The sequence below is a fragment of the Amycolatopsis palatopharyngis genome (assembly GCF_003385185.1).
GTDB lineage: Bacteria > Actinomycetota > Actinomycetes > Mycobacteriales > Pseudonocardiaceae > Amycolatopsis > Amycolatopsis palatopharyngis.
In genome coordinates, this window is record NZ_PQHZ01000009.1 from 113,553 (window position 1) to 194,951 (window position 81,399).

Sequence of the window (81,399 nt, forward strand, 5' to 3'; positions counted from 1 at the left end):
GCGCGGACTGCACCACGCGGAACAAGCGCAAGGCAGCCTCCCTGCAGCGCACCTATGACGATCTCGAGGAGCGGATCGCCAGGATCGCCGCCGAGGAGGACCTGGCCAGGGTGCGGCCGGACCTGGACGGCAACGAGATCATGAAGCTGCTCGGCCTGCCGCCGGGGCCGCTCGTCGGCAAGGCCTGGAAGCATCTCAAGGACGTGCGGCTCGACCGTGGCCCGCTGGACCACGACGAGGCGGTCGCCGAACTGCGGAAATGGGCCGCCGATCAGGGCATCGAGCAGCCCGACGGCGCCTGACGATGCTGGTCGCCGCGCCCGACTTTGCAGTTTTGGCGCCCGACTTTGCAGTTCTGGGGCCTGAATTTGCAGTTCCGCGCGCTGACGCCGATCTGGGGCGCGGCACCGCGTCACCGCCGGAAGTGCCAACTCCGGCCCCGGTAGTGCAAAGTCGGCGGCGGTGATTCAGTGGCGCAGGTCGGTCAGGAAGTGGGTCCAGGCGGGGGCCGGGACGGCTAGGGTGCCGCCGTCGCGGTCCTTGGTGTCGCGGACGGCGACCGCCTCGCCGGTGAACGCCACCTCGACGCAACTTCCGTCGCCGCCGTTGCCGGTGGTGTAGCTGCTGGTGAACCAGCGGGCGCCGGAGGGGTCTCGGGTCGGCATCGTCCTCGCCTCTCTCGCCGTGTCACAGCCGCGCCAGCACGTCCCGCACCAGCTCGGCGGAGCCGTCCGGGGTGAGTGCCTCAGTGCGCAGCCTCTCGAAGGCGAGTTTACAGGCGCGGACCTCGGCCTCCTTCTCGATTTGCAGGGAGCCGAACACGTGCTCCACGTAGGCGAGGTCCGGCTCGTCCTTCTCGGCGAAACCCAGTACGTGGAAGGAACCGTCCAGGCCGACGTGCGGGGACGCGGACAGCGGCAGCACCTGCAGGGTCACCGTGGGCAGTTCGGCGAGCTCCAGCAGGTGCCGCATCTGCTCCCGCTGCACCTCCGGCCCGCCGACCGGCCGCCAGAGCACCGTCTCGTCCATGATCGCGGCGAATTCCAGCGGATCGATGTCGCTGCGCAGTCGTTGCTGGCGGATCAGCCGCACGGCGATCTGGTCGTCGATCCAGTGCTTGCCGCGCCGCTTCGACAGTTTCTCGAACAGCGTCCGCGCGTGGGCCTCGGTCTGTAGCAGTCCTGGTATGTCACCGAGTTCGTAGTGGCACAGGGTGGACGCCGCCGCCTCCAGCGAGACGTAGCCCCGCGCCTCCACGCCGAACTCCTGCCACCAGCCCTTCTTCTTGGCCTCCCTGGCGAGCTGTTCGTAGGGCGCCCAGTCGTTCACCGGCAGGCCGTAGAGGTCGAGCATCGCCTTCACCACGAGCACGTCCGTCGCGGTGCGGCCGTTCTCGATCCGGCTCAGCCGCGCCGGGGAGAACTCCAGTCGCCGGCACACCTCGTCGGTGGACATGCGGGCCTCGTCCCGCAGTCCGCGCAGCAGGCGGCCGAGGTACCTGCGGCGGAACGTCGGCGACTCCTGCGCACTCACCGGTTACCTCCCGTTACTCGGTGCGAGCAATAGTCCGCCGGGAAAGGCCGAAGCGGAATTGCGCCACGCCGCGACAACCCGAGCATCGGCGGATAATCCGGACATGTCCGATCAGGGCGGGGATCGCCGCGCCAACTTCCTGGCAACACTTCTTCGTCGTGGCGCGCCCGTGCTGGCCGCCACCCCGGACGACCTTGCCGACGAACCGGCGGGACCCGCACCGCGGCTACACCGGCTCCGTCGCCTGAACGGCCCGGTGGGCCGGGTCGAGCGGGAGGGACCGCTGCTGCACGCGGCCCGATATGTCGCGCTCGTGCCGCTGGCCTACCGGACCCTCGCGGTGCCCGCCGCCTTCGTCGCGTTCGCGGCTCCGGCCGACGGCGGGTGGCAGGTCCTGCTCCCGGTGCTGCTGGTGGCCGTGTGCTCGGTCGGGTTGAACGTGTTCGGGGTGGTCCGGCTGCTTTCGTGGGCACCGCGCCTCTCGGCCCGGCTGCTGGGCCTCGACGTGCTGTTCACGATCGTGGCGACACTGCTCGTCGCGGCGATCGCGCCGGCGGCGGCCTTCGACGCCGCACTGGCCGTGCCGGGTAAACACCTGCTCGGGGGTATCGCGCTGTTCACCCTGGTGCTCGGGGTGCCCCGTGGTGCCGCGCTCGCACTCATGGTCGTTCCCCTGCACCTGGCGAGTGTCTGGCTGAACGCGGGCCGGTTCGATCCGGTGGGCACCCTTGGTGGGCTCGGTCGTGTCGCCGGAGTGCTGCTCACCGCCACTGGAGCGCTGATCCTGCTGGGGATGAGCACCCGGCTGGCGCTGGCACATGGCCTCCGCACCGGGCGGCGGGCCGAACGGGCAGTGCAGCACCGCAGGCTGCACGACACGGTGCTGCAGACCCTCGAGGCGATGGCGTTGCACGACGATCCGGAGCAGTTGCGGCGGATGGCCCGCGCTCAGGCGGCGGAGCTGCGCACGGAGCTGGAGTCGGCGGAGGGCGGGCCCGGTAGGCCCCTCGGGGAGAAGCTGGGGGCGCTGGCCGCCGAGGTGGCCAGGGACGGTCTGCGGGCCCAGTTGGTGATCGCCGAACTCGACGACGAAACGCTGTCCGAGGTCCGCCAGCTGGCGTTGCGAGATGCCGTCCGGGAGGCACTGCGCAACACCCGCAAGCACGCCCGGACCGACAACGTGCTGGTCCGGGTCGAGCAGCACGAAGGCGGGATCGTCACGACAGTCCGGGATCATGGCGCCGGGTTCAGCCAGGAGAGCCGCACCGCGGGCTTCGGCATCAGTGAGTCGATCAAAGCCAGGCTCGCCGAGGTCGGCGGCAGCGCGCGGATCGACTCGGCCCCCGGCGCGGGCACCCGGGTGACCCTCTGGGTGCCCTTCTGAGCGACAAGCACTGAATGGCCTCAGCCGAGGCGGTCCAGTGCGCCGGTCTCCAGGTGGTGCCCGATCGGGCGAGGCAGCAGGTAGGTGATCGCGCCACCGGGCAGACCGTTCCACGGAACGGCGATCCCGGCGAGAACCCGCAGCGTGCGCCGCAACACGTAGCTGTGCCGGTCGTGTTCGCGTTCGAACGTCAGCGAGGTCTCGGCGAACGGCGTGCCCTCCGGATGTGCGAGGTTGCCCGCCTCGGTGCCGAACCGGGTGATCGTGGTGCCCTCCGGGAGCGTGATCATCCGTTTCCCCCGGTAGAAGGTCAGCGGCGGCTCACCGCGCACGGGTAGCACCGGCCAGTCCGTGGCGTGCGTTGCCGGCTCCCGTGCCTCGACCTCGGCGGGCAGGAAACGACGTCCGGGGTACAGCAGCAGGGAGCCGAGCAGTGCTCGCGCGGCGGGTTGGATGCGCGGGAACAGCATCGGCTCGACCGGGGCGCCATCGGCGAAGCGAGCCACCTGCCACCCCTGCGCGGTGCGCAGCAGGCACCACGCGCCGTCGATGTGCTCGCCGATCCGGTATGCGTCCTCGGGAATCCCCTGTTCGGCCAGTCGCCGCCGCAGGGTGGCGAGTACTTCCGAACCGCGCAGTTCCCGATCCGGTTCCGCGCCGCGTTCGAGCGAGGCGGCCATGGTGAGTTCGGCATCCGCGCCGGCGTCGCCGAGGTCGGCGGCGGTCTGGCCGGGCCTGGGCGCGCCGAGGATCTCTGCCTCAGCGGTGGCCCGCACCCGTTCGCCGACGTACGGCGGCCGGTGCCCCGCCGCCCGGATGTGGGCGAGCAGGTCGGGTTCCGGTGGCAGCCCGTACTTGCGCAGGTAGTGCGGCACCGAGGCGGGCCAGATCCAGGTTCCGTCCGTGTGGAAGGCGTCCGGCACGTCCGGCGGGTTGTGCGGAGCGAAGATGTCCGGCAGCAGACCGGGTTTGCTCAGTGCGACCGGCGCGCGGTACAGGTAGCCGAGCACGGCCCGTGCCTCGTCCTGCGCCACCGGCTGCCGGTTCACCACGGGCGGTTCGCCCTCGGTATGCGCGTCGACCACCTTGGCCAGCCGGAACTCGACATCCAGTGGCAGTCCAGCCCGCGCGGCCAGCCACTGCGGCACCTGTCCGCGTTCGCGGGGGTGGTACTCGAGCTCGGCCTCGTACGCGCGAGCGGACGTGCGCCCGCGTGCGCCGGGGCCGAGCCGCCAGTTCGGCTCGGTCTGCTTGTCGAAGTCGAAGTCGAAGTTCGACGCCGAGTCGAGCGTGAACGTCCCCTGGAACCAGGTGCCGGAACCGGCTTCGTACATCGCCGAGCGCAGTCTGGCGAAGAGGTGGCCGAGCTCGGGTGGCGAGGAGAGCGACACGATCACGTCCTCGGCCACCGCCCGCACCTCGAGCTCGGAGTAGTCCCCGACCTGCCGGAACTGGGCGGCGACGCGTTGCCAGCCGTCCGGCAGGCTGCGCACCATCGTGCGCCCGATCGAGCGCAACAGCGCGCCGGGCTCGACCGATCCCGGCGCCGGGCGTACGGCGGCCGCCGAGGTGAAGTCGTGCCGCTCCTGCCAGAGCGCCAGCACGCTTTCGGGGTCCGAGGTGGTCGTGGTGAAGTCGGTCAGCCCCAGTTGCGTCGCGGTGGTCTCGTCCTGCCCGGTCCAGCGCAGCGTCAGTTCGGCTTCGCCGGACTGCGGCGCGATCCGATAGATCTCGTCGTCGTACAGACACTGGGTGTGGATGGTGAACGTGGCGGCGACCTTCGCCTCGGGTACGACCTTGGCGGGCAGGTCCCGCCACTGCGTGTCGAACCCCTCCGGCGCGTCCTCGCCCGCCGGTGCCACCAGCAACACCGTCGAATCCGCTGTCGATCGCTGTGCCCGGTAGACCTGTTCGTGCCACACCGCGTAGAGACCGTCAGGACGGTCGGCCACCTCAACTCGATAACGCAAGTCCGTTCCCCCTCGTGTCACCCGCACAACTCCCCATCGAACTTGACCCGGACCAAACTTAGTAGGCAGCGGCCTCGGCGAAACATCGGCCGTCACCCGGCCGGGTCGGCCCGTCGGCTTGCCCGGAGGAAGCCTGCGGCACCGAGCAGGTAGAGGGCGACGGCCCCGGCGAGCAAGGCTGGAGCGTGCCCGTCGGGCGGCGTGAGCAGCGCCGCCACCGTGACCGCGACGACCTGGGTGAGGTTGAACAGGGTGTCGTAGAGCGCGAAGACCCGGCCACGGGATTCGTCCCCGATATCGCGCTGCACGGAGGCGTCCACACACAACTTGATGACCTGACCAGCCGAGGTGACCGCGAACGAGGCGATCAGCACGGTCGGCAGCAGGAACGGCAGGCCGAGACCGGCCTGTGCGAGCGCGGCCAGCAGCAGCGAGCCGACGATCGCCCTCCGCCTGCCGAACCGTTCGACCAGGCGGGGTGTGAGGTAGCCGGCGAGCACGATGCCTGCGCCGCCGAGCACCGCCACCTGGCCAAGCCCGGTGAGACCGGCCTTGAACGGACCCGCATCGGTGAACGAGAAGCGCATGAGCAGCACGGTGAGCAGCAGTGCGATACCGAAAGCCGCCCGGTGTGCGAGCAGCGCGACGAAGCCTGCGCGAACGCCGGGGCAGCGCAGTGCGGCGCGCGCTCCGTCGACCAGTCCCCTGGCCACCGCCGCGAGGGCGTCGGCGGGCTCGTCCACCCGCGTCGGGCCGAGCAGCCCCCGCGGAATCCGCGTGGCGACCAGGGCGGCCACCACCGAGCCGACGGTGGCGATCGCCGTGGTTGCCCCCGAACCGACGTTGCCCTGACCGAGGAGTGCGCGCAGCCCGATGGCGCAAGCGCCGCCGAATACCGCGGTGACCGCGCCGAGGGTCGTGGCCAGGGCGTTCGCGGTGACGATGGAGCGTTCGGGCACCACGTGTGGCAGCGCGGCGGAGAGTCCGGACCCGGCGAACCGGGAGATGGCCATCACCAGCAGCGCCAGCATGAACAACCAGGTACCGCCGACCCCGAGTGCCACCCCGCCCGCGCAGCACAGGATGGCGACCGCGCGCAGGGCGTTGGCGATGATCAGGACGCGTCTGCGGTCCCACCGGTCGAGCAGCGCACCGGTGAACGGCGCGATCAGCGAGTACGGCAGCAGCAGCACCGCGAAGCCGCCCGCGATGGTCAGCGCGTCGGCCGCGCGTTGCGGGTTGAACAGCACGGCACCGGCCAGTCCGGCCTGGAAGACGCCGTCCCCCCACTGCGCGGGAAATCGGGTCCAGAGCAGGTGCCGGAACTCCACCAGCCGGAAGAGCGCGCGGGGCGAGATTCGCTCGGTCGCGCCGTCGGCGACCGCGGTCTCCTGTCCGGAAGGCGCGCTGGTGGTCACGATGTTCCAGCCTACGGGGATCAGGGGCGGAAATCGGCCGAGACTGATCGAAAGTCGTGGGCCGGCGCACTTGGTCGCCTCTCGGCGGCGTGGCGCAGTGTGGCTCCTGCCGAACGGTATTCCACAACGGCTCTTCTCAAGTGGGCCCGGGGGACACGGAGTGCGCCGGCCACTTGGTTAACGGCCCACGGCGCACTCGTGTTCCCCGGTTGATGGGATCATGTACGCGTGCGAGCGGACGCCGAGGTTGAGCCGGGATCACTCCTGGTCGCTGCCCCAACGATGTTCGACCCGAACTTCCGGCGAACCGTGGTGTTCGTCATCGACCACCGGGAGGAAGGCACGCTGGGTGTGGTGCTGAACCGGCCGAGTGAGGTGCCGGTCGACGACGTGCTGCCGAACTGGGGCAGCCATGTGGTCGAGCCGCAGTCGGTGTTCGTCGGCGGGCCGGTGGAGAAGAAGACCGCGCTGTGCCTTGCCGCGCTGCGCACTGGCGAGACGGCCGCGAGTGTCCCCGGTGTGATCGCGGTCCGTGGTCCGGTGGCGCTGGTCGACCTCGATGCCGATCCGGATCTGCTCGTGCCGAAGGTTCGCGGGCTGCGGGTGTTCGCCGGCTACGCGGGCTGGGACACGGGGCAGCTGGCGGAGGAGATCGGCCGTGGTGACTGGCTCATCGTCGCCGCGCTACCGAGCGATGTGCTGGCGACCCCGAAACACGACCTCTGGGGTCAGGTCCTGCGCAGGCAAGGCGTCCCGACAGCCCTGCTGGCCACCCACCCCGGCGACCTCCAACGCAACTAAGCAGAAGGTGTGCCTGCAAGTACCACCAAGCAAGATCGACACCGTCGCTAACCGCTACCAAGCCACCACCAGGTTGGTAGCGGAAAAAGGCGTACTTGATCTTGCTTGGTGGTACTTGCAGACGCTCCAAAGGCCCACGACGGTAGGTGCCTTGGCGTCCTTACTGGGCTGCGTTCGCCGTTGTCGTGGCTGAGCCGCAGCCGCCGCCTCCGCAGGCGCAGCCGCCGCAGCCGGTCGGCGCGGCGGGTGCGGGCACCGCCGTCGCGGCTCGATGCCCCAGTACTCCGCCGCCTGCGAGCAGGGCGAACATCCCGAGCAGGCCGATCACCGCCGCGGCGATTAGCCCGCCGGTCGACGGCATCAGCAGGCCGGCCACACCGGCGACGACGCCGATGCCACCCGCGACGACCGTCGGCATCCCGGCGACCCTGTTCGCCACCCGGAACGCCTCGTCGCTGCGCAGTGTCGCGGCAGTGCGTACCCCGGCGCCGCGATCCCTGGGCAGCTTCTCCCGCCAGCCGAGGTAGCCGCCCCAGCCGACCAGGACGCCGAGCAGGACCGGAAGCAGCGCGATGACGAACACGCCTTCAGACTAGAGCGTCATGTGATGGCAACCCAGCCGCTACCCTGATGCGCTGTGCTGCACGTCATGTCACGACGTTCACTTGCCGCAGTCCTGGCCTGCGCCTTCGCGCTCGGGCTCGTCCACTCCCCCGCCGCGGAAGCGGGCGCACTCCGGTCCGTCCGGCTGATCGGCGAACAGACCTTGCCGCACCGCCTCGACTTCCAGGGCACGACGGTCGGCGGGCTGTCGAGTATCGACTACGACCAGCGCACCGGGGAGTACGTGCTGATCAGCGACGACCGCTCGCAACTGCAGCCTGCCCGCTTCTACACCGCCCGGATGGACGTGGACGCGCGCGAGCTCGGTGAGGTGCGGTTGACCGGTACCCACACCTTCACCGGTGAGGACGGAACCGCCTACGCCGAGGGCTCGGTCGATCCGGAGGAACTGCGGGTGGATCCGTTCACCGGGCGCTACTACTGGTCGCAGGAGGGTGAGCGGGCCGCGGGAGTCCTGCTCGACCCTTCGGTGCGGGAGGCACGTCGCGATGGCGGTTACGTGCGGGACCTGCCGATCCCGGACAGCTCGCGAATGACCGAGGACGCGGGCCCGCGGCGCAACCTCGGGCCGGAGGGCCTGACCTTCGCCGCGTCCGGCGCGCTGGTCACGAGCGCGATGGAAGGCCCGCTGCTGCAGGACGGCCCGGAGGCCGACACCACGCGTGGCGCGCTCTCCCGGATCACCGTGCAGGGCCGCAGGGGGCCGGTCTTCGCGCAGTACGCCTATCCGATGGAGCCGGTGTTCGCCGAGCCGGTGCCCGCGGACGGCTTCGCGATGACCGGAGTCTCCTCGATCCTCGCCGAAGGCACCGACAAGACGCGGTACCTGGTCATGGAGCGCTCCTTCGTCGCAGGAGTGGGCAACCGGATTCGGATCTACCGGGTCGACACCAGCGGCGCGACAAACGTGGCATACAGCGATTCCTTGGCCGAAGAAGACCACCTCCGACCAGTGCGCAAGCGTTTGCTGCTCGATCTCGCGGACCTGGGACTCGACCGGGTCGACAACGTCGAGGGCATGACCTGGGGCCCTCGGCTGGACACCGGTGAGCGGACCCTGCTGCTGGTCAGCGATGACAACTTCTCCCCAAGCCAGGTGACCCAGTTCGTCGCGCTCGCGGTGCGCTGACCGGGCTGACGGAAACCCGGTGGTCGAGCCCGTTACCATGAGGCCCATGAAGTCGGCCAGTCTGCTTACCTGGCCGCGCTGACCGGCCCGACCGGCTCAGCGCGGCGACCCCTCACGCCTCATGGCTGGGGGGTCGCGTCATTTCTACGGAGGATCGGCGATGAGCGAGACGACCGAAGGCGCACCTCGGAACAGCGAGGACGCCCCGAGCGTCGCGGAGCAGCCGCGGCACCGCTACACGGCGGAGCTGGCGGGGCAGATCGAGCTGCGCTGGCAGGACTACTGGGCCGACCACGGCACCTACCACGCGCCGAACCCGACAGGCCCGCTCTCGATAACCGACGGCGCGGGCCAGGTCCCCTCGGACAAGCTGTTCGTGCAGGACATGTTCCCCTACCCCTCCGGATCGGGACTGCACGTCGGCCACCCCCTTGGCTACATCGGCACCGACGTCTACGCCCGGTACAACCGGATGATCGGGCGCAACGTGCTGCACGCGCTGGGCTACGACGCCTTCGGGCTGCCCGCCGAGCAGTACGCCGTGCAGACGGGCACCCACCCGCGCACGACCACCGAGGCCAACATCGCGAATATGCGCAGGCAGCTGCGCAGGCTGGGGCTGGGCCACGACGAGCGCCGGTCCATCGCCACCACGGACCCCGAGTACTACCGCTGGACTCAGTGGATCTTCCTGCAGATCTTCAACTCGTACTATGACGAGAAGCAGGGCAAGGCCCGGCCGATCGTGGAGCTGGAGAAGGAGTACGCGCAGGACAAGCGGCGTACGCCGGACGGGCGCAACTGGTGTGAGCTGACCCGCGTGGAGCAGCGCGAGATCATCGACGCGCACCGGCTGGTGTACATCTCCGACGCACCGGTGAACTGGGCACCAGGCCTGGGCACCGTGGTGGCGAACGAGGAGGTCACCGCCGACGGGCGCAGTGACCGGGGGAACTTCCCGGTCTTCCGGAAGAACCTGAGCCAGTGGATGATGCGGATCACCGCATACGCCGATCGTCTTGTCGACGACCTGGACCTGCTGGACTGGCCGGAGAAGGTCAAGGCCATGCAGCGGAACTGGATCGGCCGCTCGCACGGCGCGCAGGTTTCGTTCCGCGCGGGTGAGCATGCGATCGAGGTCTTCACCACCCGCCCGGACACGCTGTTCGGCGCGACGTACATGGTGCTGGCCCCGGAACACCCGCTGGTGGCGGAGCTGACCGCGGTCGAGTGGCCGGACGGTGTCGACGAGCGCTGGACCGGAGGAGCCGAGACGCCCGTGGAGGCGATCAAGGCGTACCGCAGGGCCGCCTCCCGGAAGTCGGACCTGGACCGGCAGGAGAACAAGGACAAAACCGGTGTCTTCACCGGTTCCTTCGCGATCAACCCGGCCACCGGCACCGAGATCCCGGTCTTCGTGGCCGACTACGTGCTGATGGGCTACGGCACCGGCGCGATCATGGCCGTGCCCGCGCAGGACCAGCGTGACTGGGACTTCGCCACCGAGTTCGGCCTGGAGATCGTCCGCACGGTCGACCCCGGCGAGGGGTTCGAGGAGTCCGGCGGCCAGGCGTTCACCGGCGAAGGTCCGGCGATCAACTCGGCCAACGAGGACCTGATCCTCAACGGCATGGGCATCGAGGACGCCAAGAAGGCGATGATCGCCTGGCTGGAGCGGCACGACCACGGAGAAGGCACCGTGCAGTACAAGCTGCGCGACTGGCTGTTCGCGCGCCAGCGGTACTGGGGTGAGCCCTTCCCCATCGTGTACGACTCCGACGGCCTGCCCATCGCGCTGCCGGACAGCCAGCTGCCGGTGGAACTGCCCGAGGTGGAGGACTACTCGCCGCAGACCTTCGATCCGGATGACGCCGACTCGGAGCCCTCACCGCCGCTGTCGAAGGCCACCGAATGGGTCGAGGTGACCCTGGACCTCGGCGACGGGCCGAAGAAGTACCGCCGCGACACCAACGTGATGCCGCAGTGGGCCGGGTCCTGCTGGTACCAGCTGCGCTACATCGACCCGGCCAACGACAGGGCCTTCGTCGACCCGGAGAACGAGAAGTACTGGGTCGGTCCCCGTCCCGCCGAGCACGGTGTCAACGATCCCGGCGGTACGGACCTGTACGTCGGCGGTGTCGAGCACGCCGTGCTGCACCTGCTGTACGCGCGGTTCTGGCACAAGGTGCTGTACGACCTGGGCCACGTGTCGTCCAAGGAGCCCTACCGCAAGCTGTACAACCAGGGCTACATCCAGGCCCATGCGTACAAGGACGCGCGGGGCACCTACGTGCCGGCCGACGAGGTCGAGGAGCGGGACGGGAAGTTCTTCTTCGGCGAGGAGGAGGTGACGCAGGAGTACGGCAAGATGGGCAAGAGCCTGAAGAACGTCGTCACCCCCGACTTCATGTCGGAGAACTACGGGGCCGACACCTTCCGGTTCTACGAGATGTCCATGGGCCCGCTGGACGTGTCCAGGCCGTGGGCCACCAAGGACGTCGTCGGCGCCCAGCGATTCCTGCAGCGTCTGTGGCGGCTGATCGTCGACGAGGACACCGGCGAGCTGCGGGTTTCCGATCCGGACTCCGGAGCGGAGCCGACCGAGGAGGACCTGAAGCAGCTGCACCGGACGATCGCGGGTGTCCGCGAGGACTACACGGAGATGCGGTTCAACACCGCGGGCGCGAAGCTGATCGAGCTGAACAACTACTTGACCAAGACCTACGGCTCCGCGACCGCGACACCGAGGTCGCTGGCCGAGCCGGTCGTGCTGATGCTGGCCCCGCTGTGCCCGCATGTGGCCGAGGAGCTGTGGCACCGGCTGGGTCATCCCGACTCACTGGCACACGGTCCGTTCCCCGCGGTGGACGAGCGCTACCTGGTCGAGGAGACGGTCGAGTACCCGATCCAGGTCAACGGGAAGGTCCGCTCGCGGATCACCGTGGCCGCGGACGCGGACGACGACGCGGTGAAAGCCGCGGCACTGGCGGACGAGAAGGTCGCCGCGCTGCTCGACGGTGCCGAGCCCCGCAAGGTCATCGTGGTCCCCGGCCGGTTGGTCAACGTCGTCCGGTAGCTGGCTGCGGCTACGTGAGGGTGAGGCCGATCTCCCTGGCGAGATCGGCCAGCATCGCGTCGAACAGGGCGTCCGGATTGGACACCACGATCGGGTAGTTGCCGAACACCTCCAGCGTCACGTGTCCGTACAGGCGAGCCCAGAACTGGATCATCAGGTATGTGGTGCCCAGGTCGAGCTTGTCCGCGGAGATGTCCAGCCCGGACTCGTTGATCACGGCCAGGAGTTCGTCCCGGTAGGTGGCCAGGTCCTCCCACAGCTCGGGGGGCACCAGCTCGGCCGAGGGGATGGCGAGATCGTGTTTCGCGAGAACCTCGCCCGCGGCGCTCAGGAAGATGCGGCCGAACGGCTCGGCGACGCGGTTGAGCGTGGCGACGCTGCCTGCCGCAGATCCGACCCCGCCCGTCGGTGAGGCGAACACCAGCGTGAACTCACGGGTATGGGTGAGCGCCCAGCGGCGGAAGCCCTTGCAGATGGCGAACAGCTGCAGGGCGCCGTCCTCCTGCAGTTCGGCGACCTCGGTGGACAGTTCTCCGGCGAGATCGGAGATCACGTCGAGCCGCAGGTGTTCGATGAGGTCGTCGCGGGAGCCGTAGTAGCGGTAGAGGGCGGGCGCCGTGATCCCGAGTTCCCTGGCAATCGCTCGCAGCGTCACCGCCTCGGGGCCGCGTTCCATCAGCAGCGTGCGCGCCGTCTGCTTGATGTCGTGGTCGGTCGCCGACCGTTCCCGCGCCCTGCCCTCCCGGCGCACTCGCCGCTGGGGTCGCGCCTCGTCCGACTGGTCGGTTTCGCCATTCGCGTCGCGTATGGGCTTGGTCATGACCGGTCCCCGTCCGAACTGCCGTATTCGTGTCGAATTCCGGAAGTCTAGGAGCTGAGGCGGCGGAACACTCGGTGTAACGGCGCGAGCGTCCACATCGAGACGATCACGATTGCGAGCGCGATCAGCGCGTGCACCGGTTCGGGGAGAACCCGCGTTCCGGCGCCCAGACGGGCCGGGCGCCGCCGGCACCGATCACTCGGGGGGCTACGTGACCGATGCCGGCGACCCGATGCCCGACCGGCGGTCCATCGGACCTCTGGCCGAACAACACCGGCACGCGAACGCACCGGTGTGACAGGAGAGCCCGCCATGTCCTTCGACGTGACGTTTCCGGATTGGATCCGCCCCGAACGAGTGACACGTGGTGGGCACTCCGCTGATTGTCGCATTGAGAGCCCGCAAAGTTACAAAGTTCTTCACATACGCATACGGAGCGGATCCGGTACACCACCAGCTGCATCGATCGGTTGCGTCAGATGCCGCGGGCTCGATCCCGCCGATACCCTCGAAGGCGCGATCGGAGTTCGACGACCACGACAGGGGTCCAGATGCGGCAAACAACACGCTATGGTCTAGACCATGCCTGATTCTCAACTGTCCGGAGTCGCCGTCAGTCCTGGTCGCGCCAGGGGGCCCGTCGTCCGGGTCGCCGAACCGGCGGGAGCGCCACCCGCGACTCCAGCGCCAGCCGACCCACAGGTCGAGGCGAAGCGCATCGCCCCGGCCGCGCAGGCCGTCGTCGCCAGGCTCGAGGCAATGGCCGAGACCGCGACCGGCGAGGCCGCGACGATTCTGATCACCACGGCCGCCATGGCCGGTGATCCCGCCCTGGTCGGCAACGCCGAGCAGCTGGTGAGCGCCGAGCGCCTGCCCGCGGCCAGGGCCGTCCATATCGCGGCGGACGGATTCGCCGAGCAGCTCGCGGCCGCGGGCGGCTACCTCGCCGAGCGTGTGCGCGACGTCCAGGACGTGCGCGACCGCATCGTGGCGGAGCTGCTGGGAATCACTCCGCCCGGTGTTCCCGACCTCGAAGCACCGAGCGTGCTCGTCGCCCTCGATCTCGCCCCCGCCGACACCGCTGGGCTGGACCCGGCCAAAGTGCTCGCACTCGTCACCGCGGAGGGCGGCCCGACCAGCCACACCGCGATTCTCGCCCGCTCGCTGGGCATACCGGCCGTGGTCGCGGTGCGCGGCGTGCTGGAGCTGAACGCGGCGGCGCTGCTGGTGGACGGCGACACCGGGACGGTGACGGTGGCGGACGCCGGAGAGCCGGTGTTCGCCGCCGAACGTGGCGGCCCCGCGGAATGGAACGGCAAGGGCGAGACCGCCGACGGGCACCGGGTGAAGGTGCTTGGCAACGTCGGATCGGCAGGCGACGCCGAGGCGGCGGTCGCGGCGGGTGCCGAAGGTGTCGGCCTGTTCCGCACGGAGTTCTGCTATCTCGACGCCCCGACTGAGCCGTCGGTGGAGCAGCAGCGCAGTGCCTACACAGCCGTGCTCGAACCGTTTCGCGGCAAGCCGGTCGTCGTCCGCACTCTGGACGCTGGCGCGGACAAGCCGCTGGCGTTCCTCGCGCAGGAGGAGGAGCCGAACCCCGCACTCGGCGTCCGTGGACTGCGAGTGGCGCTGGACCGCCCTGACCTGCTCGACCGTCAGCTCGAGGCGATCGCCGGAGCCGCTGCCGACTCCGGCGCCGAGGTCTCGGTCATGGCCCCCATGGTGGCCACGGCCGAGGAGGCCGCCTGGTTCGCCGAGCGGGTGCACGCGGCGGGTATCGCCAGAGCGGGGGTGATGATCGAGATTCCGGCGGCCGCACTCGCGGCGCGGGAGATCCTCGACGCGGTGGAGTTCGTTTCCGTTGGCACGAACGATCTCGCCCAGTACGCGTTCGGCGCCGATCGTCAGCTCGGCGCGGTCGCCGCCCTGAACGACCCGTGGCAGCCCGCCCTGCTGCGGCTGATCTCGTTCGTGGGAGATGCCGCGCGGGAGACCGGCAAGCCGGCCGGGGTCTGTGGCGAAGCAGCTGCCGACCCACTGCTCGCGCGCGTGCTGGCCGGGCTCGGCATATCGAGTCTCTCGATGAACGCCGCCGCGGTCCGAGCGGTCGGTGCGAGCCTGGCCGCGGTGAGTCTGGACGACTGCAGGTCGGCGGCGGCGGCCGCGGTGGCCGCTGCCACCGCGACGGCGGCCAGGTCTGGCGCGGGCAGCGTCGCGGCACCCGCCTGACGGGCGCGGAGCCACCTCAGCTGAACAGGCCCCCGCGCGGGTTCTTGATGGTCAGTGAGCCGCCGTGTACCCGGCCGGTGAGTACGTAGCGAGGTGTGCCGGCTTTGCCGTTGGAGTTCGTCTTGTCCTCGAGGGAACCCCACTTCACCTCGGTGATGTTGTTGATGTCCACCGAGGCCGTTTGCGGGATGACCACGGTGACGGAGCCCCATTTGGTGTCCAGCTCCACGTGTACGACGGGATGCGCCACCTCCGCCTCGGTGAAGTCCAGTTTCGTCTCGCCGTACTTGTTCCGCACGTAGATCTCGGCGGGCACGTGCCAGCGGCCGTTGCGTTTGAGGTTCGACCCGTGCGCCTTCAGCTCCAGCCGTTCGCCGGAGGCGCCGAGCGGCCCGGGGACGCCGGGAACACCGGGGACGGGGTTCGGTGCCGCGCCGGGAGCGGGCATGGCCGCGGTGGTCACCGCGTCGCGGTGCACCAGACCGGGGAGGTCGACCAGCACGGCGTTCAGCTCACCCCTGGTGCGTGCGGCCAGCGCCACATCGGTGCGCTCGGTGAACTCGTCGAGATCCAGCATCCCCCTGCCGATCGCCCGCTGGAGCAGGCCCACCACATGTTCACGCTCGCTGTCGGAGACCCGCAGATTGCGTTGCCGCTGCCGCTCCTGCGACATCGGGTCCGCCCGTTCCGGCTCCACCACGGTCTCCGGCGGCTGCTCTTCGCTCTGTTCCTCGGCCACAACGACGAGCGTAGGTCGCGAGAGCCCGGACCGAATCGGGGAAAATCCCTGAAACTCAGCTGGGTTGACTACTGATCAGCGGATGAGTTCCACGGGCACGCCGACGTCGACGCCGGCCCACGCGCGGTCGGTGGTCAGTGCGATGCCGTCGGGGAGGGAGGCCGCCAAGGCCAGGCAGGCGCGATCACCGAGGGACAGGTCCGCATGGCGGGTTACCGGCCACATTTCCGCGGTGCGGACCGCGGCCTCGGCATCGAATGCGGCGACGGTCATGCCCAGCGCGCTCAGGACCGCGGCGTCCTCTGCGGCGCTGTCGCTGCCGAGCTGGGCGAGCTTCTGTACGACTTCGGTGTAGTTGACCGCCGATATCAGCGAGCCGCGCAGCCGGTCGGCGACCCGGTCGTGACCGGGTTCGGTGCGCAACAGCGCGATCGCCGCGCTGGCGTCGAGGACCGCCGTCACGCCGGAGCGCCGTCGACGGTGGCGTTGGGGCTGGTGTCCTCGCGAGCTGTCTCGGCGCGCCGGTCGGCGAGCAGTTCGTCGGAGGCGAGACCGGGGTGGTCGGCGGTGGCTGCGGCGACCCGTTGCTGGACCCGACGTAGCAGGTGCCCCCATTCCTCCAGGACCACGCGGCCGTTCTCCACGTAGGCGACGAGTTGCTGGCCCGGCTCGATGCCGGCCGCCCGCCGCACGGGTGCCGGAATGGTCACGCGCCCATCTGGGCTGGCGGTGACATGCGCTTGCGCCACACCCTGCTCGGTTGCCGACATTCGGCCATTCTACCCGATGCGCCACACTTCGCCGCATTGTTGTGACTATGGAGAGCTTCTCCAAGCCCGCCAAGACTTCAATTATTTGGCGAATCGCGCGACAATGGAGTGCGCCAGCACCCTAGGCGTTCAGTCCGCGTCCCGGTCCAGCCCGTGCTCGATGGCGTAGCGGGCGAGTTCGACCCGGTTGTGCAGTTGCAGCTTGCGCAGCGTGGACTGCACGTGGTTCTCGACCGTGCGGTGCGAGATCACCAGGCGGTCGGCGATCTGCCGTGCGGTCAGGCCCTTGGCGACCAGGCGGAGTACGTCGGTCTCCCGCTCGGTGAGCTGTGGCGGCGGCTCGCCGTCCGCGGGTGTGTCCGCCATCCGCCGGTACTCACCGAGCACCAGCCCCGCGAGCCCCGCGGTGAACACGGGATCGCCTGCCGACGTCCGGCGCACGGCCTCCACCAGTTCGCTCGCCGAAGCGGACTTGACCAGGTAGCCAGAGGCCCCAGCCTTGACCGCCTCCAGCACGTCGTTGTGCTCGCCACTGGCCGAGAGCACCAAGACCCGGGTATCCGGCAGCGAGCTGGTGATCGACCTGGTCGCGTCCACTCCGGAGGTGTCGCCGAGGTTCAGGTCCATCAGCACCACCGAAGGGCGCACCGCACGGGCGATTCGTACCGCGGCGTTCCCGTCGGGCGCGGTGGCGCATACGTCGAAGCCGTTCTCGGCGAGATCGCGAGCCACACCGTCGCGCCACATCGGATGGTCGTCGACGACCATCACCGAGATGGCCTCCGCCTCGTGTGTCATCGAACTGCCCTCCCTTTCCGGTACCGGGGCCGCACGGTCTCCCGCGGCTTCGGAACCCGGATCTCCCATTCGGTTCCCGCGCCCGGTCCGGTCTCCAGGGAAATGGTGCCACCCAGGGCAGCCACCCGTCCCTTGATCGACTCCGCGACACCAAGGTGGCCCTGTTCGGCCGCGACCTCGAGCCGGCCTTCGGAAATTCCGGGCCCGTCGTCCCTGACCGTGATCGCGACCTCGCGCGCGAGGTCTTCCAGCAGCACCCAGGCCCGGGCCTGGACACCCGCGTGCTGTTCGACGTTGGCCAGGGCCTCCTTGACCACGGCGGCGAGTTCGGCCACGACACCCGCGGGCAGCAGCACCTCACCCGCGGGAGCGGAAACCTGGAACCGTGGCGTCGCCTGTACCTGGAGGGCGGCCCGCAGGTCGGCGCTGCCGCCATCGTTCGCGGACACCGGCTTGGTACTCACCAGCGAGCGCAGTGCGATCTCCTGCTCGCCGGCGAGCGTGGCCAGTTCCGCCGCTTCCCCGCCGAACTCGGTTCCCCTTCTGCGCACCCTGGCCAGCACCTGCAGGACGCTGTCGTGGATCGATCTGGCCAGCCGCTCGCGTTCCGCGGTCGCCGCCTCCGTCCGCATCGCTCTGGCCAGCGCGTCCTGCGATCTGCGCGCGGTCGTGGCGGTCATCCCGATCAGCAAACCGCTCGCGGTGAGCAGTACACCGTCGCGGGCGACGTCGAGGTTGACCTCGAGCCGGGCGAATCCGGTGGCGACGGCCATCACCAGCCCGGCGATCACTCCACCGGTGGCGCCGAAGCGTGCTCCCGCGGCGATCGGTGGCACGGCTGCCCATACGGTCGTGATCAGCGGGTGCAGCGCCTCGTACTGCAGGTCCGAGAGCACGAGGGGCGAGGTGAGCATCAGGCCCGCCGTCAGGCCGACGTCGGCGATCACGAGCCAGTGCCTGCGCAGGCGCTCGCGTGCGTAGACGACGGTTGTCACGGCCGTCCATGCGGTCATCGCGGCGCAGACCGTCCAGGCCAGCCACGGTCGCTGGTACTGCTCGCTGTGCACCAGCACGGTGCCGACGGCGAAGACCAGCGTGACGATCCGGAGGGCGATCGTGCCCCACCACAACGGTGTGGCCGGGTCCCGCACCCGCATGCCCACTCCGGGCGGTTGCTGCCTGCCGCTCATGACCTGCTGGCCGACTCACCGTCCGAATCGGGCGCCGGGGTACCGGTCTCGCCTTCGTCGCCGGATCGATCCGCGCTGTTCGGCGTCGCACTTTCCGGAACGAGGATGTCGACCTCGGCCTGGGCGGGATCGCGTTCGTGGAGCAGCGATTTGATGCCGGCGTTGAGCACGGCCAGCAGCGGCACGGACAGCAGCGCGCCCGCGATACCCGCGACCACGAGACCCGCGGCGATCGCCAGCACTACCGCCAGCGGATGCAGTTTGACCGCCCTGCCCAGCAGCAGGGGCTGCAGCACGTGGCTCTCCAGTTGCATCACGCCGATCACGATGGCCAGCACCACCAGCGAGGTGATGAAACCGTTGGTCACCAGCGCGACGAGTACGGCCACCGCCCCGGCGACCACCGCACCGATGATCGGCACGAACGCGGCGAGGAAGACCAGGGTGGACAGCGGAACCACCAGGGGCACCCCGACGATCCACAGCCCGATGCCGATGCCGACCGCGTCCACGACGGCGACGGCAGCGGTCGCCCTGACGTAGCTGACCAGTGAGGCGAACCCGCGCCTTCCGGCGACATCCACCCGGCTGCGCACGTTGGCCGGAACGCCCTTCACGAGGAAGCCCCAGATCTGGGTCCCGCCGGACAGGAAGAAGATCAGGATGAACAGCGTCAGCACGAAGCCGGTCAGTACCTCGCCGATGGTGCCCGCGGTGGTGATCGCGGTGTCGGTGAGCGCGGACTGGTTGTCCTGCAGGAATCCGATGGTCTGATTGATGACGTCCTGAATCTGTTCCTGACGCAGGTGCAGCGGGCCGTTGATCAGCCAGTCCTGGATCTGCGCCAGGCTCTCGTTCAGCTGCGTGGTCAGCGCGGGCAGCCCCGCGGAGAACTGCACGATGACGAACGTGAGCAGGCCACCGAGCACACCGAGCCCGCCGACCAGCACGATGCCGGTGGCCAGGCTGCGCGGCACCCTGGCCCGGACCAGCCGTTGTACCGCGGGCGCCAGCAGGGCGGCGAGCAGGAGCGCGATCGACAGCGGGATGACGAGCACCGCGAGGTAGCCGACCATCCAGATGATCACGTACAAGGCCGCGATCACCATCAGGAAGCGCCACGACAGGGCGGCGCCCACTCGCAGCCCCCGCGGAACCATGCCGCTCACGTCGTGATCTTCGGAGATCACCGGGACTCGGGGACGTTTCGGTGACTCGGCACCGACGGCAGCGTTCTCGCGGTCGCTCACCTACCCACCGTATCGGTCCGCGGCCCCGCACGTCCTCGGCTTTGTCGTTGGAAGCACCGAAATGACCCGAAGAGCGGCTTGACAGGAGCGGGAGGTTTCCGAGTCTGCCGACTCTCGAGTAACCACCGGCACGCAGCACTGATCACTTTTAGTGAAGTTAACGCACACTGTGTGTTCTTCACACGATCGTGCAGTCAAGTCGCGTCGAGCGTGCGGGAAGGGCTGGCAGTTTGCCAATGTCTGTGGTGCGCCAACGGAAAGCGCATCGGTAGACCATCCTCAGCGAAGATCAACTCGGGTAGTTGCGGTCAAGCGCGTCCAAGCGCGAACGGGCACCCACAGACACGCACGGCAGGAGCACAGTGGAGACGGTGGCAGCGACCGAGGGGTGGCGCGGGCGACGCGCTGGCCGTTGGTGCTCCCGTTTTCTCCTGGTTCTCGGCGGAGCGGTCGCGGGCACCGCCGCCGCATGGGCCGTCACCACCTCTGGTGCCGCCGCGTCGACTGAGCCCGACGACAACCTGATCACCAACATCGCTGCCGAGGTGCGCAGCCACACCACCGACTCGGATTCGGACACCCGGGACAAGGACGCAACCGCTGCTTCGGCCAGCCCGGCCACCGACGCCGTCGTCGAGGGCGCTGACGAGCTGACCTCCGGTGCCACCGACGCAGGTGCGGACGTACTGGCCCAGGCCTGCGACGGCCCGGTTGTCCCGCGCGAAGCCGATGACGCCTCGCAGGACCGCCGCGAGGCGCGCGACATCAGCGAAACCAGCGATGCCAGCGATGCCAGCGAAACCAGCGATGCCAGCGACATCAGCGAGGTCACGGAGGCCACCACCACAGCCGCCGGCGAGGTGCGCACCGCGATCTGCGATTTCACCGAGCGTTCCGCGGCGCAGTCGGCGCACCGGCTGCTCAACTCGGTCGAGCAGGTCGTTCGCGATCCCAGGGAGACCCGGAGCGTCGTCGAGCGCACGCTGACTCCCTCTCAGGAAGTTCAGGACTTCGCCCACAACGTGCTTGGGATGCTCCACCCCAGGACCGGTGGCGACCTGATCGACCAACTCCCCGCGCTCCCCGCGCTTCCGGGTGACGGCTCCGGCCAGCCCGCATCGCCGGCACCGGACCAGGTTGCTCCCGAGCACACCTCCTCCGGAACCGGCTCCCCCGAAATCTTCACGGTCGAGATTCCCCCGGCCGCACTCGACGCCATCGGCTCAGCCGTTGACGTCCGGCACTCCATCGGTGACTCCGCTGACGACGCGCGGGGTACCGGGGACGACCGTGAGGGCAAGACACCGGTTCAGCCGGTGCGAATTCCGCTGGCACCGATCACTGCGCCCACCGTTCCCGGTGGCACGCACGGTGGTGGCCACTTGGACGGCACGACGTTCGGCGTTCCCGCCGGCGCGTACGCCGCTTCCGACGACATCGTGATCGGCGAGATCCGGTCCGGTATGCGTCACCTGCAGGTCAGCCCGGGCTCTCAGCCCGGCGTGACGCCTGACTGATTCACCTCTCCCGGGGTAGCTGACGCACCCCACTGCCCGGCACCTTCGTGTCCCGGCTCGTGCGTCTTCGGCTCCCCGGCATCTCCCCAGCGGTCCGCGTATCCACGCGTCCGCCTCATCCCCACCCCGGGTGCTTGGCGCCACTGCTCGAGCACCCCCATATAGCCCGCAAGGGAAACCAAGGAAAAGGAGAACCTGCTAATGCAGACCTGGGCGAAGCGTGGACTACAGACCGCGCTGGTCACGGGTGGTTTGTTGATGCTCGGTACGGGCATCGCATCTGCCGATGAGAACGTCAACCCGGACAGCCCTGCTGGCCCGCTGGACCTGAACGTCAACGTTCCGGTCCAGATTGACGACAACGCGGTCGGAACTCCCCTGGGGCAGATCAACACCCCTGGGTTCGAGGGCGAAATCAGCACCGACCCCATCACCGAGCCGCTGCGGGACGCCGCTGAATCGACTTCCACCGCAGGCGACGTGGCCAACGTCGCCTCGACCGTCGAGTCGCGGACCACGCAGGACGGCGTTTCGGGTGGCTCGTTCGAGCAGACCGAGGACGCTTACAAGGGCAACAAGATCGACGGTGACCTCACGGTCCCGATCCAGATCTGCGGCAACGCGCTCGGCGTCATCGATGACGCATCGGTCGAGGGCGCCGACTGTGTTCAGACCTACGAGAACCACGAAGACACCACCACCGACGGCGAGAACTCCGGCCTCGCCGGCAACGCCGTCGTGCTGGACTGGGCCCTGCCCGTGCAGATCGCCGGTAACGCGGGCGGCCTCGCAGGCGGCAGCGGATACGCCTCCGGTACCGCCACCCAGGAAGTCACCGAGACCGGCAACATCACCACCGACGGCGCAGGCTCCGGGGCCTCCGGCAACGTGGTCGCCGGCCAGTTCGCGACCCCGGTTCAGGTCACCGGCAACGCCGCGTCCTGGATCCTGGCGAACGCCTACAGCGACTTCGACGCCGAGACCGAAGCCGAGTCCGGTGGCTGGATCAAGACCGACGGTGAGGGTGGCTCCGCCAGCGGCAACGTCGTCGGCGCCCCGATCGCCCTGCCGGTGAAGTTCAACGGCAACGCCGCGGGCGCATGGGGATCGGACGCCGACTCCGTGTCCAGCTCCTCGGCCGAGGCCGAGGCGAGCAACGAGGGCACGCCTGGCATCAACGGCATCCCCAGCTACATCCAGACCGGTGGCGACGAGTCGTTCCTCGCCGGGAACATCGCGCAGCCGCAGGGTGCGCTGGTGGCCAACGTCGCGGGCAACGCGGCATCCTGGATCGGCAACGCCACAACCGGCAACGCACTGGGTGACGGCGCCGCCGGAACCTCCACCAGCGAGGTCGAGGCAGGCGGGTTCTCCAGCACCTCCGGCCAGAACTCCGGTGGGTCGGGCAACATCGCCGATGTCCCGGTCGGCCTGCCCGCCGAGGTCTTCGGCGTCGGTGGCACCTACATCGGTAACTCGCACGCCTCGCACGACGTGGTGACCGACGCGACCGCTGGCGATGGCACCTACACCAACGGCGACGGCTCCGGGCTGGGTGGCAACAGCGTGCACGCGCCGCTGTCGCTGGCCCCCGAGGTCTTCGGCATCGGTGGCTCGCACATCGGTAACGCCTCGGGCACCGCGACCGAGGAGAAGACGGTCACCACTGGTGGCTACAACGGCACCAGGGGCAACGACTCCACCGTCGGTGGCAACCTGGTGCAGGTCCCGGCCGCCATCCCGGTCGAGGTCTTCGGCATCGGTGGCTCCTACATCGGCCAGGGCACGGGCACGGCCGCCGAGACCAAGCGGATCAAGGCAGGCGGCCCGGGCAACACCGAGGACGACGACGCTCTGGGTAGCTCCAACCTGGTCGCGACGCCGCTGTCGGTGCCGGTCCAGCTCTTCGGCATCGGTGGCTCGCACATCGGCCGTGGCGTCGGTGTCGCCTCGTCCGACACGATCACCGAGGCGGGCGGTGACCTGCACGCCAGCGGCAAGGAGGCAGGCGCCTCCGGCAACATCGGCACGGTCCCCGTGGCCCTGCCGGTGCAGCTGCACGGCATCGGCGGTTCCTTCATCGGGACCGGGCACGGCACCAGCGCGAACCTGACCGACTCGATCGCGGGCGGCGACGCCAGCACCGACGGCCAGGAAGGCGCGGTCTCCGGCAACGTCATCCAGGCGCCCGTCGCGGGTGCGGCCAGCGTGTTCGGTTCGGCAGCCAGCTGGATCGGGCTCGTCGGTGGCGAGAGCACCAACGACATCGTGGCCGTTGCCGGTGGCGACACCGAGACCAACGGTGACGGTGGCGGGCTGGCCGGCAACGTGGTCAGCGCACAGGGGCTGCCCATCGCCCAGGTCTTCGGCGACGCCGCTGCCCTGATGGCGAAGGCATCGGGCGAGGCGACCAACTCGACCGACATCACCTCCGGTGGCGACATCGAGACCTCGGCCGTCGAAGGCGGGTTCTCGGGCAACATCCTCGACGTGCCGGCCGCTGCGGTCGTGCAGGTCTTCGGAAACGCGGCCGCGGCACTCGGAGTCGCGGACGCCGAGGGGCACAACGTCACCTTCGGTGAGGTCGGTGGCGAGACCACGACCGGGCCGGAGGACGTCCAGAGCTTCTCGGGCATCGATGGTCAGCTGCCCATCGGCGCGCTGGTGCAGATCTACGACGTGCCGCTCGAGCTGCTCGGCCGCGCGACCACTGAGGCCAGCAACCTGACCGACATCTCGGTCGCCGGTGAGGAGCCGCAGTTCGACCTGCCGATCGACGGTGCAGAGCTGCCCGCCGACTCGCTGCCCAGCCTGCCCAACATGGACAGCCTGCGCTCGATGGACGGCCTGCCCCTCGGTGGATCGGTCGCCCGTTCGGACGCACCGAGCCTGCCGCAGGTGAACACGCTGCCGGTCGAGCTGCTGCCCTCGGGCCTCGCGCCGCAGACGGACCTCGGCAACCTGCCCTCGATGGACGTGACCGGCCTGGCCCCGAAGGCCGATCTGCCCGCGATGGCGGAGCTGGACAACGGCCCGCTGAGCGTGTTCGAGGAACTGCTGGCCGAGCTGTCCGACAGGTCGGTCAACATCCAGGGCTGAACACCTGATGCACTGAACCGAGATTGATACGGGCCGGGCCCGGGAGCACACCGCTCCCGGGCCCGGCCTCTTTTCGTCCGCGGGTCAGCCGAGCTGCAGCGAGCGTTTCGCGAGCCCGTACCAGTAACCGTCGATCACCGACCTGGGTCGTTCCGTGTCCTCCCCGGCGCCGAGGGAGATGAACAACGGGGCGAAATGTTCGATACGTGGATGCGCCAGCCGCGCCGCAGGCGCCTTGTGCTCGAAGTCGAGGACCGCGTCGATGTCTCCGGCTCGCAGGGTCTCCGCGCCCCACATGTCGAATTCCGCCGACCAGGACGGCGGTTCGGAGTCGCTGGGCCTGGCCATGTTCATCCCCTGGAGATTGTGGGTGAAAAAGCCGCTCCCCATGATCAGCACACCCTCGTCGCGCAGCGGGGCCAGCCGACGGCCGATCTCGAACAGTTGTCGCGGGTCCAGTGAGGGCATCGAGATCTGCAGGACGGGGACATCGGCGTCGGGGAACATCTCCACCAGCGGCACGTAGGCGCCGTGATCGAGTCCGCGATCCGGCGCATCGTGCACCGGTGCGCCGCCGCCGCGCAGCAGTGCACGTACGCGCGCCGCCAGTTCCGGAGCCCCTGGCGCGGGATAGGTGACCTGGTAGTAGTGCTCGGGAAAACCCCAGAAGTCGTAGATCAGATCGACCGTGCTGGTCGCCCCGATCGTCAGCGGCGCCTCTTCCCAGTGTGCGGACACCACGAGGATCGCGGTGGGTCGATCGAGTTCGCTGGACCAGGCCGCGAGTTGCTGCGGCCACAGCGGATCATCGGCCAATGGTGGCGCGCCGTGGCTGAGGTAGAGCACTGGCATCCGGTTGGCGATGGCCGGCATTGTCAACTCCCAAGTTGAGTTGAAATTTCAACTACTGAGTATACGACGATGCGGGCCGCGCCGGTATTCCCGAATCAGGTCCGTGGGGTCAGGATTACCCGATCCAGTCCGCGGGCAGGCTACCGAGGCGCATCCGCTGCGGGTGATCGCCGACGCCGACGGCCGCGACCTCCTTGCCGGTCGCGTAGGAGATCGCCGAGATCCTGTCGTCGCCGCTCCACGAGACGAAGCAGTGCCTGCCGTCGCCGCTCGGGGTCGCCCAGTACGGCTTGGTCCCGGTGCTGACCAGTTCCTTGTGCCGGAGCGTCCGCGGCGACACGATCGTCGCGTAGTCCGACATCGTTCCCGCCACGCAGAGCGCGGTGCCCTGTGGGTTCATCGCGATCCCGTGGTGGGCGGAGTCCAGGAGGTACTGCTCGCGAGGCATGTCCTGGACGTGCTCGGCGATCGGCAGGTTGGCCACCCTGGTGACCCGGTCCGCTTCGAGGTCGTACTCGACGAAGCCGTGGAAGAAGGAGACCTGGAAGTAGACGAAACGCTCGTCGGTGGAGAACGTCATCGGCCGGACCGCGGAACTCATGTCCGGATAGCCCGCCTCCGCGAGCTTCTTGCCCATGTCGATCCTGCGGACCACCTCGTTCGAGTCGCGATCGACCACCTGGAAGTACCGCTCCCCCTTTGTCGTGTCCAGCCACGGCCGGTCGAGCGGGGTGTAGACCGTGCCGATGCTGGCGTGGAAGATGCGTTCGCCGTCGCCGGAGTAGACGTTCTCGTGCGGTGAGTCACCGGAGGGGAAGCGGCCCACCTCGGTGCCGGTCTCGATGTCGAGGATGTGCACGACATTGCCGGTCGAAGCGGATACCGCGACCTGGCTGCCGTCGGGTGAGACCGCCATATGATCGGACCGCTGACCATCGACCTGAAAGCGCCACACGAGCCGGCCACTGTTCACGTCGATAGCGACCACGTCGGCGAGACTCGGCCGGGAGACCACGAGGGTCCGCGCGTCCGGGCTGCTGTACATATCGTCTACGAACTGGTCGTGGCCTTCGCCGATGAGCGCTCGAATGCCGAGGAAGTAGGCCAGCCGGACCGGGTTGAGGTAGATCTCCTGCATCCGCTCGCGGATGTCCGGGATGACGTTGATCCTGCCCAGCTTGTCGAGACTGCCGTCGGGGGCGGGCGATATGACGTCCACGGTGCCGTCCCAGTTGTTGCCGACGAACAGCACCTCCTGGGTTCCGGGGGGCTCCGGTATCGCCTGCGCGGGCGACACCACGACGCAGGTGAGTGCGAGGGTGGCCAGAATGGCAGCTGCCCGCTTCTTCGTGAGCATTGATTCCCTTTCGCCCAGTTACCGACCGGTAGCCCCCTGCCTGACCATGATGGTGCCCACTCCGGGGGTAACGACCTTGGGATCCATCCCAGACTTGCCGGGCAATCGTTGTGACCGGACACAAGTCCTTCGGGTTCTGTGGCCGAGATCAATGAGGCCCTGCAAAGCCGCCGTTACTCGTGGGCGAGGTCGGCGAAACGGCTGTAGTGCAACTGGTGAGCGACGACCACAGTGCTGGTCGGCCCGGCACGGTGCTTCGCCAGGATCAGGTCCGCCTCACCCGCGCGCGGGTCGTCGCGTTCCCAGGCGTCGGGCCGGTTGATCAGCAGCACGATGTCCGCGTCCTGCTCCAGGGAACCGGACTCACGCAGGTCGGAAAGCATCGGCCGCTTGTCCGTGCGCTGCTCCGGTCCACGGTTCAGCTGGCTGATCGCCACCACGGGAACCTCGATCTCCTTGGCCAGCAGCTTGAGCTGCCGGGAGAACTCCGAGACCTCCTGCTGCCGCGACTCGACCCGCTTGCCCGAGGTCATCAGCTGCATGTAGTCGACGACCACCAGCTTCAGATCGTTGCGCTGCTTGAGCCTGCGGGCCTTCGCGCGGATCTCCATCATCGTCATATTCGGTGAGTCGTCGATGAACAGCGGCGCCTCGCTGATCTCGCTCATCCGCCTGGCCAGCCGCGTCCAGTCGTCGTCGGACATGCGGCCACCGCGCATGTCCTGCAGCCGGATGCGCGCCTCCGCCGAGAGCATGCGCATCACGATCTCGGTGCGGCTCATCTCCAGGGAGAAGATGACGCTGCTCATGCCGTGCCGAATCGAGCAGGACCTGGCGAAGTCCAGTCCGAGGGTCGAGTTGTGCGTGGGGATCATCGACCGGCCGGCCAGGTACAGGTGATCCGGCGCGGCTACCTCGACACAGCGGACGGGAACACTGGGAATGGGACGTGCGGCGACGATGTAGCGAATCGGTGAGTGGCAGCGCCTGCCGGTCGACCGCTCCTTCTGCAACAGGTGCTTACGCTCGAGCCAGAACACCCGATCCTGTGTCGTGAAGTTCAGCGTGTACGCGGTCGAGGAGGCCTCGGTGCGCCCACGAACCGGCTTCTCGGTCATGGAGCACCGATAGCCCAAGCTCACGATGAGCTCGCGGGTATTTTCAGCCAACCTGCGGTTCGTAACGGAGAACTGCACTGATCCCGATGCGGTCACCGTGCCATCGGTGTCGAGCAGACCCGCGAGCAGGGCCCTTCGCTGATCGATCGACCCACGTAGATAGCGGGCCGGAATGTGTTTGTCGCCCAGGACCCCGATGTTGCGCAGGATGCCCGGTACGGTCCCGTGGAACTCGATCGGCTCGGGTGGCGGCAGGGACAGGTCGTAGCTCAAGTTCCCTCGGGGCGCGGCGACCAAACCGCACTCTGCCTCCAGGAAGCAAACGATCTGCGGGTCCGCCGTTGTGAACCGTGCACCGGCGGAGTGCCCGTCTCCCAGCCACGCACCCAGTGCGTAGGGGTGCAACGGCAGGGATTGTTCGGGCAGGTGTAGCGCCTGAGTGCAGGCCACGGAGTGGTTGATCCGCTCATCTGCCGTATCGCAGCGGAGAGTGGCCGCGATCTCCCGTGTTGTGCGCACCGCGGAAGACGCGGTGTCCGCCCGCGCCGCGCGCCGTGACGCTCGGGTGTGGGTAACCCACTGATGCTCGGCGTCAGCCACCACCACCGAACCGTCCGAGAACTCGACCTCGTAGCAAGGGCGGTCGTGCATCACCGGCGTAGCGGCCACCACGGTCGTCGGCGCACCGTCGGCACCCAGAAGCTGGTCGCCTGGGGCGACCTCCCCCATGGTCGTCCAGCCCTGTGGCGTCGGCAGCGGTGTGTCCAGTGCCAACGCCTTACCGACACCGGGCCGGGCGGCGACGATGACCATCTGACCCGGATGCAGGCCGTTGGTCACCTCGTCCAGGTCGAGGAATCCGGTCGGGATGCCCTGTGCCGAACCACCGCGCGACGCGATCGCATCGATCTCGTCCATCGTCGGCTGGAGCAGCTCCTCCAGCGCGACGTAGTCCTCACTGGTACGTCGCTCCGTCACCTCGTAGATGGCGGCCTGTGCGCGGTCCACCACCTCGGAGACATTGCCGCCGTCACCGTTCGAGTTCGCGCCGTACCCGTACTGCACGATCCGGGTGCCCGCCTCGACCAGCCTTCGCAGGATGGCCTTCTCCGCGACGATCTCCGCGTAGTAGCCGGCGTTCGCCGCGGTGGGCACGGTCGCGATCAGGGTGTGCAGATAGGGCGCGCCGCCCACGCGACCCAGCTCGCCGCGCCGCTCCAGTTCGGCGGAGACGGTGATCGGGTCCGCGGGCTCGCCCCGGCCGTACAGATCGAGTACGCAGTCGTACACGGCCTCGTGCGCAGGCCGGTAGAAGTCACCAGCGCGCAACACCTCGACCACATCGGCGATGGCGTCCTTGGACAGCAGCATGCCGCCGAGAACCGACTGTTCGGCCGCGAGGTCCTGAGGCGGCTGGCGGTCGAACTCGCCCTGCCGTGGCTCGCCCTGCCCGGAAGCAAAAGCGGGACCTCGGTCGTCGGTGATCGCCACCGCTGCTGGCACCTCCATGATCGAACGCGTTACCGATCGGCGTCCGGGCCCACCTGGTCCGGGTCGACGATCAGAGTCAACAGGGCCGGCAACTCAGGTCGAACACCAGTTCGACTATACCGGATTCCGTTCCGTGTCGCGGTCATTTCCGACCGGCGTTTCACTGCTCCGGTCGTGACGTTGCTGACCCGGATGGGCCCCCTTGAGGCCAACAATGAGTGTCCGCCCGCGGGCACGCTAGAGCGCCCGGAAGGAGTAGCGCAATTCCGCCTGGGGACCGTCGTGTGGACAACCTGTGGATGAAACGCCAGAACGAGTCACAGGCCTGTGGACCCCTGTTGATTACCTGTGGACAAACTTCCGCCTCGACAAAGAAAATGCAGGTCAGGGCGCATGTGGAAGCTGTGGGTAAGTTTGTTTTGCCCAGACCGGCGTGTCGTTCGAAACAAGCCGATCGGCGTGTCGCGGATGGGGAAGAACAAGCTGATCCCCAGCGCCTGTGGATAGATGCTACGGAGCGTAGAGAGCCAACTCGTTAGGCTGAAAGGACGGCAGGCAGAGTTCAGGCAGCCAGCGAAGTCTGTGCGCTGCGTAGCCGGTCTGCGAGCAGTTGCGGCGTGGCCGGGGTGAAGCCGATGAGGGGTTCACCGCTGCCCGGTCGCTCCTCTGTCAGCCACCTGCCCTCGACCGTGTCGATGTAGTTCACCGGCCGCTCGATCCGCTGCCTCGTCCCCATCCGGCTCCGAGCTGCCACGTACAAACTGCCGCCGCCAAGCCTGCGCAGGCCGAGCAAGCGGCGGAGTTCGTCGGCCGCGAGGCTGTTCGGATCGGGCCGTGCGCCACGCATCACCGCGAACCCGCCATCGGCCTCCGCGCTCGCACGGCGGGCACCGGTGGCCTCACTCTTCGGCACCAGCAATGGCTGCCCCTTGCCGGGAGCGAGTTTCGGGACCTGTGCGAGAAAGTTGTCCAGCACCTCGTCCGGTCGCACGCTCACCAGCACGACACCCTCGTACTCGGTGTTGCGCGCCAGCACGAAAGCCTCTCCGCCCGCACTGCCGGCCAGGAGTGTGTAGTTGACGGCCTTGCCGTCGTAGCCGCCCTGGACCCAGGCGTAGTACTCGAGGGAGGGGCGGGCTACTGCGTCGACCGTGGCCAGCAGCCCCGGGTCGATCCCCCGTGGACCCGCGAGCCCGTACTTCGCCAGCTCGGCATCGGCTCGCGCGTCCTCCGACCGCCGTGCTTGCGGGCTGAGCCAGGTCGGCGTGCTCGCGAGCACGGTGTGCGGCTCGGCCGCGCGGCGGCGCAGGAGGGTGAGCAGTGTGCCCGTCGTCAAGGTCACCTGCTGGTGCAGCACCGTGTTGTCCCCGTTTCCAGTTTCGTGAGAGTGATGGCGTGGCGTTGCGGCGTCGGCTACTCGCCGATCACCGGGGGCGCGGTCAGCTCGTCGCTGCCGAACAGTGAGTTCGGATCCTCCTCGACGAGGAACTTGGACTGGTGCTCCTCGTCCTCGCCACCCTTGCCGCCACGGGCGCCGCCGCCCATCATGCCGCCCATTCCGCCCATCATGCCGCGACCACCCGCGCCACCGCCGACAGCGCCGCCACGGGCACCGCCGGCCCCGCCCGCACCGGATCCAGATCCCGCACCCGGCGCTACCGACCCGGTGCCTCCGCCGGGGCCGAAGCCCGCCGCGCCAGGGCCAAAGCCGCCCGCGCCGCCGGGCCCGAAGCCGCGCGCAGCGCCGCCACCCGCGCCGATGCCACCCGCGGAGCCAGGGGTGTAACCGCCCCCGCCACCACCACCCCGAGGTAGATCAGCCGCGGGAATGCTGCCGGGTTTGTAGCCGGATGCGTTGGTGCCGTCGTCCCATTCGGGAATCTGCCCCGGCCGGTAACCGCCGCCGCCGGGTGCGTTGTCGCCCGGCCTGTAGCCACCCCCACCCGGCAGGTCACCGTAGCCACCGCCGCCGGGGATCTGGCCGGGGCCGTAGCCCCCGCTTCCGCCACCGCCGATACCGCCCCCGCCGCCGCCCGGGATGTTCCCCGGCTGGTAACCGCCGCCCCCGCCGCCACCGGGGATCTGGCCGGGGGTGTAGCCGCCACCGCCACCACCGTCGCGATCGCCGCCCCCGCCGTCGCGATCTGCGCCGTCCTTGTCGCCGCCACTGCCGTCGCCGTCGACCTCGATACTGCCGAACTCGCCGTCCACCTCGCTGTAGGTGGGCATCCCGCTGGCGTTCTCGTTGCTCGCCTCGAAGTACGTGTTGAACGCGTCGACGTTGGCCTGCGCTTTGGTGTTGTAGTCCTTGATCGCCCTGTCGGTATCGGTCTCCCAGGGCGTGATGTCGTTCAGGAAGCCGCTGTCCGGCGGCTGCTGCGGAATCGGCTCCACCCGCGAGTGGACGGTGGTGAAGGCGTTGCGCTGCTCGCCGAGATAGGTGTCGCTGTCCTTCAGCTTGTCCCGGGAGTCCTCCATCCAGACCTTCAGCGGATGTGCGCCCGAGTTCGCCGCGTCACCGGCCTTGCCCTGCCAGGCCGCGTCCATATCCCTGGACAGGTCCTCGATGGTGTGCACCCGTTGCTCGTAGGTCCCCTTCAACCGGCCCGCGGCCTGCTGGCCGTCACTGATCGAGCCGACGCCGGGACCGGAGGTGATCTGCTCCCAGATCTGGTACGCGTCGATCCTGCGCTCGCCGTCGCCAGCCGCGTACTGCCCAGCCTCGTCCTGTGTGGCCGCACCGTACGTAGCCGCTCCGACGACGATGGGAATGAGGAAGAATGGCATCCGCGATCAGCCCTTCAACGTCTCGATCATCGATTCGGCCGCCTCGGCGACGACCGGGCACGGGTCACTCAGGTCGGAGCCGGTCAAGAACTGCGAGCCGGCTGACATCGCGACGTTGTCGTTCAGGCCGACATACATCGTGCAGAAACCACTGGTCCGCTGATCCGCGTCGGAGGCGTACACCGCGGGATACCCGCTTACCTCGGTCTCCTCGAAGTAGGCGAACTCGGTGCGCTGGTCGTAGATGTCGCTCAGGCCACCGGAGTTCTGTTCGACGAGCGTGAAGTCGATGCGGTTGGCGTCCTCGGCCGCGACCTTCCAGTAGCAGCTCGGGCCAACCGCGGACTGGCGCGGCGTTCCCGCGGTGAGCCCGAGCGTGTCGAGCTGAGCCGGTGTGAGTGCGCCACAGGCGTCGGCGCTGATCGCCGAGGGGTCGATCGGGTCGCTCACCTGCGGCGCGGATCCGGTCGACGGAGCATCCGGGCTCGCCGAGCCGGTCGGTGCGCGGCTGTCACCGCCGGGGACGGTCTTGCTCGGGATGGAACCCGCGGAACCGGGTTCGACGCCCGAGCAGGCGCCGAGCAGGAGCCCGAGGGAGGCGAGTGCGGCGACGCCGATACGGGAGATCCTCATGCCTGGTCCGCCCCTGCCTTGTTGATCTGTTCCCGCATGTCGTCCTCGGTGTTCTCGGTGCCCTTCTTGGCGTTCTCGAGGGCCTCGATGTAGTCCTGCACGTACCGCTGCATGCGGAGGTTCTGCTGGAGAAACGCCTGTCCCGACGGGTTCGCGGTCTTCTCGAAGTCACCGCTCGCGAACTCCTTGCCGGGCGCCTGCACGCTGGCCATCATCTCGGCCTCGGTGCGATCGTTCTGCAGATCGTCACGCAGCGCCTTCCACTTCCCGATGACTTCGTCGAACTGCTCGGCATCGAACTTGTAGCCGCCGCCCTCGGCGGGAGCCGGCGCGCCTGTGCCCTTGGCGACCGGTGCGCGCATGCTGACCATGCGCTTTCCGCCGCCGTCCATCGATGCCTCGACCATGCTCGCAAGTCCCCTTCGCAATCCCCAGGTCGCCGAGCGGCGTCGCCACGCTCGGTAAACAGATCTTCCCGCCGCTCCGGAGTCGTAGTCAACCACTCCGACGTGCGCGTGCCCCCCACGGTTCCCGCTCCCCAAGCGCCGCACTTTCCCGGGAAAGTGCGGTTGACGGATGGGCCGAACATGACGAAGGGGCCGTCCCTGCCGGAAATCCGGATCAGGAACGGCCCCGCCGTTGGTGCTACGTACTTACTTCGCGGTGACCTCGAGGCGCACCTCGGCACGCACGTCCGGGTGCAGACGCGCGGTGACCTGGTGCTTGCCGACCGTCTTGATGTGGTCGCTCAGCTGGATGGTCCGCTTGTCGAGCAGCGGGCCACCGGAGGCCTTGATCGCGTCCACGATGTCACCCGTGGTGACCGAGCCGAACAGCTTCTTCGAGCCCTCGGCGGCCTTCGCCTGCAGTGTGATGGCACCGAGGCCCTCGAGCGTCGTCTTGATCTCCTTGGCGTGGTCCAGGTCCCGGATGCGCCGGGACTCCTGGGCACGACGGATGGTCCGCACGTTCTTCTCGGCACCCTTGCTGGACGGGATCGCGTAGCCCCGGGGCAGCAGGTAGTTACGCGCGTAGCCGTCCTTGACCTCGACGATGTCGCCGGGAGCGCCAAGGTTTGCCACGTCGGTGGTGAGAATGATCTTCGCCATGACCCGGTTCTCCTAGCGCGCTGTCGAGGTGTAGGGCAGCAGCGCCATCTCGCGGGAGTTCTTGACCGCGATGGCGACGTCGCGCTGGTGCTGGCTGCAGTTGCCGGTCACTCGGCGGGCACGGATCTTGCCGCGGTCGGAAATGTACTTCCGCAGCAGGTTGGTGTCCTTGTAGTCGATGACTTCCGCGCGGCCCTTCTTCGCGTCCTTGCAGAACACGCAGACCTTCTTCTTGGGCTTACGAATGGGTGGCTTCGCCACGATGTACTCCTGGGGAAATTCGTGTGGTTGCTAAAAGATCAGAAGGGAGGCTCGTCCGAGAAGCCGCCGCCGCCTGCGTTGCTGCCGGCGGGCGGGGCCGAACCCCACGGGTCGTCGGCGGGGGCGCTACCGCCGCCGCCACCGCTACCGCCACCGAAGCCGCCGCCACCGGAGCCGCGGCTGACCTTGTTCACCTTGGCGGTCGCGTAGCGCAGCGAAGGCCCGATCTCGTCGACCTCGAGCTCGACGACCGTGCGCTTCTCGCCCTCTTTGGTCTCGAACGAACGCTGCTTCAGGCGGCCCTGCACGACGACACGGGCACCCCTGGTCAGCGACTCGGCGACGTTCTCCGCCACCTGACGCCAGACGTTGCAGCGCAGGAACAGCGCCTCGCCGTCCTTCCACTCACCGCTCTGCTTGTCGAACATCCGCGGAGTGGACGCGACCGTGAAGTTCGCGACCGCTGCGCCGGACGGCGTGAAGCGGAGTTCGGGGTCCGCGGTGAGGTTGCCGACCACCGTGATGATGGTGTCTCCAGCCATCGCTGCGGCCTCAGGCCTTCGCGGCGGGCTTGGAGGTGCGGGCGACGCGGGAGCCCGGACGCGGCGCCTCGCGACGCACGACCTTGGTCCGCAGCACGGTCTCCTGCAGGGAGAGCTGCCGGTCGAGCTCCTTGACCGCTTCCGGCGTGGAGTTCAGGTCCAGCAGGGCGTAGATGCCCTCGGAGTTCTTCCTGATCTCGTACGAGAGCCGCCTGCGGCCCCATACGTCGAGCTTCTCGACACTGCCACCGGACGTGCGGATCACGTTGAGGAACGTGTCCAGCGTCGGGGCGACCGTACGCTCGTCGAGGGTGGGATCGAGGATGATCATTACCTCGTAATGGCGTGACACAACCACTCACCTCCTATGGGCTCGCGGCCACGGGCGTTCCGTGGCAGGAGGGTTGCCAACGAGCCAGTGTAACCAGGGACGTTCTAGACCCTGCGCAGCACCCAGGTGCGAACCAGCGCGGCGGTGACTCCGGCGAGGGCGACCACGGCCAGCAGCATCGGCAGCTGGACGTTGTCCGGCGTCGAAGGCGCGGCCAGTACGTCGGCGTTCCCGGCGTTACGGACGTCGGGCTGTCCAGTGTCACCGAGGCCTTCCGAGCCTTCGGCGCCGAGAATGCCGAACTCCGGTGAGGTCTGGCCGGGAACGCCGTTCGACGGCGGGTAGCGCAGACCGGGCGGAACCGCGATACCCGCGGTGGCCTTGGGAATGCCGCTGTAGTCCCGCTGCGGCGCACGTGCGTCGCCGGTGCCGGTGTAGGGAAGGGCGCCCGCGCCACCGTTGATACCGCTGTCGCCACGGTTGGTGCCGCCGGTGCCGCCCGCGTTGCTGCCCGGGCCGCTGGTGGTGGGCGACTGGCTGCCCTGCGCAGGCGGCTGTGAGGTCGGGGTCTGGTAGTCGGCGGCGAACACCGTCAGGCCGCAGAGCCCGGAGACCTTGTTCTTGATGTGGTCGAGAGTGCGCTGTTTGGTGGAGTCGAGCACGCCGAGGCCGGGCGAGTCCTTCAGCGCCTTCGCCACGGCGGAGCCGACCGCGGTACCCGCGATCTTCCCGCTCGAGGCGTCGGGAATCTTGCCGACGTTGATGGTGGCCTGCTTCTCCACGTGGTCCGCGATTCGCTCCGGGTGCACGGTGAGGAAGTTCCAGAACTCGACCGCTTCCTGAGCCGCGGTCTTCACCATGCCCCGCATCGAGGGACCGGTGACCGCTACCTGGTCGCCGGTCTGCCCGGTCACGCTGGAGGTGCAGCTCTGCGCGGCGAGCGTCGCCGCGCTCGCGGTTCCGGCGCCCGCGAAGGAGAACCCGGTCACGGCCGCAGCGATCGCCGTCGCGGTGAGCACCTTGCGTGATGTTCTGGCGAGGGCAGTCCGGTGAATCCGCACGGGGGTTTTCCTCCGCATTTCTTCGACAGTGTCGTTCGCGATGGTCTGGCTGCTCCGGCCCGTCGCCGCTCGCACGAGCCTGGCGGCTCGCGGTCGCTGGGTCGGTGCTGAACAACCCTCAGGGGAAGGGAGCCTCGCAGGATCAACGAGCCCTTGCCGGAAAAGGTACGCGAACTTTCACGTTAGACAGATTTCCGCCGGGATCGCCGTGACTCGCGATTCTCGCCCCGCCCTGTCAGCCCCTGGCCTTGCGCAGCACCCACGTCCGCACCAGTGCGGCCGAGGCACCGGACAGCGCGAGCACGGCGAGCAGCAGGGGCAGGGTGGCGCCGTCCGCCGAACCGGGGGTTCCCGGTAGCGCCTGCGCCTGGCCCGCGTTGCGTACGCCGTCGTCCGGGGCGGGCGACTCGCCCTGGCCCAGAATGCCGAACTCCGGTGAGTAGCCGGGGATCTGCCCGCCGTACCGGACGCCGGGGGACGGTGCGAACAGACCGGCGGTCGCCATTGGGATACCGCTGTAGTCACGCATGGCCGCGTACCCGGTGCCGTAGGTCGTGGGCAGTCCGGCGAAGCCGGGCAGGCCACCCGCCCCGCCGAGGACCGGACTGTTCGGTGCGGGGACGGTCATGCCGCGCGCGGCCGGGCCACCGCTCTGACTGGGCTTGCCACTCGCGCCTGGTTGCTGCGGAGCGGGCTGGCCGTCCTGCCCTGGAGGGTTCTTCGGTTCCGGGTCGCCCCCGCCTCCGGTGAGGGCGTTCGCCGCGTTGCCGGTCGCTTCACTCAGCCCGTTGGTGGTGCCCGCGACACCGTTGTTGATCGCGCCTGCCGCCGACTCGCCCACCACCGGCACTGGCGAGACCGCCGTGTCCACCACGGTGACCGTGACCTTGCAGACGGTGCCGAGCACGGCGTTGATCGTGCCGGTGAGGACCTTGGTGCCCTCGGTGACGATGCCGAGGTCGAGCGGGAGACCGAGCAGTGGGGTGGTGCCGAGGATCTTGTCCCCTGGCTTCGCGGAGACCGAGCCGCCACAGGGCACGCTCTTGGTCTCGGCGGCGGCCGTGCCGGGCAGCGTCAGTGCCGCCGATCCGGCCAGTACGAGTGCTGCGGCGCCGACTGCTGCCGCCCGCTGTGTTCGCCCTTGCATCACTCGCCCTCCAGCGCTTGTGCTCCGGCTAGCTCCCGAAAAACCTGGGTTACTCACCGGGAACAACGACGCTAACGGAGGACAGTGACGCGCTGCGCGCCCGATTGCTCTCGCGATCGGGTGGTCTTGTGCTGACGGAGCGTCACTCCGGCGCGATCAGGCTGTTTTGCGGGCCCTGATCCAGGTCCTGGCCAGGATTGCGGCGACGATCACCACGGCCAGCACGGCGAGCAGCAGCGGCAGGCGCTCCGGCGGGCTGGAGGCGGGTATCGCCTCGGCGGTCCCGGAGTTCTCGGCGAGCACGTCGGGCTGCTTCTCCGCGTTCGGTGCGTTCAGGTCCGGGCCCTGAACCGGAGGCTGCACCTGCGGGAGTCCGGCCAGCGGCGGCACGGTGATCGGCCCAAGGGCCTGGAACTGGCCCGCCGGGATGAACGGGTTCGCGTCGTTGCCACCGAGGCCCCCGCCGATCGAGCCGGGGCCGGTCAGGCCGGGGAAGCCGTCTTTCTCACCGGGTGCCGGGTCCTCGGGGTCACCGGGCGCGGGCGGAGTGGGTTCGGGTCCGGGTTCGGGCGCAGGTTCTGTGGGGTCGGGCTCGGTCGGCTCGGCGGGTTCGGAATCGAGCAGGTCATCGCCAGGCAGGACTTCCTGGACCGCCATCGCGGTGGAGTTGCCTGCGTCCTTGACGACCCCGCAGGTCTCGCCGGTGACGTCGCGGACGACCGGCGTATCACTGAGGCCGAGGCCGTCGACCCCCTCCTTCACCGGTACCACGACCAGGGGCTTCTCGTTGCCGTTGGTTCCCTCGGACTCGTTGCCAAGACCCACGGTGAGAATTCCGGGCGCCTCGAGGATGGCGCCGACGTCCAGGGTGGCTGGCTTGCCCGGCTCATCTTTCAGGGTGGCGTCACAGTCGTTCACGATCAGCGGATCGGGCCCGGGTGCGGCAGTGGCCATTCCGGGGAAGACGAGTGCGGCAGACAGTGCGAGCACGAATCCGGTCGTGCCCGTCCGGCGGACGCCGGGCCGTCGGATGCGGTTTCGCAGTGCCGTTCCCATGAGCTCCCCTTGTCCTGCGTGACTGCCTGTGTGACCCCGGTTAAGTGCACGGAACGTGGTCACCGTACTCGATGATCGTCACTGGACGCGGGTACCCTCGCCGAATGCTGATCGGCGCTCACGTCCGCCACGAAGACCCGCTCGCCGCCGCACGAGAGACCGGTGCGGAGGTGGTGCAGATCTTCCTCGGAGACCCGCAGAGCTGGAAGGTCCCGCCGCCTTATCAGTGGGCGGACGAGCTGCGTGAATCCGCTCTCGAGGTGTTCGTCCACTCGCCTTACATGATCAACGTGGCCTCGCTGAACAACCGCGTCCGCATCCCCTCGCGAAAGGCCGTGGCGCAACAGGTCAGCGGTGCCGCCGCGATCGGCGCGAAGGGCGTGGTCGTGCACGGCGGGCACGTGCGCCAGGGCGAGGACGTGGCCGAGGGGCTGGCCAACTGGCGCAAGATGTTCGAACGGCAGGCGGCCCAGGGCGGCTTCGAGGTGCCGGTACTGATCGAGAACACCGCGAGTGGTGACAACGCGATGGCCAGGGACCTCGACGTGATCGCCCGGCTGTGGGACGAGGTCGGTGACTTCGGTGCCGGGTTCTGCCTGGACACCTGCCACGCGTTCGCCGCGGGCTGGGAGCTCGACAGCGTGGTGGACAAGGTCAAGGCCATCACCGGCCGGATCGACCTGTTGCACCTCAACAACTCACGCGACGAGTTCGGCTCGGCGCGCGACCGGCACGCCAATGTGGTGCACGCGGGCGGCACCATCGACCCCGAGGTGCTCGCCGAGGTGGCCGCCCGCGCTGGAGCACCGGTCGTGGTGGAGACCGCGGCCGAAGGGCAGGCGGACGACATCGCGTTCCTGCGGGAGGCAACCGCGGGGTGAGCAGCGGACGGTGGTCGAACCTGCGACCTTGTATCAACCGGGCATTGAGTAAGCCACGGGGTGGCGCGGTCCTGGCCGGGCTGGTGGTGTTGTGCGGGCTGACGCTGGTGCTCGGCTTCGCCAACAAACACCGCTGCAGCGGGCCCGAGTTCGATGAGCAGGGGCGCAGCACCCCCGGGTACGCGGAGCGGAACTACTCCGACGCCTGCTACTCCGACATCCAGTTCCTCTGGCTCGGCAGGGACATAGACCAGCACGCGTTCCCCTACGTGGACGGCGGTCTCGAAGAAGGGCAGCTGGTCGGTGGCGCGTTGGAGTACCCGGTGCTCACCGGTGTCCTCGTCTGGGCCGGCGCCTACTTCGCCGACACCGACGCGGGCTTCCTGCTCGGTTCGGCGCTCCTGCTGGCCCCGTTCGGCCTGCTCACCGCCTGGTTGCTGGGGCGGATGGCCGGATGGCGGGCACTGCTGTGGGCGCTTGGACCGCCGCTGGTGCTCTACGCCTTCCACAACTGGGAGCTTCCCGTCGTGGCGGCCACGGTCGCCGCGTTCGCGGTCCTCCACCTCGGCAGGGGGACGTTGCGCCGCAGGGCGCAGTGGGCCGCGGTGCTGCTCGGCCTCGGGTTCGCACTGAAGATCTATCCGGCGATCTTCGTGCTCCCGCTCGCCCTCTACGTCCTCACCGGTGGTGACGAAGGCAGGCACGGTCGTGATCCGCGTGGGGCGCTGCGGGTGTGCGGCGTCGCGATCGGCACGGCGCTCGCGGTGAACCTGCCGTTCATGCTTGCGGGCTGGGACGGCTGGCTGGCCTCCTACCTCTTCCAGGCGGATCGGGACGTCGACGCCACCACGAACTCGATCTGGTACTGGGGATTCCGGCCGGAGTCGGACACCGAAGGCTTCCAGTCGCTGGTAGGCGTGCTGTCCCCGTTGCTGGTGCTGGCCTCGTTCGCGGTGGCGGCCTGGTTCGGCTGGCGGCGCTACCGGCTGACGGGCACGTACCCGATGCTCGCGGTGTCGGCAGCCATGTTGTGCGGATTTCTGCTGCTGCACAAGGTGCACTCGCCGCAGTACACGCTCTGGCTGCTGCCCATGTTCGTACTGCTGCGTGTGCGGTGGGGCTGGATCCTCGCCTACTTCGTGGCGGACCTGGCGATGGGCATCGGGATCTTCCGCTGGTACGGCGAACTCGGTGACGGCGGCGCGATCTACGAGGGCTTCGCCGCGCAGGCGGTGATGATCGGGGTCTGGGGCAGGGCGGCCCTGCTGGCCGGCCTCTTCGTCGCCTTCCTCAACGCGGACACCGCCGACACCGCCCGGCCCTCCCACGCCCGGCCCTCCCACGACCGGCGAACCCACGACCGGCGAAAATCGGTTGAACCGCAAACGAGTACAAGCCCACCCCCGCACCGAGCCTGAGTACCGCACTTTCCCGGGAAAGCGCGGTACTTGCGCCCGCACGTACCGCGCTTTCCCGGGAAAGTGCGTGGTTCCACGTGAATCATCGTTTGCCGGACGGTTCCAGCTGTCCGTCTCTCGCGTGCCGTGGAATCCGCTTCGTGCGCGAGGGAAGGCCGGGCAGCTTGCGCACGTCTCGGGCCTTGTCCAGCACCCCGCCGAGCGGATCGTCCACCCCCGGAGTACGAACGAGGTCGGCCGCAGGCCGGTAGATCTCTCGGATGATCACCGCGCAGACGGCGATAACCGCCAGGTCGCGCACAACGACCGTGCCGAGGAACCAGCCCTCGGGCAGGCCCCGGTTGTCGACGCCGAGGTAGTAGAACATCCGTGGCGCCCAGACGAGTGCGTCGATGAGCATCCAGCCCAGCAGCAGCCGCCAGCGCGGTATCGCCAGGACCGCCAGTGGCACCAGCCACAGCGAGTACTGGGGACTCCACACCTTGTTGGTCAGCAGGAATGCCGCCACCACGAGGAAACAGAGCTGAGCGACTCGCGGCCGGACCGGCGCGGACAGTCCGATGTAGGCGATACCCGCGCAGCAGGCGAGGAACAAGCCGCCGCTCACGGCGTTCAGCACGGTCGGCGCCTCGCCGCGAATCAGTTCGCCGTCGAATCCGGCCCAGCCGGTGAAGTAGGAGACCACGTTGTAGAGCGAGTCGGGATCCATCCCCCGCTCGGTGTTCAGCCGGAAGAACTCCTCCCAGCCCTCGCGCATGAACAGCGCGATCGGCAGGTTGACCACCGCCCACGCGACCCCGGTCGTCACCGCGGTGACGGTCCACGTGCGCAGCTTGCCCGCGCGCAGGCACAGGATCAGCAGGGGGCCCAGCAGGAAAAGCGGGTACATCTTCACCGCCGCACCGAGGCCGAGCAGCAGCCCCGCGAGCGCCGGTCTGCGCCGGGACCAGGCCAGCAGGCCGGTCGCGGCCAGCATGGTGGCGAGGGTGTCGAAGTTGGTGAAGGCGTGCACCAGCACAAGCGGTGATATCGCCACCAGCACCGCGTCCCACGGTCTGTGCCGAGCGGATCTCGCCACGGCCCACACGGTGGTGAGCCAGGCGAGCGCGAGGAACAGCGCGGTGATGTTGAAGTAGATGACCACCGGTAGCGCGCCGGGTAGCCAGCCGGTCGCCGCGACGTCGGCCCAGGCGTGGGTGAGCTTGGCGTTGACCCATTGGAACAGCCCGGTGAGCACCGGGTACTCCATGTAGCGAACCTGCTCGTTCGGCTCGCCCTCGTTCTCGATCCACTGCGTCGCGTACGGGAACGTGCTCGGGTCGTTCAACCGCTCGGCGCCGTAGAGCGGCACGATGTCGGAGTAGCACATCGCCACGTACGGCCTGCCGGAGCGCCAGTCGAGCTCGGCGTCACCGTTGTCGTTGGTGAACTGCTGGATGCAGGCGGCCTTGCCGAACCAGCTGACCGTGAGCGCCAGCACCGCGAGCAGCAGCCCGACGCGCAGCGGCGACCAGAACCAGTGCCGTCCGACGGTCGCGTGCTCGCCGATCGGCCCGCCGACGGGTCTGCTCGCAGCCGTTGCCAGCGGCTCGTTTCTGGTCGGGAGAACCCGCTCGTCGGCCGTGAGAGACACGGTCTCCGGCACCGTGGGCGATGCTTCGTCGGGCGAGCTGGACACGGGCGGCAGCCTAACCGCAGCGGCGTGGTGTGCGTGTTCCAAGTACACGAGACTGTGAGGAAAGCCCGCCAACTGGGGGCGGGATCGCTGTAGCCGGACTTACGACGGTCAGCCCGGCCTGCCCGCGGAGCCGAGCCAGTTGGCCGGGCGGCCCCGGTTCGCCGATTGTGCGGCGAGGACACCTTCCAGCACGGTCACGGCTGCCGTCACCCCGCCCGAACGCTCGATGCGGTGGCGCATCGAGCGCAGGCTGATCGCGATGTCCTCGTCCGCGCACACGCCGAGGACCGCGTCCCGCAGCCGGTCGCCCGAGGCCTCCCGTGGGTCGAGGCGCGCGCCGAGCCCCAGGTCCACGACTCGGGTGGCCACGTGTTGCTGCTCGGCGGAGCGTGGAACGACCACGAGCGGAACCCCGGCGCGCAGGGCCGAGAGGGTCTGGTCCAGGTCGCCGTCGCTCACGAAAGCGACGGCCCGTTGCAGCGCCTCCTGAGACATTCGGTTCCCGATCGGTGCCACCGCGTGCGAGTTCCGTCCGGCGAACGCGTCGGCGCACCGCCGTTGCAGCTCCGGCGCGGCCATCACCAGTGGCAGTCCGGTGGAGGGCACCCCAAGCGCGGGTACGCGACCGTTGGGTGGAGTTCGGGATGATGGCGGCGGGATCGGACCGACGAACTGGTAGCTCTGGTCGAAAGCGTCATTATCGTCCTGAAACGCCCTCGGCAGCAGGACCAGGTGCGCTGGCGATCCGGTACCGAGCAGCACGTCCTCCGGGGTCAGCCGCAGGTCTGCTGCCAGTTTCGCGATACCGCGTTTCCGGGCCAGCGGACCCGTACGTGTCGCTGGGTGTTCACGCGGAACGAAGCCCGGCCACACCGGCACCGCCGGCACACCCCAGCGAGCGGCCAGCAGCCGTCCCCACCAGGCCATCGTCGCGTCGTAGACCACGAGGTCCGGAACGGAGGCCGCGTAGCGCTGTGTCAGAGCGGGCAGCACGAGCCTGGCTTCGCGGAGCAACGCGCTGAACCGGGGGATACCGGTGTCGTCCTCGTCCAGGCTCGTGTCGTACTCGATCAGGATGGCTCCCGCCGCGGCCACCGCGGGAGCGGCCTTCCGGGTGGCCGCGAAGCTCACCCGGTGTCCACGCCGTGCCAGTTCCGCCGCGATTCCGAGAGCCGGACCGATACGGCCGGCTCCCGGTGGCGCGCAGAACGAGACGTGATTCATCGCCGGTATGACTAGCACGTCCTGGTCATGGCTGCGATTCCCGCCCCACGTTTACCGCGTGGGAGGGCGGGATCTACGGCACCTCCCGGCGTTCCTTACTCGTCGTCGTTTCCGCCGCCGCGTGACGGTCTGGGGAAGAGGCCGATGTCGCTGGGGTCCTCGTCCGGATTGCCCGTGCTGTCCTCGGGGCTGGTCGTGCTGTCCTCGGACGACTTCTCGGGCTTCTTCGACTTGCTCGGCTTCTCCGTGGTCTTCGACGCTTCGGTGGTCTCGACCGCCTCGGTAGTGCGCACCTGGGTCCTGGTCTGCGGCGGTGGTTCCGGCTGGACCTGCTTACCGATCATGTCGACCTCGGGGAACTTCAGCTTGGGCTTGCCCTCGAGGTAGGAGTTCATGAACTTCTGCCAAATCTCACCAGGAAGGCCACTGCCGTAGATCTTCTGCCCGTTTGCGGTCTGGATCGGCTCGTTGACTCCGGTCCCGACCCAGGTCGCCGTGGAGATCTGTGGCGTGTAGCCCACCATCCAGGCCTGCGCGTTCTCATCGGTCTCCGCGCCACCGTCGGCCACGTACTGGTGCGTGCCGGTCTTACCGGCGCAGTCGCGACCATCGGCACAGGTCAGATCGGAGAACGGCAGCACCGGCTCCAGTGACTCCGTGACGTTGCCGGCGATCTGCTTGCTCTTCGCCTTGTCGTCCGAGAAGGCCACCTTCTCCTCGACTGGAGTCTCGTACACCAGCGTGCCGTCCGATTCCTCCACTCGCGTGACGAAATGCGAATCCCGGTGGACGCCATCCGCGGCAAAAGTGCCGTACGCGGACGCCATGTCTTCCGGAGTGACCATGACGTCCCCACCACCGATCGCGATGTTGCCGTCCGGCTTCGGCATGGTTTCGGTCTTTCCGTGCTTCTCCGGGATACCGGCCGCCAGCGCGGCGTCCTTCACGCCCTGCACGCCCGTGTCATTGAGCACCATGTCGTAGAACACGGTGTTCGCCGAGCGCTCCATCGCCTCGGCAACCGTGCAGTTGGGGCCGCAGCTGCTGTTCGGGCCAGCGTTGTTCACCGGCGCCTCCCTGCCCGGGAACATCCGGCCGGAACGGCCGTCGTAGGTCTCCCCGAGGCCCTTGCCGCGTTGCAGCAGGGCCACCAGGTCGAACGCCTTGAACGCCGACCCCGGGTTGCGCTGCGTGTTGCCCCAGTCCACCGCGTCCAGCTTCGGGTCCGCCGGGCCGCCGTAGTAGGCCAGCACGCCGCCGGTGTTCGGGTCCACCGCGACCAGTGCCTTACGCAGTTCGGCGGGCTGGCCCTCCATCACCTCGTCCACCGCCGCGACGGCCTTGGCCTGCGCGTCCGGGTCGATGGTGGTGTAGATCTTGAAGCCGCCCGCCCGGATCTTCTCCTCGGGATAGCCCCTGGCGGCGAGCTCCTGCTCCACCCGGCTCTGGATGTGCCGGTTGGGTCCGGTGATCTTTTCGGACTTGGTCTCGTCCTCGGGGACCAGTTCCGGCAGCTGCGCGGCGTCCCGGTCGGCCTTCGGCAACCACCTGTTGGCCACCATCTGGTCCATCACGAAGTTCCAGCGGCGGTCCAGGTACTCCGGATCGTCCGATCGGCTCGGCGCCTGGATGACTCCGGCCAGCACCGCCGCCTCGGATGCCGACAGCTTGTCGACCGGTTTGTTGAAGTACGCCTGAGAGGCCGTCGAGATCCCGTGCGCACCGCGACCGAAGTAGATCGTGTTCAGGTACGCGGTGATGATCTCGCTTTTTTCCTGCTCGTTGTTCATCTTGAACGACTTGACGAGCTCGAGGAACTTCCTGGTGTAGGTCGCGTCGTCGTTCTCGGTGGCCTTCTTGATGTACTGCTGGCTGATCGTGGAACCGCCACCGACGCCGCCGGTCACCTGGTTCCAGGCCGCCCGCATGATGCCGGTGACGTCGAACCCGGGGTTGGTCTCGAAGGTCGCGTCCTCGGCGGCGTAGACCGCGTGCTTGACGACGTCGGGGATCTCCTCCGCCTTGAGCAGTTGCCGGTTGCCGTTGCCCTGGATGTCCTTACCCAGGACGTCGCCGTTGGCGTAGAAGTAGGTGACGACCTTGTCCTGGCTGGCCGCGACCTCGTCCGGCGACGGCACGTCCACCAGGAAGTAGGCGATCGTGAACGCCAATGCGGGCAGCACGAGGAACAGCCCGGTCATCACGTAGAGCGAGCGGCGGACCCGCCGCCACCGGCGCTTCTTGCGCTGCTCCGGCGTCAGGATCGGCTTGCCGTCCTCGTCGTAGTCCTGCTCGTCCTCGTCGTAGTAGTCGTCGAGGCCTGGTTCGTGCAGGCTGTGCTCTTCGTCATTGGTCCAGTGGGCGTCGTAGCCGTCCTCGTCGACACCCGTGCCGTTGTGGGTGTGATGGGTCAGCAGCTCAGGCTCCCGGTCCTCGGGACCGATGCGCTGGCCGACCATGCCGGTCGGCTGCTCCACCTGCGGGCGACGCGGTGGGGGTGGCGGTGGTGGCGCCATCCCGCCAGGGCGCTGCCCGCCACGTGGGGGTGGCCCTGCGGGACCACCGGGACCACCAGGTGGGCGAGCGCCGGGAGGAGGCGGCCCCTGGTGCCTGCCCGGCATTCCACCGGGTGGAGTCGGTGGCTGCTGCCGACCCTGAGCGGGCCCCGGATACTGGGGGCCGGGGCGGCGGGGCTGCGCGGGGCGCTGGGGAACATCCGGCACGCCACCGCCACCGGGCCAGCGGGGAGCGGCGTCCTCCGCGCCTGGCCACTGCGGCTGCTGGGGAGGCTGCTGCGGCTGCCGAGGTGGCTGCTGCGGTGGCTGTTGCGGTGACTGTGGCGGGCGCCGCGGCGGAACCGGACGCTGCGCCCGAGGTGGCGGAGGTGGGGGTGGCTCGTCACCGGAGGGCCACTGTGGTGCGCCGCCTTCGCCTGCCGGCCACTGCTCGTGCCTGCCGCGGCCTGGTTCCTGCTCCGGCCAGCGGCGGTTGTGGTCGTCGTTCACGAATGAGCCTCCCAGACCGGCGCGAACTTGCTCGCCGCCCTGTGTTCATGAGCTGTGGTGTTCAGGGTGTTCTGCATGGTCAGAGTGGTCGGAACGGTCGGAGTGATCACTGCCCCGCAGTCCTCCGAGAGCGGGTTTGTGTCTCTCCGGTTCCCAGGACGTATGACTGCACCAAATGGTTCCAGCTACACGACCGGCACACCTCGACCACGTAGACGGTGAACTCGCCGAACAGGCCGGCCATCCGGTCCAGTTCGTCAGGTGCCCGCGCCGATCCGGCGACGTGCTTGAGCTCGTCTCCGTACACCCAGCTGACCTGCGTCAATGCCTCTTTGCGACAGACAGGGCAACTCGAGTCGGTGGACCGGCCGTGGAACTTCGCCGCCCGCAGCAGATACGGGCTGGCGTCACACACGTCCATGGTGCCGACTCGACCGGAGTAGACCTCGGCGAGCAGCGCTTTGCGCTGTAACGCGTAGTCGACGACCTGCCGCTGGTTTCGCACCTCAACAGAGTACGTGCTGCCGGTTGGAACGCCATGAGCCGATCCGCGGAGTGACGGTCGCAACCGAGGCGACACGCCCAAAACTGAATAACTTTTCGGTAAACATAGCCTGGCCTATGGGTGGATCAGGGCCGTTAGCTACACCACTTCGATGTATCGGTGCGATATAGTGGCGCGGTAGGTTTCGGTTCGTCATCGCCGGGTACTACCTGAAATCCGTTGGTGGCGCCGTTTGTTCCCGAAGGGGGTGCACTGTGCTGGAGTTCGCCGTACTGGGTCTGCTGCACGAGGCGCCCATGCACGGCTATGTGCTGCGCAAACGGCTACACGAAACGCTCGGACCGTTCCGCACGTTCTCCTACGGCTCGCTTTATCCGACCCTACGTCGGTTGCAACGAGCCGGGTTGATCGTGGAGGAGCCGGCCGAGGTCGGTGCGGCTGGGACCACCGAGTCCGCGACAGCCACACCGGCGACACCAGGTCAGGCAAAGGCGGCTGGCCGTCAGCAGAACAGAAGTGGCTGGGGCCGCCGCGCCAAGCGGGTCTACAAGCTCACGGCGGAAGGCAAGGAGCGGTTCGCCGAACTGCTCGGCGACGCCGGGCCGCAGACCTGGGACGACGAAGGTTTCGGTGTCCATCTGACGTTCTTCTCGAGGACACCGGCCGACGTCAGGATGCGGATTTTGGAGGGCAGGCGCCGACGCGTCGAGGAACGCCGCGAAGGTTTGCGCGCCGCCATGGCCAGGGCCGAGGAGAAGATCGACCGCTACACCCGGGAACTGCACCGGCTTGGGCTGGAGACCAGTGAACGGGAGGTGCGTTGGCTCAACGAGCTGATCGCGCATGAACAGGCCGAGCAACGCGGGCAGCAGACCTGACCGGACGGCTCGGAAAAGACCTACGACAGAGAACACGAGTTAAAGGAGAAACCGGCATGGGCGAGAACCGCCGCAAGGTGCGGGTGGCCATCGTGGGCGTTGGCAACTGCGCGGCGTCGCTGGTGCAAGGCGTCCAGTACTACCAGGACGCCGACCCCACAGCGCGCGTGCCAGGGCTGATGCACGTGCAGTTCGGTGAGTACCACGTCCGCGACATCGAGTTCGTCGCCGCGTTCGACGTGGACGCCAAGAAGGTCGGCCGCGACCTCTCGGAAGCCATCGTCGCCAGCGAGAACAACACGATCAAGATCGCCGACGTGCCGCCGCTCGGGGTCACCGTGCAGCGTGGGCACACCTATGACGGGCTCGGCCGGTTCTACCGCGAGACCATCGACGAGTCCGACGAGCAGCCGGTCGACATGGCGACGGCGCTGCGTGAGGCCAAGGCCGACGTGCTGGTGTCGTACCTGCCGGTCGGCTCCGAGGACGCCGACAAGTTCTACGCGCAGGCCGCGATCGACGCGAAGGTCGGCTTCGTCAACGCGCTGCCGGTGTTCATCGCCTCCGACCCGGAGTGGGCGGCGAAGTTCACCGAGGCCGGGGTGCCGATCGTCGGTGACGACATCAAGTCCCAGGTCGGCGCGACCATAACGCACCGGGTGCTGGCGAAGCTGTTCGAGGACCGTGGCGTGCAGCTCGACCGCACGATGCAGCTCAACGTGGGCGGGAACATGGACTTCCTGAACATGAAGGAGCTGGAGCGGCTGGAGTCCAAGAAGGTCTCCAAGACCCAGTCGGTCACCTCACAGGTCGACCGCGACCTCGGCAAGGGCAACGTGCACATCGGCCCGTCCGACTACGTGCAGTGGCTGGACGACCGCAAGTGGGCCTACGTGCGGCTCGAGGGCCGCGCCTTCGGCGACGTGCCGTTGAACATGGAGTACAAGCTCGAGGTGTGGGACTCGCCGAACTCGGCGGGCATCATCATCGACGCCGTGCGCGCGGCGAAGATCGCCATCGATCGCGGCATCGGCGGCCCGATCCTCTCGGCGTCCTCGTACTTCATGAAGTCGCCGCCGGAGCAGTACCGCGACTCCGAGGCCTACGACGCGGTGGAGAAGTTCATCGCGGGCGAGCTCGACCGCTGATCGTTCGGCCCATTCACCATGGCCATCTCGGGGACGGCAGAGGCCCCCGAGGTGGCCATGGTGTTTTTCAGCTGAGCAACCCGCTGACGGTGGCGGGCAGCTCGGCCAGGTCGTCCAGCACGGTGTGAACCTCGGCGAGCACGTCGGGGTCCGGTGGGAAGTGCGGGTTCGGCACGCCGATCACGGTCATCCCGGCCGCCAGCGCCGACCGGAGTCCGTTGGTCGAGTCCTCGACGGCGATGCACGACCGAGCGTTCACGCCAAGCTGGGCGGCCGCTTCGAGGTAGACGTCCGGCGCGGGCTTGCCAGCGGCCACCTGCTCGCTGGACAACGCGACCCGGACGAGCCCGGTCAGGTCCGTCGCTTCCAGAAACGCCGTGATCAGTACCGGCGGTGACGAGCTGGCGATCGCGACCGGACACAGCTCGCCTACCGCGCGGACTGCCTGTTCGGCTCCGGGCAGGACCGGCGGGCCCTGCTCGTAGCGCTGTGCCATCCGGTTGACAACCAGCTCGGCGACCTCCTCCGGAGGCAGCGGCAGCCCCAGCTCCGTCACCAGATATCGCGCCCACTCCGGGGTGCTCATCCCCTGCAGAGCTCGAGTGGCCTCCTCCCGCCACTGCCCGCCCTGCTCGGCGACCACGGCTCTGCGCACCTCGTCCCAGGTTCGCTCCGAGTCGACCAGTACTCCGTCAAGATCGAATATCACAGCATCCACGACAGCCAACGTACCTGTGAGTCGATTTACTTAGCATTGCTCAGTAAATAAGTTAGCCTTGCCGATCCGCACACGGTGCCCGCCGAGGCGGCATTGGCCGGCGAGGAGTTCTGAGCACAACAACATCTTCGTGAAGAACTGTCGAATGGCGGATTCCATCCAGATGGATAGTGGCTTAACGTCGGGGCCCGAACTGAGCCCCGGAGGTCGCGTTGCCAGCACTGCCGCAGCACCTGCTCCCCATCCAGCCCGTGCATTCCGGCGGGCGAGCCGCCGTCACCTGTAAGTACCGGTGCGGGGATGCCTGCTTCCACGAGCCATCGAATCCCACGAGCAACCCGTACTTCGGGGAGATCGTCGACCAGGTGATGAGCCGCCGTGGCGCACTGCGTGCCGCGGCTGTGGTGACGTTCGCCGCCGGCGCCCTCGGCGCGGGCGGACTCGCCCGCCCTGCTGGTGCCGCAGCAGCCGAGAGCGGCAGGCCGGCGGGCCCCGCGCCGGGGACGGACTTCCAGCGGGTCGAGCCGAACACGCTCGATACCGTCGTCGTGCCGGACGGCTACGAGCAGGCCATCGTCATCCGCTGGGGTGATCCGATCCTGCCGGGTGCACCCGAGTTCGATTTCGAGAACCAGACGGCGGCCGCGCAGGAGCAGCAGTTCGGCTTCAACAACGACTTCGCCGCCCTGCTGCCGATGGATCATCAGGGACTGGCCGCGCTGCTGGTGACCAACCACGAGTACACGACAGAAGAGTTCATGTTCCGTGGCTACGACGAGGCGAATCCGACCGAGGAACAGGTGCGCATCGCCTGGGCCGCGCACGGGCTCTCGGTCCTCCTGGTCACGCGGAGCTGGAACTCCGGCGCCTACAGCTCGAGGTCGTCCGGGTTCAACCGCCGCATCACCGCCCGCACGCCGTTCGTCGTCGCCGGTCCCGCTGCGGGCAGCGACCTGCTCAAGACCCCGGACGACCCCACCGGAACCCGGGTGCTGGGGACGTTGAACAACTGCGCGGGCGGTGTCACCCCGTGGGGCACGATCCTGTCCGGCGAGGAGAACTTCAACCAGTACTTCGCGAACGCGGACGAGGTGGCCGACCCCGCGGTACGCGCACGCCTCGCCCGATACGGCATGACGGGCACGGAGACCGGTCGCAAGTGGGAGCGCTTCGACTCCCGCTTCGATCTCACCCAGCAGCCCAACGAGGCGAACCGATTCGGCTGGATCATCGAGCTCGACCCGCGGGACCCGCACAGCGCACCGATCAAACACACGGCACTCGGCCGGTTCAAGCACGAGGGCGCCACCATCCGGGTCGCGGACGACGGCAGGGTGGTCGCCTACTCCGGCGACGACGAAGCCTTCGAGTACGTCTACAAGTTCGTCTCCGACCGCAAGATGAAGAAGGGCGCCAGCAGGTCGGCTCGCCGGCACAACATGACCCTGCTGGACGAGGGCACCCTCTACGTCGGCCGGTTCACCGGGGACAGCCCAGGTGAGATCGACGGTTCCGGGACTCTGCCTGCCGACGGCGAGTTCGACGGCACCGGTGAGTGGTTGCCGCTGGTCAGCGGCAACCGTTCGTTCGTGCCGGGAATGACCGCGGAGGAGGTCTACGTCTTCACCAGGGAGGCCGCCGACCGCGTCGGGGGCACGAAGATGGACCGGCCCGAGGACATCCAGCCGCACCCGGGTACCGGCCGGGTCTACTTCGCGCTCACCAAGAACTCGGCAAGGGGTAAGGAAGGCTTCCCCGCCGCCGACGAGGTGAACCCGCGCACCGGCAACAAGCACGGTCAGGTCGTGGAGCTGGAAGAGGAGCGGGGCGACGCGCTGGCCACCAGCTTCAGCTGGCGGCTGCTACTGGTGTGCGGGGACCCGAACTCCCCGGACACCTACTTCGCCGGTTTCCCGAAGGACCAGGTCAGCCCGATCTCCAGTCCGGACAACGTGGCCTTCGACCACCACGGCAACCTGTGGGTCTCCACCGACTCGGGCGGCGCGCTCGGCATCAACGACGGGCTCTACGCCGTGCCGCTGGAAGGCAGCAGGCGCGGCGACCTGCGGCTGTTCCTCACGGTGCCCCGGGGTGGGGAGACCTGTGGCCCGGTGATCGGGGACAAGGTCGTCACGGTGTGTGTGCAGCACCCCGGCGAGGTGGACGGTGCCAGTGCCGACAACCCCGCCTCGAACTGGCCGGACGGTGGTGACAACCGCCCCCGGCCTTCCGTGGTCGCGGTGTGGAAACCAGGCAGGAACGGCCTGTCCCCCATCGGCTGACCCCCGCTGAAACAGCTGAATCGCGGACCCAGCTCGCCCCCGGACGAGCTGGGTCCGCTCACGTTCGCGTGGTGTTCATTTGGACTTTCGAAGCGCATCGCTTAGCCGACCTAACGTTTGCCACGTTCCCCTGACCGAGTGAACCACCATGGAGGCCTTGTGTCCTTCGAACCCCGACTGCTTCCGCTGTCGACCTCCCACCCAGGTGGCCGATCCGCGGTCACCTGCGAGTACCGGTGCGGCAACGCCTGTGCCCACCCCGCGCCCAACACCTCCGGCAACGAGTACTTCGGCGACGTCGTGTCCGAGGTCGTGTCGCGGCGCGGTGCACTGAAGGCGAGCGCCGTGATGGCCGCGGCAGCGGGCGGGTTCGCCGCACTGTCCGGTACGGCCGCCGCGGCTCCCAGCCACGGGGCTCCCGGCCGAGGCCAGGGCAAGCCCGGCAGGCCGGAGCGGCCGGTGCCCGGCACCGAGTTCGACGCCGTCGAACCGAACATCGACGACGCCGTCGTCATCCCGCGCGGCTACGACCAGAACGTGGTCATCGGCTGGGGTGACCCGGTGCTGCCCGGTGCGCCGAAGTTCGACTTCGAGAACCAGACGGCGGCCGCGCAGGAGCAGCAGTTCGGCTACAACAACGACTTCGTCGGGCTGATCCCGCAGGACCCGCTGGGCCACCGCAACCTGCTCGTGGTCAACCACGAGTACACGACCGAGACGCATATGTTCCCGGTCGACCAGTACGACCCGGCGAACCCGACCGAGGAGCAGGTCCGGATCGCCTGGGCGGCGCACGGGCTGAGCGTGGTGCAGGCCTACCGCGACCCGGCCCAAGGTGGACTGCGGGTGCAGCCGAGCCGTCGCAACCGGCGGATCACAATCAACACCGAGTTCGAGCTGCGCGGCCCCGCCGCTGGGTCGAAGTACCTGAAGACCTCCGCGGACAGCACCGGCAGGAAGGTCTTCGGCACGCAGAACAACTGTGCGGGCAGTGTCACGCCGTGGGGCACGGTGCTGTCGGGCGAGGAGAACTTCAACCAGTACTTCGCCAACGCGGGCACGGTCACCGACCCCGTCGAGCGGGAGCGGCTGGACCGCTATGGCCTGCGCGGTGGCGAGAGCAGGCGCAAGTGGGAGCGCTACGACAAGCGCTGGGACGTCGCCAAGGAGCCGAACGAGGTGAACCGGTTCGGCTGGGTCGTGGAGATCGACCCGCACGATCCGAACTCCACGCCGGTGAAGCACACCGCGCTCGGCCGGTTCAAGCACGAGGGTGCCGCGGTGAAGATCACCAAGGACAACCGCGTCGCGGTGTACTCCGGTGACGACGAGCGGTTCGACTACATCTACAAGTTCGTCTCCAACGGCAGGTACAAGCGGGGCACGAGTGCGCACGCGCGCAGGCACAACATGGGCCTGCTCGACGACGGCACGCTGTACGTCGCCAAGTTCACCGGTGACAGCCCGGCGGACGAGTTCGACGGGTCCGGCAGCCTGCCTGCCGACGGCGAGTTCGACGGCGTCGGCGAGTGGATCAAGCTGGCCAGCGGCGACAAGTCCTTCGTGGACGGTTTCACCGCCGAAGAGGTGTACGTCTTCACGCGCCTCGCGGCCGACAGGGCCGGTGCGACCAAGATGGACCGTCCCGAGGACATCGAGCCGAACCCGGTCAACGGCCGGATCTACGCCGCGCTCACCAACAACTCCGACCGCGGCAAGGCGGGCAAGGCGGGGGCCGACGAGGCAAACCCGCGCGTCGGCAACCGCAACGGTCACGTGCTGGAGTGGGAGGAGCAGGGTGGCGACGGCGCCGCCACCAGGTTCTCCTGGCGGTTGTTGCTGGTCTGCGGTGACCCGGAGACCGCCGACACCTACTTCGGTGGGTTCGACAAGAGCAAGGTCTCGCCGATCTCCTGCCCGGACAACGTCGCGTTCGACCGGCACGGCAACCTGTGGATCTCCACGGACGGCAACGCGCTCGGCTCGAACGACGGCCTCTTCTCGGTGCCGGTGGAGGGCCCGGAGCGCGGCTACGTCAAGCAGTTCCTCACGGTGCCCTACGCCGCCGAGGCCAGCGGCCCTGTGGTGACGGACAACCTGGTGCTGGTCGCCGTGCAGCACCCCGGCGAGGACGCGCCGAACTCCGGCGCCCCCACGTCGCACTGGCCGGACGGGGGCAGGTCCATCCCGCGTCCCGCCATCGTGTCGGTGTGGAAGAAGGGCAGGTTCGGCAGGCCGGGTGAGATCGGTTCCCGCTGACCGGGTGAACCGCTGACGCGGCACGCCCGGGTACGGCGCTTCAGCCGTACCCGGGTGCCCGCGCGGGCGGCAGGCCCGGCTCTTACGGTGGAGCCATGGCTCAGCAACCGCTCGCACTGGTCACCGGCGCGTCGAGGGGCATCGGCGCGGCCGTCGCCCATGCCCTCTCACCCACCCATCGGGTCCTGCTCGGCGGCCGGGACGGCGACGCGCTCGCCGAACGGGCCGCCGAGATCCCCGGCTCGACCCCGTGGCCGGTGGACCTCACCGAGCCGGAGGCGTTGAGCGCGGCCGCCGGCGACATCGGTCACCTGGACGTGCTCGTCCATTCGGCGGGGGTAGCCACCCTGGGGACCGTCGAGCGGGCCGCGCCGGACGACTGGCGGCAGAACTTCGAGGTGAACGTCGTCGCGGTGGCCGAGTTGACCCGGCTCCTGCTGCCCGCTCTGCGGGCCGCGAAGGGACACGTGGTGGTGCTCAACTCCGGTGCCGGGCTGAACGCGCGGGCAGGCTGGGGCCCCTACGCGGCGAGCAAGTTCGCGGCCCGCGCCTTCACCGAGGTGTTGCGCGCCGAGGAGGAGGCCAACGGGATCAGGGTGACCTCGGTGCACCCCGGCCGCACCGACACCGAGATGCAACAGGCGCTGGTCGCCGAGGAGGGCGGCGAGTACCTCCCCGAGCGTTTCCTCCGCCCGGATTCGGTGGCGACAGCGGTGCTCGCGGCCGTGTCCGCCAGCCCCGACGCTCATCTCACCGACCTCGTCATCCGCCCCCGCCCCACCCGCTGACGCGCCCACACACCAAGTCGCACTTTCCCGGGAAAGCGCGGGGCCCGGCGAGGCTTTGCCCAGGCCAGGCCCCATAGGGGAGCGCACTTTCCCGGGAAAGTGCGAGGCAGGCTGGTGGGGTCAGGCGCGGATGCGGGCGGCGGCCGTCGCGACGGACGCCTGGGCGGCGCCGCGGTCCACGCGGGTGGACTCGCCGCCGCCCACCACCTGCTCGCCCGCGACCCAGACATCGCGCACCCGCCGCGAGCCCGCCGCCCACACCAGGTTCGACAGCAGCTGCTCGTCCGGCACGTCCTGGCCCGTGGCGAATGCCGGGTCGTCCAGATCGATGTGCACGACGTCGGCCCAGCGTCCGGTCTCCAGCGCTCCGATGTCGTCGCGTCCGAGTGCGCGGGCGCCCTCACGGGTCGCCAGTAGCAAGGCCTGCCTCGCGCCCAGCGCAGTCGAATCCCCTGTGGACAGACGGCTGAGCATCGCGGAGAGCTGGACCTCCTCCCACAGGTCGAGGTCGTCGTTGCTGGCCGGTCCGTCCGTGCCGAGCCCAACCGGGACCGACGCCGCGCGGAGATCGCTCAACCTGGCGATGCCGGACGCGAGTTTGGCGTTCGACCCCGGGCAGTGCGCGACCGCCGCGCCCCGTGCGGCCAGCAGAGTGATGTCCTCATCGGACAGATGCACGGCGTGTGCCGCGATGAGCCTGCCGTCCAGCAGGCCCACCTTGTCCAGCAATCGCGGAACAGAGCCGTACTCGGCCCGCTGCCGCTCGTCCTCGTCAGCCGCCTCCGCGACGTGGATCTGCACGAGTGCCCTGCGGGCCGCGGCCTGCTCGGCCACGTTCTCCAGCGCCTCGGGCGGCAGCATGTACGCCGAGTGCGGCCCGTAGCTCAGCTCGATCCGTTCGCCCGGCCCGAATCGCAGCCCGTCGGCGTCGATCCACCGGTCGGTCGCATCGGTCATCGCGCGCCAGTCCATCCCCGGCAGGTCGATGATCGGCGATCCGATCACCGCCCGCGCCCCCGCCGCCAGCACCGCATCCGCCACCTGCTCGCCGTGGAAGTACATCTCCGCGCTCGTGGTCACCCCGTGCCGGAGCATCTCCACCGATGCCAGCAGCATTCCGGTGCGGATGTCCTCCGGGCGCAGTCGCGCCTCGGCGGGCCAGATGATCTCGCGTAGCCACCGCAGCAGCGGCAGCTCCCCGCCCATCCCGCGCAGCAGCACCATCGGGCTGTGCGCATGCGTGTTGACCAGTCCGGGCAGCAACATGCCCGGCAGGTCGGTGACCAGCGCGCCGTCCGGGGCGGGGGCGCCAGCTGCTGGCCCGCAGTAGGAGATCCGGCCGTTCGAGTCGATGTCGACCACCGCGTCGCGCAGCACGGAGCAGGCTGGATCGGCTGGCAGGACGAGTGGGGCACGAAGCCGACGGGACGTCATGGCGCGATCCTACGGAGGCGTGAGCTCAGGACAGCAGCCCGCTGCGCCACGCCCACGCCGCGATCTCGACCCGGTTGCGCGCACCGATCTTGCCCTGAACCGACGCCAGGTGGGTCTTCACCGTGGACAGCGAAAGGAACAGCTCCGCGCCGATCTCCGTGTTCGTCAGCCCGCGCGCGGTGGCCTTCACGACGTCGGTCTCGCGGGCGGTCAGCGGCTCGTCGGGCTGTTCGAACTCCCGTTTCACGGCGCTGCCGTTGAAGTGCTGCAGCAGTCGCACGGTGATCTGCGGTGACACCAGCGCGTCACCGCGAACCGCGGCGCGTACGGCCTCCAGCAGCAGCGGTGGGCCCGCGTCCTTCAGCAGAAAACCACTGGCGCCGTTGCGCAGCGCGGTGTGTACGTACTCGTCAAGGTCGAAGGTGGTCACCACGACGACCTTGATCGGATCGGTGACGTCGGGACCGGCGAGCTGCCTGGTCACCTCGAGTCCGTCGAGGCCCGGCATCCGGATGTCGAGCAGGCACACGTCCGGTCGCAGCTCGCGGGCCTTGCGTACGGCGTCCACGCCGTTGCCCACGTCGGCGACGACCTCCATGTCCTCCTGCGCGTCCAGGATCATCCTGAACCCGATCCTGACCATGTCCTGGTCGTCGGCGATCAATGCCCGGATCGTCACTCTTCTCCGCCCTCCACCGGCAGCCATGCCTCGACCAGCCAGCCCCCGTCCGGACCCGGCCCCGCGGAAAGTCTGCCGTGCAGCAGTTCGACCCGCTCACGCATGCCGATCAAACCGTAGCCTCCCGAGCCGAGCGCGGCCGCGCGGTCCGGGCGGGTGGCGTCGTGGTTGCCGTCGTCGCGCACCCGGACGTGCAGTTCCCCTTCGGTCACGCGCACCGAAACGGTCGCCTTCGTGGCGCCGGTGGCGTGCTTGCCGACGTTGGTCAGCGACTCCTGCACGAGTCGCAGCGTCGACCTGGCCACCTCTTGCGGAAGTCCTGGGGGCAGCTCGAGATCCACCTCGGTGGGTACACCGTGGTTCGCCGAGTCGACCAGTTTCCGCAGGTCCGCCCTGAGGTCGGTGGTGGCCTGTTCATTGAATTCGCCCGCGCCGGCCGGAGCGTCCCCGCGCATGCTCCGCACCAGCCTGCGCATGGCGGTCAACGCCTCCGCACCCGCGGTCTCGATCCGATCCATCGCCTCGGCGGCGATCCGCGGATCCCGCTCGGCCAGCATCTTGGCCGCCTGTGCCTGCACCACGATGCCGGTGACGTGGTGTGCCACGACGTCGTGCAGTTCTCTCGCCAGTGCCATCCGCTCCGCGGTTTGTGCGTCGCTCACCGCCGTCTGCACGGCCTGGGTCCGCTGGGCATCCCTGGACCGGAGGAACAGGCCGAAGGCGACCGCGATACCCAGCAGCAATGCCGCGGAGACGAACAGCTGCCGCAGCGAGGCGCCGCTGAAGGGGGTTCCCCAGCTGCCGTCGGCGGCGATCGCGGTCATCGCGACCACAGCGGAGAGTAGTCCGATCAGCGGCCACGCCCGTCTGTTCTCGGCGAACCGGATCAGGAACACCACCACGGCCAGCCCCGCCGTGATCTGGGTCAGCGGAACCGCGCCGACCATCAGGTAGCTGTTGCCGGAGCGCAGGAACAGGTTGGTGAACAGGCCGGAGGTGAACATGACCGCCACGAGGGCGAGCGCGGCGGGCACCGGGTACCGGGCGGCGAGAACCGCGATCAGTGCGGCCGCCATCGAGCAGACCACCGTCGGACCCGCGCGCAGGCCGGGCCCTGCCGCGGAGGCGAGTTCGAGGAACAGCGCCAGCGTCAACACGCCGATCACCGGCCACTGCGTCCGCATCAGCTCGCCGAGCAGCCCCTCCGAACGCCGCTGCTTCGGATTTCTGCCCTGCAGACCGCTGAGTACCGCGGCGAGCAGGAGCAGGGAACCGAACAACATCGACTGGAAGAAGTCCGAGCCGCCGGGGTCGATGTACCCGGTCCTCGTGCCGACCGCGATCAGGCCACCCACCACGAGGGAGCTGCTGGTGACGACGGCGACCCCGGCGTGCAGCCCGCGAACGGCGAAGAACACCAGCTCGAATCCGGCCACCGTCTCGGTGAACGAGACGTTCGACAGGATCGCCGAGTACGGCGTCGCGGTACTGCTCCGGATCAGCACGGAAGCCGCGACGAGCACGCCCGCACCGGCGAAGGCCGCCATCGCGGGCCGGCGCGACGCCCACCGAGCGCAAGCGGCCATCGCGAGCACGCCGGGCAGCAGCGCCAGGTCACTACCCGCGGGGCCGATGCTGTCGAAACTCGCCATCCCGATGATGGCGAGATCGCACAGCAGCGCGGCGAGCAGCACGACTCCGGGCAGACCGAGCCGCTGCAGCCATTCGCCGGCCGTGCGCACGGGAGTTTCGGGGGACACACAGCGACGGTAGAGGATCCCGGCGCCCGCGCACCTTGGCCAGGTAGCCATCGCCGCCTCGGCCGAACGGCCGATACGCCGAGCCCGAGTGCTGGCCTTCTGTCCGAAGTGGCCGGCCCCGCTCGTGGACCAGTGTTCTCGGCGAGGAAGAAACCGGGCGTTCCCGGACGCCGTGAATCCGTGAGGGAGAACACTCGTGCACCCGCAGACCACCGACCACCGTCCACCAGGGACGGTCGCAACCGCTCCCGCGCTCGCCGGGCGTGGGCTGGTCAAGCGCTACGGAAACCAGCACGCGCTAGCCGGGGTCGATATCGACATCGAGGTGGGTGAGGCGGTGGCGATCGTCGGACCTTCCGGGTCGGGCAAGACGTCGCTGTTGCACGTGCTGGCCGGCATCCTGCGTGCCGACTCCGGTGAGATCCACCTGGCCGGTACCCGCATCGACCAGTTCAGCGAGACGAAACGCAGCGAGTTGCGCCGGACCGAGTTCGGTTTCGTTTTCCAGTCCGGGATGCTCGTCGCCGAACTGACCGCGGAGGAGAACGCCGCGCTCCCGCTGCTGCTCGGGGGCAGGAGCCGGGGTGCCGCGCTGCCCGCCGCGCGCGAGTGGCTGTCGCGGCTCGGGCTCTCCGGCAAGGCGCAGCGCAGACCGGGAGAGCTCTCCGGCGGTGAGGCACAACGGGTCGCGATCGCCAGGGCACTGGCCCACCGGCCGAAGGTGATCTTCGCCGACGAGCCGACCGGCGCATTGGACACCCGCACAGGGCGCGACACGATGGACGCTCTGCTCGGTGCCGCCGCGGAGACCGAGGCCGCGGTGGTCATCGTGACCCACGACCGCGAGCTGGCGGAGTCGGTGCCGCGAACCGTGACGATCCGGGACGGAAAGATCACGCGACCGGATGGTGTCGTTCGATGAACAGTTTCCGTCTCGCGCTGCGCGTCCTGCGGGTCGATCGCCGGACGCGCACCTCCGCGATCCTCACCGCTGCCGGGGTCGCCGTGGCCACGGCGCTGGTGTTGCTGCTCGTGGCGCTGCCGTTCGCGACCGAGGCCAGGGCCGACCGCGCATCCTGGCAGAACCCGTACTTCGGGATGACCTCCGCCCAGAACGAGGGCCCGCCGGTGATGCGGGCCGACAACAGCACCGACTTCATCGGCTCCGAGCGGATCGAGCGGGTCGATGTCGCACTGACCGGTGAGACCGTGCCCGAACTACCGCCGGGCGTACCGAAGTTCCCCGCGCCTGGTGAGGCACTGCTCTCCCCCGCGCTGGCGGAGAAGGCGGCCGCCCTGCCAGCTTCGCAGCTGTCCGACCGGTTCGGTGACAACGTCGTCGGCACGCTCGGCGAGGACGCGATCAGCTCCCCGGGGCAGCTGGTCGCACTGGTCGGGCATTCCGCCGGCTCGATGTCGGAGTACGCGGTTCCGCTGCCCGGCTTCGCGATCCACGACGGCGATCCGGATCCGCTGCTGACCGTGCTCGCGGGGGTCGGTGTGGTCGTGCTGGTGGTCCCGAGCCTGGTGCTGGTCGGTTCCGCTGCCCGGCTGACCGCCGCGCGCAGGGAACGCCGGCTCGCCGCGTTGCGTCTGGCCGGTGCGACTCCAGGCCAGGTGACGTCCATGGTCACCGCCGAGACCGCCATCGCGGCGACGGGTGGAGCGCTGCTCGGTCTCACGCTGAGCCCGGTGTTCAGCATGCTCGCCACCAATGTGTCGTGGGACGGCGGCAAATGGCAGGCCGGTGACTTCATCCTGCCGCTCCCGGTGACCGCGTTGATCGTCGTGGTCATGCCGTTGCTGGTCCTCGCCGCGGCCGTATTCGCGCTGCGAAGGGTGATGGCGACCCCGCTCGGGGCGGCGGCGGCGCACTCGCCCAAGCCGTTGCACTGGTGGCGCCTGCTCGCGGTGCCTGCCGCCGGGTTGTTCTTCTTCGTCACCGTCACCACGGCGGACAGCAACGCTGACCTGATGCTGGTGTTCCTGGCACTGGGCTGTCTCGTGGGCTCCGCCGCGGTGGTCGGGCCATGGGTGACCTCGGTCATCGGCGGGATCTTCGTGCGCCTCTGGCGCAAACCCGCAGGTCTGCTCGCGGGGCGCAGACTGCGCGACGACCCGAGAGGTGCGTATCGAGCCTCGGCCGGGGTCGTGCTCGCGGTGTTCGCGGGTTCGATGGCGCTGACCCTGATGCCGACCTTCGAGGCAAAGGCAGGCGGCGGTCGCGAGTTCCAGGACTCGGTGCTCTACCTGAACGCCGGCAGCGAGCAGGTCCAGCAGATCGCGGACGACGCGAACGCCGAACTCGAGCGCTACGGCCAGCCGCAACGAGCGAGCGCCATAGACATGGTGACGCTGGTCAACAGGGAGGGGTCGGGAGAGTCCGCACTCCTGCTCAGTTGCGCGGATGCCGAGAAGCTCATCCGGCTCGACATGCGGGGAGCGTGCGCAGGTGTTCCCGGCATCTACAGCGAATACCGGATCGAGACCGACGGCCTCGAGGTGCGGCCGGACTACGACACTGCCGGAGTCCCCCTGGCGGCGGACACCCCGTGGCGGCCGGTGACGAGCAAGGACGCCGACATGTTCGGCGTGGTGGTGGTCGATCCCGCTGTGGTGCCGGACGGTCTCACTCCCGGGATGGCCACGGTCGCGGTGCAAACCACGCCGGAGAACCGGGAAGTGGTGCGGACCGCTTTGGTGGGGGCCGCGGGCGGGAGCCCGGTGATGAGCCGGGAACTGATGCTGGACCGGGAGCAGACGCAGCTCGCCGACCTGCGCAGGGTCACAGTCATCGGACTGATCGCGGCCGCGATGCTCGCGGGGTGCAGCGCGGCGATCGCGACCGCCGGTTCGGTGATGGACCGCAGGCGCACGTTCGGGGCGCTCATCGCGGCCGGAACGCCGGTGCGCACCATCGCGCGGGCGCTGCGGATGGAGGCCGCGCTGCCCGCGATGGTGGCCACGGTCGGGGCCGGAGTGGTCGGCGTGTTCGTCGGGACGGGAATGCTGATCCTCATCGAGGAGGGAGCACCGGTGCTCACGCCGTGGATCCTCGCGCCGATCGTGCTCGGCGCCGGTGTCGCGGCGCTGGCCGCGTCGGTCTGTACACCCGCGCTGAAGCGGGTCAGGGCCGAGCCGCTGGCCGACGAGTAGGCCTCGGCCCGCGCGAGCCGCGTCTGCCGCCTTCCGTCGGGGGGAGGACGGCAGGCGCGGCACTCGTTCAGGCCTCGGTCCCGGTGACCTTCTCGAAGATCAGGTCGCGGCTCACGCGGCCCTCCTCACGTGCCCGCTGCTCGAACTTCGTCACCGGCCGCCAGTCCGGCCGCGGCGCCCAGCCCGGCTCGGTGGTGCTCGTGTTGCGCAGGGCAGGCTCTGCGGAGCACACCTCGAGCATCTGCTCCGCGTAGTGCTCCCAGTCGGTGGCCAGGTGCAGTGTCCCGCCGGGAGCGAGCCGGGACGCGATCAGCGCCACGAAATCCGGTTGTACGAGCCTGCGCTTGTGGTGGCGCTTCTTCGGCCATGGGTCCGGAAAGAAGATCCGCACGCCGGAGAGGGTGCCCGGCTGGATGTGCCTGGTGAGCAGGATGACGGCGTCGCCGTGCAGCAGCCGCAGGTTGCCAACGCCGAGTTTGCCGGCGCGCAGCATCAGCTGACCGAGCCCGGCCTGGTAGACCTCGACGGCGAGGTAGTTGAGCTCGGGCGCCGCCGCTGCGAGTTGCGAGGTCGTCTCGCCCATACCGGAGCCGATCTCCAGCAGCAGTGGCGCGGACCGGCCGAACCAGGCGTCGAAGTCGGTCGGTTCGTCGTCGATGTCGCCCAGTTCGGAAACCGCACGGCCCATCGTCGGCCACAGCTCTTCCCAGGCACGCTCCTGGCCGACAGTCATCCGGCCGCCACGCTGTACGTAACTGACCACGCTGCGCATCCGCGGCAGCGTGGACTCCGGCCTGCCCTGCCGCGAACTCAGGTCCGCGATCGCGTCGCCAGGGCTCTGACTTCCGGGGACAGTCCCCTTCTGCTGCTTGACGCCCTGTCGTCTCGATAGCGGGACTTCGTCGTTATCCACTCGGCGACGATAACGGGGCCTCAGCGCACCGCTTCGAACTCCCCCAGCCGGGCACGCAGGCCGGCCAGCCCCGCGACGGCGATCGGTTCGGGAGCCTGCCCGCTGTGCGCGGGCAGAACGTCGATCCAGCCGGAGTGGCGATCGGTGTTCAGTACCGTCGTGGGATTGGCGTGACCCGCGGCGCCGCGTTCGGAAGGCATGAACTCCCAGTACCCGGACTCGCCGTCGGATGCCCATGGCACGTATTCCCAGCCCGGCCGCCTGCTGAGAAGTTGTGCGATGCGGTCCTCGATCCGGAATCCGTCACTACGGCTCGCCAGATCTCCCACGGCGAGCGCGCGCAGCCACCAGGGTGCGGGCACCGGTTTCCCGCCCGCGCAGGCAGCCCGGAACAGCGACAGCACGTGCTCCTGCGGTGCGCGATGTATCCAGGCCTTGCGGATCTCCGCGGGACGGGTGGCCGAGGCGGCGACGCGCGGAAGTTCGATCGCTTGGGACCATTCGAGGCCGAGCATGGGTTCCAGCCGCGGTGGGCGAACGGCTTCGGCTGGTACTGGACGTTTGGCACGTGCTCCGAGATCAACCACCGTCAAGGGTCACCTCCGTAGAGTCCGTGACGGGTCTGCTGCCATGTCACCTTGTGTCAATAACACCTGGTCAACGGCACCCCGTCTGCTCCGAGTGGGGCAGACCACAACCGCTTTACGTGGTCTTAACGCCCCGGGTGAGGTAGTACACCTTCCACATCGTTGCCCGACGCCAATTTGTTACCTGCTGCAATGCCGAGGTGACACAACGAGTACAGGCATCGACTCCGGGGACCGCCCCGGCTGCTGGGGTTCGCTCAGGCGTCTTTCCTGGTCGCGGCCAGGATTCCGGCTGCGAGCAGAGCGAGGCAGATCGCGGCGAAGTAACCGCCGTACGCCAGCGGACTCATCGGCATGTCGCCGAGGCCAAGCGTGCTGCGGGCGAACTCGGCGCCGATGAACTGGTCGGCCGCGAAGAACGGCATCCATTGGTACAGATCGGTCCCGATACCGGGGATCAGCACGACCAGCCCCTCCACCAGCTGCGTCCACACCAGTGCGACACCCAGTGCCATCGCCGTGCTCCGCAGCAGCAGGCCGAGGCCGACACCCGCGGATGCGCTCATCAGGTAGACCACGCCCTGCCCCGCGACCGCACGCCAGTCCGCGGCCGAGTTCAGCGCGAGGTCGGCCCCGGGTCGCAGCAGCAGCGCGAGGCCCCATGAGGCGAAACCGATGACCAGGCCGAGCAGGGCGCACCAGACGCTCACCACCACGGCCTTGGCCAGCAGGGCCGGGAAACGCTTCGGTACGGCCTGGAACGTGGTGCGAATGGTGCCCCAGTTGTACTCGCCGGCCGCGGCGATCACCGCGAGCACGAGGATCACCACCCGCCCGAAGGACGAACCGATCTGTGAGCTGGACACCGTCAGGTCGATCTGGTCGCCCGCGAGACCCACGAACAACGCGGCGAACCCGAGCGAGGCGGCCACCGCGATCCCGGTGCACCACCACGGTGCGCGCGTGCTGAACAGCTTGATCCGCTCAACCCTGAGCAGTGTCATGACTTCACCCGCGTCTCGCCGGCGTCGATCGCCGGTTCGTGTGCCGCGTACTCCACCGAGTCCCCGGTGAGCTGAATGAAGGCCTGCTCCAGCGACCCGCGGTGCGGGCTCAGTTCGTGCAGGGTCGCGTGGGCGGTGAAGGCGAGCTCGCCCAGTTCGTCACTGCTCATCCCGGAGACGTCGAGTGCGTCGTCGTCGGTGGCCGTGAAGGCGGCCCCCTTGCGTTCGAGGGCCTCCCGCAGTACCGGCAGATGCGGGCTGCGCACCCGCACCCTGTCCTCGGTCGCCCGCTCGACGAAGTCCTCGGTGGTCCCCTGGTAGATCAGCTTGCCCTTGCCGATCACCACCAGGTCCTGCGCGGTCTGCGCCATCTCCGAGAGCAGGTGGCTGGAGACGAACACTGTGCGGCCCTGGTCGGCGAGGGTGTGCATGAGCTGGCGAATCCAGTGGATGCCCTCGGGATCGAGGCCGTTCACCGGTTCGTCGAACAGCAGCACCTGGGGGTCACCGAGCAGTGCGCAGGCGATGCCGAGCCGCTGCAGCATGCCGAGGGAGAAGCCACCAGCGCGTTTCCTGGCGACCGACGTCAGCCCGACGACGTCGAGCACCTCGTCCACCCTGCTGTCCGGAATACCGTTCGAGGCGGCGATCCACAGCAGGTGGTTGCGGGCCGAGCGGCCCGGGTGGCGCCAGCCTGCCTCGAGAAGTGCGCCGACGGTGTGCAACGGCTGTTCGAGGTCGCGGTAGTGCTTGCCGTCGAACCGGACCTGTCCCGAGGTCGGGTTGTCCAGGCCGAGCATCATCCGCATGGTGGTCGATTTGCCGGCCCCGTTCGGGCCGAGGAAGCCGGTGACCCGGCCGGCGTTGACGGTGAAGGACAGATCGTCCACGGCGAGTGTCGAGCCGTACCGTTTGGTCAGTCCCCTGGCTTCGATCATCGATTTACCCCCGGTGCGCCGGTAAGTGTGGCGTACTCAGAGATCCTGCCAGCAGTCGAGCTCTGTCGTGAACCGGGTGACAGAGCGAGGTCCGGGTCGCCCCCCGAAGGCGACCCGGACCTCATTTCCCCTTACCGGTTGCGCGGATAGGGCGAATGCCTGCTGCGCGACGGCAGTCCCTATCCGCGCAACCCCTTACCCCGCAAGCTGTCGCGCCCCGAATATCCGCGACGACTGCCGGAGTTTCCTGTGTGGCTTGTCCTGTCAGGCGTCCCGTTTGTTCGCCGCGGTCAGTGCGATGGCCAGCATGACCAGTGCGATACCGGCGAAGTAGGCCAGCGCCCAACCGGGGCTCAGCGGTGTGCTCGACAGCGGCGCCCCCGCGGCCACGTCGCGGCCCGCGTTGGACGCCCCGTCGCCGGTGAGGAACTTGTTGGCGGCGTTGAAGGGCATCCACTTGTAGATGTCGTCAACGATGCTCGGAATCAGCTGCACCAGGCTTTCCACCGCAAGGGTGTAGATCAGCAGGAGCGAGATGGCGCCCGCGCTGTGCCGGATCAGGATGCCGACCGCGATCGCGATCACGGCGGCGAACGCGTAGACCGGGCCGACACCGGCGACGTTGATCCAGTCCGCCGCGCTGTTCAGCTTGAGGTCGAAGTCCGGCTGCATGATCAGCGAGAGTCCCCAGGAACCGAACGCCGACACCTCGCCGATGACGAATGCGAGCAGTGCGACTACGCCGGTTTTCGCGAGCAGGGCGGAACTGCGGTGCGGGACCGCCTGGAAAGTGGTGCGGATGGTGCCGAAGCGGTACTCGGTGGTGACCGCGAGTGCGGCGAGCACCATGATCACGGCGAGGCCGAAGCTGTAGGCGAACTGGGTCGTCGCGACGGTGGCGGGGAACTGCGCGTCGGCGTTGCCCACCACCAGCGCGGTGAAGCCGACGGTGATCACCAGGGTGATCAGCGCACACCACCACGGAGATCGCGTGGTGAACAACTTGATGCGTTCCACTGCGAGCAGAGTCATGAGTCTTCTCTAATCCTCGAAAGTTGCTGTACTGACAGTCAGTTGGCGGCGGGAGTGGCGCCGACGACCTGCTGCACTTCGGCTTCCAGTCCGGTGTGGTACTCGACGGAGTCGCCGGTGATCTGCATGAAGGCCTGTTCCAGCGAGCCCTGCTGTGGGCTCAGCTCGTGCAGCACGATGCCACTGGTCGCGGCCATTTCACCGATCTTCTCGCTGTCCATTCCGGACACGAGGATGCCGTCATCGGTGTCGTTGAGCTCGGCACTCGCCTGCCGCAGTGCGTCGCGCAGTTGCGTCAGCTGCGGGCTGCGCACCTTGACGGTGTTCTCGGAAGCCCGTGCGACGAATTCCTTCGTGCTGCTCTGCGAGATCAGCTTCCCCTTGCCGATCACCACGAGCTCGCTCGCGGTGAGCGCCATTTCCGAGAGCAGGTGACTGGACACGAAAACGGTGCGACCCTCGTCCGCCAGGCGATGCATGAACTTGCGAATCCAGAGGATGCCCTCGGGGTCGAGGCCGTTCACCGGCTCATCGAACAACAGCACCTCGGGGTCACCGAGCAGGGCCGCCGCGATACCGAGTCGCTGAGACATACCGAGCGAGAAGCCACCCGCCCTCTTGCCGGCGACGGAGCTGAGACCGACGAGGTCGAGCACCTCGTCCACCCTGCGGGCCGGCAGCTTGTTCGACTTGGCCATCCAGGCGAGATGAGCCCGGGCGGAGCGGTTCGGGTGTACCCACTTCGCGTCGAGCAGGGCGCCGACAGTCCGGAGTGGATGGTGCAGATCGTGGTACTTCTTCCCGCCGATCGTGACATCCCCCGCCGTCGGGTTGTCCAACCCCAGGATCATCCGCATCGTGGTCGACTTTCCCGCGCCGTTCGGCCCGAGGAATCCGGTGACACGGCCGGTTTCGACACTGAAAGACAGGTCGTCCACCGCCAGTGTCTTGCCGTACCGTTTGGTGAGGCCTCGTGCCTCGATCATCTTTCCTCCTCGGATGCGCCTGCCCCCGCAGTTACGCTCGCTGTACAAAACTCTGTGTTCTCGCCTCATTCGCCGCGGCGGGCTGCACCACACGCATCGGCTTTGTCGCGACAACAGCATCTTCTCGGACGAGCCGGTCCGGCCGCGTCATCCTGTGGGCCGAACTTCCTCCCCGCCTGCAGAGGTAGCTTGCCGGGTCCAGACACCGAACGCGATCAGTGATGACCCTGACTCCACCCTGAATCCCCAACCCCCAGTCCCCCGACTATCGCCTGCCCACCAGTATCCCCGAATCCCACCCTAGCCACGTCCCCAACCCGTCCTCGCACTTTCCCGGGAAAGCGCGATACGTGTGCGCGCAACTACCGCGCTTTCCCGGGAAAGTGCGAGGTGGGGGACCCGATCAGGCGAGGCCGGGGCGGGTCAGGCCGGTTTCGTAGGCGAGGACGACAGCCTGCACCCGGTCGCGGAGGTCTAGTTTGGACAGGATGCGGCCGACGTGCGTCTTGACCGTGGCCTCCGAGAGGAAGAGCGTCGCCGCGATCTCGGTGTTCGACAGTCCCTTCGCGATCAGCAACAGCACCTCCCGCTCGCGGTCGGTCAGCAGGTCCAGCACCGCGCTGTCCCGGATCGGGCCGCCACCCTTGCCGATGAACCGGTCCAGCAATCTGCGCGTGACGCTGGGCGAGACCACCGCGTCGCCGCTCGCCACCGCCCGCAGGGCTGACACCAGGTGATCGGGCGGCGTGTCCTTGAGCAGGAAACCGCTGGCACCGCCCTGTAGCGCCGAGTAGACGTACTCGTCCAGATCGAACGTCGTCATCACCAGCACCCGCGAGGATCCCGCTTCAACGATGCGTTTCGTCGCCTCGACGCCGTCGAGCACCGGCATCCGGACATCCATCAGCACTACGTCGGGTCGCAGTCGTTCGGCCAGCTCGACCGCCTGCGCACCGTCGCCTGCCTCCCCCACGATCTCCAGGTCGGGGTGTGCGCCGAGGACCATGCGGAAACCCGCCCGCATCAGCTCCTGGTCGTCGACCACAACTACAGAGATCATTGCCGCCTCCGCGGTAGTAAGTGCGTCGGCGGGGATCACGGTGTCGGCAGTGTCGCTCGTACCCGCCACCCACCGCCGGGATTCGGCCCGACGTCGAGCGTGCCACCGAACACGTTCGCCCGCTCGCGCATACCGATCAGCCCGTTGCCGCCCGAGACCGAGGACGCGTCCGTGCCGGGTACCAGGGCGCGCGCCTTTCCCGCCCCGTCGTCGGACACCTCGACCCGCACCTCGTCCCCGCGACGCGATACGCGCACCTCGGCCGCCGCACCGGGACCGGCGTGTTTCAGCGTGTTCGTCAACGACTCCTGCACGATCCGGTACACCCCAAGGGCCACCCCCGTCGGCAGCTCCGCGAGCCCGTCACCCAGTTCAAGCCGTACGGGTACTCCGGCGGCGCGGATCCGCTCGGCCAGCTCGCCAAGGGCTTCCGTGCCAGGCTGCGGCACCCTCGGTTCACCGTTCGCGTCCTCGTTGCGCAACACGTCGAGCAGCCTCCGCAGTTCCGCGAGCGCCCCGCGTCCGGTGTCCGAGATCGTCCGCGCCGCCCGTTCCGCCAAAGTGGGGTCGGTCCTGATCGCGTACGAGGCGCCGTCGGCCTGCACCACCATCACGCTCACCGCGTGCGCCACCACGTCGTGCAGCTCGCGAGCGATCCGGCTGCGCTCCTCGGCCACGGCGATCCGGCTCGCCTGGTCCCGTTCGGTTTCCAGTAGATGCAACCGTGCCTCGAGTTCGGCCTGGTAGGCGCGGCGGGCGCCGGCGAACTCACCGAGCGCCCAGCAGAACGCGTACACCAGCACGAGGATGATCGAGTTGATCATCCACTGGTCGTGGAACTGGACGTATGTCTGCACTCCGGACGACAGAAGGCTGGCGAGCAGGTAGATGGCACCCTGCTTGCGTCCGCTGTAGACCACCACGCTGTACACGCTGATCGCGCCCGCGATCAGCGAGGCGAGGCCGAGTTCGAGTGCCGCGTGCGGGATTCCGATCAGCAGCACCAGATAGGCGACGACCACCGGGTGCCTTCGCCGGAAGACCAGCGGCAGCACCAGCAGCAGGTCGATCGGCAGGGCGACGTACCACGGGCCTGGCGAGCTGCCCGGCTCGAAGCGCGCCAACACGAGAATGGCCGCATCGATGAGCAGGAGCAGCCCCGCGATCAGGCTGTCGCCGACCATGGGGTGCGTCCGCATCCACATACTCAGCCGCCGCACGCCATCACACTAGGTTGTCCCCTGGTATCCGCGCGTCAGCCGGCGGTAGCACCGTCGGTGCGACCGGAGGATGAGCGTGGCACGATTCTGCTCGCGGACGACGTGATGGGGAGGACGGCGTGACGGCAGTGGGAACGGAGCAGGGTCGGCTCGCCGGTCCGCTCTCGACCTCGGTGGCCAATCTTTGCCGCAGGTTGCAGCCCCAGGTGTCCGCACGTACGGCGGCGGGATTCGCCGAGGTACTGCGCAGGCTCGGAGGGCCACTGCAGGTCGCCGTCGCGGGCCGGATCAAGTCCGGGAAGTCCACCCTGGTCAACGCGTTGATCGGGCGCAGGGTCGCGCCCACCGACGTGGGCGAGTGCACCAGGCTGGTCACCCGCTTCCAGTACGGCACGGTGGACCGGATCGAGGTGGTCCTCACCGACGGCCGCAAGCAGGTACTGCCCTTCGCCGCTGACGGAATGATCCCCGCCGAACTGGGTGTGGACATCGGCACCGTCTCGCACGTCGAGGCCTACCTGACCAGCGCTGTGCTGCAGAACATGACCGTGATCGACACTCCCGGCCTCGGTTCCCTCGACGCCGCCTCCGTATCGAGGACCGAGCAGCTCCTTGGTGCCCGCAAGAACGGCGAAGACAGCGAAGAGGAGGGTTCCGACGAGCTCGACGACACCTCCCGCAGCGCGGTCGCAGGTGCCGAAGCCGTGCTCTACGTGGTGACCCAGGGCATTCGCGCCGACGACGAGCAGGCCCTCGCGTCCTTCACCGCGGCCACCGCCAGCCGGGAGGCAGGGCCGGTGAACGCCATCGCCGTGCTGAACAAGGCCGACACGATCGCACCCGAGTCGGTCGCCGGGGCCGACAAGGCGGCGGACCCGGTCTGGGCCGCGGCGACGACGCTCGCCGAGAAGCAGGCAGCGATGCTCAAACCGAGGGTGGCCGACGTGCTGCCGGTGATCGGGCTGCTCGCCGAGTCGGCGGAGTCCGGCGCCTTCACCTCCGCCGATGCCGAAGCCCTGCGTCAGGTGGCCGCGCTCGAGGACGACGTGCTGGAGACCATGCTGATCTCCGCGGACATCTTCACGAGCTGGGAATGCGACGTGCCCTCCGGAACCCGGCTGCGCCTGCTGGAAAAACTCGACCTCTACGGCATCCGCCGAGCGACCGAGGCGATCCGCGCCGATCCGGAGATCACGGCGGGTGCGCTGCGACGCACGCTGCTCGACGCCTCCGGGCTCGCCGAGGTCCGCGCACGGCTCGGCGTCGTGTTCGCCGCGCGTGCCGACGGCATCAAGGCCGCTGCCGCGCTGGCCTCGGTGACCGCGCTCGCGCAGGCATCGGGCGACCCCGCCGAACGCCAACGGGTGCACGACGCGATCGAGGTCCTGCTGGCCAAGCCCGAAGCCCACCAGCTGCGGCTGCTGGAGGCGTTGACGCTGGTGGCCGCAGGCGCGGTTGACATGCCCGAGGACCTGGCCGAGGAGGTGCTGCGGGTGGGCAGCAACGCCGATCTCGGCGCCCAGCTCGGAATGCCTGGAGCAGGCAGGCCCGAACTGGCCGCGCACGCACTGGAACGGGCGGGCTGGTGGCGTTCGTTCGCCTCTTTCGGTGCCACTCCGGCGCAGAGCCGGGTCGCGCACGTGGTGCACCGGGCGTACTTCCTCATCTGGCAGCAGCTTCGCGACCCGGCAGGAGGCCGATGATGGCTGCATGGTTCCGCAGGACCGGCGCTGATTCCGAGGCGACCGGCGACGTATCCGAGGAGGCTCTCGACGCGCCGACAGGCCAGATTCCCGGCGCCGACCTTTCCAGGATCATCGAGGAGGCGGACGGAACCGGGCCGCGTACCGAAGCGTCGGAACCGGATGTGGAGCCCGTAGGACTGGCCGGCCCCGGCGTCGCCGACGACCTGGACCAGGCGCTCGCCGATCGTAAGGCGCTGATCCAGCTCTGCTTGTACGCGATGGACAGGGCGCGCAGCGGCGGAGTCGCGGAGCGGCTGGAGCAGGGCCTCGCCGCGATCGGAGTGACCGCGATGCGCCCGGACGGCCAGCGGTTCGACCCGGCGCTGCACGAGGCGGGTGGTGCGGTGCCGACCGGTGACGCCGGGCTCGAGGGCACCGTCGCCGAGACCGAGGTCGTCGGATTCGCCGACCGCGGCCGGCTGTTGCGGGCGCCAATCGTCATCGTCTACACCAGGCGGTGAGTCGATGACGGCGCCGTCGCTCGGCAAGCCCGCGCTGCCCGCGCAGGTCAAGCAAGCGCGGGAAGCCCTGCTTTCGCTGCTGCGGGACCTCGACCCGCAGGCCGCGAAATGGGTTGACGATCTGCGCCGCGCCCGCCCGAAGAAGCCCTCGGTCGTTGTCGTCGGTGAGACGAACCGAGGGAAGAGTTCGCTGGTCAATGCCCTGCTGGCCAGGCCGGGGTTGTCTCCTGTGGACGCCGAGGTGGCCACCTCCACCTACCTGGTGTTCGACCACGACGAGCAGTGGACGGCGCAGGCCTGCTACCCGGGTCAGCTCGCTCCGGTGGCGATCGAGCCCGCCGACCTGGTCCGCTGGGTGTCGGTGAACCACGAGTTACCCGAGGGGCAGATCCCGCCGCGCTACGTCGAGGTGGCCGGGCCGGTTCCGCTGCTGGAGCGGGTGACCGTCGTCGACACCCCGGGCGTCGGCGGGCTGGAGGCGGCGCACGCCGAACTTGCCATGGAAGCGGCGGCCAATGCCACCGCACTGCTGTTCGTGGTGGACGCGTCCTCGCCGTTCACCTCCAGTGAGCTGCAGTTCCTGCGCAACATGGGCGACCGGGTGGAGACGGTGATCTTCGCGCTGTCCAAGACCGACCAGTTCCGGGGCTGGCGACAGGTACTCGACGCCGACCGCGAGCTGTTGACTGAGCACGCGCCCAGGTTCGCGAACTCCCCGATTCACGCCGTGTCGGCACGGATGTTCGAGATGGCGGACAAGGCGCCGAACGAGCAGGCCGCGGCCATGCTGCGGGAGAAGTCCGGGGTGGCCGAGTTGCAGACCGCGGTGCAGGAACTGCTGGTCGGGCGGTCGGCGATGCTCGGCGAGGCGAACACGCTCCGGGCGTTGTCCAGCGCACTCGGCGAGCAGCACTCGAGGTTGCAAACCGAGCGCAGGGCGCTGTCCGCGGGCGAGGAGGAGGCCGCGGCGCTGCGCGAGCGCAGGGATCAGCTGGCCGCCGAACGGCGTTCCTCCACCCGGGGCTGGCAGCTGCGGTTGCGCGGCGAGGTGCAGCGCACCCGCGTGGAGATCGGGCACGAGGGCAGCAGGCAGATGCGCGACGCCCAGTCCTGGTTCCGGCAGCGGATCGACGCGGCGAAACGCGAGCAGCTGGCCGCGATGCCGCAGCAGGTGGACGCGGCGCTGCAGTCGATCTCGCAGCGTGTCTCCACGATGCTGGCGCATCGGCTCAACCGGGTCACCGACATCGCGCTGGCCGAGCTGTTCTCCGCCGAGGAGCTCGACGTCATCCGGGCGCAGTTCGCCAGGGCGGGCGGGCCACCGGTCGTGCTGCGCCCACCGGATCGGCGGCCGCCGAGCGCAGAGGACAAACTGCTGGTCTTCATGGGTGTGTCCGGCGGTGTCGGCGCGGGCAAGCTGGCCGCCGCGCCGCTGGCCGGGGTGGCACTGCTGAACCCGGTGATCCTGCCCGCGACCATCGTGATCGGGCTCGGCGCGGGCTGGTGGATGGCCCGCACCCGCAGGCACGCAGCCGACAAGCAGCACATGAAGCAGTGGCTGGTGGAGTCCATCGCCGACGCCCGCTCGACGCTGGATCAACTGGTCGCGGAGCAGCTGATCGAGGCGGAGCAGCAGCTCTCGCTCGCGCTGGACGAGGCACTCGGGAGGCGGATCGAGGGCATCGAGGCCGAACTGAAGGACGTCGACAGGACGATCAAGATGGATGCGCAGGAGCGTTCGAAGAACCTGTCCGTCGTGACCAGGCGGATCAAGGAGGTCAGTGAGGCACGTGATCGTGCGGAGAGCTTCCTGACCAGGATCCGCAGCCTGCGTGACGGGTCGTGACCACTGCCGGGTCGGGCTGTTGTGCGGTGGAACCGAAGCGGCATACGGTGAGTCATATCCGCGGATAAGCGAAGACGCAGGTCCTGAATACTCCGGCGACAGCCGGTAACCCGAGGGGGAGTTCCCAGTGTGGGTCGACGAGAGTGGCGCGACGGACACCACCGGCACCACCGGTAGCTCGGACGAGATCACCGTCAGCGTCGAGGGCGAGGAGTACGTCGCCGAGATCAACTTCGACATCGACGAAGACGGTGTCGAGGACACCGCGATCATCGAGCACGCGGACGGCAGTGGTCAGGCGTTCATCGACTCCGACGGTGACGACCAGGCCGATGAGTACATCCAACTCGACGCGCAGGGCGAGGTCGTCACCCACGCGGAGTTCGACGAGGCCACCGGGGACTGGGTCGCGATCGACCCGGGAGCGGGCGATTCGAGTGACCCCCAGACCGGGTCCGCGGGCCCGATGACCGCGGACCTGCCCGACGGTCAGGTCGAGGTCGGACCCGCCACAGTCGACACCAACGAAGACGGCGTCAACGACACCGCGGTCGTGCAGGACGAGAACGGCGTCACCACCGCCTTCACCGACGTCGACGCCGACGGCGAGGCCGATGTCGCGGTGATCATCGACCAGAACGGTGAGTCGACCACGTACGAGCACACCGGCGACGGCGAGTGGACCGAGACCGGCGCGACGAACAACGCCGTCGGGGACAGCGGTATCGCCGCGGGCGCGAGCGACGCGGCCTGGGGTGTGGTGCAGGGGAACACCGAACACGTCGAGGGCGTGGCCCGGATCGACTCGACGACCGGGCAGTGGATCAGCCAGAACTGAGCAGCGTTCATTGCAGCGCGCGATCGACACCGCAGGCGACCCGCGGCCGCGTTCGCGAGTGGGCGCGCCACACCTCACCTTCACGCAGCCTTCGGCAGCGATGGAGCAGTTAGCTGCACGTCGCGAACAGAAGAACGACAGAGTCCGGCGCGATCGCTCGCGCCGGGCTTTTCCTGTTGGGGCGAATCGTCCCACTCGGCCGCCGAAAGATCTGAGGCCTTGCCCCCATTCAGCGACAACTGAATCGATTCCCTGATCGTTCTTGTGAGAGAACCGACAGGCTAGGTATCGGTTACCTGCCGGTCACCCGGCTACTCTCGAGAAATCCCCAAAAATCCAGCACGCCGGCCGGCCCGGTGTGCGATAGCCATTCGGTCGCCGGCAAGGGAGCCCGCCCCGGACTTGTCGTTCGGTGTGGGCTTCTGTCGTCGGGAGTCAGGAGAAGAGATGACTGCAGTTGCCATCCCCGGGCTGGACAGCGCGCCGACCTCACACAGTCGAGTGCTGTCATGGGTGCGGGAGGTCGCTGAGCTGACCAACCCGGACCGAGTGGTGTGGGTGGACGGCTCCGACGAAGAAGCCGCTCGGATCAACGCCGAACTCGTCGAAGCCGGCACGTTCGTGCCGCTGAAGTCGAAGCCCAACTCGTACTGGGCAGCCTCCGACCCCGAGGACGTCGCGCGCGTGGAGGAGCGCACCTTCATCTGTTCGCAGAACGAGTCCGACGCGGGTCCGACGAACAACTGGATGCAGCCGGACGAGATGAAGGCCACCATGCAGGAGCTCTACCGGGGCTGCATGCGAGGCCGGACGATGTACGTCATCCCGTTCTGCATGGGACCACTCGGGGACGACAACCCCAAGCTCGGCATCGAGATCACCGACTTCGCCTACGTCGTCGCCTCGATGCGGGTGATGACCCGGATGGGGAGCAAGGCGCTGGAGAAGTTCGTCACCGCGGACGGCAGCGAGCGCGAGTTCGTGCCCGCACTGCACTCGGTCGGCGCGCCGCTCGAGCCCGGTCAGGCCGATGTGGCCTGGCCCTGCAGCGAGACGAAGTACATCACCCACTTCCCCGAGGAGCGGATGATCTGGAGCTACGGCTCCGGCTACGGCGGCAACTCGCTGCTCGGCAAGAAGTGCTACTCGCTGCGTATCGCTTCGGTGATGGCGCGCGACGAGGGCTGGCTCGCCGAGCACATGCTGATCCTCAAGCTGATCTCGCCGGAGGACAAGGTCTACTACATGGCCGCGGCCTTCCCCAGCGCGTGCGGCAAGACCAACCTCGCGATGCTGGAGCCGACCATCCCCGGCTGGCGCGTCGAGACCCTCGGCGACGACATCGCGTGGATGCGGTTCGGCAAGGACGGCAGGCTCTACGCCGTCAACCCCGAGTTCGGCTTCTTCGGGGTCGCGCCGGGTACCAACTGGCACACGAACCCGAACGCCATGCGGACAATCGAGCAGGGCAACTCGGTGTTCACCAACGTCGCCCTCACCGATGACGGCGACGTGTGGTGGGAAGGCATGGAGGGCAAGCCGGAGCACGCCACCTCCTGGAAGAAGCAGGACTGGACCCCGGACTCCGAGGAGCCGGCCGCGCACCCGAACTCGCGGTACTGCACGCCGATGTCGCAGTGCCCGATCCTCGCGCCGGAGTGGGACGACCCGCAGGGTGTGCCGATCTCGGCGATCCTGTTCGGTGGCCGTCGTGCCACCACGATCCCGCTGGTCAACGAGGCGCGGGACTGGCAGCACGGTGTCTTCATGGGGGCCACGATGTCCTCGGAGAAGACCGCTGCGGCCGCGGGCAAGGTCGGCGAGGTGCGCCGCGACCCGATGGCGATGCTGCCGTTCATGGGTTACCACGTCGGCGACTACCTGAACCACTGGGTCGAGGTCGGCAAGAACGCCGACGACAGCAAGCTGCCGAAGATCTTCTACGTCAACTGGTTCCGCAGGGGCGACGACAAGCGCTTCCTGTGGCCGGGATTCGGTGAGAACTCCCGCGTGCTCAAGTGGGTCATCGAGCGGATCGAGGGCAAGGCGAACGCCACCGCCACCCCGGTCGGTCTGGTTCCCACCGCCGATGACCTCGACATCGAGGGCATCAAGGAGCCGCGCGAGGACGTCGACGCCGCCCTCGAGGTGAACGTCGACGAGTGGCGCCAGGAGATCCCGCTGATCGAGGAGTGGTTCGCCAAGATCGGCGACAAGGTTCCCTCGACCATGCGGGACGAGCTGGAGGCGCTCAGGAACCGCCTCGGCTGACCCGACGGTTACCGAAGGCCGTCCTGCCCGCGTCTCGTGGGCAGGACGGCCTTCGTGCGTCGACGGGTGTTCGTGTTCGGCTGCGTGCCCGGTGGCGGCGGGTGTAGTTGTGGACCATGACTTCCGCGCACCCGTTCCGTTTCGGCGTCAACATGCTCGTTCCCACCGACCGTGCGGGGTGGGTACAGAAATGCCGCAGGGCCGAGGAACTCGGCTACGACGTCGTCGGCATCGCCGACCATCTGGGCATGCCAGCGCCGTTTCCCGCGCTGGTGCTGGCTGCCGAGGCCACCGAGCGGGTGCGGCTGAACACCTTCGTGCTCAACGCCGCCTTCTACAACCCGGTGCTGCTGGCCCGGGAGGTCGCGGCCACCGACCAGTTCACCGAGGGCCGTCTCGAACTCGGGCTCGGCGCGGGCTATGTCCAGCAGGAGTTCGAGGCGGCCGGCATTCCGTGGGAGCGGGCAGGCAAACGGATCGACCACCTGACCCGCACGGTCACGGAGCTGGAGCGCCTGTTCGCCGACCCGGGACACCAGCCCCGGCCCGCGCAGCCGTCCGGGCCGCCGCTGCTGCTGGCTGGACGTGGCGACCGGCTGCTCACCCTGGCCGCGCGGCACGCCGCGATCATCGGATTCACCGGCGCCGCGGCCGGCGACGGCAGGTTTCCCCGGCTGGACACAGCGGAGGGCGTGGACGAACGGGTCGCCTTCGCCAGGAAGCAGCTCGGTACGCGGGCCGATGACGTCGAGCTGAACATCCTGGTTCAGCGGGTGGCCGTCACCGGCGACCGCCGTGCCGCGCTGGAGGAGTTCGCGTCGATGACCCCGGATCTGAGCGCTGAACAGCTGGGCGAGGTGCCGACCATTCTGGCGGGCACCCCTGCCCAGCTGGCCGAGCAGCTCCGTGAACGGCGGGAGCGGTTCGGCTTCAGCTATGTCACGGTGCTGGAGGACAAACTGGAGGCCTTCGCCCCGGTGATCGAACTGCTGCGGTGAGATCGACCAGCCACCAGGCCGTCGGGCGTCAGTCGAACAGGCCGACGAACTCGTTCACCGCCAGGTAGGCGAACAGCGCGAGGCACAGTCCGAGCAGGAAGTTGGACACCCAGTGCGACCGGCCCTCGGCCGGCATCCGCCGCGAGTTCAGCAGATACAGCAGGGTGCCCGCCAGGAACGGCATGAACAGTGCACCCAGCGCGCCGTAGATCACCGTGAGCTGGAAGGGCTTGTCCAGGAACAGCAGGGCCATCGGCGGGAACGTCAGCCACAGCAGGTAGCTGCGGAAGGCCGGGCTGCGTTCGCCCGCGGTCCGCTCGTAGTCCTCAGTGGTCTGCTCCGCGGCCGAGGCGGGCAGCCGCCAGGTCCGCCACCAGTCACCGAAGAGCAGGCTGACGCCGTTCCACACACCGATCAGGGAGGTGAAGGAGACCGCGAAGAACCCGATCAGGAACGGAATCCTGGCCCACTGGCCGTGGTCGGCCGCGAGCTTGTCACCGAGGAACAGCAGACCCGTGTCGCCGGAGACGACCTGCTGGCCCGCCAGGAGTTCAGCGCCGACGACCAGCATCGCGATGACGAAGATGCCAGTGGTGATGTAGCCGACCGCGTTGTCCATACGCATCATCGACAACCAGCCGGAGGACCGCCAGCCCTTCGCCAGCGTCCAGTAGCCGTAGGCGGCCATCGTGATCGTTCCGCCGACGCCGCCGACGAGCCCGAGCACGTAGACCAGGGAACCGTCCGGCAGGCGGGGCACGATGCCAGAGCCGAGATCGGCCAGGTTGGGGGCCACCATTATCGCCGTGCCGACCACGGTCACGAACATGACACCGACCAGCACGGTCATGATCTTCTCGATCACCGCGTAACGACCGAACCAGACCAGCGCGAGGCCGATCAGACCGCAGAGAATCGCCCAGTACCGCACCGAGACGGCTGGGAAGAGCGCGTTGAGTGGCAGGCCGGAGCTCGACATCGCGGTGGCGCCGTAGACGAAACCCCAGATGACCGCGTAAACACCGAAGTACACCAAGGCCCAGCGGCCGATGGTGCGCCAGCCGGAGAGGATGGTGCGTCCGGACGTCAGGTGGAACCGGCCGACGGCCTCGGCCAGCGCCAGTTTGAACACGGTTCCGACCAGGACCGCCCAGAGCAGCGTGTAGCCGTACTTTGATCCGGCGACCATGGTCGCCACCAGGTCGCCCGCGCCGACACCAGTGGCCGCGGCCATGATTCCGGGACCGACCTGGCGTAACCGGGCACGCCATCCGACAGGGGGTGTGGCCACCGCGTCGTGACCCACTTCGTTCGACATGGGACGCAAAGTAACCCCGCTCACAACGCGAGCGAAAGCGGTCGTGCGGGTTCTTTACCTCGTCTTAGGAAACGACTCGGACACGGGGGCTGCACCAGGTGCGCGAGCGGTCGCCGATACGGCTGGACGTCCGACTGTATCGAAAGTATGTTCGATCATGCATCTTCGTCGCAGGTCGGACGAGGTAGCATGACTAAACGTGTAGTAGTACCCAGAAGCGCAAAAGATGCTGGATCGGGCCTAGGGTAGGGGCATGGAGCGCATGACCGAACAGGCGGCACTGCTGACGCTGCTCAGGGATCGCCGGAGCGGCTGGGGAGCCGTGGCAGACGCCGTGGAGGCATGCGGAAGCGCGTACGAGGTTCTAGTGAAGGGCGCTCCGGGTACGCAGGGTGACCTCTTCCAGGCGGATCACGCGGAGAGTCTGGAAGCAGCCCGTGATGAGATACTCGAGTGGGAAGCTCAGGGGATTCACCTGGTGACGCTTCTTGACGATGAGTACCCGGGACAGCTACTTACCATCCATCAGAGGCCCCCCTTTCTCCTATATCGAGGCAGTCTCCAGGTGGGCGACGCGCGCGGGGTTGCAGTGGTCGGCACCCGACAGCCTTCGGAGGAGGGTGTACGGAGTGCTGGAGAAATAGCGACTGGGTTAGCGCGCAGAGACGTTCCCATCATCAGTGGGCTCGCTGCGGGTATCGACACAGCAGCTCACAAGGGCGCCCTGGGCGCTGGTGGTCGAACCGTCGCAGTAATCGGAACCGGACTTAATCATGCATATCCACCTGAAAATGCGAGTCTTCAGGCGAAGCTCAGTGAATCGCATTTGGTAGTTTCACAGTTCTGGCCTAGCGCTAGTCCTAGCAAGACAGGTTTTCCGATGAGAAACGCTGTGATGAGCGGATATGCCGCTGCTACGGTGGTGGTTGAAGCTGCGTGGAGAAGCGGCGCTCGTATGCAGGCGCGGTTAGCCCTTCAGCACGGACGACCGGTTTTCTTGTTGAAGAGTTTACTTCAGCATGATTGGGCTCGAGAATACGCAGAAAAGCCTGGGACCTATGTGGTGGCCGGTCCCGAAGATGTACTGGATCAACTATCAGAAGTACTCGCGCCGGCGCAGGAATTAATCTGGAAATGACATCCGATCGCCGTCCCCGTTCGGTAGTTGAGGCTTCCGCTCCCCTGGAGCATTATCTGATCTCTGTTCCACCTGTCGGAGTCGATGTTTGCAAAGTATGCCGTGGTGCGGTCTACGACGGATACGACCTGTGTTATCCATGTAACCAAGCGCGATCGGTCTTACGTAATCTTCGATTAGATTCGACTGCGTTTGTCAGTCTTGCTCCTGTCGGCGACCAGATGGCGAGAGACCTGTACACCTATAAAAGATCAAATGTACCGCAGTACCTGAGACAATCTCGTACTGTCGGGCTATCGGCAACCCTCTGGCGGTGGCTGGCGGTGCACGAGAAGTGCGTTGCTTCCGCCGCCGGTGTCGACAGCTTCGAACTGATCACAACTGTTCCCAGTACCAGTGGCCGGACCGATGAACATCCGCTTGACACGCTGGTGGGAAAGATTGTCGTTGGCTCCGGAGGTAGGGTCGTTGACGTACTTGAACTTGCTCGAACGGACTTGGGGCAGCGTACTCAGGCCAAGGACCGATTCAGTGCAAGCCGAGAAGTCTGTGGCCACAACGTACTTGTTATTGATGACACCTGGACCACAGGTGCAAAAATGCAGTCTGCGAGCGCGGCACTAAAGCAAGCCGGAGCTCGCAAGGTCGGCGGGGTGGCAATAGGGCGATGGTTCACCCAGAGTCATAAGGATAACGCGAACTGGCTGAAGGCCAAGAGACGCGACGCCTGGTCGTGGGAAGAATGCTGTTTTGATCGTGACGTGCGCGGGAACGTCGCCCTTGATTTGAGCTGGCCAACCGGGTAGGCGCGAAAAGCGGTCGTGCGGGTTCTTTACCGTCCCTTAGGAAACGACTCGGACACGTTAGGGAAGGGGCGCGGCCCCTCAGGTGCTGGGAACGGGATCTCGTGTGCGGGGATGGCAATTTCGTGTCCAAGGGTTGAAGCTGGGGTGGGTGTGGTCGCCCCTTGGTCGTCGGGGTGGGTCGTGGGCGGTGTTTCGTTGGGGTGTGTGGGTGGGGTCGAGCCATCCGGGTGCGATGTATCGGGGGGTGCCGGTGGTCATGGTGATGGTCCAGCCGGCGTGGTGGACGAGTCGGTGGTGGGATTCGCAGAGCAGGGCGAGGTTGTCGAGGTCGGT

The 81,399-nt window shown here is 68.4% G+C and carries 68 protein-coding genes (1 of these 68 cut by a window edge); 25 read left to right on the forward strand and 43 right to left on the reverse strand.

What is annotated here, in order from left to right; genetic code table 11:
• A protein-coding gene (locus D0C15_RS09585; protein WP_281270679.1) for a CCA tRNA nucleotidyltransferase crosses the window boundary here: on the forward strand, positions 1-302 show its end. Its footprint begins 1,150 nt before the window's first position; only the last 302 of its 1,452 coding nucleotides appear in the window; its start codon lies beyond the left edge, outside the window; its stop codon occupies positions 300-302.
• 165 nt (positions 303-467) lie between these two features.
• On the opposite strand, the gene D0C15_RS09590 is transcribed toward D0C15_RS09585, so the two are convergent.
• Positions 468-665: a DUF397 domain-containing protein gene (locus D0C15_RS09590; RefSeq protein WP_116043046.1), complete on the reverse strand. Its 198-nt coding sequence runs from the start codon at positions 663-665 to the stop codon at positions 468-470.
• 22 nt (positions 666-687) lie between these two features.
• Complete coding sequence (locus tag D0C15_RS09595) at positions 688-1,533, reverse strand: helix-turn-helix domain-containing protein (protein ID WP_116043048.1); 846 nt, start codon at positions 1,531-1,533, stop codon at positions 688-690.
• Between the two features lie 103 nt (positions 1,534-1,636).
• Between D0C15_RS09595 and D0C15_RS09600 the strand changes: the two genes are divergently transcribed.
• Positions 1,637-2,917 (forward strand): sensor histidine kinase, encoded by a 1,281-nt coding sequence (locus D0C15_RS09600; RefSeq protein WP_116043050.1) that lies wholly within the window; start codon positions 1,637-1,639, stop codon positions 2,915-2,917.
• A 20-nt stretch (positions 2,918-2,937) separates the two neighbouring features.
• Here the strand turns inward: D0C15_RS09600 and D0C15_RS09605 are convergent, their stop codons facing one another.
• Together D0C15_RS09605 and D0C15_RS09610 are read right to left on the reverse strand one after the other, a co-directional pair.
• Complete coding sequence (locus D0C15_RS09605; protein WP_116043052.1) at positions 2,938-4,887, reverse strand: TNT domain-containing protein; 1,950 nt, start codon at positions 4,885-4,887, stop codon at positions 2,938-2,940.
• A 92-nt stretch (positions 4,888-4,979) separates the two neighbouring features.
• The gene (locus tag D0C15_RS09610) at positions 4,980-6,305 is read right to left on the reverse strand and encodes an MFS transporter (RefSeq protein ID WP_425455375.1); all 1,326 of its coding nucleotides are present in this window, start codon (positions 6,303-6,305) and stop codon (positions 4,980-4,982) included.
• Between the two features lie 228 nt (positions 6,306-6,533).
• Between D0C15_RS09610 and D0C15_RS09615 the strand changes: the two genes are divergently transcribed.
• The gene (locus tag D0C15_RS09615; RefSeq protein ID WP_116043055.1) at positions 6,534-7,106 is read left to right on the forward strand and encodes a YqgE/AlgH family protein; all 573 of its coding nucleotides are present in this window, start codon (positions 6,534-6,536) and stop codon (positions 7,104-7,106) included.
• Between the two features lie 160 nt (positions 7,107-7,266).
• Here D0C15_RS09615 and D0C15_RS09620 read toward each other — a convergent pair whose 3' ends face one another.
• Entirely contained in the window at positions 7,267-7,689 is a 423-nt protein-coding gene (locus D0C15_RS09620) for an SdpI family protein (protein ID WP_116043057.1), read from the reverse strand.
• 66 nt (positions 7,690-7,755) lie between these two features.
• Here D0C15_RS09620 and D0C15_RS09625 point away from each other — a divergent pair, with 66 nt between their 5' ends.
• Complete coding sequence (locus D0C15_RS09625; protein WP_116043203.1) at positions 7,756-8,859, forward strand: esterase-like activity of phytase family protein; 1,104 nt, start codon at positions 7,756-7,758, stop codon at positions 8,857-8,859.
• A 160-nt stretch (positions 8,860-9,019) separates the two neighbouring features.
• Complete coding sequence (leuS, locus tag D0C15_RS09630; protein ID WP_116043061.1) at positions 9,020-11,935, forward strand: leucine--tRNA ligase; 2,916 nt, start codon at positions 9,020-9,022, stop codon at positions 11,933-11,935.
• Between the two features lie 10 nt (positions 11,936-11,945).
• Here the strand turns inward: leuS and D0C15_RS09635 are convergent, their stop codons facing one another.
• Positions 11,946-12,755 (reverse strand): TetR/AcrR family transcriptional regulator, encoded by an 810-nt coding sequence (locus D0C15_RS09635; protein WP_116043063.1) that lies wholly within the window; start codon positions 12,753-12,755, stop codon positions 11,946-11,948.
• 582 nt (positions 12,756-13,337) lie between these two features.
• Between D0C15_RS09635 and ptsP the strand changes: the two genes are divergently transcribed.
• Positions 13,338-14,984 (forward strand): phosphoenolpyruvate--protein phosphotransferase, encoded by a 1,647-nt coding sequence (gene ptsP / locus D0C15_RS09640; RefSeq protein WP_116043065.1) that lies wholly within the window; start codon positions 13,338-13,340, stop codon positions 14,982-14,984.
• A 16-nt stretch (positions 14,985-15,000) separates the two neighbouring features.
• Here ptsP and D0C15_RS09645 read toward each other — a convergent pair whose 3' ends face one another.
• The 6 genes from D0C15_RS09645 to D0C15_RS09670 all read right to left on the reverse strand — a co-directional run bounded on the left by D0C15_RS09645 (position 15,001) and on the right by D0C15_RS09670 (position 19,641).
• Positions 15,001-15,657: a DUF1707 SHOCT-like domain-containing protein gene (locus D0C15_RS09645; protein ID WP_116043206.1), complete on the reverse strand. Its 657-nt coding sequence runs from the start codon at positions 15,655-15,657 to the stop codon at positions 15,001-15,003.
• A gap of 141 nt (positions 15,658-15,798) precedes the next feature.
• The gene (locus D0C15_RS09650) at positions 15,799-16,185 is read right to left on the reverse strand and encodes a type II toxin-antitoxin system VapC family toxin (RefSeq protein ID WP_211323137.1); all 387 of its coding nucleotides are present in this window, start codon (positions 16,183-16,185) and stop codon (positions 15,799-15,801) included.
• Entirely contained in the window at positions 16,182-16,493 is a 312-nt protein-coding gene (locus tag D0C15_RS34660) for an AbrB/MazE/SpoVT family DNA-binding domain-containing protein (protein ID WP_116043069.1), read from the reverse strand. Before D0C15_RS34660 ends, D0C15_RS09650 begins: the two co-directional genes overlap by 4 nt.
• Positions 16,494-16,622: 129 nt before the next feature.
• Positions 16,623-17,291, reverse strand: coding sequence for a response regulator (locus D0C15_RS09660; RefSeq protein WP_116043072.1), 669 nt, complete (start codon positions 17,289-17,291; stop codon positions 16,623-16,625).
• Positions 17,288-18,481, reverse strand: a complete 1,194-nt coding sequence (gene macS, locus D0C15_RS09665; RefSeq protein WP_245975672.1) for a MacS family sensor histidine kinase — start codon at positions 18,479-18,481, stop codon at positions 17,288-17,290. The genes D0C15_RS09660 and macS overlap by 4 nt, the downstream gene beginning before the upstream one ends.
• A complete protein-coding gene (locus D0C15_RS09670; RefSeq protein WP_116043209.1) occupies positions 18,478-19,641 on the reverse strand; it encodes an AI-2E family transporter in 1,164 nt (387 codons plus the stop codon). Before D0C15_RS09670 ends, macS begins: the two co-directional genes overlap by 4 nt.
• 461 nt (positions 19,642-20,102) lie before the next feature.
• Between D0C15_RS09670 and D0C15_RS09675 the strand changes: the two genes are divergently transcribed.
• Complete coding sequence (locus tag D0C15_RS09675) at positions 20,103-21,248, forward strand: hypothetical protein (RefSeq protein WP_162829967.1); 1,146 nt, start codon at positions 20,103-20,105, stop codon at positions 21,246-21,248.
• Positions 21,249-21,449: 201 nt separating this feature from the next.
• Positions 21,450-24,347: a beta strand repeat-containing protein gene (locus tag D0C15_RS09680; protein ID WP_116043079.1), complete on the forward strand. Its 2,898-nt coding sequence runs from the start codon at positions 21,450-21,452 to the stop codon at positions 24,345-24,347.
• Positions 24,348-24,431: 84 nt separating this feature from the next.
• Here D0C15_RS09680 and D0C15_RS09685 read toward each other — a convergent pair whose 3' ends face one another.
• The 14 genes from D0C15_RS09685 to D0C15_RS09750 form a co-directional block, all read right to left on the reverse strand.
• Positions 24,432-25,220 (reverse strand): dioxygenase family protein, encoded by a 789-nt coding sequence (locus D0C15_RS09685; protein WP_116043081.1) that lies wholly within the window; start codon positions 25,218-25,220, stop codon positions 24,432-24,434.
• Positions 25,221-25,314: 94 nt separating this feature from the next.
• Positions 25,315-26,556, reverse strand: a complete 1,242-nt coding sequence (locus D0C15_RS09690; protein WP_116043083.1) for a YncE family protein — start codon at positions 26,554-26,556, stop codon at positions 25,315-25,317.
• A gap of 173 nt (positions 26,557-26,729) precedes the next feature.
• Complete coding sequence (gene dnaB, locus D0C15_RS09695; RefSeq protein WP_211323140.1) at positions 26,730-29,165, reverse strand: replicative DNA helicase; 2,436 nt, start codon at positions 29,163-29,165, stop codon at positions 26,730-26,732.
• Positions 29,166-29,727: 562 nt separating this feature from the next.
• Positions 29,728-30,522: an ESX secretion-associated protein EspG gene (locus D0C15_RS09700; protein ID WP_116043087.1), complete on the reverse strand. Its 795-nt coding sequence runs from the start codon at positions 30,520-30,522 to the stop codon at positions 29,728-29,730.
• Between the two features lie 56 nt (positions 30,523-30,578).
• A complete protein-coding gene (locus D0C15_RS09705) occupies positions 30,579-31,952 on the reverse strand; it encodes a PPE domain-containing protein (RefSeq protein WP_116043089.1) in 1,374 nt (457 codons plus the stop codon).
• Positions 31,953-31,958: 6 nt separating this feature from the next.
• The gene (locus D0C15_RS09710; protein WP_116043092.1) at positions 31,959-32,585 is read right to left on the reverse strand and encodes a DUF3558 domain-containing protein; all 627 of its coding nucleotides are present in this window, start codon (positions 32,583-32,585) and stop codon (positions 31,959-31,961) included.
• Positions 32,582-32,992 carry a sister chromatid cohesion protein PDS5 gene (locus D0C15_RS09715; RefSeq protein ID WP_245975673.1) on the reverse strand — a complete coding sequence of 137 codons (411 nt, stop codon included), beginning with the start codon at positions 32,990-32,992 and terminating at the stop codon, positions 32,582-32,584. Before D0C15_RS09715 ends, D0C15_RS09710 begins: the two co-directional genes overlap by 4 nt.
• Positions 32,993-33,238: 246 nt before the next feature.
• Positions 33,239-33,694, reverse strand: a complete 456-nt coding sequence (rplI, locus tag D0C15_RS09720; RefSeq protein WP_116043094.1) for a 50S ribosomal protein L9 — start codon at positions 33,692-33,694, stop codon at positions 33,239-33,241.
• Positions 33,695-33,706: 12 nt separating this feature from the next.
• Positions 33,707-33,955, reverse strand: coding sequence for a 30S ribosomal protein S18 (gene rpsR, locus D0C15_RS09725; RefSeq protein WP_091668791.1), 249 nt, complete (start codon positions 33,953-33,955; stop codon positions 33,707-33,709).
• A 38-nt stretch (positions 33,956-33,993) separates the two neighbouring features.
• On the reverse strand, positions 33,994-34,497 hold the full coding sequence (locus tag D0C15_RS09730; RefSeq protein ID WP_116043096.1) for a single-stranded DNA-binding protein: 504 nt from the start codon (positions 34,495-34,497) through the stop codon (positions 33,994-33,996).
• Between the two features lie 10 nt (positions 34,498-34,507).
• Positions 34,508-34,849 carry a 30S ribosomal protein S6 gene (rpsF, locus tag D0C15_RS09735; protein WP_116043098.1) on the reverse strand — a complete coding sequence of 114 codons (342 nt, stop codon included), beginning with the start codon at positions 34,847-34,849 and terminating at the stop codon, positions 34,508-34,510.
• Positions 34,850-34,932: 83 nt separating this feature from the next.
• Positions 34,933-35,889: a hypothetical protein gene (locus tag D0C15_RS09740; RefSeq protein ID WP_245975674.1), complete on the reverse strand. Its 957-nt coding sequence runs from the start codon at positions 35,887-35,889 to the stop codon at positions 34,933-34,935.
• A gap of 235 nt (positions 35,890-36,124) precedes the next feature.
• Positions 36,125-37,036 (reverse strand): hypothetical protein, encoded by a 912-nt coding sequence (locus D0C15_RS09745; RefSeq protein ID WP_116043100.1) that lies wholly within the window; start codon positions 37,034-37,036, stop codon positions 36,125-36,127.
• 156 nt (positions 37,037-37,192) lie between these two features.
• A complete protein-coding gene (locus D0C15_RS09750) occupies positions 37,193-38,092 on the reverse strand; it encodes a hypothetical protein (protein WP_116043103.1) in 900 nt (299 codons plus the stop codon).
• 104 nt (positions 38,093-38,196) lie between these two features.
• Here D0C15_RS09750 and D0C15_RS09755 point away from each other — a divergent pair, with 104 nt between their 5' ends.
• Together D0C15_RS09755 and D0C15_RS09760 are read left to right on the forward strand one after the other, a co-directional pair.
• Positions 38,197-38,973 (forward strand): deoxyribonuclease IV, encoded by a 777-nt coding sequence (locus D0C15_RS09755; RefSeq protein ID WP_116043106.1) that lies wholly within the window; start codon positions 38,197-38,199, stop codon positions 38,971-38,973.
• Positions 38,974-39,017: 44 nt separating this feature from the next.
• Positions 39,018-40,391, forward strand: coding sequence for a glycosyltransferase family 87 protein (locus tag D0C15_RS09760; RefSeq protein ID WP_245975675.1), 1,374 nt, complete (start codon positions 39,018-39,020; stop codon positions 40,389-40,391).
• A gap of 82 nt (positions 40,392-40,473) precedes the next feature.
• Here D0C15_RS09760 and D0C15_RS09765 read toward each other — a convergent pair whose 3' ends face one another.
• The 3 genes from D0C15_RS09765 to D0C15_RS09775 form a co-directional block, all read right to left on the reverse strand.
• Entirely contained in the window at positions 40,474-42,069 is a 1,596-nt protein-coding gene (locus tag D0C15_RS09765) for a glycosyltransferase family 87 protein (protein ID WP_116043108.1), read from the reverse strand.
• 108 nt (positions 42,070-42,177) lie between these two features.
• Positions 42,178-43,293, reverse strand: coding sequence for a glycosyltransferase (locus tag D0C15_RS09770; protein ID WP_116043111.1), 1,116 nt, complete (start codon positions 43,291-43,293; stop codon positions 42,178-42,180).
• 95 nt (positions 43,294-43,388) lie between these two features.
• A complete protein-coding gene (locus D0C15_RS09775) occupies positions 43,389-45,809 on the reverse strand; it encodes a transglycosylase domain-containing protein (RefSeq protein WP_116043113.1) in 2,421 nt (806 codons plus the stop codon).
• Between the two features lie 90 nt (positions 45,810-45,899).
• Between D0C15_RS09775 and D0C15_RS09780 the strand changes: the two genes are divergently transcribed.
• Positions 45,900-46,127: a hypothetical protein gene (locus D0C15_RS09780; protein WP_116043115.1), complete on the forward strand. Its 228-nt coding sequence runs from the start codon at positions 45,900-45,902 to the stop codon at positions 46,125-46,127.
• Positions 46,128-46,404: 277 nt separating this feature from the next.
• Here D0C15_RS09780 and D0C15_RS09785 read toward each other — a convergent pair whose 3' ends face one another.
• Positions 46,405-46,803: a DUF5318 domain-containing protein gene (locus D0C15_RS09785; protein ID WP_116043117.1), complete on the reverse strand. Its 399-nt coding sequence runs from the start codon at positions 46,801-46,803 to the stop codon at positions 46,405-46,407.
• A gap of 254 nt (positions 46,804-47,057) precedes the next feature.
• Here D0C15_RS09785 and D0C15_RS09790 point away from each other — a divergent pair, with 254 nt between their 5' ends.
• Positions 47,058-47,681: a PadR family transcriptional regulator gene (locus D0C15_RS09790; protein ID WP_116043119.1), complete on the forward strand. Its 624-nt coding sequence runs from the start codon at positions 47,058-47,060 to the stop codon at positions 47,679-47,681.
• Between the two features lie 56 nt (positions 47,682-47,737).
• Entirely contained in the window at positions 47,738-48,829 is a 1,092-nt protein-coding gene (locus tag D0C15_RS09795) for an inositol-3-phosphate synthase (RefSeq protein ID WP_116043121.1), read from the forward strand.
• Between the two features lie 67 nt (positions 48,830-48,896).
• Here the strand turns inward: D0C15_RS09795 and D0C15_RS09800 are convergent, their stop codons facing one another.
• Positions 48,897-49,547, reverse strand: coding sequence for an HAD family hydrolase (locus D0C15_RS09800; protein ID WP_116043123.1), 651 nt, complete (start codon positions 49,545-49,547; stop codon positions 48,897-48,899).
• Between the two features lie 212 nt (positions 49,548-49,759).
• Between D0C15_RS09800 and D0C15_RS09805 the strand changes: the two genes are divergently transcribed.
• From D0C15_RS09805 to D0C15_RS09815, 3 genes are all read left to right on the forward strand, one after another.
• Positions 49,760-51,829 (forward strand): PhoX family protein, encoded by a 2,070-nt coding sequence (locus tag D0C15_RS09805; protein WP_425455376.1) that lies wholly within the window; start codon positions 49,760-49,762, stop codon positions 51,827-51,829.
• 159 nt (positions 51,830-51,988) lie between these two features.
• Positions 51,989-54,088 carry a PhoX family protein gene (locus D0C15_RS09810; RefSeq protein WP_116043124.1) on the forward strand — a complete coding sequence of 700 codons (2,100 nt, stop codon included), beginning with the start codon at positions 51,989-51,991 and terminating at the stop codon, positions 54,086-54,088.
• Positions 54,089-54,183: 95 nt separating this feature from the next.
• Positions 54,184-54,876, forward strand: a complete 693-nt coding sequence (locus D0C15_RS09815; protein ID WP_116043126.1) for an SDR family oxidoreductase — start codon at positions 54,184-54,186, stop codon at positions 54,874-54,876.
• Positions 54,877-54,996: 120 nt separating this feature from the next.
• On the opposite strand, the gene D0C15_RS09820 is transcribed toward D0C15_RS09815, so the two are convergent.
• The 3 genes from D0C15_RS09820 to D0C15_RS09830 are packed head-to-tail and all read right to left on the reverse strand — an operon-like array spanning position 54,997 to position 58,800.
• A complete protein-coding gene (locus tag D0C15_RS09820) occupies positions 54,997-56,310 on the reverse strand; it encodes an amidohydrolase family protein (protein ID WP_116043128.1) in 1,314 nt (437 codons plus the stop codon).
• A 25-nt stretch (positions 56,311-56,335) separates the two neighbouring features.
• Positions 56,336-56,989: a response regulator gene (locus tag D0C15_RS09825; RefSeq protein ID WP_281270680.1), complete on the reverse strand. Its 654-nt coding sequence runs from the start codon at positions 56,987-56,989 to the stop codon at positions 56,336-56,338.
• Positions 56,986-58,800: a sensor histidine kinase gene (locus D0C15_RS09830; RefSeq protein WP_116043132.1), complete on the reverse strand. Its 1,815-nt coding sequence runs from the start codon at positions 58,798-58,800 to the stop codon at positions 56,986-56,988. The genes D0C15_RS09825 and D0C15_RS09830 overlap by 4 nt, the downstream gene beginning before the upstream one ends.
• A gap of 145 nt (positions 58,801-58,945) precedes the next feature.
• Here D0C15_RS09830 and D0C15_RS09835 point away from each other — a divergent pair, with 145 nt between their 5' ends.
• Together D0C15_RS09835 and D0C15_RS09840 are read left to right on the forward strand one after the other, a co-directional pair.
• Complete coding sequence (locus D0C15_RS09835; protein WP_116043135.1) at positions 58,946-59,671, forward strand: ABC transporter ATP-binding protein; 726 nt, start codon at positions 58,946-58,948, stop codon at positions 59,669-59,671.
• Complete coding sequence (locus D0C15_RS09840) at positions 59,668-61,905, forward strand: FtsX-like permease family protein (RefSeq protein ID WP_116043137.1); 2,238 nt, start codon at positions 59,668-59,670, stop codon at positions 61,903-61,905. Before D0C15_RS09835 ends, D0C15_RS09840 begins: the two co-directional genes overlap by 4 nt.
• Before the next feature lie 67 nt (positions 61,906-61,972).
• Here the strand turns inward: D0C15_RS09840 and trmB are convergent, their stop codons facing one another.
• From trmB to D0C15_RS09880, 8 genes are all read right to left on the reverse strand, one after another.
• Positions 61,973-62,677: a tRNA (guanosine(46)-N7)-methyltransferase TrmB gene (gene trmB, locus D0C15_RS09845; RefSeq protein ID WP_116043139.1), complete on the reverse strand. Its 705-nt coding sequence runs from the start codon at positions 62,675-62,677 to the stop codon at positions 61,973-61,975.
• Between the two features lie 161 nt (positions 62,678-62,838).
• The gene (locus D0C15_RS09850) at positions 62,839-63,333 is read right to left on the reverse strand and encodes a hypothetical protein (RefSeq protein ID WP_211323141.1); all 495 of its coding nucleotides are present in this window, start codon (positions 63,331-63,333) and stop codon (positions 62,839-62,841) included.
• A 329-nt stretch (positions 63,334-63,662) separates the two neighbouring features.
• Positions 63,663-64,409, reverse strand: coding sequence for a hypothetical protein (locus D0C15_RS09855; protein ID WP_116043142.1), 747 nt, complete (start codon positions 64,407-64,409; stop codon positions 63,663-63,665).
• On the reverse strand, positions 64,406-65,347 hold the full coding sequence (locus D0C15_RS09860) for an ABC transporter ATP-binding protein (protein WP_116043144.1): 942 nt from the start codon (positions 65,345-65,347) through the stop codon (positions 64,406-64,408). Before D0C15_RS09860 ends, D0C15_RS09855 begins: the two co-directional genes overlap by 4 nt.
• A gap of 264 nt (positions 65,348-65,611) precedes the next feature.
• Positions 65,612-66,379 carry an ABC transporter permease gene (locus D0C15_RS09865; protein WP_116043146.1) on the reverse strand — a complete coding sequence of 256 codons (768 nt, stop codon included), beginning with the start codon at positions 66,377-66,379 and terminating at the stop codon, positions 65,612-65,614.
• Between the two features lie 38 nt (positions 66,380-66,417).
• Positions 66,418-67,365: an ABC transporter ATP-binding protein gene (locus tag D0C15_RS09870; RefSeq protein WP_116043148.1), complete on the reverse strand. Its 948-nt coding sequence runs from the start codon at positions 67,363-67,365 to the stop codon at positions 66,418-66,420.
• Between the two features lie 403 nt (positions 67,366-67,768).
• The gene (locus tag D0C15_RS09875; protein WP_116043150.1) at positions 67,769-68,425 is read right to left on the reverse strand and encodes a response regulator; all 657 of its coding nucleotides are present in this window, start codon (positions 68,423-68,425) and stop codon (positions 67,769-67,771) included.
• Positions 68,426-68,460: 35 nt separating this feature from the next.
• Positions 68,461-69,624 carry a sensor histidine kinase gene (locus tag D0C15_RS09880; RefSeq protein WP_425455377.1) on the reverse strand — a complete coding sequence of 388 codons (1,164 nt, stop codon included), beginning with the start codon at positions 69,622-69,624 and terminating at the stop codon, positions 68,461-68,463.
• 140 nt (positions 69,625-69,764) lie between these two features.
• Between D0C15_RS09880 and D0C15_RS09885 the strand changes: the two genes are divergently transcribed.
• The 6 genes from D0C15_RS09885 to D0C15_RS09910 all read left to right on the forward strand — a co-directional run bounded on the left by D0C15_RS09885 (position 69,765) and on the right by D0C15_RS09910 (position 77,804).
• The gene (locus tag D0C15_RS09885; protein WP_116043154.1) at positions 69,765-71,348 is read left to right on the forward strand and encodes a dynamin family protein; all 1,584 of its coding nucleotides are present in this window, start codon (positions 69,765-69,767) and stop codon (positions 71,346-71,348) included.
• Positions 71,348-71,851, forward strand: coding sequence for a nucleotide exchange factor GrpE (gene grpE, locus D0C15_RS09890; RefSeq protein WP_116043156.1), 504 nt, complete (start codon positions 71,348-71,350; stop codon positions 71,849-71,851). Before D0C15_RS09885 ends, grpE begins: the two co-directional genes overlap by 1 nt.
• Positions 71,852-71,855: 4 nt before the next feature.
• Positions 71,856-73,697, forward strand: coding sequence for a dynamin family protein (locus tag D0C15_RS09895; RefSeq protein WP_116043158.1), 1,842 nt, complete (start codon positions 71,856-71,858; stop codon positions 73,695-73,697).
• Positions 73,698-73,824: 127 nt separating this feature from the next.
• Positions 73,825-74,535 carry a DUF6802 family protein gene (locus tag D0C15_RS09900; RefSeq protein WP_116043160.1) on the forward strand — a complete coding sequence of 237 codons (711 nt, stop codon included), beginning with the start codon at positions 73,825-73,827 and terminating at the stop codon, positions 74,533-74,535.
• 447 nt (positions 74,536-74,982) lie between these two features.
• On the forward strand, positions 74,983-76,806 hold the full coding sequence (locus D0C15_RS09905) for a phosphoenolpyruvate carboxykinase (GTP) (RefSeq protein WP_116043162.1): 1,824 nt from the start codon (positions 74,983-74,985) through the stop codon (positions 76,804-76,806).
• 116 nt (positions 76,807-76,922) lie between these two features.
• A complete protein-coding gene (locus D0C15_RS09910; RefSeq protein ID WP_116043164.1) occupies positions 76,923-77,804 on the forward strand; it encodes an LLM class F420-dependent oxidoreductase in 882 nt (293 codons plus the stop codon).
• A 28-nt stretch (positions 77,805-77,832) separates the two neighbouring features.
• Here D0C15_RS09910 and D0C15_RS09915 read toward each other — a convergent pair whose 3' ends face one another.
• Positions 77,833-79,122 (reverse strand): Nramp family divalent metal transporter, encoded by a 1,290-nt coding sequence (locus tag D0C15_RS09915; protein WP_116043166.1) that lies wholly within the window; start codon positions 79,120-79,122, stop codon positions 77,833-77,835.
• A 253-nt stretch (positions 79,123-79,375) separates the two neighbouring features.
• Between D0C15_RS09915 and D0C15_RS09920 the strand changes: the two genes are divergently transcribed.
• Entirely contained in the window at positions 79,376-80,260 is an 885-nt protein-coding gene (locus D0C15_RS09920; protein ID WP_116043168.1) for a DNA-processing protein DprA, read from the forward strand.
• Positions 80,261-81,399 lie beyond the last annotated feature (1,139 nt).

Excerpts from the sequence above, each read along its gene's own strand:
- D0C15_RS09590 (WP_116043046.1), bottom strand. The coding sequence starts at position 665 with ATGCCGACCCGAGACCCCTCCGGCGCCCGCTGGTTCACCAGCAGCTAC.
- D0C15_RS09600 (WP_116043050.1), top strand. The coding sequence starts at position 1,637 with ATGTCCGATCAGGGCGGGGATCGCCGCGCCAACTTCCTGGCAACACTT.
- D0C15_RS09625 (WP_116043203.1), top strand. The coding sequence starts at position 7,756 with ATGTCACGACGTTCACTTGCCGCAGTCCTGGCCTGCGCCTTCGCGCTC.
- leuS (WP_116043061.1), top strand. The coding sequence starts at position 9,020 with ATGAGCGAGACGACCGAAGGCGCACCTCGGAACAGCGAGGACGCCCCG.
- D0C15_RS09635 (WP_116043063.1), bottom strand. The coding sequence starts at position 12,755 with ATGACCAAGCCCATACGCGACGCGAATGGCGAAACCGACCAGTCGGAC.
- ptsP (WP_116043065.1), top strand. The coding sequence starts at position 13,338 with ATGCCTGATTCTCAACTGTCCGGAGTCGCCGTCAGTCCTGGTCGCGCC.
- D0C15_RS09645 (WP_116043206.1), bottom strand. The coding sequence starts at position 15,657 with ATGTCGCAGGAGCGGCAGCGGCAACGCAATCTGCGGGTCTCCGACAGC.
- D0C15_RS34660 (WP_116043069.1), bottom strand. The coding sequence starts at position 16,493 with ATGTCGGCAACCGAGCAGGGTGTGGCGCAAGCGCATGTCACCGCCAGC.
- D0C15_RS09660 (WP_116043072.1), bottom strand. The coding sequence starts at position 17,291 with ATGACACACGAGGCGGAGGCCATCTCGGTGATGGTCGTCGACGACCAT.
- macS (WP_245975672.1), bottom strand. The coding sequence starts at position 18,481 with ATGAGCGGCAGGCAGCAACCGCCCGGAGTGGGCATGCGGGTGCGGGAC.
- D0C15_RS09670 (WP_116043209.1), bottom strand. The coding sequence starts at position 19,641 with ATGGTTCCGCGGGGGCTGCGAGTGGGCGCCGCCCTGTCGTGGCGCTTC.
- D0C15_RS09680 (WP_116043079.1), top strand. The coding sequence starts at position 21,450 with ATGCAGACCTGGGCGAAGCGTGGACTACAGACCGCGCTGGTCACGGGT.
- D0C15_RS09685 (WP_116043081.1), bottom strand. The coding sequence starts at position 25,220 with ATGCCGGCCATCGCCAACCGGATGCCAGTGCTCTACCTCAGCCACGGC.
- D0C15_RS09690 (WP_116043083.1), bottom strand. The coding sequence starts at position 26,556 with ATGCTCACGAAGAAGCGGGCAGCTGCCATTCTGGCCACCCTCGCACTC.
- D0C15_RS09705 (WP_116043089.1), bottom strand. The coding sequence starts at position 31,952 with ATGCCATTCTTCCTCATTCCCATCGTCGTCGGAGCGGCTACGTACGGT.
- D0C15_RS09710 (WP_116043092.1), bottom strand. The coding sequence starts at position 32,585 with ATGAGGATCTCCCGTATCGGCGTCGCCGCACTCGCCTCCCTCGGGCTC.
- D0C15_RS09715 (WP_245975673.1), bottom strand. The coding sequence starts at position 32,992 with ATGGTCGAGGCATCGATGGACGGCGGCGGAAAGCGCATGGTCAGCATG.
- rplI (WP_116043094.1), bottom strand. The coding sequence starts at position 33,694 with ATGGCGAAGATCATTCTCACCACCGACGTGGCAAACCTTGGCGCTCCC.
- D0C15_RS09730 (WP_116043096.1), bottom strand. The coding sequence starts at position 34,497 with ATGGCTGGAGACACCATCATCACGGTGGTCGGCAACCTCACCGCGGAC.
- D0C15_RS09745 (WP_116043100.1), bottom strand. The coding sequence starts at position 37,036 with ATGCAAGGGCGAACACAGCGGGCGGCAGCAGTCGGCGCCGCAGCACTC.
- D0C15_RS09750 (WP_116043103.1), bottom strand. The coding sequence starts at position 38,092 with ATGGGAACGGCACTGCGAAACCGCATCCGACGGCCCGGCGTCCGCCGG.
- D0C15_RS09755 (WP_116043106.1), top strand. The coding sequence starts at position 38,197 with ATGCTGATCGGCGCTCACGTCCGCCACGAAGACCCGCTCGCCGCCGCA.
- D0C15_RS09770 (WP_116043111.1), bottom strand. The coding sequence starts at position 43,293 with ATGAATCACGTCTCGTTCTGCGCGCCACCGGGAGCCGGCCGTATCGGT.
- D0C15_RS09775 (WP_116043113.1), bottom strand. The coding sequence starts at position 45,809 with ATGGCGCCACCACCGCCACCCCCACCGCGTCGCCCGCAGGTGGAGCAG.
- D0C15_RS09795 (WP_116043121.1), top strand. The coding sequence starts at position 47,738 with ATGGGCGAGAACCGCCGCAAGGTGCGGGTGGCCATCGTGGGCGTTGGC.
- D0C15_RS09815 (WP_116043126.1), top strand. The coding sequence starts at position 54,184 with ATGGCTCAGCAACCGCTCGCACTGGTCACCGGCGCGTCGAGGGGCATC.
- D0C15_RS09820 (WP_116043128.1), bottom strand. The coding sequence starts at position 56,310 with ATGACGTCCCGTCGGCTTCGTGCCCCACTCGTCCTGCCAGCCGATCCA.
- D0C15_RS09830 (WP_116043132.1), bottom strand. The coding sequence starts at position 58,800 with ATGGCTACCTGGCCAAGGTGCGCGGGCGCCGGGATCCTCTACCGTCGC.
- D0C15_RS09840 (WP_116043137.1), top strand. The coding sequence starts at position 59,668 with ATGAACAGTTTCCGTCTCGCGCTGCGCGTCCTGCGGGTCGATCGCCGG.
- trmB (WP_116043139.1), bottom strand. The coding sequence starts at position 62,677 with ATGCGCAGCGTGGTCAGTTACGTACAGCGTGGCGGCCGGATGACTGTC.
- D0C15_RS09850 (WP_211323141.1), bottom strand. The coding sequence starts at position 63,333 with ATGCTCGGCCTCGAATGGTCCCAAGCGATCGAACTTCCGCGCGTCGCC.
- D0C15_RS09855 (WP_116043142.1), bottom strand. The coding sequence starts at position 64,409 with ATGACACTGCTCAGGGTTGAGCGGATCAAGCTGTTCAGCACGCGCGCA.
- D0C15_RS09860 (WP_116043144.1), bottom strand. The coding sequence starts at position 65,347 with ATGATCGAAGCCAGGGGACTGACCAAACGGTACGGCTCGACACTCGCC.
- D0C15_RS09865 (WP_116043146.1), bottom strand. The coding sequence starts at position 66,379 with ATGACTCTGCTCGCAGTGGAACGCATCAAGTTGTTCACCACGCGATCT.
- D0C15_RS09870 (WP_116043148.1), bottom strand. The coding sequence starts at position 67,365 with ATGATCGAGGCACGAGGCCTCACCAAACGGTACGGCAAGACACTGGCG.
- D0C15_RS09875 (WP_116043150.1), bottom strand. The coding sequence starts at position 68,425 with ATGATCTCTGTAGTTGTGGTCGACGACCAGGAGCTGATGCGGGCGGGT.
- D0C15_RS09880 (WP_425455377.1), bottom strand. The coding sequence starts at position 69,624 with ATGCGGACGCACCCCATGGTCGGCGACAGCCTGATCGCGGGGCTGCTC.
- grpE (WP_116043156.1), top strand. The coding sequence starts at position 71,348 with ATGGCTGCATGGTTCCGCAGGACCGGCGCTGATTCCGAGGCGACCGGC.
- D0C15_RS09895 (WP_116043158.1), top strand. The coding sequence starts at position 71,856 with ATGACGGCGCCGTCGCTCGGCAAGCCCGCGCTGCCCGCGCAGGTCAAG.
- D0C15_RS09905 (WP_116043162.1), top strand. The coding sequence starts at position 74,983 with ATGACTGCAGTTGCCATCCCCGGGCTGGACAGCGCGCCGACCTCACAC.
- D0C15_RS09910 (WP_116043164.1), top strand. The coding sequence starts at position 76,923 with ATGACTTCCGCGCACCCGTTCCGTTTCGGCGTCAACATGCTCGTTCCC.
- D0C15_RS09915 (WP_116043166.1), bottom strand. The coding sequence starts at position 79,122 with ATGTCGAACGAAGTGGGTCACGACGCGGTGGCCACACCCCCTGTCGGA.
- D0C15_RS09920 (WP_116043168.1), top strand. The coding sequence starts at position 79,376 with ATGGAGCGCATGACCGAACAGGCGGCACTGCTGACGCTGCTCAGGGAT.